The organism is Cellulomonas composti, from assembly GCF_007990245.1.
Taxonomy (GTDB): Bacteria; Actinomycetota; Actinomycetes; order Actinomycetales; family Cellulomonadaceae; genus Cellulomonas; species Cellulomonas composti.
In genome coordinates, this window is sequence record NZ_BJWG01000014.1 from 1 (window position 1) to 97,360 (window position 97,360).

The 97,360-nt window shown below is 70.8% G+C and carries 77 protein-coding genes and 3 tRNA genes; 29 read left to right on the top strand and 51 right to left on the bottom strand.

Going from position 1 to position 97,360, the window contains the following annotated elements; translation table 11 throughout:
• Positions 1 to 92: 92 nt before the first annotated feature.
• The 5 genes from moaC to CCO02nite_RS13590 form a co-directional block, all read right to left on the bottom strand.
• Complete coding sequence (gene moaC / locus CCO02nite_RS13570; RefSeq protein WP_146843721.1) at positions 93 to 566, bottom strand: cyclic pyranopterin monophosphate synthase MoaC; 474 nt, start codon at positions 564 to 566, stop codon at positions 93 to 95.
• The gene (locus CCO02nite_RS13575; protein WP_146843722.1) at positions 563 to 1,837 is read right to left on the bottom strand and encodes a molybdopterin molybdotransferase MoeA; all 1,275 of its coding nucleotides are present in this window, start codon (positions 1,835 to 1,837) and stop codon (positions 563 to 565) included. The genes moaC and CCO02nite_RS13575 overlap by 4 nt, the downstream gene beginning before the upstream one ends.
• A gap of 57 nt (positions 1,838 to 1,894) precedes the next feature.
• Positions 1,895 to 3,028, bottom strand: a complete 1,134-nt coding sequence (locus CCO02nite_RS13580; protein ID WP_146843723.1) for a ThiF family adenylyltransferase — start codon at positions 3,026 to 3,028, stop codon at positions 1,895 to 1,897.
• Positions 3,029 to 3,084: 56 nt separating this feature from the next.
• Positions 3,085 to 4,251: a pyridoxal phosphate-dependent aminotransferase gene (locus tag CCO02nite_RS13585; protein WP_146843724.1), complete on the bottom strand. Its 1,167-nt coding sequence runs from the start codon at positions 4,249 to 4,251 to the stop codon at positions 3,085 to 3,087.
• 449 nt (positions 4,252 to 4,700) lie between these two features.
• Entirely contained in the window at positions 4,701 to 5,195 is a 495-nt protein-coding gene (locus CCO02nite_RS13590) for a low molecular weight protein-tyrosine-phosphatase (RefSeq protein ID WP_146843783.1), read from the bottom strand.
• 339 nt (positions 5,196 to 5,534) lie between these two features.
• Between CCO02nite_RS13590 and CCO02nite_RS13595 the strand changes: the two genes are divergently transcribed.
• Positions 5,535 to 8,489 carry a glycosyl hydrolase gene (locus CCO02nite_RS13595; protein WP_146843725.1) on the top strand — a complete coding sequence of 985 codons (2,955 nt, stop codon included), beginning with the start codon at positions 5,535 to 5,537 and terminating at the stop codon, positions 8,487 to 8,489.
• Positions 8,490 to 8,538: 49 nt separating this feature from the next.
• Here CCO02nite_RS13595 and CCO02nite_RS13600 read toward each other — a convergent pair whose 3' ends face one another.
• From CCO02nite_RS13600 to CCO02nite_RS13610, 3 genes are all read right to left on the bottom strand, one after another.
• The gene (locus tag CCO02nite_RS13600; protein ID WP_146843726.1) at positions 8,539 to 9,525 is read right to left on the bottom strand and encodes a LacI family DNA-binding transcriptional regulator; all 987 of its coding nucleotides are present in this window, start codon (positions 9,523 to 9,525) and stop codon (positions 8,539 to 8,541) included.
• 158 nt (positions 9,526 to 9,683) lie between these two features.
• Positions 9,684 to 12,932: an esterase-like activity of phytase family protein gene (locus tag CCO02nite_RS13605; RefSeq protein WP_146843727.1), complete on the bottom strand. Its 3,249-nt coding sequence runs from the start codon at positions 12,930 to 12,932 to the stop codon at positions 9,684 to 9,686.
• 131 nt (positions 12,933 to 13,063) lie between these two features.
• Positions 13,064 to 14,215, bottom strand: coding sequence for a fatty acid desaturase family protein (locus CCO02nite_RS13610; RefSeq protein ID WP_146843728.1), 1,152 nt, complete (start codon positions 14,213 to 14,215; stop codon positions 13,064 to 13,066).
• 468 nt (positions 14,216 to 14,683) lie between these two features.
• Here CCO02nite_RS13610 and map point away from each other — a divergent pair, with 468 nt between their 5' ends.
• Together map and CCO02nite_RS15780 are read left to right on the top strand one after the other, a co-directional pair.
• On the top strand, positions 14,684 to 15,448 hold the full coding sequence (gene map / locus CCO02nite_RS13615) for a type I methionyl aminopeptidase (RefSeq protein ID WP_146843729.1): 765 nt from the start codon (positions 14,684 to 14,686) through the stop codon (positions 15,446 to 15,448).
• Positions 15,449 to 15,463: 15 nt separating this feature from the next.
• Positions 15,464 to 16,057 (top strand): superinfection immunity protein, encoded by a 594-nt coding sequence (locus CCO02nite_RS15780; RefSeq protein WP_246117554.1) that lies wholly within the window; start codon positions 15,464 to 15,466, stop codon positions 16,055 to 16,057.
• 4 nt (positions 16,058 to 16,061) lie between these two features.
• On the opposite strand, the gene CCO02nite_RS13625 is transcribed toward CCO02nite_RS15780, so the two are convergent.
• Complete coding sequence (locus CCO02nite_RS13625) at positions 16,062 to 16,850, bottom strand: SDR family oxidoreductase (RefSeq protein ID WP_146843730.1); 789 nt, start codon at positions 16,848 to 16,850, stop codon at positions 16,062 to 16,064.
• A gap of 71 nt (positions 16,851 to 16,921) precedes the next feature.
• On the opposite strand from CCO02nite_RS13625, the gene CCO02nite_RS13630 reads away from it, so the two are divergent.
• Positions 16,922 to 17,004 (top strand) — tRNA-Leu (locus CCO02nite_RS13630).
• Positions 17,005 to 17,227: 223 nt separating this feature from the next.
• On the opposite strand, the gene CCO02nite_RS13635 is transcribed toward CCO02nite_RS13630, so the two are convergent.
• Together CCO02nite_RS13635 and CCO02nite_RS13640 are read right to left on the bottom strand one after the other, a co-directional pair.
• Positions 17,228 to 18,436 carry a Fic family protein gene (locus CCO02nite_RS13635; protein ID WP_146843731.1) on the bottom strand — a complete coding sequence of 403 codons (1,209 nt, stop codon included), beginning with the start codon at positions 18,434 to 18,436 and terminating at the stop codon, positions 17,228 to 17,230.
• A gap of 347 nt (positions 18,437 to 18,783) precedes the next feature.
• Positions 18,784 to 19,044 carry a GlsB/YeaQ/YmgE family stress response membrane protein gene (locus CCO02nite_RS13640; RefSeq protein WP_146843732.1) on the bottom strand — a complete coding sequence of 87 codons (261 nt, stop codon included), beginning with the start codon at positions 19,042 to 19,044 and terminating at the stop codon, positions 18,784 to 18,786.
• A 64-nt stretch (positions 19,045 to 19,108) separates the two neighbouring features.
• Between CCO02nite_RS13640 and CCO02nite_RS13645 the strand changes: the two genes are divergently transcribed.
• Entirely contained in the window at positions 19,109 to 20,755 is a 1,647-nt protein-coding gene (locus CCO02nite_RS13645) for an MFS transporter (protein ID WP_146843733.1), read from the top strand.
• Between the two features lie 18 nt (positions 20,756 to 20,773).
• Here CCO02nite_RS13645 and CCO02nite_RS13650 read toward each other — a convergent pair whose 3' ends face one another.
• From CCO02nite_RS13650 to CCO02nite_RS13665, 4 genes are all read right to left on the bottom strand, one after another.
• Entirely contained in the window at positions 20,774 to 21,199 is a 426-nt protein-coding gene (locus tag CCO02nite_RS13650) for a hypothetical protein (protein WP_246117555.1), read from the bottom strand.
• Positions 21,200 to 21,218: 19 nt separating this feature from the next.
• A complete protein-coding gene (locus CCO02nite_RS13655) occupies positions 21,219 to 22,538 on the bottom strand; it encodes a glycosyltransferase (RefSeq protein ID WP_146843734.1) in 1,320 nt (439 codons plus the stop codon).
• Positions 22,535 to 24,775 (bottom strand): glycoside hydrolase domain-containing protein, encoded by a 2,241-nt coding sequence (locus CCO02nite_RS13660; protein ID WP_146843735.1) that lies wholly within the window; start codon positions 24,773 to 24,775, stop codon positions 22,535 to 22,537. Before CCO02nite_RS13660 ends, CCO02nite_RS13655 begins: the two co-directional genes overlap by 4 nt.
• Before the next feature lie 291 nt (positions 24,776 to 25,066).
• A complete protein-coding gene (locus tag CCO02nite_RS13665) occupies positions 25,067 to 25,630 on the bottom strand; it encodes a hypothetical protein (RefSeq protein WP_146843736.1) in 564 nt (187 codons plus the stop codon).
• A gap of 199 nt (positions 25,631 to 25,829) precedes the next feature.
• Here CCO02nite_RS13665 and CCO02nite_RS13670 point away from each other — a divergent pair, with 199 nt between their 5' ends.
• Genes CCO02nite_RS13670 through pknB form a run of 7 tightly spaced genes read left to right on the top strand, consistent with a single transcriptional unit; the run spans position 25,830 to position 34,649 of the window.
• Positions 25,830 to 26,537, top strand: coding sequence for an FHA domain-containing protein (locus tag CCO02nite_RS13670; RefSeq protein ID WP_146843737.1), 708 nt, complete (start codon positions 25,830 to 25,832; stop codon positions 26,535 to 26,537).
• Between the two features lie 10 nt (positions 26,538 to 26,547).
• On the top strand, positions 26,548 to 27,060 hold the full coding sequence (locus CCO02nite_RS13675; RefSeq protein WP_146843738.1) for an FHA domain-containing protein FhaB/FipA: 513 nt from the start codon (positions 26,548 to 26,550) through the stop codon (positions 27,058 to 27,060).
• Between the two features lie 3 nt (positions 27,061 to 27,063).
• Entirely contained in the window at positions 27,064 to 28,413 is a 1,350-nt protein-coding gene (locus tag CCO02nite_RS13680) for a PP2C family protein-serine/threonine phosphatase (RefSeq protein ID WP_146843739.1), read from the top strand.
• Positions 28,413 to 29,915, top strand: coding sequence for an FtsW/RodA/SpoVE family cell cycle protein (locus CCO02nite_RS13685; protein ID WP_146843740.1), 1,503 nt, complete (start codon positions 28,413 to 28,415; stop codon positions 29,913 to 29,915). The genes CCO02nite_RS13680 and CCO02nite_RS13685 overlap by 1 nt, the downstream gene beginning before the upstream one ends.
• On the top strand, positions 29,912 to 31,357 hold the full coding sequence (locus tag CCO02nite_RS13690) for a peptidoglycan D,D-transpeptidase FtsI family protein (RefSeq protein WP_146843741.1): 1,446 nt from the start codon (positions 29,912 to 29,914) through the stop codon (positions 31,355 to 31,357). Before CCO02nite_RS13685 ends, CCO02nite_RS13690 begins: the two co-directional genes overlap by 4 nt.
• Complete coding sequence (locus CCO02nite_RS13695; protein ID WP_146843742.1) at positions 31,354 to 32,643, top strand: serine/threonine-protein kinase; 1,290 nt, start codon at positions 31,354 to 31,356, stop codon at positions 32,641 to 32,643. Before CCO02nite_RS13690 ends, CCO02nite_RS13695 begins: the two co-directional genes overlap by 4 nt.
• Positions 32,643 to 34,649, top strand: coding sequence for a Stk1 family PASTA domain-containing Ser/Thr kinase (gene pknB / locus CCO02nite_RS13700; RefSeq protein ID WP_146843743.1), 2,007 nt, complete (start codon positions 32,643 to 32,645; stop codon positions 34,647 to 34,649). Before CCO02nite_RS13695 ends, pknB begins: the two co-directional genes overlap by 1 nt.
• A 20-nt stretch (positions 34,650 to 34,669) precedes the next feature.
• Here the strand turns inward: pknB and CCO02nite_RS13705 are convergent, their stop codons facing one another.
• Genes CCO02nite_RS13705 through CCO02nite_RS13715 form a run of 4 tightly spaced genes read right to left on the bottom strand, consistent with a single transcriptional unit; the run spans position 34,670 to position 37,067 of the window.
• Positions 34,670 to 35,293 (bottom strand): aminodeoxychorismate/anthranilate synthase component II, encoded by a 624-nt coding sequence (locus CCO02nite_RS13705; RefSeq protein WP_146843744.1) that lies wholly within the window; start codon positions 35,291 to 35,293, stop codon positions 34,670 to 34,672.
• 1 nt (position 35,294) lies between these two features.
• Positions 35,295 to 35,453, bottom strand: coding sequence for a hypothetical protein (locus CCO02nite_RS15785; protein ID WP_186812707.1), 159 nt, complete (start codon positions 35,451 to 35,453; stop codon positions 35,295 to 35,297).
• Positions 35,454 to 35,472: 19 nt separating this feature from the next.
• Positions 35,473 to 36,282 (bottom strand): class E sortase, encoded by an 810-nt coding sequence (locus CCO02nite_RS13710; protein WP_146843745.1) that lies wholly within the window; start codon positions 36,280 to 36,282, stop codon positions 35,473 to 35,475.
• On the bottom strand, positions 36,279 to 37,067 hold the full coding sequence (locus CCO02nite_RS13715) for a DUF881 domain-containing protein (RefSeq protein WP_146843746.1): 789 nt from the start codon (positions 37,065 to 37,067) through the stop codon (positions 36,279 to 36,281). Before CCO02nite_RS13715 ends, CCO02nite_RS13710 begins: the two co-directional genes overlap by 4 nt.
• A gap of 160 nt (positions 37,068 to 37,227) precedes the next feature.
• Here CCO02nite_RS13715 and CCO02nite_RS13720 point away from each other — a divergent pair, with 160 nt between their 5' ends.
• Complete coding sequence (locus tag CCO02nite_RS13720) at positions 37,228 to 37,485, top strand: cell division protein CrgA (protein WP_146843747.1); 258 nt, start codon at positions 37,228 to 37,230, stop codon at positions 37,483 to 37,485.
• Positions 37,486 to 37,635: 150 nt separating this feature from the next.
• On the opposite strand, the gene CCO02nite_RS13725 is transcribed toward CCO02nite_RS13720, so the two are convergent.
• Together CCO02nite_RS13725 and CCO02nite_RS13730 are read right to left on the bottom strand one after the other, a co-directional pair.
• Positions 37,636 to 38,406 (bottom strand): rhomboid family intramembrane serine protease, encoded by a 771-nt coding sequence (locus CCO02nite_RS13725; RefSeq protein ID WP_307724053.1) that lies wholly within the window; start codon positions 38,404 to 38,406, stop codon positions 37,636 to 37,638.
• Positions 38,407 to 38,564: 158 nt separating this feature from the next.
• Positions 38,565 to 39,104 carry a peptidylprolyl isomerase gene (locus CCO02nite_RS13730; RefSeq protein ID WP_146843749.1) on the bottom strand — a complete coding sequence of 180 codons (540 nt, stop codon included), beginning with the start codon at positions 39,102 to 39,104 and terminating at the stop codon, positions 38,565 to 38,567.
• A 124-nt stretch (positions 39,105 to 39,228) separates the two neighbouring features.
• Between CCO02nite_RS13730 and CCO02nite_RS13735 the strand changes: the two genes are divergently transcribed.
• Positions 39,229 to 40,116 (top strand): hypothetical protein, encoded by an 888-nt coding sequence (locus CCO02nite_RS13735; RefSeq protein WP_186812708.1) that lies wholly within the window; start codon positions 39,229 to 39,231, stop codon positions 40,114 to 40,116.
• A 94-nt stretch (positions 40,117 to 40,210) separates the two neighbouring features.
• Here CCO02nite_RS13735 and CCO02nite_RS13740 read toward each other — a convergent pair whose 3' ends face one another.
• A complete protein-coding gene (locus CCO02nite_RS13740) occupies positions 40,211 to 40,882 on the bottom strand; it encodes an arsenate reductase/protein-tyrosine-phosphatase family protein (RefSeq protein ID WP_146843750.1) in 672 nt (223 codons plus the stop codon).
• Positions 40,883 to 40,986: 104 nt separating this feature from the next.
• Here CCO02nite_RS13740 and CCO02nite_RS13745 point away from each other — a divergent pair, with 104 nt between their 5' ends.
• On the top strand, positions 40,987 to 41,409 hold the full coding sequence (locus tag CCO02nite_RS13745; RefSeq protein WP_146843751.1) for an arsenate reductase ArsC: 423 nt from the start codon (positions 40,987 to 40,989) through the stop codon (positions 41,407 to 41,409).
• Between the two features lie 96 nt (positions 41,410 to 41,505).
• Here CCO02nite_RS13745 and arsM read toward each other — a convergent pair whose 3' ends face one another.
• On the bottom strand, positions 41,506 to 42,252 hold the full coding sequence (gene arsM / locus CCO02nite_RS13750) for an arsenite methyltransferase (protein WP_146843786.1): 747 nt from the start codon (positions 42,250 to 42,252) through the stop codon (positions 41,506 to 41,508).
• 102 nt (positions 42,253 to 42,354) lie between these two features.
• On the opposite strand from arsM, the gene CCO02nite_RS13755 reads away from it, so the two are divergent.
• Entirely contained in the window at positions 42,355 to 42,732 is a 378-nt protein-coding gene (locus tag CCO02nite_RS13755; protein WP_146843752.1) for an ArsR/SmtB family transcription factor, read from the top strand.
• 36 nt (positions 42,733 to 42,768) lie between these two features.
• Here CCO02nite_RS13755 and CCO02nite_RS13760 read toward each other — a convergent pair whose 3' ends face one another.
• Genes CCO02nite_RS13760 through CCO02nite_RS13770 form a run of 3 tightly spaced genes read right to left on the bottom strand, consistent with a single transcriptional unit; the run spans position 42,769 to position 45,373 of the window.
• Positions 42,769 to 43,581 carry an ABC transporter permease gene (locus tag CCO02nite_RS13760; protein ID WP_146843753.1) on the bottom strand — a complete coding sequence of 271 codons (813 nt, stop codon included), beginning with the start codon at positions 43,579 to 43,581 and terminating at the stop codon, positions 42,769 to 42,771.
• Entirely contained in the window at positions 43,578 to 44,450 is an 873-nt protein-coding gene (locus CCO02nite_RS13765; RefSeq protein ID WP_246117556.1) for an ABC transporter permease, read from the bottom strand. Before CCO02nite_RS13765 ends, CCO02nite_RS13760 begins: the two co-directional genes overlap by 4 nt.
• On the bottom strand, positions 44,447 to 45,373 hold the full coding sequence (locus CCO02nite_RS13770; RefSeq protein WP_146843754.1) for an ABC transporter ATP-binding protein: 927 nt from the start codon (positions 45,371 to 45,373) through the stop codon (positions 44,447 to 44,449). Before CCO02nite_RS13770 ends, CCO02nite_RS13765 begins: the two co-directional genes overlap by 4 nt.
• A 168-nt stretch (positions 45,374 to 45,541) precedes the next feature.
• On the opposite strand from CCO02nite_RS13770, the gene CCO02nite_RS13775 reads away from it, so the two are divergent.
• Complete coding sequence (locus tag CCO02nite_RS13775) at positions 45,542 to 46,102, top strand: hypothetical protein (RefSeq protein WP_146843755.1); 561 nt, start codon at positions 45,542 to 45,544, stop codon at positions 46,100 to 46,102.
• Between the two features lie 26 nt (positions 46,103 to 46,128).
• Here the strand turns inward: CCO02nite_RS13775 and CCO02nite_RS13780 are convergent, their stop codons facing one another.
• Positions 46,129 to 47,721 carry a beta-1,3-glucanase family protein gene (locus CCO02nite_RS13780; RefSeq protein WP_146843756.1) on the bottom strand — a complete coding sequence of 531 codons (1,593 nt, stop codon included), beginning with the start codon at positions 47,719 to 47,721 and terminating at the stop codon, positions 46,129 to 46,131.
• Between the two features lie 107 nt (positions 47,722 to 47,828).
• Positions 47,829 to 49,130 (bottom strand): ricin-type beta-trefoil lectin domain protein, encoded by a 1,302-nt coding sequence (locus CCO02nite_RS13785; protein WP_246117563.1) that lies wholly within the window; start codon positions 49,128 to 49,130, stop codon positions 47,829 to 47,831.
• Positions 49,131 to 49,824: 694 nt separating this feature from the next.
• Here CCO02nite_RS13785 and CCO02nite_RS13790 point away from each other — a divergent pair.
• The 4 genes from CCO02nite_RS13790 to CCO02nite_RS13805 all read left to right on the top strand — a co-directional run bounded on the left by CCO02nite_RS13790 (position 49,825) and on the right by CCO02nite_RS13805 (position 60,536).
• On the top strand, positions 49,825 to 52,677 hold the full coding sequence (locus CCO02nite_RS13790; RefSeq protein WP_146843758.1) for a hypothetical protein: 2,853 nt from the start codon (positions 49,825 to 49,827) through the stop codon (positions 52,675 to 52,677).
• Between the two features lie 155 nt (positions 52,678 to 52,832).
• Positions 52,833 to 53,765, top strand: coding sequence for a hypothetical protein (locus CCO02nite_RS13795; RefSeq protein ID WP_146843759.1), 933 nt, complete (start codon positions 52,833 to 52,835; stop codon positions 53,763 to 53,765).
• On the top strand, positions 53,755 to 59,328 hold the full coding sequence (locus CCO02nite_RS13800; RefSeq protein WP_146843760.1) for a DEAD/DEAH box helicase: 5,574 nt from the start codon (positions 53,755 to 53,757) through the stop codon (positions 59,326 to 59,328). Before CCO02nite_RS13795 ends, CCO02nite_RS13800 begins: the two co-directional genes overlap by 11 nt.
• A gap of 11 nt (positions 59,329 to 59,339) precedes the next feature.
• The gene (locus tag CCO02nite_RS13805; RefSeq protein ID WP_246117564.1) at positions 59,340 to 60,536 is read left to right on the top strand and encodes a PD-(D/E)XK nuclease family protein; all 1,197 of its coding nucleotides are present in this window, start codon (positions 59,340 to 59,342) and stop codon (positions 60,534 to 60,536) included.
• A gap of 3 nt (positions 60,537 to 60,539) precedes the next feature.
• On the opposite strand, the gene CCO02nite_RS13810 is transcribed toward CCO02nite_RS13805, so the two are convergent.
• The 15 genes from CCO02nite_RS13810 to dnaA all read right to left on the bottom strand — a co-directional run bounded on the left by CCO02nite_RS13810 (position 60,540) and on the right by dnaA (position 77,349).
• A complete protein-coding gene (locus tag CCO02nite_RS13810) occupies positions 60,540 to 62,528 on the bottom strand; it encodes a Druantia anti-phage system protein DruA (protein WP_146843762.1) in 1,989 nt (662 codons plus the stop codon).
• Complete coding sequence (locus CCO02nite_RS13815) at positions 62,525 to 63,976, bottom strand: ATP-binding protein (protein ID WP_146843763.1); 1,452 nt, start codon at positions 63,974 to 63,976, stop codon at positions 62,525 to 62,527. Before CCO02nite_RS13815 ends, CCO02nite_RS13810 begins: the two co-directional genes overlap by 4 nt.
• A gap of 113 nt (positions 63,977 to 64,089) precedes the next feature.
• Positions 64,090 to 64,464, bottom strand: coding sequence for a DNA-formamidopyrimidine glycosylase family protein (locus CCO02nite_RS13820; protein ID WP_146843764.1), 375 nt, complete (start codon positions 64,462 to 64,464; stop codon positions 64,090 to 64,092).
• Between the two features lie 87 nt (positions 64,465 to 64,551).
• A complete protein-coding gene (locus CCO02nite_RS13825; protein WP_146843788.1) occupies positions 64,552 to 64,824 on the bottom strand; it encodes a helix-turn-helix domain-containing protein in 273 nt (90 codons plus the stop codon).
• 209 nt (positions 64,825 to 65,033) lie between these two features.
• Positions 65,034 to 65,106 (bottom strand) — tRNA-Ala (locus tag CCO02nite_RS13830).
• Between the two features lie 52 nt (positions 65,107 to 65,158).
• Complete coding sequence (locus CCO02nite_RS15905) at positions 65,159 to 65,278, bottom strand: DLW-39 family protein (protein WP_222593212.1); 120 nt, start codon at positions 65,276 to 65,278, stop codon at positions 65,159 to 65,161.
• A gap of 24 nt (positions 65,279 to 65,302) precedes the next feature.
• Positions 65,303 to 65,376, bottom strand: a tRNA-Ile gene (locus CCO02nite_RS13835).
• 103 nt (positions 65,377 to 65,479) lie between these two features.
• Entirely contained in the window at positions 65,480 to 66,232 is a 753-nt protein-coding gene (locus CCO02nite_RS13840; protein ID WP_246117557.1) for a DUF3566 domain-containing protein, read from the bottom strand.
• A gap of 134 nt (positions 66,233 to 66,366) precedes the next feature.
• Positions 66,367 to 68,847: a DNA gyrase subunit A gene (gyrA, locus tag CCO02nite_RS13845; RefSeq protein ID WP_246117565.1), complete on the bottom strand. Its 2,481-nt coding sequence runs from the start codon at positions 68,845 to 68,847 to the stop codon at positions 66,367 to 66,369.
• A 112-nt stretch (positions 68,848 to 68,959) separates the two neighbouring features.
• Positions 68,960 to 70,990: a DNA topoisomerase (ATP-hydrolyzing) subunit B gene (gene gyrB, locus CCO02nite_RS13850; RefSeq protein WP_146843767.1), complete on the bottom strand. Its 2,031-nt coding sequence runs from the start codon at positions 70,988 to 70,990 to the stop codon at positions 68,960 to 68,962.
• A 223-nt stretch (positions 70,991 to 71,213) separates the two neighbouring features.
• Positions 71,214 to 71,726 (bottom strand): DciA family protein, encoded by a 513-nt coding sequence (locus tag CCO02nite_RS13855; protein WP_246117558.1) that lies wholly within the window; start codon positions 71,724 to 71,726, stop codon positions 71,214 to 71,216.
• A gap of 88 nt (positions 71,727 to 71,814) precedes the next feature.
• Complete coding sequence (gene recF / locus CCO02nite_RS13860; RefSeq protein ID WP_146843768.1) at positions 71,815 to 73,050, bottom strand: DNA replication/repair protein RecF; 1,236 nt, start codon at positions 73,048 to 73,050, stop codon at positions 71,815 to 71,817.
• Positions 73,051 to 73,066: 16 nt separating this feature from the next.
• Entirely contained in the window at positions 73,067 to 73,954 is an 888-nt protein-coding gene (gnd, locus tag CCO02nite_RS13865) for a phosphogluconate dehydrogenase (NAD(+)-dependent, decarboxylating) (protein ID WP_146843769.1), read from the bottom strand.
• Positions 73,955 to 74,066: 112 nt separating this feature from the next.
• Positions 74,067 to 75,197, bottom strand: a complete 1,131-nt coding sequence (dnaN, locus tag CCO02nite_RS13870) for a DNA polymerase III subunit beta (RefSeq protein ID WP_146843770.1) — start codon at positions 75,195 to 75,197, stop codon at positions 74,067 to 74,069.
• 691 nt (positions 75,198 to 75,888) lie between these two features.
• Positions 75,889 to 77,349, bottom strand: a complete 1,461-nt coding sequence (gene dnaA, locus CCO02nite_RS13875; protein ID WP_146843771.1) for a chromosomal replication initiator protein DnaA — start codon at positions 77,347 to 77,349, stop codon at positions 75,889 to 75,891.
• A 507-nt stretch (positions 77,350 to 77,856) separates the two neighbouring features.
• Here dnaA and rpmH point away from each other — a divergent pair.
• The 8 genes from rpmH to CCO02nite_RS13915 all read left to right on the top strand — a co-directional run bounded on the left by rpmH (position 77,857) and on the right by CCO02nite_RS13915 (position 86,674).
• Positions 77,857 to 77,994, top strand: a complete 138-nt coding sequence (rpmH, locus tag CCO02nite_RS13880) for a 50S ribosomal protein L34 (RefSeq protein WP_100423771.1) — start codon at positions 77,857 to 77,859, stop codon at positions 77,992 to 77,994.
• Positions 77,995 to 78,004: 10 nt separating this feature from the next.
• A complete protein-coding gene (gene rnpA / locus CCO02nite_RS13885; RefSeq protein WP_146843772.1) occupies positions 78,005 to 78,367 on the top strand; it encodes a ribonuclease P protein component in 363 nt (120 codons plus the stop codon).
• The gene (yidD, locus tag CCO02nite_RS13890; RefSeq protein WP_146843773.1) at positions 78,364 to 78,675 is read left to right on the top strand and encodes a membrane protein insertion efficiency factor YidD; all 312 of its coding nucleotides are present in this window, start codon (positions 78,364 to 78,366) and stop codon (positions 78,673 to 78,675) included. The genes rnpA and yidD overlap by 4 nt, the downstream gene beginning before the upstream one ends.
• A 25-nt stretch (positions 78,676 to 78,700) precedes the next feature.
• The gene (gene yidC, locus CCO02nite_RS13895) at positions 78,701 to 79,837 is read left to right on the top strand and encodes a membrane protein insertase YidC (protein ID WP_146843774.1); all 1,137 of its coding nucleotides are present in this window, start codon (positions 78,701 to 78,703) and stop codon (positions 79,835 to 79,837) included.
• A gap of 55 nt (positions 79,838 to 79,892) precedes the next feature.
• Complete coding sequence (locus tag CCO02nite_RS13900) at positions 79,893 to 80,393, top strand: Jag family protein (protein ID WP_146843775.1); 501 nt, start codon at positions 79,893 to 79,895, stop codon at positions 80,391 to 80,393.
• A gap of 2,180 nt (positions 80,394 to 82,573) precedes the next feature.
• Positions 82,574 to 83,248: a 16S rRNA (guanine(527)-N(7))-methyltransferase RsmG gene (gene rsmG / locus CCO02nite_RS13905; RefSeq protein ID WP_246117560.1), complete on the top strand. Its 675-nt coding sequence runs from the start codon at positions 82,574 to 82,576 to the stop codon at positions 83,246 to 83,248.
• A 1,237-nt stretch (positions 83,249 to 84,485) separates the two neighbouring features.
• Positions 84,486 to 85,517: a ParA family protein gene (locus CCO02nite_RS13910; RefSeq protein WP_246117561.1), complete on the top strand. Its 1,032-nt coding sequence runs from the start codon at positions 84,486 to 84,488 to the stop codon at positions 85,515 to 85,517.
• Positions 85,514 to 86,674, top strand: a complete 1,161-nt coding sequence (locus tag CCO02nite_RS13915; protein WP_146843776.1) for a ParB/RepB/Spo0J family partition protein — start codon at positions 85,514 to 85,516, stop codon at positions 86,672 to 86,674. The genes CCO02nite_RS13910 and CCO02nite_RS13915 overlap by 4 nt, the downstream gene beginning before the upstream one ends.
• Positions 86,675 to 86,677: 3 nt before the next feature.
• On the opposite strand, the gene CCO02nite_RS13920 is transcribed toward CCO02nite_RS13915, so the two are convergent.
• The 8 genes from CCO02nite_RS13920 to CCO02nite_RS13955 all read right to left on the bottom strand — a co-directional run bounded on the left by CCO02nite_RS13920 (position 86,678) and on the right by CCO02nite_RS13955 (position 97,081).
• Complete coding sequence (locus CCO02nite_RS13920; RefSeq protein WP_146843777.1) at positions 86,678 to 87,616, bottom strand: D-alanine--D-alanine ligase family protein; 939 nt, start codon at positions 87,614 to 87,616, stop codon at positions 86,678 to 86,680.
• A gap of 83 nt (positions 87,617 to 87,699) precedes the next feature.
• Complete coding sequence (locus CCO02nite_RS13925) at positions 87,700 to 89,043, bottom strand: aminotransferase-like domain-containing protein (RefSeq protein WP_146843778.1); 1,344 nt, start codon at positions 89,041 to 89,043, stop codon at positions 87,700 to 87,702.
• An 84-nt stretch (positions 89,044 to 89,127) separates the two neighbouring features.
• Positions 89,128 to 89,451: a thioredoxin gene (gene trxA / locus CCO02nite_RS13930; protein WP_146843779.1), complete on the bottom strand. Its 324-nt coding sequence runs from the start codon at positions 89,449 to 89,451 to the stop codon at positions 89,128 to 89,130.
• Positions 89,451 to 90,434 carry a thioredoxin-disulfide reductase gene (gene trxB, locus CCO02nite_RS13935; protein WP_146843780.1) on the bottom strand — a complete coding sequence of 328 codons (984 nt, stop codon included), beginning with the start codon at positions 90,432 to 90,434 and terminating at the stop codon, positions 89,451 to 89,453. Before trxB ends, trxA begins: the two co-directional genes overlap by 1 nt.
• 118 nt (positions 90,435 to 90,552) lie before the next feature.
• Entirely contained in the window at positions 90,553 to 92,505 is a 1,953-nt protein-coding gene (locus CCO02nite_RS15790; protein WP_186812710.1) for a protein kinase family protein, read from the bottom strand.
• A gap of 96 nt (positions 92,506 to 92,601) precedes the next feature.
• Positions 92,602 to 94,263 carry a murein biosynthesis integral membrane protein MurJ gene (gene murJ, locus CCO02nite_RS13945; RefSeq protein WP_246117562.1) on the bottom strand — a complete coding sequence of 554 codons (1,662 nt, stop codon included), beginning with the start codon at positions 94,261 to 94,263 and terminating at the stop codon, positions 92,602 to 92,604.
• The gene (locus CCO02nite_RS13950) at positions 94,260 to 96,524 is read right to left on the bottom strand and encodes a DUF6049 family protein (protein WP_146843781.1); all 2,265 of its coding nucleotides are present in this window, start codon (positions 96,522 to 96,524) and stop codon (positions 94,260 to 94,262) included. The genes murJ and CCO02nite_RS13950 overlap by 4 nt, the downstream gene beginning before the upstream one ends.
• Positions 96,521 to 97,081: an NUDIX hydrolase gene (locus CCO02nite_RS13955; protein WP_146843782.1), complete on the bottom strand. Its 561-nt coding sequence runs from the start codon at positions 97,079 to 97,081 to the stop codon at positions 96,521 to 96,523. The genes CCO02nite_RS13950 and CCO02nite_RS13955 overlap by 4 nt, the downstream gene beginning before the upstream one ends.
• Between the last annotated feature and the right edge of the window lie 279 nt (positions 97,082 to 97,360).

A 97,360-nucleotide genomic window follows, 5' to 3' on the forward strand; every position in this document is an offset into this window, starting at 1 on the left:
CTCGACCTCCGCTGACCTGCATTCATCGCTGCAGTCATCTCTGCACTCAGCGGTGGGTGCGGCGGGTGGGTGCGTGAGTCGCGGGGTCGCGGCTAGGTGGGGCGGTGCCAGTCGCCGGACTTGCCGCCGGTCTTCGACTCCAGGCGCACGTCGGCGATGTGGACCGACTTGTCGAGGCCCTTGACCATGTCGACGACGGCGAGCGCGGCGACGCTCACGGCGGTCAGCGCCTCCATCTCGACCCCCGTGCGGTCGGCGGTGCGGACGGTCGCGGTGATGCGCACGCCGTCGTCGTCGAGCACGAGGTCCACGACCACGCCGTGCACGCCGATGACGTGCGCCAGCGGGAGCAGGTCGGGCGTGCGCTTGGCGGCGGCGATCCCGGCGATGCGGGCCACGGCGAGGACGTCGCCCTTGGGTGCGGTGCCGTCGCGCAGCACCGTCATCACCGCGGGGCCGCACGCGACGCGGCCGGTGGCCGTCGCCGAGCGGACGGTGGGCTGCTTGGCCGTGACGTCGACCATGCGCGCGTGCCCGCGCTCGTCGAGATGCGTCAGGTCGCTCATGTCAGGAAGACCTCCAGGGTGTCGCCGGGTCGGACCTCGGGAACGTCGGCGGGCACGACCGCAAGGCCCTGCGCGACGGCGAGCCGGGCGACGAGGTGCGAACCGGAGCCGCCGGACGTCGCGCGCCACACCCGCACGCGCCCGTCGTCGCCGCGACGGACCGCGCCGGGCTCGTCGGGCTCCGTGAGGCGGACGGGCATGAGCTGGGCGCGGCCCGGCGGCGTCCGCCAGCCGTCGGCGGCGACCGCCGCGAACCGCGGTCGTTCGACGTCGACCAGGCCGAGCATGCGCCGGATCGCCGGCCGGACGAACGCCTCGAACGACGCGAACGAGCTGACGGGGTTGCCCGGCAGCGTCCAGATCGGCGTGCCGCCCGGGAGTCGGCCGAGCCCCTGCGGCTTGCCCGGCTGCACCGCGACGCTCACGAACTCGACGCCGGTCAGCGCGGCCTTCACGACGTCGAACGCCCCGACGCTGACCCCGCCGCTCGTGACGATGCCGTCGACGGTCCCGTGCCGGCCGTCGTCCAGGGCCGCGACGAGCGCGCGCAGCTCGTCGGGGTCGTCGGAGGTCGGGCCCAGCCGAAGGGCGGTCGCGCCCGCCTCCTGCACGGCCGCCGCGAGCAACCACGAGTTCGAGTCCGGGATCCGGCCGCGCGGCAACGGCTCGCCGGGCGCGACGAGCTCGTCGCCCGTCGAGATGACAGCGATCCGCGGACGGCGGTGCACGACGAGCGTCGCGCGGCCCACCGACGCCGCCGCGGCCACGTGCGCCGGCCCGACGAGCGCGCCCGCCGTCAGCACGAGGTCGCCCGGCGCGGCGTCCTCGCCGGCTCGTCGGACGTTGGCCCCCGGCTCGACCCGCTGCACGGCCTCGACGACCCCGCCGACCTCCGCCCACGCACCCACGCGCGGGTCCGCCGGCCTGGTCAGCTCGACGGGCAGCACCGCGTCGGCACCCGGGGGCACGGGGGCGCCGGTCATGATCCGCACCGCGGTCCCGGCGACGACCGTCGGCTCGTCGGCCGACCCCGCGGCAAGGTCGCCGACGACACGCAGCGCGACGGGCGCGTCCGGGGCCGCCCGGGCGACGTCCGCGGCGAGCGCGGCGTAACCGTCCATCGCGGAGTTGTCCCAGCGGGGCAGCACCTCGTCGGTCACCACGTCGGCCGCGAGCACCAGCCCGAGGGCGTCCAGCAGCCCGACCTCCACGGCCGGCAACGGCGCGGCCAGCGCCAACGTCGCCGCGCGATGCTCGTCGAGACCTCGCACAACCACCCCTTTCGTCGCTGGATCGTCGCACGTCCGGCGTCCGCGCGGGGGCCCGGCTCAGCGCGTCGCGAGCTCGCTCGACCGCCACGCCACGATGCCGCCCGCCAGGTTCGTCGCGTCGATGCCCGCGCTCCGCAGCACCTGGGCGGCGAGCCGCGAGCGCGCGCCGACGTGGCACAGCACGACGACCGGGCCCGGGTAGGGCCAGTCCCGCAGCGCGGACCCGTCGAGCACCGACGCGAGCGGCACGGGCACCGCGCCGGGCATCGCCGCCACCGCGATCTCCGCGGGCTCCCGCACGTCGATCACGACGACCGGGTCGGCCGGGTCCGCGAGTCGCGCCGCCAGCTCGTCGGGCCGGATCTCCGGCACCTCGTCGGCGTCGACCGTCGTGGGGGCCGGGTCCGCGGGTCGTTCGTCGGACCGCTTCGGGACGACGAGCGGGACCTGCGACCAGCGCGCGCGCAACGCGTCCAGCACCAGCACGCGCCCGAGCAGCGGCTCGCCGATCCCGCAGACCAGCTTGACCACCTCGGTCGCCATCACCGAGCCGACCTGCCCACACAGCGCGCCGAGCACGCCGGCCTCGGCGCACGACGGCACCTCGTCGGGCGCAGACGGTGTCGGGAACAGGTCGCGCAGCGTCGGGCCGCCGCCGGGCGCGGTCGCCCAGAACACCGCGACCTGCGCGTCGAACCGCAGCACGGAGCCCCATACGACCGGCAGGCCCGCGGCCGCGGCCGCGTCGGAGACGACGTACCTCGTCGGGAAGTTGTCGCTGCCGTCGACCACCAGGTCATAGTCCGCGAGCACGTCGGGTGCGTTCGTCGCGGTGAGTCGCAGGTCGTGGGTGCGCACGACGATCGTCGGGTCGAGCGCCAGCACCGCGTCACGCGCGGAGTCGACCTTGGGCCTGCCCACGTCCGACGAGCCGTGCACGACCTGTCGCTGCAGGTTGGACACGTCCACCACGTCGTCGTCGACGATCCCGATCGTCCCGACCCCGGCCGCCGCGAGGTACTGCAGCACCGGCGCCCCCAGGCCCCCGGCCCCCACGACGCACACGCGCGCGGCCCGCAGCCGGCGCTGCCCGGTCAGGCCGACGCCCGGCAGCAGCAGGTGACGCGACGCGCGCTCGGCCTGCTCGGGCCCCAGCGGCGGTCCCGGCTCGACGAGCGGTGCGATCCTCACCCGCCCAACGTACGACCCGGGCGGGTGTCGCAGCGACGGGGTCCGCCGGGCGGGCGCTACAGCGTCCGCTGCCAGGCCACGATGCGGTCGACCGCCTCGCCCACCACCGCGACCGACGACGCGAACGACAACCGCACGTACCGCGACCCGTCGACCGGGTCGAAGTCCGTGCCCGGAGTCAGCGCGACCCCGGCCTCGTCGAGGAGCCGCGCGCACCAGGTGACGGAGTCCAGGCCGGACGCGGAGACGTCGCCGTAGAGGTAGAACGCGCCGTCGGCGGGTGCGACGTGGGTCCAGCCCAGCTCGGGCAGGCGCTCGAGCAGCAGCGCGCGGGCGGCGGCGTAGCGCTCGACGTTCTCGCGCGCCGCGGCCATCCCCTCCGACGAGAACGCGGCGACACCCGCATGCTGCGCGAGCGCCGGCGGGCACAGCGCCACGTTGCCGGCGAGCGCGTCGACCGTCGCGACGAGGTCGTCCGGCAGCACCAGCCAGCCCAGCCGCCAGCCGGTCATCGCCCAGTACTTCGAGAACGAGTTCACGACGACCGCGCCCGTGTCGAGGAAGCGCGCGGCCGTGGCCACCTCCGCGTCGGTGTACGTGATGCCGTGGTAGATCTCGTCGCTCACGAGCCGCACGTCGTGCTCGCCGCACCAGCGCGCGAGCGCCTCGAGCTCGGCAGCGTCGATCATCGTGCCCGTCGGGTTGGCCGGGGACGCGACGACCAGCCCGGACAGCGGCGCCTGCGCGTGCGCGGCCTCGAGCATCGCGACCGTCGGCTGGAACCGGGTCTGCGGCCCGGCCGCGAGCTCGACGACCTCACACCCCAGCGCCGCGAGGATGTTCGTGTACGCCGGATACCCGGGCCGCGCGAGCGCCACCCGGTCGCCGACGTCGAACCCCGCCAGGAACGTCAGCATGAACCCGCCCGACGATCCGGTCGTCACCGCGATCCGCCCGGGGTCGAGGTCCACGCCGTACCAGTCGCGGTAGTGCGCGGCGATCGCCGCACGCAGCCCCGGCGCCCCGAGCGCCTCGGTGTAGCCGAGGTCGCCGCCGGTGAGCAGCTCGATGGCCCGCTGTCGCACGACCTCCGACGCGCCGGTCGCCGGCTCGCCCGCGCACAGGTTGAGCACGTGCTCCCCGGCGGCCCGGCGCGCGTTGGCGGCGGCGATGATCTCCATCACGGCGAACGGCGGCACATGCGCCCGCGCAGCAACCTTCATCCCCCCATCCTCCCCCGAACCCCGCAGACAGATCTCCTGTCCACACCTCCGACGACGAGGCACGAACAGCACGCGGCGGACCGCCCGGCCCCGGCGCCGGCCGGCCAGCGGCCAGCCGGGTGGAGTTCCCGCCACCAGACGACGGCAACCCCACCCACACCGGTTCCCGACCCCGCGGCGAAGGGGCAGCCGGGACGGCAGCGACCAAGCCGGGTGGACTTCACGCCACCAGACGACGGCAACCCCACCCACACCGGTGCCCGACCCGCGGCGAAGGGGCAGCCGGGCTGGTGGCGGCCAGCCGGGTGGACTTCACGCCGCCAGGCGACGGCAACCCCACCCACGCGGGGGGTGTGATGCCGGAGCGGGGGGTGTGATGCCCGGGCAGGAGGGTGGTGCGTCGGCGGCGGGTGGTGCGTCGGCGGTGGGTGGGTCGGGGGGTGGGTGGGTCAGGGGTGGGGGAGGTGGGGGCGGGTGTGGGTGACGATGGCGTCGGCGGCTGCCTCGAGCTGCGAGAGGCAGAGCTCGAAGTCGTCGGGGCCTCCGTACCAGGGGTCGGCGATGTCGAGGACGTCCTCGCGGGCACCAGGCGCGAGGGCCGGCGCGGCGGGGTCGAAGCTGCGGTAGAGCAGGACCTGCGGCGCAGCGCCACCTGCCAGCCGGCGCAGCACCCGGGCGTGCTGGGCCGTCATGGCGAGGACGAGGGCGCGCGTGGCGAGCTCGTCGGGCGTGATGCGGTGCGCGCGGTGGCCGTCGCCGGTCGGGTAGCCGTGGGCGGCCAGGACGGCACGGGCGCGGCGGTCCACCGGGTTGCCGCGTTCCTCGTCGGAGACCCCGGACGAGTCGACGACGACGAGGTCGCCGAGCCCCGCGGCCGAGAACCGGTCCCGCAGGACGATCTCGGCCATCGGGGAGCGGCAGATGTTCCCGGTGCACACGGTCATGAGGCGGAACGGCGTCGCGGAGATCACCGGCCCATCCTCGCGGACGCGTTCCTCTTGACTTCACCCGCACCCGGCACCATGCTTGCCCGACGAGCCGGTGACACGTGTCAACGGACAAAGCACCTCAGCGTCGAGGCTGCCGCCGGCCGCAGCGCACCACCGTTCAGCACCCGTCGGTCCGTCGAGCACCCGCTCCGCCGGACCACCGCGACCCACCCGGTACGGACCCCGTGCCCGGGCACCACAGCCCGCCCGCCGCCGCCCGCGTCGGACGGCGCACCCAGAACGGAGACACCACCGATGTCTGCCCACGCAGAACCCGGGACGACGAGGTCCCGCATGCGCGCCGCCAGCGCGCTCGGCCGGCCGGCACCAGCCGGAGCGGCGAGTGAACGTCGCACCATCGACCGCCGCGCGCTCGTCGCGATCGTCGCGATCGGCGCTCTGCTCGCCTACCTGGTGCAGGCGGTGTTCCTGCCGGCGCCGGACGCGGCCGCGGTGGACGTCGGCTCGGGCAGCTACGCGGAGGGCACGCCGGCGGGCGGCGCGATCCCGACGGAGTGCAACGGCACACCGGTGACCAACCCCCGCGCACACGTGACCGGCAACTTCCCGGCGGGCGCGATCCCGACGAACGACTGGTGGACGTCGCTGCTGTGGCGCAAGTTCGACTGCGCGTCGATCTCCGAGAACCTCGTCGCGCACCCGCTGACGTTCCACGCGTTCACCGACGGCCTGGGCGTGAGCTTCGCGACGACGAGCACGATCTCCGGCACGGCGACGGGCGTGAGCGAGTACCACTACCCGTACGCCGAGGACTTCCGGCTCGGGATCGCGGGCCTGTCGTCGGACGGCAAGGTCGACGGCTACTCCGACTGGACGGTCAGCGAGCTGTGGAGCAACGGCTCGAGCAGCCTGCGCACGACGTTCGGGCACGGCCTGCCCTTCGTGTACGCGACGAAGACGGGCGGCAACGCGACGCTGCGCGGCACGGCGGCGCCGACGGTCTGGCGCAACGCGAACGGCGCGATCGGCTTCACGCTCAACGGCCACGACTACGCCGCGTTCGGCCCGACGGGCTCGACGTGGACGGTCTCGGGCACGACGATCTCGTCGTCGCTGAACGGCGGCGCCTACTTCTCGGTGGCCGTGCTCCCGACGAGCACGACGGACGCCGCCCGGGGCGCAGCGCTGGATGCCTACGCGCCGTACGCGCACAACCACGTCACGGGCACCAAGATCTCGTGGGCGTACGACGAGGCGACGGCCAGGCTCACGGCGACCTACGCGTACACGACGACGGCGAAGCAGGCCGGTGCCTCCGGCACGGTGTTCGCCCTGTACCCGCACCAGCGGGACCACCTGAGCGGCACGACGCTCTCGTCGTACTCCTACGTCTCGCCGCGCGGCCCGATGAAGGTCGCGATCGGGGCGACGCAGTTCCAGACGGTCACGCCGTTCAACGGGGTGCTCCCGCAGCTCGCCAACACCGGCTTCCCCGCCGGCTCGTCGGACGCGAACCAGCTCGCCGGGTACGTCAACGAGGTCGCCGCGACCGACCCGTTCGCGGGCTTCGGCGAGGACACCTACTGGACCGGCAAGGCGATCGGCCGCGCGACGCAGGTGATCCAGATCGCCAACGCGACGGGCAACACGTCGGCGCGCGACTCGCTGCTCTCGAAGGTCCGCACCCGGCTGACCGACTGGATGACCGCGAGCCCGGGTGAGACCCAGCGCGCGTTCTTCTACAACCCGTCGTGGGGCACGCTGATCGGCTACCCCGCCTCCTACGGCTCGGACACAGACCTCAACGACCACCACTTCCACTACGGGTACTACGTGGTGGGCGCGGCGACGGTCGCCGAGTTCGACCCGTCGTGGGCGGCGACGTCCGCGTACGGCGGCATGGTGAACACCGTCATCAAGGACGCGGCGAACTGGGACCGCACCGACACCCGCTTCCCGTTCCTGCGCGACTTCGACATCTTCGCGGGCCACGACTGGGCCTCGGGCCACGGCGCTTTCGGTGCCGGCAACAACCAGGAGTCGTCGTCGGAGGGCATGAACTTCGCCTCCGGGCTCATCCAGTGGGGCCAGGCGACGAACAACAAGACCGTCCGTGACCTGGGCATCTACCTCTACACGACGCAGGCCTCGGCGATCGAGAACTACTGGTTCGACACCGACGACGAGGCGTTCCCGGCGGCGTTCGGCCACTCCACGGTCGGCATGGTCTGGGGCGACGGCGGCGCCTACGCCACGTGGTTCAGCGCCGAGCCGGAGATGATCCAGGGCATCAACCTCCTGCCGAGCACGGGCGGCCACCTGTACCTGGGCTACGACCCGGCGTACATCACCCGCAACCTCGCCGAGCTGGAACGCAACAACGGCGGGCCCGCGACGGTGTGGAAGGACATCATCTGGGAGTTCCAGGCGCTGGCGGACGCCCCCACGGCGCTCGCGCAGTTCCGGGCGCAGGCCAGCTCCTACACGGTCGAGGAGGGCGAGTCCCGCGCGCACACGTTCTCGTGGCTGAAGAACCTGTCCGGCCTGGGCACGGTCGACCGGTCCGTCACCGCGAACACGCCGTTGCACGCGGTGTTCGTCAAGAACGGCGTGCGGACGTACCAGGCGGCGAACATGGGCTCGTCGGCGATCACGGTGCGGTTCTCGAACGGCGTGAGCCTCGCGGTCCCGGCCAGGTCGGTCGTCGCGAGCACGGGTTCGACGACCGACCCGGGCCCTGACCCCACGCCAACCCCCACGCCAACCCCCACACCGAGCCCGACGACGAGCCCGTCGCCGACTCCGACGCCCAGCCCGACTCCGACGACGAGCCCGACCCCGACCCCGTCACCGACTCCGACGACCCCGCCGACCTCGGGCACGGACGCGACCTCGCGCATCCAGGCCGAGGCGTACTCGGCGATGTCCGGCGTGCAGACGCAGGGCACCGACGACGTGGACGGCGGCAGCAACGTCGGCTGGATCGGCCACGGCGACTACCTGCGGTTCGACAACGTGAACTTCGGCAGCACACCGCGCACGCAGTTCGTCGCCCGGGTGGCCTCGGGTGCGGCCGACGGGGTGAGCGGGCTCGTCCAGGTCCGGCTCGACAGCCTGAGCTCGGCACCGATCGGCACGTTCGCGATCGGGAGCACGGGCGGCTGGCAGACCTGGCGGACCGTCCCGGCGAACATCACGGGCACGACGGGGGCGCACACCGTCTACGTGACGTTCGAGTCCGGGCAGCCGGCGGACTTCGTCAACGTGAACTGGTTCACGTTCCAGTAGGCCGTCGAGCATGAGTGCACCCCGCCGCATCGCTCGCGGCGGGGTGCACTCACGTGGAGGCGCGCGCGACGACGTGGAAGACGTCGGCGGTGCGCGCCGGTGGCTCCGAGGAGCCGTCCAGGGCGGCGAGCACGGTCGCCGCGAGGTAGTCGGCCTGCGCGTCGATGGCCTGCCACACGGTGGTCAGCGCGGGCGCGGCGACGCGCGCGGCGGGGATGTCGTCGACGCCGATCACGGCGACGTCCGCGGGGATCGCGAGCCCGTGCGCGCGCACGCCGGCGAGCACCGCGAGCGCGACCTCGTCGTTGTACGCCGCGACGGCGGTCACCGGGTCGTCGCCCGAACGCCAGGCCGCGACCGCGGCCGAGGCCGACTCGACGTCCAGGCTCACCCGCTCGACGAGCGGCGCGGGCAGCCCGAGCTCCGCGCACTGCGCCCGGACCCCGGCCAGGCGGCGGTCGGCGAACGCCGCGAGCCGGTCGTCGCTCGGTGCCGCGTACGCGAGCACGCGGTGCCCGCGCTCGACGAGGTGCGCGACCTGCAGCGCACCGATGCTGGCCTGCGGCACCGCGAAGATCTCGGGATGGGGGTCCTCGTCGAGCGCGGTGCCCGCGACGGGGATGCCCGCCTGCTTCATGGCGCGCGCGTCGGCCTCCGCGAACGGGCCGAGGCCGAGCACGACGCACGGCGTGACGGCCCGCCACAGCGCGGCGAGCGGCCGGCCGCTGCGGTTGACGTGCACGAGCACCGACAACCCGTGCTCGGCGAGCGCCGCGGTCAGGTGGTCGATGAGCGCGTCGATCACGGGCCCGACGGTCCAGTCCGGCAGCACGAGCAGCACCAGGTCGCTGCGCCCGGAGCGCAGCGTGCGGGCGGCGGCCGACGGCGTGTACCCCAGCCGCTCGGCGGTCTCGAGCACGCGCTGGCGCGTCGTCTCGGTGATGACGACACCGGGCGTCGCGTTCAGCACGTAGCTGACGGTGGTGCGCGAGAAACCGCTCTCTCGGGCGACGTCAGCGCTGGTGACCCGCGGCACGGCTGCCCTCCTTGCGACCCGTCTCGGCTGGGCCCACTCTAACCGCGGGCACCGCGGGACGAGCCCGCGCAGCGGCCTACCGCGCGGGTGAACCCGGTGCCGGTCGCCCGGCACGACGACACGCCGGCCCCCTCGAGCCGGCGCGTCGTGCGGTGCGGTCAGCGAACGGTGAGCGTGTGGCTCGCCGTCGCCGGGAGGTAGCCGGCCGAGCCGGCGTAGGTGACCTTGACGGTGCTCGAGGTGGTCACCTTCGGCAGGGTCACGGTCGTACGGCCGCCGACGAGCGTCGTCGTCGTGACCTTCGCCGTGCCGAGCCACACGGTGACCGCACCCGTCGGCGTCGGCGCCTCCGTGGCACCGGTCACGGTGACGGTCACCTTGGGCCTGGCGCCCTTGGCCACGGTCCACGACGAGGTCGTCAACGTCACCTCGGGCGTCGCCCTGCTCACGACGAGACGGGCCGACGACGAGGTCGAGGCGGCCACGCCGCTGGTGCCGGCGTACCGCGCGGTCAGCGTGTGCGTGCCGACCGTCAGGGTGCGGGGAAGGGCCACGGTGACGGTGCCCTTCCTGCCGGACACGACGAGCGTGCCCGTGCCGACGACCTTCGAGCCGTCCCGCACCTGCACCGTGCCGCCCGGCGCGGCGGTCGCGCCGACGACGCTGACCTTGGCCGTCACGGCGGCGCCGTAGGTCGCGGTGCCCCGGCTGAGCGTCAGCGTCGTCGTCGTACCCGACGCGACGATCGTGACCGTCGCCGTGCCGTCCGAACCCGCGAGCTCCTCACCCGCGGGAGCGAACGACGCCGTCAGCGCGTGCGTGCCGTGACCCAGCACGACCTTGGTGGTGGCGACACCCGCGGTCACGGGGACGGTCGCGAGCGGCGTCGTGCCGTCGAGGGACGTGACCGTCCCTGTGACGTCGGCAGTGCCGCTGACCGGCGCGACGACCGCGCGCAACGTCTGCTGCGAGCCGTAGGTCGTCTGGCCGGACACCGTCAGGCTCGTCGTCGTCGCGGCAGGTCCGAACACGTGCGCCGTCGACCCGAGCCGCAGCAGCACGGTCTCGCCGGTCGCGTCCGCGAGGCCGTCGTTGTCGGTGACGGCGTAGACCTGGCCGTTGCGCCCGATCGTCAGCCCCTCGAGCTTCTCCTGGGTCCAGCCCGCGGTGGCGCGCAGGTCCGGCAGGACGTCGTGCGCGAGGGACTTGGTCAGCGGCGCGACCGTGCCCGGCGCGGGGTCGACGCTCGGCAGGTCCACCGTGTAGATGCGCTTGACCTGCGCGTTCACACCGTTGAGCTTGTCGCGCTCGATCACCGCGAGCGTGTCGTCGTCGACCGCGACGACCTCGGACAGGCCCAGCCAGTCTCCCGCGACGGTCGTCTGCTCGAGCGGGTAGGCGAACCACGTCCACGCCTGGGTGGTGACGTCGTAGCGGCCGATCCGCGCCGCGCCGGCCAGTCCGCCCGGGTCGCTGGTCAGCCCGCGCTGCAGCGCGACGAACACGTGCTCGCCGGCGTCGTCGTTGGTCGTCGTGACGCCCTCGATGCCCCACTTGGTCAGGCCCGCGGACACGTCCGCGGGGAGCGCCACGCGCTCGAGCACGCCGCCGTAGGCGCTCACCCGGACCAGCTCGTTCCCCGGCCCGGTGGCGCCCTCGACGCCCAGCCAGAAGCCGCCCTGCGGGCGCGCGGCCAGGCCCTCGACGTCGAACGACACGCCGGCGCCGGCCTGGGTGATGCGCACCTCGCGGTCGATCACCGCGGGGGTGGTGCTCACGTCGAGCGAGAGCAGGCGCGTGTTCGTGTACGCGGCGTCGGTGACGGACCAGAGGCGGTCCTCGTCGCGCACGTCGGGCGCCAGCGCGCCCAGCGCACCCCAACCGACCGGGCGACCAGCGACGTCGTCGGCCGAGACCACGCTCGGGAACTGCGGCGTGCCGGCGGCCTCGTCGAACGCGTCGCCGAGGCCGTAGATCGAGACCGCGGAGCGCACGTTCGCCGCGGGCGTGTCCGTCTCGCTCGAGACGAGCAGCAGGTCGCGCGACGGGACGGGCAGGATGCCCTCGGGCCCGTTCGTCGTGGCCAGGACCTGCTGGAACGCGGGGTGCGCGGGGTCGGACACGTCGTAGACCGCGACGAGGTTCGAGCGCTCGGAGCCGACGAACGCGTACGGCGTGCCGTCCATCGTGGCGATCGCGAGGCCCTCGATCTCGACGCCCTTCTTGGCGGCGCGGTCCTCGTTGTGCAGGCCCGTGCGCACCGCGAGCCGCTCGAGCTCGTTGCCCGAGTCCCACACGACGGTGCCCGTGGTCGTGTCGAAGATCGACCAGCCGCGTGTGCCGCCCTTCCAGTCGCCCTCGTTCGCGGTGGCGACGTGCGTCCCGTCGAGCCACCCGATCGCGTCGGGCTCGCGCGGCGTCGCGGGGATCGAGCCGGTCTGGTCGATCTTGCCGTCCTTGAGGACGTCGATGTCGGTGACGGCCTGCGTCCCGGCGCTGAACACGCTCGTCACGGCTGCCGTGGCGATGTCGACGAGCGCGACGCCGTTGTTCTCCTGCAGCGTCACCGCGACCGTCGAGCCGGTCGGGTCGATCGCCACGTACTCCGGCTCGGGGTCCTGCGGGGTGTCGAGGCCCGCGGCGACGAACGACGGCAGGGCCGCGCCGCCCTCCTGCGTGAACGCCACCGGGCGCAGCCCCCAGCTCGTCGGGTCGTCGCCGGCCAGGTCGACGAGCTGCAGGAAGCCGCCCGGCGCCTGGGGCAGGTCGCCCTTCTTGCCGCCCACGGGCGTCGCGTTCTCGTCGCGCTGGTTCTCGATCGCGATCGCGGCGTGCGTCGTGTCGGGCGTCAGCGCGATCGAGTCCGGCTGCCCACCGAGCTCCAGCGTCCGCACGACCTCGTGCGTCGCGAGGTCGACGACCACGAGCGCGCCCGAGGGGGCCGTGAACGTCTCGGAGGTGTCGACGACGACGAGCACGTACCCGCCGACGATCGCGACCGAGGTCGGCTCGGCGTGGGCGCCCACGCCCAGGTCGGCAGCCAGGTCGAGCGTGCCCAGGCCGACGGGCTGCGCGGGGTCGGTGATGTCGACGAAGCCGATCCGGCGCGCCAGCGCGTCGGTGTGCACGAAGGTGCGCACGTCCTCGCTGACGGCCGAGATCTCGGCGACGGTGACGTCCGACTCGGCGGCGGTCGCGGGCCGGTTCAGGTACACCGGGTAGGTCGCCAGCCGGTGGAACGCGTCGGCCGGGCTCGGGTCGGTCCAGCCGGCCGACGACCAGCCCGGGGCGGGCGTCGCGGCGGTGGCGGGGACGATGGTCAGGCCGGTGGCGGCCAGGGCTCCGGCGACGACGAGCGCGCAGGCGGCGGTCGTTCGGGGGCGCGGACGGGGGCGTACGGGCAGCATCGGTTCTCCTCGATCACGGGGACGAGTCGAAGAGTGCTGGTGATGCGTGTCGGTCGGTCGACCCGCAGGTGAACGCGCCGCGACGCGCGTCCGACGAGTTGTGCGCGGGTCGAACCCGGCTCAGCCCGGGGTCAGACCCGGCGGAACCGTGAGACCACGTGGCACTCGAACGGGTCGCGCGCGGCGAGCCCGACCTCGTTGAGGTAGCGCACCACGATCCCGTAGGACCGGAACAGGTTCGTCTCGGTGTAGGGCACGTCGAGCGTGCGGCAGTGCTCGCGCACGAGCAGCCGCGCCTGCGCCAGGTGCGTGCGCGGCATGCTCGGGAACAGGTGGTGCTCGACCTGGTAGTTCAGGCCGCCCAGGAGCGAGGTCGCCCACCAGCCGCCCGCGACGTTGCGGGACGTGCGCACCTGCTTGGAGAAGAAGTCGAGCTTCGCGTCGTGCGCGATCATCGGCATGCCCTTGTGGTTGGGCGCAAAGGACGCTCCCATGTACACACCGAACACCGCGAGCTGTACACCGAGGAACGCGAACGCCATCCCGACCGGGAGCACCAGGAACACCGGCACCCAGAAGACGACGAACCTGCCCGCGAGCAGACCGATCTCGGACCAGCGGGACTTCACCGGCCCGCGCCCGAGCACGTGCATCAGGCCGGCGCGGTGCAGGTTGAGGCCCTCGAGCGTCAGGACCGGGAAGAACAGCCAGCCCTGCCGGCGCGTGAACATCGCATGCAGTCCGCGGGCCTTGGCGGCGTCCTCCGACAGGAACGAGATCGTGTCGAACGCGACGTCCGGGTCCTTGCCGATCTGGTTGGGGTTGGCGTGGTGCCGGTTGTGCTTGTTGTTCCACCACGACAGGCTCACGCCGACGACGCCGCACGCGAGGATCCTCGCGAGCCGGTCGTTCGCCGGACCACCCGCGAGCACCTGCTTGTGCGCGGCCTCGTGCGTGACGAACGCGGTCTGCGTGAGCAGGATGCCCAGCACCGCGGCGAGCAGGAGCTGCCACCAGCTCTCACCGATCAGCACGAAGGCGACCAGCGTCGCGGCGAACCCGACGGCGATCGCCGCGCCCACGCCGCTGTAGAACCCGTACGCCCGGCGCAGCAGCCCACGTTCACGTACAACGGCCGCGACCTGCGTGTACGCGTGCGTCAGATTGGGGAACGAGTCGTCGCGCGCCACGGTGCGCCGGAACCCGGCCGGCAGCTCGAGCGTGTCCTCGGGCTCGGCAGGCGCGATGGTCCCGGCCGACGAGGATGCGGAGGTCGAGGCCATGGGTGGCACCTGCCCGGTCGAAGGCCCACGCACCGGCGCGGGGCTGAAGTCTGCTAAAGGCGGGTGCCGATCGCACTGCCACAGTAACCCAGCGGCCTGTGCAGCAGCAGAGGGGTCTCACCCCATCTTCGGCGCGCAGGGAGCAGCCCGTGGGCCGGCTCCGGTCGGAGCCTGCCGCGAGGGACGAGGTCCGCGGCGCCCACGGGCTGCCAGGGGTGACTAGAGAGCAGTCACCTCTCGCGTCCAGAAGAACGTCATGTCGTGGACCACCTCCTCTCGGGTTGTCCCCGGAACGTACGTCCGCCCCCTCACCGCCCGCCAGGCAATATCCCGGACGCATCCAGACTGCTCCGTCCAGGTGAGACCGCTTCTCCGTGCGGGCCGCCGACGACTGGCGCGACCCGGTCGCACAGTCCGCGGCCCGACCCGCGCCACCCCTTCCACGTCTGAAGTGGCAAGGTTGGGGACGTGGCGCTCAAGACACCGGCCGAGATCACCGCGATGCGGCCCGCGGGCAGGTTCGTCGCCGGCGTGCTGTCGTCGCTGCGCGACCTCGCCCGGCCCGGCCTGACGCTCCAGCAGCTCGACGACCACGCGCACCGCATGATCGACGACGCCGGGGCGCACTCGGTCTACCTCGGCTACCACCCCTCGTTCGGCGCGATGCCCTACCCCGGCGTGCTGTGCACGTCGGTCAACGACGCCGCGCTGCACGGGCTGCCCTCGTCGTACGCGCTGCAGGACGGTGACGTGCTCTCGGTGGACTTCGCCGCACAGGTGCAGGGCTGGGTCGCGGACTCGGCGCTGACCGTGCAGGTGGGCTCGACGACGCCGGAGGCGCAGCGGCTCATCGCGGCGACCGAGCAGGCCCTGATCGCCGGGATCGCGGCGGCGCGCGTCGGCGGCCGGATGGGCGACGTCTCCGCCGCGATCGGCGAGGTGGCCCACCGCGGCGGCTACGGCCTCAACACCGACTTCGGCGGCCACGGCGTCGGCCGCACGATGCACGAGGACCCGCACGTCCCCAACGACGGTCGCCGCCGCGGCGGCATGAAGCTGCCCGCAGGCCTGGTCATCGCGATCGAGCCGTGGTTCATGGCGGGCGGCAACGGCTACGTGATCGACCCCGACGGCTGGACGATCCGCAGCGCCGACGGCTCGATCGCCGCGCACTTCGAGCACACCGTCGCGCTCACGAAGGACGGCCCCGTCGTCCTGACCGCGCGCGACTGACCTGCGGGAGCCCTGATGAGCAACGACCACCCCGTCGAGCACAAGACGGTCCCGGTCCCGCTCTACGACGCCCCGCTGCCCGCCGCGACCCCCGCGTACGGCACCCCCGCGTACGGCACACCATCGGCGCCCGTATCCGGCGCACCCTCGTCGGCCCCGGTGCAGGACATGGTCACGGGTGCGTACACACCGCGCGCACCCCAGGTGTACGTCCAGTCGTCGTACCCGACGAGCCCGCAGTACACCCAGGCCGGCTGGGTGCCGGTCTGCACGGACCGCGTCCCGCCGAACGCTGCCGTCGTCGTCATCGCGTGGGTGGTCGCGTTCTTCACGTTCGGCTACATGCTGCCGTGGGCGATCGCGGCGACGCGCGGCCGCTCGAACCGGTGGGCGATCTTCGTGCTCAACCTGCTGCTCGGATGGTCGTTCATCGGCTGGGTCGCGTCGCTGGTCATGGCGTGCATGTCGCACTCCGTCGTCGCCGGCGGTCCGGTCAACATCGTCGTCGCGCAGGTCAACGCACCCCCGCCCGGGTGGTACCCGTCGCCGTCCGGCGCCGGCAGCGAGTACTGGGACGGTGCGCGCTGGACGGGCCACCGCGCACCCTGACCCGTCAGTCGGCCGCGAGCGCCTCCGCGAGCGTCACGACCCCCGTCGCCTGTGCGGGACAGAGCAGGTGACCCGCCCGGCACGCCGCGAAGGCCTTCCCCGGCATACGGACGTGGACGACCCGCGCACGGCGACCCTGCGCCGCGGCGACGACCCGCGCGGCCTCGTCGGACGAGACCACCCGTGGTCCGCCGACGTCCGGCACGCGACCGCTCGGTCCCGCCTCGACGAGGTCGACGAGCCGCGCGGCGACCTCACGCACGTCGACGGGCTGCACGCTCGTGCGACTGGGCAGCACCGTCACGCCGCCGACCGTGAACCGACGCAGCAACCACGGCACGAACTGGTGGAACTGCGTGGTGCGCAGGATCGTCCACGGCACGTCGCCGGCCTCGACAAGGTGCTCGACCTCGAGCTTGGCGCGGTAGTAGGAGTAGGGGATCGCATCGACCCCGACGATCGAGATGTAGACCAGGTGCTCGATCCCCGCGCGCCTCGCGGCGATCAGCAACCGTCCCGCCGCCTCGACGTCCCGCTCGCCGTGCCGAGGCTCGCTCGCGCAGTGCACCACGGCCGCCGCACCGTCGAGCGCCTCGTCGAGCCCGGCGCCCGTCGACAGGTCCCCGACGACGCGGCGCACGCCCGGCGACTGCTCGTCGGCGGTCCGCCGGCTCAGCACTCTCACCGTCCGTCCGCGCCGCACCAGCTCCGCCACGACCTCCCGGCCCAGCATCCCCGTCCCACCGGTGACCAGCACGGGCACCGTCTGCGACGAGGTCGTCTGCTCGCTCATCCCGGCATCCTCGCGAGTGCACCGGGTGCCTGTCGAGGACCCCTCGCTCCCGTGCTAATCTTCTGCGGCGCGCGCGAGTGGCGGAACGGCAGACGCGCTGGCTTCAGGTGCCAGTGTCCGAAAGGGCGTGCGGGTTCAAATCCCGCCTCGCGCACACGAAGGGCTCAGGCCCGGCAGTCCGGACAGCTCCCGGCAGGACGAGATCCTGCCGGGAGTTTCTGGTTTCAGGTCCGCGTGTCCGGGGCGTTCGCTGTCACTCTCATCGAGAACTTGCCGATGATGAGCACTGTCTGGTCGAACCTCTCGTCAACGAGTCGTTCACTGTCACTCTCATCAGGAGAGCGCTCGTACCGGAGCGGTCCGCGCCCAGGCGGTCGTCAGTTCGTGTCAGCTCCCACGAGCACTCGCCAGACCGACGGAGAGAAGAACCTACGCCGGTAGTCACTGCCGCCGACGGGTGCGAGGACGTCGAGTGCGATGAGTTGGTTGATCAGGCCGTTCGCCCGTGCGTAGGAGAGGTGGAGGTCGCGCTCTACCATCCGCGCCGTGAATGAAGGACGGGCGATGGCGTAGTCCACCAGGGATTGAGCGCTCTCGGCGCGCAACCGAGAGTCGCGGACGCGGTCCTTGAGCTGCCGCTGCACGTCGACCAGTTCCAGCATCCTCCGGTGAGTCTGAGTCGCGGACGCGTGCAGGCCCGTCGCGAAGAACCTCACGAACCCATCCCAGTCGCCATCAGTGCTGACGGCGAGAAGTCGGTCGTAGTACTCCGATCGACGCGCTTCGAACCACGGAGACACCGTGAGCGTCGGCTCGGACAGGACACCGGACTTCAGCAAGTGAAGGACGGTCAGGAGTCGACCCAGGCGACCGTTGCCGTCGTTGAACGGGTGCAGCGTCTCGAACTGATAGTGCGCGAGCGCTACGGACACGACCGGATCGAACTCGTCCTGGCCTTCAGCGTCCATCCAGGCGAGCAGGTCTCCTAGCCTCGACTCAAGATCCAAGCCCGGGGGCGCAGGAACGAAGCGGGCCGCCTTGACGGGAAGCATGTCCGGCGCCGCGTCCTCCCGGCGCCCAATCACGACCTGGATGTCCCGGAGGTGCCCGGACGACCTGCCTTCCGAGCGGGTTCTGGCAACCAAGATGGACTGGAGTTCGCACAGCATGCCGGGAGTAAGGCGCCGTCCTTGATCCACCCAGCTGAAAGCGGCATCGGCCATCGTGACGTAGTTCAGGACCTCGCGAAGGTCACTGCTCGAGGGCTGCTCTTCGTCTGCCGTCAGCACCTCGGCGAGCGGCGCGTACGTGCCCTCGAGGGCCGAGGTGCTCTGGGCCTCCGTCTGAAGCGTCGAGCGGCGCAGGAGGCTCGGGTTGGGTAGTCGCCGCGCGGTGCTGTCGAGTGCTGCGAGGGCCGCGCGAGCGTCGCCAACGACTCTGTAGGTACGAGGAAGGAGGGCCGGAGTCTCGTCGGGAAGCCTGTGGGACACGAAGGCGGAGTGGGTCCACGGCCCGCGAATCGGATCGCTGCCGCTGATCGGCACGAGGTCGCCGGGAGAGGCCGGCCCGAATCGTCGAAGGTCCATCGTCTCACAGTAGACGACTGATGCTCATTGCGCCGTTCTGTCACATATTGAGTGTGATGATGATTGGACATGGCGCGCCGAAGGTGTCACGACAGTTGACCGTCAGGTGTCAGCGATCGAGGCGACTTGGATGGATGCCCTGCCCCCCGCCAGGCCGCCAGCGCCTTGGGGCGGGATGCCGTGCGACGCGTCGCTCGGACGAGTCGTCATGCCGTCGCGCGGCGTCCGGACCCCGGTCGAGCATCGGTGTCCGCGCGGAAGGCGCAACCCGCGGAATCCGGTCGGGCACGACGTGGGATCTGCCGGCACTCGCGTCGGTTGTGCCGACGTCGTAGGTGGGTGGCGGTCTAGCGGGAGGAGCGGCCGCCCACCGCGCGCCAGATCGCGGTGACGATGACCGCGCCGACGATCGAGCCGATGATGCCGCTCGCACGCAGCTGCAGGCCGTCGCCCGCGATGAGGCTGGCGAGCAGGCCGCCGACGAACGAGCCGACGAGGCCGGCGACGATCGCCATCGTCCAGTCGATCCGGCCCGAGCGTCGGCCGAGGATGAGCTGGGCGGCCGCGCCGATGAGCATGCCGAAGAGGATCAGTCCGAGAATGAGCACGGGGAGAGCGTAGGACACCGCGGGCCACTACGGTCCTCTCGACGGCGTCGCGAGGAGAGTGGGCATGTCGGAGCAGGTCACGCAGCCGCCGGAGACGGCCGCCCCGCGGAAGGCCGGCTGGGGCGTCATCGGCATCCTGGCGGCGGCGCAGTTCATCATGGTGCTCGACACGACCGTGATGAACGTGTCGATCTCGCAGGTGGTCGAGGACCTGGACACCACGGTCGTCGGGCTGCAGACGGCGATCACGATGTACACGCTCGTGATGGCCGCGTTCATGCTGATCGGCGGCAAGATCGGCGACCGCTGGGGCGCCAAGCGCACGTTCTGGATCGGCATGCTGATCTACGGCACCGGGTCGCTCATCACGTCGATGTCGCCGAACCTCGGGGTGCTGCTGTTCGGATGGTCGCTGATCGAGGGCCTGGGCGCGGTGTTCGTGATCCCCGCGATCGCGGCACTGACGGCCGCGACGTACGAGGGCAGGCAGCGCGCGCTGTGCTACGGCATCCTCGGCGGCGTCGCCGGCGCGTCGATGGCAGCGGGGCCGCTCATCGGCGGCTGGGTCACCGCGAACTACACGTGGCGTCTGGTGTTCGCGGCCGAGACGGTGATCGTCGTCGTGCTGATGCTCTTCCTCAAGCTCATCCCGCGGACCGCGGGCCGTCCGAGCAAGCTCGACGGTCTGGGCGCGGTGCTCTCCGCCGCCGGCCTCGGCGCGGTGGTGCTGGGCGTGCTGCAGTCGAGCCAGTGGGGCTGGGTGCTCCCGAAGCCGAACGCGCCGTTCGTGTTGCTGGGCCTGTCCCCGACGATCTGGCTGCTGGTGCTCGGCGCGTACGTGCTGACGCTGTTCGCCCGGCGCGAGACGGCGGTCGCCGACAGGGGCGACGAGCCGCTGCTCGACCTCAAGCTGCTGGGCATCCCGCGGATGCGGGCGGGCCTCGTCGTGCAGGCCTGCCAGGCGTTCATCATCCAGGCGTCGTTCTTCGTCCTGCCGCTCTACCTGCAAACGGTCCTCGGCTTCGACGCGCTGGAGACCGGCAAGCGGATCCTGCCGCTGTCGGTCGCGCTGTTCGTGTGTGCGCTCGGCGGTGCGGTGCTGGCCGGGCGGATGTCGCCGCAGCGCATCATCCAGGCGGGCCTGGGGCTGCTGCTCGTGGGCGAGGTCGTCATCCTCGGCTTCATCGCGCCGGACCTACGCTCGTTCGGCTTCGCCGCGGGCATGGCGCTGCTGGGTGCGGGGCTCGGCCTCATGGCCTCGCAGGTCGGCAACATCATCATGTCCTCGGTGAGTCCGACCCGCGGCGGCGAGGCCGGCGGCCTGCAGGGCACGTCGCTCAACCTCGGTGCGTCGATGGGCGTCGCGCTCGTCGGATCGATCGTCATCGCACTGCTCGCCTCGGGCTTCACCGACGCGGTGATGCGCAGCGACACGCTTCCCGACGACGTGAAGGCGCAGGTCGCGGCGACCGCGGAGAGCAGCGCGAACTTCGTCTCGACGACGCAGGTCGAGCAGGCCGCGACCGACGCCGGGCTACCCGACGAGCAGGTCAGAGAGCTCGTCGCGACCTACTCCGACGCGCAGCTCGACGCGCTGCGCGCAGGCTTCGCGTTCCTCGCGCTGTTCGCGCTGCTCGCGCTCGCGTGGGTCAGGCGGCTGCCGCGCCGCGCCACGGACGTGGTCCAGCAGCCGACGACGAGCGGCGCGTAGTCGCGGCGCCCGCGCGTCTCAGTGCCGCAGCCGGTTGATCGGCATGCCGAAGATCGACGGCTCCTGCACGGGCAGCTCGTCGAGCCGGTCGGGCACCGGCGGCAGCTCGAGCGGGACCACCCCGATCCACACGCGCCAGAGCATGCCGACGCGGAACAGGGTCCCGGGCACCTGGACGACGGCGTCGGGGTGGGCGTCGAGCAGCGCGGTGAGGGCGGCCTCGCGGTCGTGGGGCGCGAAGCCGACGAACGCCTCGTGCCAGACGAGCGCGACCCGCCCGTTCTTGCCCCGGACCAGCTCGACCTCGTCGTGCACCCGGTCGAGATGCGTCGCGCTGAGCCCGAGCGCGCCGACGATCGCGCGCTGCAGCGCCGGCGCCTCGGCGGCGTGGAACCCGTCGAGCACCTCGGCGTGCACGCGCGGCTTTCGTCGGAACAGGCTCACGGCACCCAGCGTGCCACTGTCAGGGCCCGATCAGCACAGCGCGGGGCGGGCGGGGTGCGGGGTGCAGTGCCGCTACGCGCTCCAGGATGCGGTCGAGGACCACGGCGCGGTCGAACTGCATGGCGTGCTCACGGGCGCGATGCGACCAGGCGGCCCGCTCGTCGAGCCCCATCGCGAGCACCCGGTCGATCGCGGCCGCGATCGCGCGGGGGTCGGAGACCGGCACGACGATCGCGGTGTCGCCCACCGCCTCGCCGATGCCGCCCGTCTCGGTGGTGACCACCGGCCCGCCGCCCGCGAGCATGTTCTCCACGAGGGCGATGCCGAAGGTCTCGACGAACTCGGGGCGGGGCTTGCTGGGCAGCACGAAGGCCGCGCAGCCGGCCATGAGGTGCACCTTCTCGTCGTCGCCCACGTCGTGCAGGAACGTGATCGCCTCGGCGTGGCCGCTGGCCGCGGCGCGCGCGTGCAGGTCGTCGGCCTGCGGTCCGTTGCCGGCCACGACCAGCCGCATGCCCGCGGCGGGCGCACCCGAGGCCACGAAGCCGTCGATCAGGTCGTCGACGCCCTTGGCGTGCGCGAGCCGCGACAGGTAGAGGACGTAGCCGCCGCGGTCCAGGCCGCGGGCGCCGAGCGCGGCGGCGGTCTCGTCGTCGTCACGGGTGAGGTAGGCGGCCACGTCCACGGCCGGGTAGGAGATCGCGACGCGCTGCGCGCACTGCTCGGCGAACGCGGTGCCGTGCCGCGCGTCGAGCGCAGCGGCCTCCGCGACGACCAGGTCGCGCGTGTACCGAGACACGGCGAGGCACACGTCGTGCGCGAGGTACTGCGTGAGCACCTGCGCGGCGGCGCCGAACCGGTCCTCCTCGACGCACGCCCGCACGACGTTCGTGATGTCCGAGCCCACGGCCTCCGCGACCGTCACCACGTCCACGGGCAGACCTGTGCGCCGGGCGGTGCGCACCGCGTCGTCGACGGCCGCGGCGTGCGGGGACAGGTACAGCGACATCGCGACGGTCGGCACGCCGTCCGTGAACAGCTCGACGAGGCGGCCCGTGAGCCCGGCGAGGTAGCGGCCGTCCGGCACCTTGTAGTCGCCGACGGGGCCGGGCCGCTCCACGACGATCCCGTCGCTGTAGGGCAGGACGCCGTCGAGCGGCTTGAGCGGCAGGCCGGCGGCCTGGAGGCGGTCCACCGGCCAGGTCACGATGCGGACCTCGTCGAACCCACGGTGCAGCGCGGCCTCGGCGAGGTTGCGGGCCTCGCCGGAGTGCCCGCAGATGACCGGATCGGCGCGCACGACGACGACGAGACGACGGGTGGGTCGGGTGGAGGTCACGGCGAGGTCCTCTCGGTCGGACGGCGGTCGCTCGGTGGACGCGGGGCGCTGGGCGGACGGTTCGTCGTGCCCCACCCGGAGGGTTCGGGACCGAGCCCGACGAGCAGGCGGCCGCCACCGTGCACCTCGGTACCCGTCAGGTACGGGCGGTCCAGCGGGGCGCCGTCGAGGTGCACGGACTGCACGTACTGAGCCGGTCCGCCGGGTTCGGGTTCGACGAAACCCGTGGTCTCGACCGTCAGCGGCCGACCGCCGACGTCGATGCGGGACTCACGCCACGCGGGCGCGTTGAGCAGGAACAGGTTCTGGCCGGCGACCGGGAACAGCCCGAGGCTCGCCCACACGTACCAGGACGACAGCCCGCCCGAGTCGTCGTTGCCGGGCAGCCCGCCGCGGCCGGTGCCGAACTGCTGGTGGACCACGTCGTGCACCACCTGCGCGGTGCGGTCCGGCCGGCTGGCGTACATGTACGACCAGGGGGCCTCCATGTCCGGCTCGTTGTTCAGGCCTTCGAAGCGGTTCAGGGCGTAGCCCGCCGCCATCTCGTCGGGACCGGGCGTGAGGCCCGGCTGCCGCACGGGGTCCGATCCGAACCCGAAGAACCGGTCGAGCATCCCGACGAACGCGTCGTCGCCACCCGCGAGCGCGATCCGCGCCGCCATGTCGTGCAGCAGCCGGAACGAGTAGTTCCACTTGCCGCCCTCGTACCAGGTGGAGTCGACGAGCAGGCCGTCCGTCGGGTCGAACGCCCGGGTCCAGCCCCCGGCGCGCGCGCCGAGCTGCTCGACGAGCGTGCGGTCCCCGACGCGCGCCGCGACCACGGCGGTGCACCAGTAGCCGAACGCGAGGTCGAGCGTGTGGCTGACCGGGTGCGTGATGCCCTTCTGCAGGTACTCCTCGCCGTAGGTGCGCCGCAGGTCGTCGTTCATGTGCACGAGCGCCCAGTCCCAGTCGACGCCCGGCAGCCCGAGCGCGCACAGGTCCGCGAGGAACGTGTGCGCGAGCGCCGACCCCTGCCGCGAGAACCGGTCCGCACCGCGCGCCATCCGGTAGCCGATGGGCAGGTTGCCCTCCTCCTCGGCGATCTGCAGGAGCGCGTTGGCGAGCTCGACCGCCCGCTGCGGCACGAGGGCCGTCATGAGCGGAAGGTGCGTGCGGTAGATGTCCCACATCGTCGCGATGTCGAACGCGAACGGTCCCGGCGAGGGCCAGAACGGCGACTCGTCGGGCGCGAGGCACGGCTTGACGAGCGAGTGGTACAGCGCGGTCGCGAACACCTGGTGCTTGTCCGACGAGGGCGTGTCGATCGCGATCGTGCCGAGGTGCTCGCGCCACACCGCCGTCGTCGCCGCCCGACGCCGGTCGAACGTCGGGATGCCCGGCGCGATCGGACCGCACTCGCGGTGCAGCGTCTCGCGCGCCTGGTCCACGCCGCGCAGCGAGAACCCGAACCGCAGCTCGACGACCTGCCCCGGCTCGGTCGGTCCGGCCCACATGAGCCCGAAGGGCCGCAGCGTCGTCGGACGGATGCGATCGAAGTCCAGGCGCGTCCCGCCGGGCATGAGCCGCCGGTCGTACCAGAGCATCTGCCGCCAGCCGGGCGCGTCGCACTCCACGCGCACGGCCAGCGGCGCTCCCTCGACGACGACCTCACCCTCGGCGCACCCGGCGCCGATCGAGCCCAGGTGCGCGCGCAGCGGCACCGTGCGGCCGAACGGGATGTCGAGCCCGCCCAGCGAGAAGTCGATGACGACGCGGGCGTCGTGGTGCGCCGGGAACGTGTAGCGGTGCACCGCCGACTTCGGGCCGACCGTGATCTCGGCCCGCACGCCCGAGCTCAGCGTCGCGGCGTAGTAACCCGGCTCGGCGTGCTCCTCGACGATGTCCCAGACCCGGCCCAGGTCGTCGAGCGGCCGCAGCATCGGGGTCACGCGGAAGTAGTTGTAGTACTTGCGGATCGCACCCGTGCCGGACTGCTGGAAGTGCGTGAACCCGCTGGCCACGAGCCCGTCGTGCAGCACGGGCGGCAGGCCCTCGGTCGACAGGTCGTAGCGGCCGTAGCCCGTCGGGTAGGCGCCCGAGTACGCGCACGCCGAGACCATGCCGAACGGGTACGCCGCGCCGGGGTGCGTGTTGCCGACCTGCGGTTTGGGCCACCACCAGCTCGCGGCCAGGCCGGTGGGCGCGGGCAGGGCGGTCGCGTCCGTGCCGATGAACGGGTCGACGTGCTCGAACATCCCGGTGCCCCTCCCTCGCCCGTCAGGGACGGGAACCGACCGTCGGGTACGACAGCGCTGTCCTCGCCCTGTCCCGTGACGGTACGAGCGAGTTGTGTCCGGCGTGTTGCGCCGAGGTCACGGTCCACCGGGCGCGGCGGGCGGGCGCCCCGCATCCACGGACGGCCCGCGCGTCCACGGACATCTCGAACGTCCACGGACCCCGCACCGCAGCGGTCCAGCGACGCCGGAGCCGTCCGTCGATGCTGGAGCTGTCCGGGTGGGCGGCAGGTCGGGGGGCGGGCGGGCGGGTCAGGCGACGTGGGGGGTGCGGGCGCGGGTGACGCCCGCGATCGCGGCGGCCAGGCCGAGGCGGGGGGCCAGGCCGTCGACCTGCACCACCGCGGCCGGGCCGTGGTCCTGGTAGAGCGCGACGAGCAGGCCGAGCGTGCGGCGGTCGTCGAGCTGCTCGGTGATCTCGAGCAGCGTCCGCGGGCCGTCGTACACCAGGTAGGTCACCGCGCCCGTGAACTCCTCGGCCGGCGTCACCCGGAACCGCACCGGCCCGACCTCGACCGGCGCCGGCAGCAGCCGTCCGCTCACGTGGGACAGCCCGAGCAGCGTGGACAACGAACGACGCTCGTCGGCCCGCAGGCCGACGCACGCATCCACCAGGTCGACGTCGGCAAGCACGACGCACGCGACGTCCGGCTCGCCGCCGGGGTGCCACGAGCCGTCCAGCTCGAGCGTGGCGATCCCGTCGTCGACCGCGAACGCCGTGCGCACCAGCTCGACCCGGTCCTCGAGGCTCAGGCCGCGCAGCGGGTTGCCCCGCGTGGTCGTCGTCGCGCCGCACGAGCAGGAGATCGTCGCCATGCCCCCAGCCTGCGCCCGCCCACCCACACGCAGGCACCCGGCACGCCGACCGAGCACAGAACCCGGCGCGCCGAACCGCCCACCCCGGGGTGCAGCGCACCGCCACGGCTGCGCGCGGATACCATCGAGGCGGATCGTCGGGCCTGCGTCTTCGCGCGGGCGCTCCGGCACTGCTCGGGTCCGGCGGAAGGAGGTGGGCATGGGATTCCTCGACAAGTTCGAGAACGGCGTCGAACGCGCCGTGAACAACGTGTTCGCCAAGACCTTCCGTGGCGACCTCAAGCCCGTCGAGATGGCCAGCCGGCTGCGCCGCGAGGTCGACGAGAAGGCGGCGGTCGTCGGGCGGGACCGCACGGTCGTCCCCAACGAGTTCACGATCGAGCTCGCCACCGCGGACTACGACCAGGTCGAGTCCTGGGGCGCCGAGGCGCTGGCCGACGAGTTCGCCGCGAACGTCACGGACCACGCCGCGAGCCAGCGCTACGCGTTCGTCGGGCCGGTGACCGTGAGCTTCTCGGAGAACGTCGAGCTCGAGGCGGGACGGTTCGAGGTGCACTCCGCGACGGTGCGCGGTGCGGTCGCCCCCGCGACGAGCACGGCGCCCAGCCCACGCCACCCGCTGCTCGACATCGACGGTCAGCGCTACCTGCTGACCGGGCCCGTCACGGTGATCGGACGGGGCTCGGAGGCGGACATCATCGTCGACGACCCCGGCGTCTCGCGCCGGCACCTGGAGATCCGGGTGACCCCGGACGGCGTGGTCGCGACCGACATGGGCTCCACCAACGGCCTGTTCGTCGAGGGGCACTCCGTGCCCGCCGCGACGCTGCTCGACGGCAACACGCTGACGATCGGGCGCACGCGCATCCTGTTCTGGACGGGTGGCGACCAGGGCTCCGACGAGTGACGCGGGCCCGATGAGCGAACTGACGATCACCCTGCTGCGGCTGGGGTACCTGGCTCTGCTGTGGATCCTGGTCCTCTCCGCGATCGGTGTGCTGCGCCGCGACCTGTACGGCACGCGCATCACGCGCCGCGAGCGCCGCGCCGCAGCGTCGGGCCAGCCGATGACGGCCGCCGCCCCCACGGTGGGCACCGCCCCCGCCGAGCCCCGCAGCCCTCGCTCGACCCGCGCCGCCGCCCCTACGCGGCTCGTGGTCACGGACGGCCCGCTCACCGGGACGACCGTGCCGCTCGGCCAGTCCGCCGTGCTCATCGGCCGCGCACCCGGCTGCTCGCTCGTGGTCGACGACGACTACACCAGCTCGCGGCACGCGCGGATCTTCCCGCGCGGCGACCAGTGGTACGTCGAGGACCTCGGGTCCACCAACGGCACGTTCGTCGGCGAGCAACGCCTGACGGCGCCCGTCCTGCTCACCGTGGGCACGGCCGTCCGGGTCGGCCGCAGCATCATCGAGCTGCAGAGGTAGTCCGTGGCCGTCGCACTGCGTTATGCGGCCAGGTCCGACGTCGGGCTGGTCCGCTCCAACAACCAGGACTCCGCGTTCGCGGGTCCGCACCTGCTGATGGTCGCCGACGGCATGGGCGGGCACGCGGGCGGCGACATCGCCTCCTCGATCGCGGTCGCGGCCTTCGCACCGCTCGACGACGAGGCGCACGGGTCCGACGACGCGCTCGCGGAGCTCGAGAGCGCGCTCGACGAGGCCCGCGAGGAGATCAAGGCCCGCACCCTGGTCGAGCCCGAGCTCGCCGGCATGGGCACCACCGTCACGGCGATCCTGCGGGCCGGGAACAAGCTCGCGATGGTGCACCTCGGCGACTCGCGCGGCTACCTCCTGCACGACGGCGAGCTGACGCAGGTCACGATCGACCACACCTTCGTGCAGCACCTGGTCGACCTGGGCCGCATCACGCCGGAGGAGGCCGAGCACCACCCGCAGCGCTCGGTCGTCATGCGCGTGCTGGGCGACTTCGACATGGACCTGACACCCGACATGTCGGTGCGTGAGGCGCGCGTCGGCGACCGCTGGCTGCTGTGCTCGGACGGCCTGTCGGGCTTCGTCAGCCACGAGACGATCGCGACGACGCTGCGCGACCTCACCGACCTGGACACGTGCGCCGACCGGCTGGTCCAGCTCGCGCTGCGCGCGGGCGGCGGCGACAACGTCACGGTCGTCCTGGCGGACGTCGTCGACCTCGACGAGCTGGCCGACGGCGACGCGCCGACGACCCAGTCGACCGTCGTGGGCGCCGCCGCGATCACCCGCGACGACCCGACCGTCGCCGCCGACGGCCCCGCCGCGCGCGCGGCCGGTCTCACCCGATCCGCGTCGGCCCGCTCCGGCTCCCGCTCCGGTCCGGAGGACGACGAGGACGACGAGAGCGACGAGTCCGACGACGAACCCCGCGAACCCGACGACGACCCGGATGGCCCCGCCGGGGGCCCCGCCGGGGACACCGATGAGGACGACGACGACCCGACCGGGGCTTCGCGCCGGCGCCGGGTGCGTCCGATGGTCGTCGTCGTCGCGCTCGTCGTGCTCGTCGTCGGGCTCGTGGCGATCGCGTTCGCGTGGACCCGCACGCAGTACTTCGTCGGGGTCGACGACGGCCAGGTCGCGATCTTCCAGGGCGTCCCGGGCTCGCTCGGCCCGATCGAGCTGGCGCACGTCGTCGAGCAGACCGGCATCGCGGTCGAGGACATCTCCTCGACCTACGTCCGCGAGCGCGTCGAGGAGACCATCCACGCCGACGACCTGGACGCGGCACGCCGGCTCGTCGAGCAGATCGAGGTCGACGACGCGGACGGCATCTCGACGTGATGGCGACCGTCGAGGCGTACCGCGTGCGGGCGGGCCGAGGCGTCGAGCTCGGGCTGCTGGTGCTCGCGATCGCTATCGGTGTCGGTGCGTACGCGCTCGTCGGGCTCGGGGTCGAGGGTGTGGTCCCGCCCGATGCCGCCGGGTACGGCGCGGGGCTGGCCGGGCTCGCACTCGCCGTTCACCTGGTGCTGCGCTGGCGCGCGCCGTACGCGGACCCCGTGATCCTGCCGATCACCGTCGCGCTCAACGGGCTCGGCCTCGCGATGATCTACCGGATCGACCTGGCGTACGAGTCGCGCGAGATGGCGCACGGCTTCGCGTCCCGCCAGCTCGTCACGACCGCGATCGCCGTGGCGCTCGCCGCCGCCGTGCTGATCTTCCTGCGCGACCACCGCACGCTGCGGCGCTTCACCTACACCGCGATGGTCGTCGCGCTCGCGCTGGTCATGCTGCCGCTCGTGCCCGGCCTGGGGCAGACGATCAACGGTGCGCGGATCTGGGTGTCGGTCGGCGGCCAGAGCTTCCAGCCCGCGGAGTTCGCCAAGATCGCGCTCGCGATCTTCTTCGCGGGTTACCTGGTCTCCAACCGTGACACGCTCGCGCTCGCCGGGCCGAAGGTCGCGGGCCTGCAGCTGCCACGCGCGCGTGACCTGGGCCCGATCCTCGTCGTGTGGGCCGTCTCGCTGGCCGTGCTCGTGGTGCAGCGCGACCTCGGTACGTCGCTGCTGCTCTTCGGCGTGTTCGTCGCGATGCTCTACCTGGCCACCGAGCGGATCAGCTGGGTCGTGATCGGCCTGGTCATGTTCGTCGGCGGCGCGATGGCCGCGGCGTCCGCGTTCGCGCACGTCGCGGCGCGGTTCGAGGCGTGGCTGCACGCGATGGACCCGGTGGTCTTCGAGCGCTTCCCCGGCGGTTCGGGCCAGCTCGTGCGCGGGCTGTTCGGGATGGCGTCGGGCGGGCTGTTCGGCACCGGGCTGGGCAACGGCCGGCCGGACCTCGTGTACGCGGCCGAGTCGGACTTCATCATGGCCTCGCTCGGCGAGGAGCTCGGCCTGACCGGCATCCTCGCGATCCTCATGCTGTACGCGATCCTGACCGAGCGCGGCATGCGCACGGCGATCGGCGTGCGGGACGGGTTCGGCAAGCTGCTCGCGGGCGGCCTCGCGTTCGTCATCGCGCTCCAGACGTTCGTCGTCGTCGGCGGCATCACCAGGCTCATCCCGCTCACGGGACTGACCACACCGTTCCTCGCGTACGGCGGCTCGAGCCTGCTGGCCAACTGGGTCGCGGTCGCGCTCCTGCTGCGCATCTCCGACGACGCGCGCCGCCCGGCACCAGCCCTCGTGCGCGGCGTCGATCCCGACCTGCTCCCCCCCGAGGCCGACGACGACTACGACAGCCCGCCGCACCGGACGCCCATCTCGGTCGGTGGCGGCGGCGGCGCGCACGAACGCGACTTCGAGGACGAGCAGCCCACCGAGCGGATCGGGAGGCGCCCGTGAACACCCCGCTGCGGCGCCTCGCGACGGTGATGCTGGTGATGTTCGTCGCGCTCATGGGCGCGTCCACGTGGGTGCAGTACGTCAAGGCGCCCGAGCTGAACAGCGACTCGCGCAACGTGCGCACGCTGTACCGCGAGTACGGCAACGCGCGCGGCCCGATCGTCGTCGCGGGCGACGCGGTCGCGCAGTCGGTCAAGGTCGACGACTCCTACGGCTACCAGCGCACCTACTCCGACGGCGACACGTACTCGGCCGTGACCGGCTTCTACTCGATCGTGCACGGCAGCACGCAGCTCGAGCACGCCGCCAACGACGCGCTCACCGGCCGCGGGGACCAGCTCTTCTTCACACGCCTGCGTGACCTCATCACAGGCCGCAAGCCCGAGGGCGCGGCGGTCGAGACGACGATCCTCCCCGCCGCCCAGCGGGCCGCACGCGAAGGCCTCGGCGACCAGCAGGGCGCCGTCGTCGCGATCGAACCGTCGACGGGCCGCATCCTCGCGCTCGTCTCGACGCCGGGCTTCGACCCGAACGCGCTCGCGACGCACGACGTCGCCGCCGCCAGCTCCGCCTACACCCAGCTCGCCGGCGCGGACGGCAACCCGCTGCGCAGCAACGCCACGCTCGAGACGTACCCGCCGGGCTCCACGTTCAAGCTGGTCACCGCTGCGACCGCGCTCGAGAACGGCTACACCGCGGACACCGAGATCCCCGCGCCGACCGTGCTCGACCTGCCGCAGTCCTCCGCGACGATCGGCAACTTCGGCGGCGGCGGCTGCGGCAGCGACCCGATCACGATCGCGGAGGCACTGCGGGTCTCGTGCAACACCGCGTTCGGGCAGCTCGGGATGGACCTGGGCGACGACGCGATCCGCGAGCAGGCCGAGAAGTTCGGCTTCGACTCGGGCCTGACGATCCCGATGGACGTGGTCAAGAGCGTCTTCCCGGCCGACCTGAACGCGCCGCAGACCGCACAGTCCGCGATCGGTCAGTTCGACGTGCGGGCCACGCCGATGCAGATGGCGATGGTGGCCGCCGCGATCGCCAACGACGGCGTGCTCATGAAGCCGTACACCGTCGACCGCGTGCGCGCCGCCGACCTGTCGGTGGTCTCGACCACGGAGCCCTCGGTGCTCTCGCGGGCCGTCTCCGCGAGCACCGCGCAACAGCTCACCGACATGATGCTCGGCGTCGTCAACAGCGGCACCGGCACGGCCGCGCAGATCAGCGGCGTGCAGGTCGCGGGCAAGACGGGCACGGCGCAGACGACCGAGGGCGCCGCGCCGCACGCCTGGTTCACCGCGTTCGCGCCAGCCGACAACCCGCAGGTCGCGGTCGCGGTCATCGTCGAGCACGGCGGCAACGCGGGCAACGAGGCGACCGGTGGCCGGATCGCCGCGCCGATCGCGCGCGCCGTCATCGAGGCGGTGCTGAACTCATGAGGACCGCGGAGGGCGTCGCGCTCGGCGACCGGTACCGGCTGGTCCGGCGGATCGCGGTCGGCGGCATGGGCGAGGTCTGGGACGCCTACGACGAGTCGCTCACGCGTTCGGTCGCGGTCAAGGTGCTCAAGGCGGAGTTCGCCGGGGACGCCGGATTCCTCGAGCGGTTCCGCACCGAGGCGCGCAACTCCGCGGCGCTCTCGCACCCCAACATCGCGCAGCTCTACGACTACGGCGAGCAGGAGGGCTCCGGCTACCTCGTCATGGAGCTCGTCGTCGGCGAACCGCTGTCCGACCTGCTCGAACGCGAGCCCGTGCTGCCGGCCCGCCGGCTGCTGCCGATCCTCGCCCAGACCGCGCGCGGTCTGCACGCGGCGCACGAGGCCGGCGTGGTGCACCGCGACGTCAAGCCGGGCAACATCCTGCTCGGCCGCGGCGGCCGGGTGAAGATCACCGACTTCGGCGTCTCGCTCGCGCGCAACCAGATGACGATGACCGCGACCGGCATGGTCATGGGCACCGCGCAGTACCTCTCGCCCGAGCAGGCGGTGGGCCGGCCCGCCACGCCCGCCTCCGACCTGTACTCGCTCGGGATCATCGCCTACGAGGCGCTCGTCGGACGGCGGCCGTTCACCGGACCGACCGCGGTCGACATCGCGGTCGCGCACGTCAACGACCCCGTGCCGCCGCTGCCCGCGAGCGTCGACCGTGAGCTCGCCGCGGTCGTCGTCCGCCTGCTCGCCAAGGACCCGGCGGCGCGGCCCGCCTCCGGTGCCGAGCTCGCGGCCGAGCTCGACCGGCTCGTGCCGCGCACCCCACCCGCGGGCGTGCCCGTCGTCGTGACACGTCCCGACCGAGCACCCGACCCCGTGCCGCGACTGCCCGCCGCACCCGCACCCGCGCCCGACGGCCCCACCACGGCCGCCGTGGGAGCGCCGCCGTCCTACCCGCCGCGCCGCCCGCCGCGGCCGGGCGGGGAGCCCGCTCACCGCACCGTCTCGTCGCGACCGCCCCTGCAGGGCTCGGGGCCGCGACTCGGGCGGTTCGGACACATGACCTGGCCGCTCCTGGCGCTCGTGCTGCTGCTCGTCGCGCTGCTCGGTGCGGCCCTCGCGGGCAAGGTCATCGGCGCGGAGGGCCCCCTGACCCCGCCGAACCTTGCCCAGGATGTGACCTCGGCCTCCGCACCAAACATGCCGAGTGATGGGAAGATCAGCCAGGATGTGCCCGAACCCGCGGTGCGGTCAGCCGTGAACGGGCCCGATCGAGATGAAGAGGACGCCTAGTGGTGGACGACGGACCCCGCATCCTGGCCGGCCGGTACGAGGTCGGTGAGCTCATCGGCCGCGGCGGCATGGCCGAGGTGCACATCGGCCACGACGCGCGCCTGGGCCGCACGGTGGCGATCAAGATCCTGCGATCGGACCTGGCGCGCGACCCGTCGTTCCAGAACCGGTTCCGGCGCGAGGCCCAGGCGGCCGCCGCGCTGAACCACCCCGCGATCGTCGCGGTCTACGACACCGGCGAGGACGTCTTCACCGAGCCGACCGGCGTCGTCGCGCACGTGCCGTTCATCGTCATGGAGTACGTCGAGGGGCACACGGTCCGCGACATCCTGCACGACGGCGCTGCCGTGCCGATCGAGGAGGCCATCGAGATCACGGTCGGCGTGCTGTCGGCCCTGGAGTACTCGCACCACGCCGGGATCGTGCACCGCGACATCAAGCCCGCGAACGTGATGATCACGCCCACGGGTGCGGTCAAGGTGATGGACTTCGGCATCGCCCGCGCGATGGCGGACTCCGCCGCCTCGATGACGCAGACGCAGGCCGTGATCGGCACCGCGCAGTACCTCTCACCCGAGCAGGCTCGCGGCGAGACGGTCGACGCGCGCTCCGACCTGTACTCCACGGGCTGCCTGCTGTTCGAGATGCTCACGGGCCGTCCGCCGTTCACCGGCGACTCGCCGGTCTCTGTCGCCTACCAGCACGTCCGCGAGCAGCCGCCCGTGCCGAGCACGCTGGCCTCCGACGTGCCGGACGCGCTCGACCGGATCACGCTCAAGGCGCTGACCAAGGAACGCGACTCGCGCTACTCGACGGCCGCGGAGTTCCGCGCCGACCTCGAGACGATGATGCGCGGCGGGGTCGTCGCCGCGCCGGCCATCGGCGCCGCGGTCGTCGCCGCCGGACCGCTGACCGACGCGACCCAGGTGCTCGCCCCGGCGGTCGCCGCGACGCAGACGTTCACCCCTGCGCCGGTCCCCCCGGCGTGGGGTTCCACCGGAGCGGGTGAGCTCACCTCGACCGAACCCGAGGACGACGATCGCAAGCCGTGGCTCATCTGGCTGCTCGTCGCGATCGCGGTGCTCGCGGTCGGCGGCATCGTCTGGCTTCTCGCGAACTCGGGCGACGACGCGGCCGAGAAGGTCGCGGTACCGCCCGTCGTCGGGCTGACCAGGGAGGTCGCCGAAAAGGCGCTCGCGGACGCGGACCTCATCTCGAAGACCAAGCTCGAGCAGTCCGCCGACATCGAGGCCGGCCTGGTCATCTCGTCCGATCCGGTCGAGGGAACCGAGGTCGAGGCCGAGTCGGTCGTCAACCTCGTCGTGTCCAGCGGACCGGACGCGGTCGAGGTCCCGAACGTCGCCGGACGCACCGAGTCGCAGGCGCAGGCCGACCTCATGGCCGTCAAGCTCCTGGTGAACCCGGATCGCGAGGAGGACAACAACCCGAACTTCCCGGCCGGCCAGGTCACCAAGACCGACCCTGCCGCCGGCGAGATCGCCAAGCCGGGTGACCAGGTCACGCTGTGGGTCTCGACCGGCAACGTCGAGCTGCCCGACCTCGTGGGCAAGACGCAGGACGAGGCGGAGCAGATCCTGTCCGACCTCAAGCTGAGCTCGACGGTGCGTGAGGTCGAGACGGCCGACCAGGCCCCCGGCACGGTCGTCAGCCAGGATCGTCAGGCCGGGCTCGTCCCGCAGGGCACGCGGGTCACGCTCGAGATCGCGATCGCGCCGACCACCGCGACGATCCCCACCAACATCGCGGGCATGTCCTACGACGACGCGGTGGCCGCGCTCGCCGCGCTGGGGCTCACGAACGTGACCCGCCAGGACGACGCGTCCGACGAGGCCGTCGGCACCGTGCTCTACACCGACCCCGCCGCGGGTCAGACGGTCCCGTTGACGCAGCGCATCGTCATCCACGTCTCGAAGGGCCCCGACGAGCCGACGCAGGAGCCCACCGAAGACGGCGACGGCGACGGTGACGGCGGGAACGGCGGCTGACCCGGTGAGCCCCGGAGGGGCTACAGCCGCACCAGCGGGTGCAGCCCCTCCGACCGCTCGACGGCGTGCTCGTCGCCGCACACCGCGAGCCAGTTCGCCAGCAGCCGGTGGCCGCCCTCGGTGAGCACCGACTCGGGGTGGAACTGCACGCCGTACAGCGGAAGCGTCCGGTGCTGCAGGCCCATGATCACGCCGTGCGTCCGGGCGGTCACCTCGAGCTCGTCGGAGACCGTGCCGTCGACGACCGCGAGCGAGTGGTAGCGCGTCGCGGTGAACGGCGTGGGCAGGCCCACGAGGACGCCCTCGCCGTCGTGCTCCACCTCGCTCGTCTTGCCGTGCATGAGCTCGGGCGCGTGCGTGACGGTGCCGCCGAACACCTCGCCCAGCGCCTGGTGGCCGAGGCACACGCCGAGCATCGGCGTGCCGGTCCGGGCGCAGTCGCGGATCACCTCGATGCTCGCGCCGGCCTCGGTGGGCGTGCCGGGACCGGGGGAGACGAGGACGCCGTCGAACCCCGTGCGCTCCTCGAGCGGCGGTACGGCGTCGTTGCGCACGACGACCGTCTCGGCGCCGAGCTGGTTGAGGTACCCGACGATCGTGTAGACGAACGAGTCGTAGTTGTCGACGACGAGGATGCGCGTCATCTCACTCCCCCACGGTGGTGTCGTTGAACGGCATGTACGGCGCGATCGCGGGGAACACCCACGCGAAGCAGACGACCACGACGGCCGCCGCGAGCGCCACGAGCAGGACCACCCGCACGGCCGTCGGCCCGGGCAGGTGCCGCCACAACCAGCCGTACATCAGCGTCCCCCTCCGGTCCTCATGATGCGCCCTCCAGCAGCTCGGCGGGGGTGCCGTCCGCGACGGGCGCCCAGTAGTCGAGCACGCCGTGCACGATGTAACGCTGCCGCGCGGAGAACATCGGGTGGCAGGTGGTCATCGTGATCATCCGCTCGGTCGGCACCGCACCGGGTTCACCCGGGACCGGCGCGATGACCTCGGTCTGCTTCGGATAGACCACCCGGGAGGACGTCACGCGGTACACGTACCAGGTGTCCGTGCCCGGCCCGCCGTCGCCGGTCGCGGTGCGGATCACCACCGCGTCCCCGACCTTGAGCTCCTCGATGCGGTTGAACGGCTTCGCGTAGGTCGTGCGGTGCGCGGCGATCGCGAAGTTGCCGACGTCCCCGGGCATCGCGGTGCCCACGTAGTGCCCGACGCCCAGCTTGTCGAGCACGCCCGCCTTGTCGGTCCCCTCGCTGATCGGCCGCTCGGGCTCGCCGTCCCACCGCGGCACCTGGATCGTCGCGAATGTCTCGGCGTGCGCTGGTTCGGCCATCACGGGAGGGGCGTCGCGACGCGGGGTCGCGACGATCGGACCCGTCTCGGTGGCCTCCGGCTCCGGTGTGGGCACCGAGTGCCGGGGCAGCTCGCGCACGATCGCTTCCTGCTCGCGGTTGCCCTGCACGTCGGTCCACCACAGCTGCCAGACGAGGAACCCGAACAGCAGCACGCCGAGCGTGATGAGGATCTCGCCGAGCACGCCGATCGTGCCGAAGAAGGCCCGCGCGCCCCGGGACTGCCGGGGCGGCGGCGCGACCTCGGAGGTCTGCTCCTCCTGCGTGCTCATGACGACGTCCCCTGCTCGGGCTCGACGGGCAGCCCCGGGAGGACGGTCGTGCCCGGCGGCACGGCCGCGTACTGCAGCTCGGTCGAACCGGCGAACGCCGGCAGCAGGAGCTCGTCGTGACTGTCGACCGACCAGCCCAGACCGACCTGGTCCGCGTCCTCGATGTAGGCCTGCACGGTCTCCGACGCCGCGAGCGCGGCCTTGAGCCGCTTCGGGTCGCCGATCGCCTGCACGACGTAGGGGGGCGAGTAGACCTGCCCCTGCAGCCGCAGCACGTTGCCGACGCACCGGAACGCGCTGGTCGAGATGACGCGCTGGTCCATGAGGGTCATCGCCTCGGCGCCGCCCGCCCACAGCGCGTTCATCACGGCCTGGATGTCCTGCTGGTGCACGACGAGCACGTCGGGGCTGATGCCCTCGAGACCGGGCTGGTCCGTGGGCGCATCGTCGAGCCGGACCTCGAGACCTCCCCCGGCGACGGGCAGTAGCCCGCCCTCGACGAGGTACGCCTCGGACGGTGTGCCGACCTGCACCCCGTCGCCGCCGGTCTCGGTCAGGTGGTCGACGTCGGCGCGCAAGTCGTCGACCTGGGTGGTCAGGTCACCGACCCGGTCGATCTCGCCCTGCGTGAGCTCGGCGAGGTCCTGGGGGTGACGTCGACCTTCGTCGGCCCGGGAGAACTGCGCGTTCGCCGCGAACAGCGCGCCGGACAGCGCCAGGACCACCGCGACCGAGACCGTGCCGCGCGCGCGCGGGCGACGCCGCCGGTGCGGGTGGTCGGTCACGTGGGCTCCTGGTGCCAGTGGAGACGGCTCGGGCGGGTATTGTCGCGCACTACGCTAGGTGACGGCGCATCCTCGACGGCGAGCTCGCGTCGAGCTCACGCCGAGGCGTCTGCGAGAGCAGCCGCCGTGGACACCCCGAACGCTGGACAGGAGCAAACCGGTGCCCGAGTCGAAGTCGCGCAAGAAGGCGACCTACACGCCGCCGCCGCAGAAGCAGGCGGCCAAGCCCAACCCGCGCTGGTGGGTCCCGGTCATGCTCGGGCTGATGGTCGTCGGCCTGCTCTGGATCGTCGTGTTCTACATCGGTCGTTCGACCGACGGCTCTTCCCTGCCGCTGCCGTTCCTCGGCACCTGGAACCTCGCCGTCGGCGCCAGCCTCATCCTCGTCGGCTTCGGCATGACGACGCGCTGGCGCTGACCTTCGTCGCTCGTCGTCCGTCGTCCTCAGCAGTGGACGGCCCTGTGGATAGTTACACCGGTGTCATTCGTCCCCAGCGGTGGACAACGGTGTGGATAACCACACCGTTGTCATTCGGTCCTGGGCGGGAGTGAGACCGGGGACGACGAGTCAGAGACCGTACTGGCGCAGGTACGCGTCCTGCAGGTCGCGCGGCACGCTCCAGATCTGCTGGATCTCGAGGGGTGCGAGGCCGTAGGCCCACACGATGGTCACCACGAGGCCCACGGCGAGCAGGATCGGCGCGACGATCGCCACGAGCCGACGCTGGTCGACCGGTGCGAACGCGTATCCCGCCGCGAGCAGCGCCCCGGTGAGCAGCCCGCCCAGGTGCCCCTGCCAGGAGATCCCGGGCATAAGGAAGCTGAACGCCATGTTCACGACGATGATGCCGAGCACTCCCTGCGCCGGATGACCCGAGCGCCACATCACGACGAACGTCGCGCCGAACAGGCCGAAGATCGCGCCGGACGCGCCGACGACGCCCTGGTACCACGAGGACCAGCCGATCGCGGCCGTGACCAGCACGACCGTGCTCCCGCCGATCGCGCTCAGCAGGTAGAGCGTGACGAACCGCACCCGCCCGAGCTGCAGCTCCAGGTACGGCCCGACCGCCCACAGCGCCACCATGTTGAGCACGATGTGGAAGAACGAGCCCTGCGAGTGCAGGAACGCCGAGGTCACGAAGCGCCACGGCTCGTCGTGCCCGCGCACCGGGGAGTACAGCCAGCTCGTCGTGAACCCGTTGATCGCCAGCTGTGCGATGTACGCCGCGACGCACGCCGCGATGATCACGTAGGTGACGATCGGGCGTGAGTCCTGGTGCACGATGCCGCCGAAGCGGGTGCGCACGTCGCGCGCGCCCTTCGCCGCCTCGTTCACGCAGTCGACGCACTGCACACCGACCGGAGCCTGCCGTTGGCAGTCCGGGCACACCGGACGCCCGCACCGCTGGCAGCGGACGTACGAGACGCGGTCCGGGTGACGCGGGCAGACGGGTGGGGCGTCCGTCGCGCCCGCGGGCAGCGGCTCGTCGATCGTCAGTCCTCGATCTCGATCGACTCGATGACGATGTCCTGCACCGGGCGGTCACCCGGTCGGACCTGGGTGGTGGCGATCGTGTCGACCACCGCGCGGCTCGCGTCGTCGGCGACCTTGCCGAAGATCGTGTGCTTGCCGGTGAGCCACTGCGTGGCCGCGACCGAGATGAAGAACTGCGAGCCGTTGGTGCCGCCGACCTTGCCGGTCACGGGGTCCAGACGCTGGCCGGCGTTCGCCATGGCGAGCAGGTACGGCTGGTCGAACGAGAGCTCCGGGTGGATCTCGTCGTCGAAGTTGTAGCCCGGGCCGCCGCGGCCGTTACCGAGCGGGTCACCGCCCTGGATCATGAACCCGTCGATGACGCGGTGGAAGACGACGCCCGCGTACAGCGGGTCCGTGCGCTGCTGGCCCGTCGACGGGTCGGTCCACTCCCGGGTCCCGGTGGCCAGCCCGACGAAGTTCGCCACGGTGCGCGGCGCGTGGTTCGGGTACAGCTCGATCCGGATGTCCCCGGCGGTCGTGTGCAAGGTCGCGAACATGGCGCCCAGTCTGGCACGTCCGGCCCGTGCGGACCCATGCACGCGGCGCGCCAGAGTGGCAGAGTGAGACGTCACAGGCCCGCCGACGTCCGTTCCGTCGGGACCTGAACCGTGAGGAGGGGACATGTCCGCACGCCGTCCGTCGCTCGAGGTCGACACCGAGCAGCTCAAGGCCCAGGTGGCCGACGCGACCGACCAGGCCCGGGTGATCGCCGGCCACGCCGCGTCGAACGCCAAGGTCGCCGCCGCGAAGGCGGGGGATGCCGCGGTGGCCGCCAAGGAGTGGAGCGCGCCGCGCGTCGAGGCCTTCGTCGACTGGCTGCTGCCCCGCGTCGAGCACCTCTACAAGGAGAGCGTGAAGGCCGCTGCCCCCAAGGTCGAGCTCGCCGCCGAGCGCGTGTCTCCGGCGATCGACACGGCCCACGACAAGCTGGTCGACGAGCTGTTGCCACGCCTCGTGCACGCCGTCAACGAGGCGGCCGAGAAGGCCGGTGCGGCTGCGGAGCACGCCGCCGACGCCGCCGCCCAGCGCTCGAGCGCCGCTGCTGCCGCTGCCGCAGCCGCCGCGGCGGCCGTCACCGCCGAGGCCGAACGGTCACGTCACCGCGGCGCCAAGGTCTTCTGGAGCATCCTCGTCGCGCTGGGCGTCGCGGCCGCGATCGTCGCGTGGCGTCGTTCGAGCACGGCCGTCGACCCGTGGGCCGAGCCGTGGGAGCCCGTCGGGGACGACGACTTCGCCGACCGTGCCGGCGACGTGGGCTCCGACCTCGCCGACGCCGCCGGTGACGCCGCCGACGCGCTCGGTGAGGCCGCCGGGGTCGCCGTCGCCAAGGGCCGGGAGGCCGCGGCCAAGGCCGCCGACCTCGTCGCGGACGCCAAGGACAAGGTCGCGGATGCAGCGGACAGCGCCGCCGAGACCGCGAAGAAGGTCACCCGCCGCCCGCGCAAGGCCGCTGCCGACGCCGCCGAGAAGGTCGAGGACAAGGTCGAGGACGTCGTCGACGAGAACTGACGCCGCTGACGCACCGCGGCGGTGCGAAGTGCGTGGCGCTGGTCGATGCTGAGCTCGGCGGGGTGCGTTCTGGACAGCATCGATCCTTCGGTGGTCAGGACACGACGAGACGGGGCGCGAGGTCGGCGACCCTCCGGCCGAGCTCGGTGACGGCGCGGTCGAAGGCGTCGTCGTGACCGACGCGGACCGGGTCGGGGATCGACCAGTGCACATCGGCAACGAGCCCGACCTCCTCGTGCGCCCGGTCGCACACGGTGATCACGAGGTCGCCGTCGCGGCGCACCGCCTCCAGCCGTCGCGGCTCGTGGCCTCGCAGGTCCAAGCCATGGCGAACAGCCGCAGCGATCGCTCCCGGATCGATGCCTGGTGCCGGGTGGGTGCCGGCCGAGACCGCCGGGATCGTGCTGGCGGCCCGCCACAACGCCACGGCGAGGTGCGACCGGGCGGAGTTGGCGGTGCAGACGAACAGCACCCGCAGCGGTCGAGGGAGTGCCGTCGTGAACGGCCCCAGCTCGGTCGGGAGCAGGCGCAGGTACGTCCTTCGGCGGTCCCCCTCGGAGGGGGTTCGCTCCACGAGCCCGTGCTCGACGAGCACGTTCACGTGATGCGCCAACAGGTTCGAGGGCATGCCGAGCTCGGCCGCCAGCTCTGACGGCGACGCGTCCCCGCGCGAGAGCAGATCCACGACGGCCAGCCGTCCGGGATCGGACAAGGCGCCGTGCAACGCCGCGCGGCGTTCGACCTGTGCCATCCACTCAGTGTTCATTGAGTCAATGTTGACTGACCGGTATGCGGATGGTCAAGATGTGGGAACGCGTCGCCGCTCGTCGCCGATCACGGCCACGCCACCGCGAGCAACCGAGGAGCTTCATGACCGCCGCCGACAAGCCCAGCGTGCTGTTCGTCTGCGTCCACAACGCCGGCCGCTCCCAGATGGCCGCCGGGTTCCTGACGGCGCTGTCCGGGGGTGCCGTGGAGGTCCGGTCCGCCGGCTCCATGCCCGCCGACCAGGTCAACCCCGTCGCCGTGCACGCGATGGCCGAGGTCGGGATCGACATCGGCGCCGAGCGGCCCAAGATCCTGACCGCTGACGCCGTGCGGACCTCCGACGTCGTGGTCACGATGGGCTGCGGGGACGCCTGCCCGTACTTTCCCGGCAAGCGATACGAGGACTGGGTGCTCGAGGACCCGGCAGGGCAGGGCATCGACTCCGTGCGCCCCATCCGCGACGAGATCCGCGCGCGGATCCTCGGCCTCCTCGACGAGCTCGGCGTCCAGCCCGTCGGCGCATGAGCACCGGTGACGGCACCACCATCGGTGCTACCCCGACGGCGTCCAGGGGCCCGAGCGGGGCCGCGTGCCCTCGACGCGGCCCCGCTCGGTGTGCGCTCATCCGGGCTTGCGCGCCTGGACGATCGCGCCGTGCATCCCGTCGGCCACCGCGTGCGTGAAGGTGACCTGGGCGTCGACGAACCCCGCGCCTGCCAGGTGGTCCAGGTACTCGCTGCGTGACAGCGCGCCGGCGATGCATCCGACATAGGAGCCCCGCTCGGCCCGTTGCTCGGGGGTGAGGTCGTCCTCGGCGACCACGTCGGAGATCCCGACGCGTCCACCGGGCACCAGCACCCGGAACGCCTCGGCGAGCACCCGGGGCTTGTCGGGCGAGAGGTTGACCACGCAGTTGGAGATCACCACGTCGACGACGCCGTCGGCGAGCGGCAGGTCCTCGATCGTGCCCTTGTGGAACGAGACGTTCGTCGCGTTCGCCCGTTCGGCATTCGCACGGGCCAGGTCGAGCATCTCGTCGGTCATGTCGACGCCGTGCGCGAAGCCGCTGGGGCCGACGCGCTTGGCGGAGAGCAGGACGTCGATGCCGCCGCCCGACCCCAGGTCGAGCACGCGCTCGCCTTCGCGCAGCTCGGCGACTGCCAACGGGTTGCCGCAGCCGAGAGAGACCAGCTGTGCCTCCAGGGGTACGTCGACCAGGTCCGACGCGTCGTAGAGCCCGGCGCCGAACTTCTCCGCCTCGTCGCTTGGCCCGCAGCTCCCACCACCACCGCAGCAGCCGGCGCCACCGGATCCCTGGACCGCTGCCAGCGCGTACTTCTCACGCACCTGCTCACGGATGTCTGCCATGCCGTCGACCTCCTTGTATCGATGATTGTCGATGCCATGATGGACTGTGGATCGACTCCTGTCAATATCGACGTAGGTCAATCTCCGGCTTACACTTCCCGCATGGCACTCGACCTGCTCCCCGTCGTGGACAGCGCTCCAGCAACCTGCTGCACCCCGCGGGCCGAGGCTGCGATCACAGCGGAGGACGCCGTTGCACTGGCGAGGACCCTGAAGGCGCTGGCCGACCCCGCTCGCCTGCGCCTCCTGTCGCTGATCGCCGCGCACGAAGGCGGCGAAGCGTGCGTGTGCGACCTCGTCGGACCGATCGGGCTGAGCCAGCCGACCGTCTCGCACCACATGAAGCAACTGGCCGAGGCCGGGCTCGTGACGCGAGAGAAGCGCGGCGTCTGGGCCTACTTCACGATCGTCCCCGGCGCCGTCAGTGCGGTGAGCGACCACCTCGCGCTGCATCTCGGAGTCGCGACCGCCGGTACGTGAGGCATCCCGGCGACGCTCAGACGCCTCTGCTCGAGATCAGGACAGGAACAGCGCGCGTAGTCGCGTGGTCGTGAAGGCGACCCCGCCGACGATCATCACGACGAAGTAGCCGACGTGCACGGCCATCGAGGTACCGAGCTCACCCAGCGTCAGGCCGCGCACCAGCTCGACCGCGTGCCACAGCGGCATCGCCTTGATCAGCCACTGGATCGGCTCGGAGTACACCGACAGCGGGAAGAACGTGGCCGAGAACAGGAACATCGGCAGCATGACGAACGTGATCCAGTCCATCTGCTGGAAGGTCTTCATGTAGCTGGTGATCGCCATGCCGACCGCCGCGAACCCGAACGCGACGAGCACGACCGCGGGCAGCGCGAGCAGGGCCGTCCACGCCAGGTTCAGGCCGAGCACCTGCATGACCGTGAGGAAGCCCACCGCGTAGAGCGCGCCGCGCATGAGCGCGTAGACGATCTCGCCGAGCGCGACGTCGAGCGGGCCGATCGACGTGGCCAGCATCGCGTCGTACAGCTTCCCGAAGTGCATCTTGAAGAAGACGTTCCACGTCGAGTCGTAGATCGCGCCGTTCATCGCCGAGACGGCCAGCAGACCGGGCGCGATGAACGCCGCGTACGACACCTGCTGACCCGATGGCAGCGTCACGTCGCCGATGAACGAGCCGAGGCCCCAGCCCATCGCGAGCAGGTAGAACACCGGCTCGAAGAACCCCGAGATCACCACGATCCCGGTCGCGCTGCGCGTCGCGAGCAGCGCCCGCCCGACGACGGCGCGTGCGTTGCCCGCGTACAGCGCGCGGACCCCGCCGCGCGCCGGTGCCACCACGCCGGTCATCCGCGCAGCCTCCCCACGAACACGCGCCGGGCGACGACGCCGCCGGCCACGGCCATCACGACGAGCACGGCGACGTGCACCCACGGCGACCAGGCGCCCGGGCCCAGGCCGTAGGACAGCGCACGGCCGGCCTCGCTCGCGTGCCACAGCGGCGAGATCCAGCCGATCCACTGCAGCCAGACCGGGAGCGTCGCGAGCGGGTAGAACGTGCCCGAGAACAGGAACAGCGGCGTGAAGACGAACCGCTGCACCATCGCGAACTGACCCTTGTCGTCGGAGATGCCCGCCGAGAACGCGAGCAGCGGCAGGCCGAACGCGAGGCCCGCCAGCACGCCGACCACCGGGATCAGAAGACCCGTGACCGCGTTCCCGACCGCGCCGAACAGCACCATCAGCGCGTAGTAGGACACGCAGACGAACACCATCCGCGCGGTGACGGCGATGACGAGGCCGGCGCACACCTGCGGCGGGCTCACCGGCGAGGCGTTCATCCCCCAGAAGATGCGCCGCCACTTGAAGCCGGCCATCACGGTGTACGTGAACTCCTCGGTGGTCACGCCGACCGCGGCGCTCGCGAGCAGCGCCGGCGCGACGAACCACAGGTAGTCCACCGGGCCGTCGGGGCCGCTCGCGACCGGGACGTCGATGAACGCCGCCAGGCCCAGCCCGATGCCGAGCAGGTAGAGCAGCGGGCTGCCGATGCCGGACATCACCACGGTCCAGCCGTAGCTGCGCATCTGCCGGAGCTGGTGCTCGGCGATGTACCACGCGCCGAACCGCCGCGGCCGCACGGCGCCGGCGGTCGCCGCCGCGACCATCTCGCGCACGTCCGCCGGCAGCGTCTCCTCGGAGGGCGTCGTCTGGCTCACTCGACCAGGCTCCGCCCCGTCAGACGCAGGAACACGTCCTCCAGGCTCGAGCGACGCACCAGGCTCGTCGTCGGGTGCAGCCCGAGCCGAGCGACCCGTTCCAGCAGCCCTTCGCCGTCGTCGGTGTACAGCAGCACGCGGTCCGGCAGCGTCTCGACGCGGTCCGCGAGCCCCTCGAGCCGGGCCGCCGCGTCCGCGTTGCGCTCCGAGCCGAACCGCAGCTCGCACACCTCGCGCGTGGAGTACTGCCGGATCAGCGCCGAAGGGCTGCCCTCCGCCATGATCCGGCCGTGGTCGACCACCACCAGGCGGTCGCACAGCTGCTCGGCCTCGTCCATGTAGTGCGTCGTGAGCACGAGTGTCGTGCCGCGCTCCTTGAGCCGGAACAGCCTGTCCCACAGCACGTGGCGCGCCTGGGGGTCCAGGCCTGTCGTCGGCTCGTCGAGCATGAGGATGCGCGGCTCGTTGATGAGCGCGCGCGCGATCGTCAGGCGCCGCTTCATGCCGCCGGACAGGTCGTCGACGCGTGCCTTGGCCTTCTCCTCGAGCTGCGCGAAGCCGAGCAGCTCGTCGGCCCGCTGGGCGCACAGCGCGCGCGAGATGCCGAAGTACCGGCCGTAGACGATGAGGTTGTCGCGCACCTTCAGCTCGGTGTCCAGGTTGTCGTCCTGCGGGACGACGCCGAGCTGCGAGCGGATCTCCGGTCCGTGCGTGTCCGGGTCCAGCCCCAGGACGCGCAGCTCGCCGGCCGTGCGCTGCGAGACCGCGCCGACCATGCGCATCGTCGTCGACTTGCCCGCGCCGTTGGGTCCGAGCAGCCCGAAGGACTCCCCGGGCGGAACCTCGAAGTCGATGCCGTCCACGGCGACGAACTCGCCGAACGTCTTGCGCAGCCCGCGGGCGGAGATGACCGGTGCAACCACGCCCGACAACCTACGTCGTCCCACCGACAGGAGCCGCCTCAATTGCCGGCGCCGTGGGCGGCCGCGGGCGGCCGTGCGCGCGCTCGTCGGGCGTGCTCGTCGGACCCGTGACACGGGGGTGACCGTTGGGCCCAGCGGATGACACACGGACCCGGGTACGGTCCGCACATGATCCTTGCCGATCTCCAGTCCCGCCTGCGCATCGCGCTGACCAACACGCTGGTCGAGGAGTGGACCCTGTTCACGCCCACCACCGGAACGAGCCGGCCCAGCGAGCGCACCATCGGCTTCCACCTCGGGTGGTACCTGCGCCAGACGATCGAGCGCACGTGGAGCGTGGACGCGGAGTACGACCGGTCCGGCATGGTGCTCGAACCGTCGGTCCGCCTCACCGGCGCCGAGCAGCACATCCCGAACCTGATCGTGCACCACCGCGGCCAGCTCGGCCCCGAGAACAACCTGCTGCTCGCGCACGTCTCCGTCGACGAGGCGACGAGCGAGGACCACACCGACGTCGTCGCCGCGCAGACCCTCCAGCACCGGTTCGGCTACCGCTACGCGATGCTGCTCGACCTGCGCCTGCAGCTCGAGGGCCGGCGTGCGAGCGTCACGCCGTACTGGCAGTGGGCCACGCTCGAGGGCGGCCCGGAGACCTCCGAGCCGGTCCCCGTCTACACCGCCCGCGTCCTCGGCGAGATCACCGAGCGCGCCCGCGCCGCCGGGGACTGAGCCCCGGGGCGCGGGCGCCTCGAGCCTCAGCCGAGCGTCCACCTCTGGGCGGACGTGCCGTTGCAGTCCCAGATCTGCGACTGCGTGCCGTTCGTCGTCGACGCGGCCGGGTCGTCCAGGCAGCGGCCGGACTGCGGGTTGTAGTACCCGCCGTTCTGCCGGATGAACACCTGCGCGCCGGTGCCGTTGCAGTCCCACAGCTGCACCTTGGTGCCGTTGGCCGTACCTCCGCCGGCGACGTCGAGACACTTCCCCTGCACGCGCAGCGTGGAGCCGGCCTCGACGTAGGTCCACTGCTGGGCCACGGTGCCGTTGCAGTCCCAGATCTGGATCCTGTTCCCGTTGCCGGTCCCCTGGGCGTTGTTGTCGAGGCACTTGCCGTTGGCGTTCCTGAGCGCCTTGCCCGTGGCCGGCGTGCTTCCGCCACCCCCGTTGAACGGTTCGATCACCAGCGCGGCGGACGTGGGCGACGCGTCGTTGACGAGCGACTCGAAGTTGCCCACGTCGTCGAAGGCGAAGGCGTACGCCTTCCCGTCGGCCATGTTCGCGTGGATGATTCGCGCGTACTGGTTCGTCGGGCTGTTCCGGTAGAACTGCGACGCGTCGGTGCTCGGCTGGGTGTCCACCGTTCCGAGCGTTCCGCGGTTGAGCGCCGCGCACAGCGTGCGGGCGATCGGTCCCACGACGAGGTCGTTCGGTGCCGCGAGGTTGCCGTCGCAGCCCCACACGTTCGCGCTGCTCGGCCGGTTGAACGACGCGACCTGCCGACCCGCCCCGTCGGTGAAGCTCATGACGGTCCCGGAGGTCCGGCCGTAGTACTTCGTGCTCGGCTGGTCCGCGAACGGCACGACCGTCAGGGTCTTCGACGAGTACGCGCCCCACGCGGAGGCGATGTACGAGTCGAGATAGGTCGCCGAGAGCTTGCCGGCGTCCGCGGCCTTGCCAGGAGCGAGCACCCGCAGCACGGTGCCGTCGGCGCGTGTCACGACCGTGCTCGCCCAGCCGGACTGCGCCTTGAGCTGGTTGACGACGTTGTTGCGGCCGTCGGCGACGAGCGTGCCCGCAGAGTGCGTCCCACCGCTGCCCGTCACCTTCACGGTGTGCGGCACGGCGAACATGTCGACCTGCGAGCTGTTCAGCCAGATCCCGGCGTCGTTGTACGTGAACTCGCTCCAGTCGAACAGGATGTTCGCGTTCGCGTCCCCGGCGGCCCACGGGGCAGGCTGGACGAGCCCGTCCGGGGTCAGGAAGAACTTCAGCTTCTCGCCGAGCGAGAAGTAGATGCGTCCCGACATCCCCCGCGGCAGCTGGATCGTCGTGCTGCCGCCGTTGCCCGGGCCGCCGATCGACACGTCCGGAGCCGCCGCGGGCGGCAGTGCGCCGCCCGACCAGTTCGTGAACGTGCCCGACGAGTTCGCGTACCCGAGCCGGCCGGTCGCGAGGTTCACGCCGATCACGTACAGGTACACCGCGTCGCCGCGGCCGCTCGAGTTGGTGACCGTGACCGGAAGCCGGTCCGGTCCGGCGGCCTGCGCCGCCGGTGTCGCGACGACCACCGCGGCCGCCGCCAGGGCGAGCGCGCCGAGCGCACCCACCAGTCGCTTCCTGCTCGACCTCATCGGCGAGCTCCTTCCTGTCGAGGGCGCCGGGCGGTGCCGGCGCCCGACCCCGCGGCGCAGGTCACGCCGCGGGGTTCGGGTCTGGCTGTTCGGTCGGACCGTCCGGGTCAGCTCGGCAGCGTCCACTGCTGCGCGCGTGTCCCGTTGCAGTCCCAGATCTGCACCTGCGTGCCGGCCGCCGTCGAGCCGCTCGGGACGTCGAGGCACTTGTTGGACTGCGGGTTGTAGTACCCGCCGTTCTGCCGGATGAACACCTGTGCGCCGGTGCTGTTGCAGTCCCAGAGCTGCAGCTTCAGGCCGTTCGCCGTGCCACCGCCCGGGATGTCGAGGCACTTGCCCTGCACGCGGAGGGTCGAGCCCGCCTCGACGTACGTCCACTGCTGCGCGACCGTGCCGTTGCAGCCCCAGATCTGGATGCGGTTGCCGTTGCCGGTCGCGGCCGCGTTGTTGTCGAGGCACGGCCCGTTGGCGTTCGTCACGGCCTTGCCCCCGGTGGGAGTGCCACCGCCGCCGTTGTTGCCCGACCCGGCGGTGTACGCGGCGACGTAGTCGACGAGCATCGGGACGCCGGACTGCGTCGCCGCCGTCGGACCACCGCCGAACGCCGCCGGGAAGCCGCCGCCGATCGCCACGTTGAGGATGACGAAGAACCCGTGGTGCAACGCGTTGTTCCAGGTGGTCGCGTCGACCTGGTTGGCGGTGATCGTGAAGAAGTTCGAGCCGTCCAGGTAGAACCGCAGCTGCTCGGGCGAGACGCTGCGGTCGTACTCCGTGGCGTACGTGTGGAACTGGCCGAGGCAGTTGGCGCACAACCGCTCGCCGCTGCCGATCCCGGTCGTCTCGTTGCACGGTCCGCCGGGGTTGGTGCCGCAGTGCAGCGCGGAGAACACCGACGGGCGCCCGTTGATGTTCTCGAGGATGTCGATCTCCCCGATGCCCGGCCACCCGGTCGCGCCCGTGCCCCGGGCCGCCTGCCCGAGCATCCAGAACGCCGGCCAGTACCCGGCCGCGGCGGCCCCGCTGACGTTCGGCTGCGCGATACGCGCCTCGACGCGCAGCTTGCCGCCCGCGGGAGCAGCGAGATCGGTGCGCTGGGTCTCCACGCGCCCGCTCGTCCAGTTGCCCGCGCCGTCGCGGATCGGCTTGATGACGAGGTTGCCGGCGCCGTCCTGGTAGACGTTCGCGGTGCTGTCGGTCATGTACTCGATCTCGCCCGTGCCCCAGTTCGCGGCGCCGCCCGGGTAGCCGTGGCCGATGTCGTACAGCCAGTTCGCTCCGTTGAGCCGACTGCCGGCCGCGCCGGTGAAGTCGTCCGCGAACACCTGCGTCCATCCGGACGGCGGCCCGGGGAGCGAGGCCTGCGCGGGGCCCGCCGTCGGCCCGACGAGGGCGACGACGACGGTGGCCACGGCCAAGGCCGCAGCCGGCGTCAGCCGGCGACGTCGGTGGCGCCGGCTGGGCGGCGACCCGGTGCGCGAGGGTGGTGCCGAAGGCACGTGGGACATGGCGTTCTCCGTTTCACGAGGGCGATCTCTGTCACGGTCGGCACACCCGTCTGACGGCCCGCGGGCTGGCGGCGGTGTCACGTACCGACGCCGGACCGGTGCCGAGCACGACTGCTCGTCGGGTGCCACGGGTGTGCGTGCGGGGCGTCCGGGCCCCGCGGCGATGCTTGGCGGGACCACGTCGTCCCGCCGGTCGAGGACCCGGAAGGTCCCCAACCGGTGAGCGTAGCCATTCGCTGACACGTGTCAACAGGAGAAGTCGGGCAGCGCCGGTGTCGATCGGCGGTACGAGGGGCGACACCTGATCGGCATGGGCGCACTCGAGCACGGGCGCCGGCCTCGGTCTTCCATCGGCTGGGCCAACCGGCAACCAGCTTCAGAAGCAGGCCACTAGCAGGTCAGGCGGGGCCCCCGGAACCCCCACCTCCTGCATGACACATGTCTATCCTTACGGACAGGGTTGTGTACACCCACCTTCGTCACCGCTTCATAGAGGTTGCGCCGAAGGGCGTGAATCGCTGCGACCTACCCGCTCGTGTCAGTGCGGTCGGGCAGTCTGTCCCGAGGACGTACCCGCCGGGATCGGCATGAAGGAGAGATGGCGCTGCTCGTGGTCGATGTCGCATCAAGCAGTACGTACGAGTTGCTGCATCACTTCCACGACGCGCTCGCATCCCACTACTCGGACCTGCGCGCCGCTCGGGCCAAGCTCGAACCCGCGTCGCCGGTCTTCGCGCTTGAGCACGACCTGCCACCTGACGACCTCGACCTACTCAAGGGCGCGGTTCGCAACGCGATCAAGCTCGGCCACCTCTCGCGGTATCAGCGGGCCTGGCTGCCATTCGTGGTCTATGCAGCCGAAGTGGGCTACGGATACGTGGGCGACGAATACTGGACCACCTTCACTTCGTTGACACCCCGCTGGACGAGCCAGGAGCGCTCGACCGTTCGCGACTGGTTCGTCCAATTTCATAGAGATTTCGGCGGCGCCCACCCTTCCGGCGCGTGGGCCGATCACTTCACGATCATTGCGTGGCCCATCACGCACGCCGTCCTGCCGACGTACCTCCAGCGAAACCTCGCCAAGCTGCTGTTCGAGTTCAGCGGTGCGCTGACCTCGGACCTTCTCGACGATCCTGAGGCACTCGGCGTCCGGCTGGCTCGCCGTGCGTCCAATTACACAGAGCGCTTCCGCATCTTCTGCCAGAACACGGCCCTGGTCGGCCAGGTTGCCGTGGCCCTGCTTTCGGGCGAGAGCGAGCCGACGCCCTTCCTGTCCGCCTCGACACTGGCGCGCATCGTGGACGGACTCTCCACGGAGTCGCAGGCCCGAAACTGGCTCAAGTCCGCGAGGGCCTCGGCTCGTCGCGTTCGCGGCTTCCGCTCTGGTGAGCGAGGACCGGCAGGTGGGGCGACACCGAAGAGACTGCCACGCGCGACCGACCCCCGCCTGTTCCTCAGGAAGGACGGTGTGTGGACCGCCTACGCAGAGCTGCCGGATCTCACAGTGGTTGGGCTGGAAGGGCAGGAGATCTACGGCCAGCTGCGGACGTCGCGCGCCACGGTGAGCGGTGCGGCGCGACCGATTCCCCCGAGCGGCTTGCTCTACCCGGGACAGGAGGTCAGCTTCGCTAGCTGGCCTCGTCCCGACCAGCCGTTCCTTCGGCTGGATCGTGGCGACCCACGGACCAATAGCTTCCTGGCCACCCAGTGCGTCATCACAAAGGGGCCATGGTGGCTGTTCCGACGACAGGGCACGGGACTGGCGATCGAGGTCAAGGGGAAGTTCGTCCGGCCTGGGCACCAATACCTGTTGGTCGGCGTAGAGACCCTTACCGCCCCACCAGTGCCGTGGTGTGCCGAAGTGGCAATCACGGCACGCGGCGTCAGGGCCTTCGACCTCTGGGTGCCACCGCACCTCAAGGAGACCGACGAGGAAGCACTCCTGGCTACGGGGCTCTCGGTTGTGTCGCATGTCGCGATCCGACCAGTCGGCACGGTGGCGAGCGCTTGGGACGGTGAGGGTGAGGTCGAATGGGTCGCTGGCGAGCCAGCCATTCTCGGCATCCGCTCCGACCTCGTTCCAAAGCGCGCTCGAGTCGTCGTCGCGGATACGGCCTACTTCCTCGACTGGACGGCAGATGAGCCCGAGTTGCTGTTCACGCTCGAAGGCTTGCCTGTAGGCACGCACGAACTCAGCGTCGCGCTGTTTGGTAACGGTGAGCGTCAGCTCGCTTCTGGTGCGTTGGTCGTCACCATCCGTGATCCCCAAGTGCGTGCCGAGGGTGCCACCATCGGCGAGGGAATCCGTATGCTTGCCAACCCAGCGCGCCCAACACTGGCCGAGCTATGGGACGAGCGTGCCGCCATCGCCATCGACGGACCGCCAGGCACTGGTGCCGACTTGAGCGTCGCGCTCTTGGACGACAAGGCTGCTCCACTTGTGAATCTGCGCCGTTCGGTGCACTTGCCGCTCGGAGAGGCCGACTGGCGCACCATCGCAAGATCGGTCCGGACCGACCAGCGATTCGTCGAGGCCTACGACAACTCCGAGTCGTGCATCATCTCGGTATCTCGAGATGGCATTGGTTTCGCCACGCTCACCTCCGAGCGAGGGTTCCAGCCACTGCGGTGGCGGCTCACCCGTTCCCACGACGGAGACGTGATCGCAAAGCTCGTCGACCGGACGGACGGTGGCACAACAAGCCTCGACTTCTACAACGTCGACACCCCGCTGACAGCGGTCCGGAAGAACCCTGCCGAGGTGCTTTCTGTACCGCCACGTGGCGGGCTCGTGATCGCCAGAGCTGGCGATTCGGTCGCTGCGGCCATGCTGCCGACCAACCCCACCGCCTTGCTGCACATGCCCTCAGCCAGCCCGGTTGTCCCCGCTTCGTCACGCACGCCCAAGGAAGTGCTGCGGCTCGCCGAGGGTCATCGACGTTGGATCCATGCCGAACTTCCCGCCGACGCGTTCGCCGCCTACCAGCAGCGGCTTGTAGGCGACGCCATCGCTCGTGCGATCGGAACGCTCATTGGCGGCAGTCACTGGGCAGCCATCGAGCTAGCGGTGGCGGGGGCACGGGACGCCGCCGACCATCTCGAAGCGATGCAAGCGGCCGTCGGCGTCTCTACGGAGCAGAAGGCTGTCGCTTCGACAATCGCCTACAGCCTCTACAGGTGGCTCAAGCCAGAGGAGTTGCTGCCTGGATTCCACGGAGTCATCTCACCCCACCTGACAAGACACGGCCTCGATGGGCGGCGCTCCGTGCCGCGGTTCCTCCTCATGCTCGCGGGACGACCTGGCTACATCACCGAGTGGGATCCCAGCGAGGCAGCGACCATCCTTGATCGCGTGCTCCTGTCTCCGGTGCTCTACCGAGCGGCTCGCTTCGCTGTCCTCGGCACTCGCGCACTCAATGACGCCGAAGGCGTGGAGCGGAGCTTCTAGTGAGAATCGCAAAGCTAACGGCCGAATCGGCATCGCGACTTGCCGTCGAGACACTCGGCCTTGACGCGGATTCCGTCGGACTGACGTCTGTCGAGGGGATTGCAGTCTCCTTGCGCCGAGCCGCTTCCTTCATGTGTCCGACGAGCCCATCGAGGATGGTCGACGCGGTGCTTGGCGCCGTCCGACCACTCGGCGGCGACGAGCTTCAGCGCGACGACGTTGCCGAGATACTTGAACAACTAGTCGCGTCGGGCGACCTGCTGGAACTCCGGCACGAGGGAGGGCGATCGACCCGATTGCTCTACCTAGCGCCGCCGTCGTTTATCGAGCGTTTTCCGGGCACCTACATGGTCATGGGCGTGCGGCCATTCGGCGCACACCTGATCGGAGACGAGCTTGCTCGTGCGATCGAGTATGAGGGTCACACCCGCGTTCTGAAGACTGATCCCGTTGAGGCCGACTCTGAGTTGCGTGCCCGAGGGCTGCAACGGGTGGCCAAGGACCGCTGGGTAGCACGCCCGAGCAGCGAGACTCCGGCAGATCTCATCGGGCGCCACCAAGCACGCCTCGATGTCGCGACAACAGCAGGTGAGCTCGACGGACTGCAACTGCTCGATCCGGCGTCGAAGGTGCGCTACTACCGGGGGCGCTGGCGGACACCGGCACAGACCGACACCGGCGACTATGTCGCCCGGCGGCCGCAAGCCTATGGTGCTGATCTCTGGTGTCTCGTGCGGCTTGAGGCGGGTGCGCCCACGCGGCTCATGGAGTTTCCCGTCGCAGATCCGGTGGTCCCTGGGCGCGACGAGGCCTGGCGCTATCAGGCGGCGGTCGATGCACTTAGAGGAACCGCCCAGCAGTTCCGCATCCGCCGCGGCAACCAACCGAGCGACGACCCGACGCTCGACTTCTTCTCGCCACTTCCAGGCTTCGCCGAGCGATATGTGCAGTTCACCGGACTGGCGCTCGGCAAGACCCCCGGCGCCCTGTTCTCGTTCCGGTTGCCCGCGGCGGCACTTGCCGACACGACGAACTTCCTCACTGACATGCTCTGGATGACCGACCAGGAGGACAGCAGTGGCGACTGAAGCGCCCACGATCGCGGAGACGATCGACGAGATCCAGGCCGCCCTGCGCGACTACATCGAGGCGACGTACCACGTCGGCCACCCCACGATCATCGAGCAGCGCCGGCAACTCCTGACGTCGGAGGGCGTGCTCTTCAGAGCGCCATACATTGAGAGCACCCCGCGGTATCAGACAAATCGGCGCTTCGGCGACTTGGATATCGACCCACAGATCCACGCGTTGTTCGGAACGCTCACCCAGAAGATTGGCAACCTCGACCGGCTGATTTATGACCCGCCGTACACCCACCAGGCGGAAGCTCTCGAGTCGACCTCGCGCGATGAGATGAGCCTCGCCATCACAACCGGCACCGGATCCGGCAAGACGGAGTCATTCTTGCTCCCGATGCTTGCCAAACTCGCTACGGAGGCGGCGCATCGGCCAGCCTCGTTCGCCGCTCCCGCCGTTCGGGCTCTGATCCTCTATCCGATGAACGCGTTGGTAAATGATCAGCTCGGTCGCCTGCGCCTGCTCCTTGGTGACCCACGTGTCACTGCGCAGTTCGAGGCCTGGGCCGGGCGTCCCGCACGCTTCGCCCGCTACACCAGCCGCACGCTCTACCCGGGCGTCCGGACCGTCAAGAAGGACATCCAGCGGCTGGGCTCCATCGAAGACTTTTACTTGCTCTTGATCGACCAGGCGGCCGATCCTTCAGCGCCGGGCCACGCACAGGCGAAGGCACTGAAGGAGAAGCTCGAACAACGCGGCAAGTGGCCGGCCAAGCCTGACCTCAAGAAGTGGTTCGGGCCGAAGGGCTCCCGTTGGAAGGACACCAAGACCGACGAGTTCATCCGGGCCGTCATGCAACCGAACGACCCGGAGCTTCTCACGAGGCATGAGGTCCTGGCTGCTCCGCCAGACGTGCTCATCACTAACTACTCGATGCTGGAGTACATGCTGATGCGGCCGCTCGAACGGCCGGTCTTCGATCACACCCGCGAGTGGCTGGCCAGCAACCCCGAAGAGAAGTTTCTGCTCGTCGTTGACGAGGCGCACCTCTATCGAGGCGCGGCCGGAGCCGAAGTGGCGCTTCTACTACGCCGGCTTCGATCGCGGCTCGGTATCGCTCCTGAACGGTTGCAGGTGATCACGACCAGCGCGTCGTTCACTACCCCGGAGTACGCGCGTGGATTTGCGGCCCAGTTGACGGGCAAGGATCCGGACGACTTCCGCACAGTCACCAGTCAATGGGCACTTCGGTCCGGCGCGTCGACCGGTTCGACCGCCGATGCGTCGTTGCTAGCAAACGTGCCATTGGCTGAGTTCTACGCCGGAGACTCGGACGCAGACCGGGCTGCAGCCGTTGCTGACCTCCTCAACGAACGCGGCGTAGCTGATCACCGCCGAGGGATCGGCGTGCTCCTACACGATGCGTTGGCTGAGTACGGACCGATGAACCTGCTCGTCAACGAGACGATGCAAAGGGCCCAGCCCGTCAGTGAGCTGGGACAGATCATCTTCCCGGGTGTCGAGGCGTCAACGGCCGACAGGGCCGTCACCACGCTGGTGGCGCTCGGCAGTGGAGCGCGCCGCACACCAGACGAGGCTGGATTGCTGCCGTGCCGCGTCCACGCCTTCTTCCGAGGTCTTCCGGGTTTGTGGGCGTGTCTCGATCCAGATTGTGGCGCGGTGGACCGCAGCACATTGGCGCCAGGTCTCGGACCGATCGGCAAGCTGTACGCCCAACCTCAGGCCACATGCGAGTGTGGATCTCGCGTGTTCGAGTTCTATACGTGCCGTCACTGCGGGTCGGCCTACGCCCGCACCTACACCGACAACCTGCTGGATCCGGACTTCCTGTGGCATGAGCCGGGCGGCGCGTTCCAGGCGACCACAGGCTCAGTCCCGGAGCTGTTTCCACTCGATCTGCTTCTCGAGGAGCCGTCGGCGGGGCAGGTGGAGGTAGCTGAGATCGACCTAGTCACGGGTCGACTCCGGACTGACCACCCGCCCATTCGCAGCCGCGTCGTGTTCCTCCCGAAGCTCCGAGCCGGCGAGACCGTGACCAGCGATGACGATGATGAAGGCTCCGACGATCAGGCAGAGGCCAACGGCGAGTTCAAGCCTTGTGGCGTTTGCGGCCAGCTGGCTGGGTTCGGGCGCTCCTCTGTCCAGGACCACCAGACGAAGGGTGACCAACCGTTCCAGGCGTTAGTGACCCGGCAGATCGAAGTCCAGCCGCCGAGCGCGCCGTACTCGGACTTTGCTCCGCTTCGGGGACGCAAGGTGCTGGCGTTCTCCGACTCGCGGCAGGTCGCCGCTCGTCTTGCGCCGAACCTGCAGGACTACTCGATGCGTGACGTGATTCGCCCCCTCATCCTCAAGGGGTGGACTGATCTAGCTGCCCAGCCCGGCATAGCCACGCAGCTCAGCCTTGAGCGCCTCTACCTGGCTGTCATGGTCGGCGCCAAGCAACTCAAGGTGCGCCTGCGCCCCGAACTGCGCCAAGCGGAGTCGCTCCACGTGGTGCGCGACGTCGGCAGGGCCGTCGACAAGGGAGCGTTGAGCGGCGACGTCGACGCCATGGTGGAGCTGCTCATGCTCACCGCGCAGCCGCCGCAAGCCTTGATGCGTGCCATGTACGCCACGCTGACGGGCAAGTACTACGGCCTCATGTCACTCGGATTGGCATCACTACGCGAGAAGGCCAGCCTGACGGACGAGTTACTAGCTGCGTTGCCGACGATTCCCGGCGTCGCGACCACCGATGAGGAACGACTTGCGCTCCTCCGACTGTGGCTGGCGCAGTGGTCAACTCCGGCGCGCGGGATCTGGTTCCCCGGGATGACACAGGAGTGGTGGCGGCAGAAGGACGGCGTCAAGCCGCACTCGGGCAAGTTCCAGACGATCGAGCGCTTGCTCGGCACGTCGGCAGCCAGGAAGGTCTTCAAGGACTCATGGTTACCGGCGATCTTGCCGAGGTTCTGCGAGATGCAGGACCCCAAGTATCGACTACTGGCCGGCAATGTCGCGCTCGAGATCGGTGGCCTGTGGGGCTACTGCGAACGCTGCCGCTTCACGCAGCGCCCGTTCCCCGGATCGAGCAAATGCATTAGCTGCGGGGGCACCGACGTCCGCACTCTCGACCCAGAAGCAGACGAAGTCTTCCGGGCACGAAAGGGCTACTACCGAGAAAGTTCCAAGCGGGCGCTAGAGACGCCCGAGAAGCCGATCATGAGCATCATCGCCGCGGAGCACACTGCCCAGCTCAACGCGGCCCAGTCCGACGCAGTCTTTTCGCGCGCCGAGGAGTACGAACTCTTGTTCCAGGACGTCAATGTTGGTCTCCCGCGTCCGGGCGAGCAGGAGCGCGCTGCCATCGACGTGTTGTCCTGCACGACCACCATGGAGGTCGGCATCGACATCGGCAGCCTGTCTGGGGTCGCGCTGCGCAATATGCCCCCTTCGCGGGCGAACTACCAGCAGCGGGCCGGTCGCGCCGGACGTCGTGGAAACGCCATCGCCACCGTTGTCGCCTTCGGTAGCGCCGACACCCATGACGATCACTATTTTCGCAACCCTGACCTCATGATCCGCGGCGAGGTCGACGACCCGATCCTGACGCTCGACAACGACGAGATCGCCCGTCGCCACGTCACCGCTTACCTGCTGCAGCGCTACAACCAGGACCGGTTGCCACGGATCGACCCTGAGGACCAGCCACAGCTGTTCGAGGTGCTCGGCACGGTACGCGGTTTCGTCGGTACGACGTCGCCGCTCAACCGCGCCGACCTCGAAGATTGGCTCGTCCAGAACCTGCCCGACCTCAGGCAGGACGTCGACTCTTGGCTGCCCTCGGAGCTGAAGCCTGAGGCCCGTCGGACGATCCTCGACGAGTTGGCCATCCAGACACTTCGTGCTATCGACGAGGCCCTGGGCCTGGAACCCGACGGCAACCTGCCCAAGCCAGAGGGCAGCGACGCCACTCCGGCCAACGAAGAAGTCGAGGAGGGCGACGCAGGCGAGGACGGCGCAGAGTTACCAAGCGAGCCGCGCAGTCAGACCAACCTTCTCGACCGTCTGCTGTACAAGGGCGTCCTGCCGCGCTACGCCTTTCCTACGGACGTCGTCGCGTTCCACGTCTTCGACCGCGATAAGTCGGAGCCGTTCCACACCGAGTTCCGCTACGCGCCAAGCCAAGGACTACCGATCGCACTCAGCCAGTACGCACCAGGGAAGGTCGTCTGGATCGACAACAAGGAGTGGACATCCGGGGCTATCTACGCTCCGGTGCACAAGGAACGATTCCAGGCCTGGCGCGATAGGTGGCTCTACTTCGAATGCCAGGTCTGCCACTACGCCAAGCACTTTCCCTACGACCAGGCGGAGCGCGGCGAGGAGCGCAACTGTCCGGCGTGCGGCGCGGTCGACAAGTTCGGCAAGGCGATGAACTGGATGCGACCGCCTGGCTTTGCTCACCGTGCCAACGACGAGCCGGGTACGAGCCCTGATGATGCTCCGGCGAACAGCTATGCGACACGCGCCAAGCTGGTGGCTGAAGGTCCCGAGGAGGAAGAAGCGTGGGACCACGTCACCGACCGTCTCGAACAGACCTACCGTCGCGACACGCTTCTCGTCACCAATACGGGACCTCGCAGCGAGGGGTATACGTACTGCACCCTGTGCGGCCTCATTGAGCCGACCAAGGGCGCGACCGGTGTGGTGTCTGGCACCCACCCCAAGCCGTACCCAGACGAGCGCGAACCAGACTGCCAAGGGTCGGCCTCGACGCGCGGGCTGGTGCTCGGCACCGACTTCATTTCGGACGTTCTATTGGTCCGGCTCAAGGTCGAGTCACCACTCACCCTCCGACCGGAGCTTCTCTCAACGCAGGTGGCGCTCCGGACGATCGCGGAGGCCCTGACGATCGCCGCGACAGGCGAACTCGACGTGGACGCCAGCGAGTTGCAGGCCGAGTATCGGCCTGCGTTGACGCCAGCCGGGAACCACGGCCTCGAGGCCGAGATCTACCTGTACGACACCCTCGCGGGCGGTGCTGGATTCACCCGCCGTGTACACGGCTACGGCCTCTCAATCTTCAGGAGGGCGCTGGAGCGACTCGAATCCTGTCCCGCCAACTGCGACGCCTCCTGCTATCGCTGCCTTCGGAGCTTCCGCAACCGATTCGAGCACGGACTGCTCGATCGCAAGGTTGGCGCCGCACTGCTGAGATACGTGCTCGACGGCACCATGCCAACCCTTGATGACGTGCGGACGAGCCAGTCGATCGACAAGCTCCTTGCCGACCTCGACAGCCGCGGCATTGACGGCATCGAGTTTCTCAAGGACGAGCCGATCCAGATCGATGGCCTCGGCACGATCACGGCGCCGCTGCTGGCACGGGGCAAGGGACGTGACCGGATCTTCTACATCCAGAGCCCGCTCACGCGGGACCTACCGGCGACGCAGGAGCTCTGGGATGCCAAGGAGCTTGGTGGGATCCCGGTCTATCCGGTGGACGACATGGTCGTGCAGCGGAACCTTCCTGTAGCGAGCCAGCAGGTGCTCCAGTGGCTCAACTGACCGGGCCGCGGGTGCACGACACTGGTGTCGTCTCCAGGCAAGCCGTCCTTCCGGATCCTCCCGACCTGTGGAGTTACTCGTCTCTCAAGGACGTCGAGACATGCCCACGCCGGTATGCGCTCTCGCGGGCCGCATATCCCCAACTCTGGGAGCAACCCGGCTACCCGCGCTTGCCCATCACCGCGGCGATCCGCGGTGACGTAGTGCACGGCGCGCTCGAGCTCATCGTCAAGGCACTGGTGAACGCAGGCTGCACATCGACCCGCTCTGCGGAAGCGGTTGCAGTCCTGCGGGAACTTGGCGGCTACACAAAGGTCGCGGAGACCAGTCTCGCGAGGCAGCTCGCACGACTGGACGGGAACCCACGTCTCGGCACCGCCCGGCGCGAGCAACTCGCCCGCCAACTCACCGATGGGCTTCCGCAGGTGCGCGTGCAGATTCAGACATATCTGAACCGAATGGAACTCCGCCCGTCGGCGGGTCGCCAGTCGGGCTCACCGCCGAGTCGCCCAGCAGTGCGCTATCCCGCGCGGGTGGGCGATCACCCAGAGAAGGTTCTGGTAGCCGACTCGCTTCGCCTCATGGGGCGCATCGATCTACTCAGCGTCGATGCCACCGGTGTCCAGATCACAGACTTCAAGACGGGTGCGGAGGATCCGACGCATCACGATCAGCTTCAGATATACGTGCTGCTTTGGCGCGAAGACAGCCTGTCCAACCCGAAGGGACTGGCGGTATTGAAGCTTGTCGCGGCCTATCCCAGTCGCGACATTGCAGCGGCGGTGCCGTCGGCTGAGGAACTGACGGCTCTTTGTACCCAGCTGACGACCAAGATCGACGCGGCCGACGCTGCCGTCGCTGCGGAAGTTCCGGCAGCGATCGTCGGCGATCACTGCAGCATGTGCAACGTTCGCGGTGTGTGCGACGCGTACTGGACGACAGGCCTCAAGGCGACGGCCGACGTAGCTGAGGGGACTTGGTACGACCTGGCCGGCACGGTCCTTCGGAATCACGGAGTCAGAAGCATTGTGCTGCTCGAGTCCCTCACCAATGCCGAAGTGTTGGTCAGAACACCGACGCCTTCCTACGCCGTCCCCGTCGAGAGAAACGTCCGAGTCCTGGGTGCTCGACGGGTCGTGGACCCGGACGACCCGGACTCGCTCGTCGCTGCACTCACAAGCGTGTCCGAGGTACTGGAACTGGCGTAGCCCTCACGCTTCACGCGCACCGGTCCATGGCTCACTCACCAGGAGTTCTTCGTCGTCCGTCGGCAGCGGCACTCTGGCGCCGTGACGGATCGGGCGCACCAAACTGTTGCCCCGCATGGCCTCTTGGACGTGCTCCAGCGTCGCACGCCGGCGTGCCCAACGTTCGTACCACCACTGGGCAACGGCCTCGCCGCTGTCTCTTGCTGTCGGGTCAAGGAGGTACTTCGGATCCTGGACCACGCCCAGCGAGTAGTCACGTACGTTCTCGACAAGGGGTACGCCGTACAAGATGCGCTCCCGGCCGTGCCTCTGCAGCTCGTTCGTCGGCCAGCCAAGTGCCGCCAGACCGAGACGCACCTTGCGGAGGCGAGGGCTCACGCCCTCGCCGAACAGGCTGTTGACCCGAACAAAGCCGCCGCTGTGCTCGCAGAGCCGAACAAGCGCATCAACGGTGGCGTCAGAGAAGTGCGACGAGCCAAACGACCGTGAACGTCCCAACTCGTAGAACCCCATCCTCGCGCCACCTTGACCTCCCATCGTCGAAGCAGGCCAGAACAGCCGGTTGTACTGGCTGGAGCCGGTGCCGTATAGAGATGTGGTGCCGACGAACGCCAGCCTGGCTTCGCGGGTTATCGGGCGTCCGGCCATCGCCGAGGCGATCTCGCTCGGGCGTGAGTACTTGGCCCGGTAGGAGGCCAACACCGTTGGTGATACGGCTAGCGCGCCGACCAACTTGCCAGCTGCGAGTGCGTTGTAAGGCGCCACGGCTCCACACACGGTCAGATCCGCAATGACCGTACCGACGCGCTCACCCCGGGCGCGCCGAGCCAGTCGTCCGATCTGGGTCTTGGCCTTGGTGTCGGCGAGTGCGCTTCGTAGTCCGTCGACAGACGGCGATGTGCCAAGGTAACCGCCAACCAACGCCTGTATCTCGAGCGTCTCGGCGAGCAGCGCCGAGCGCTTCGACCGGAAGAGGTACGTCTCCGCTCGCGCTACCCAGGCGTCGGTCTCGATGCTGCGGACCTCGCGAACCACACCTGCACGGTGGTGCTTCGCCCGGTGGCGCTCGGCATCGGCCTTGAGACGAGCCACCACGTTCGGCGTCGGCCGCTTGAGATCACCCGGCTGCAGCACACCGTCGCGCAGCAGGTCTTCGACATAGATCTCTGCGCGCTGAGTCTCGATGCGACGACCGAGCCACTTCGCCATCTCGTCCGTCGGCTCCGCTTCGATCGAGGCCACGAACTGCTTGGTGTCCCACCCCATCCAGTCATCTCGCTCCGCGATCTGGACGACTGGACTAGAGATCGCTGCGATCCCGATCACCGCGTGGAACTCGGTGGCTGCGTCTCTGATCAGGATGGGCATTGAGCGGCCGGGCACCGTTGAGTACGCGTTGGACCAGGTGTGGCGAAAGTAGCGCCAGATGTCATGGAGCTTGAAGCCAGTCAGCCCGCAGGTGCTAGCACTGTCGACGACCTGTACGTACGGCTGAATGGTGTCTGGCGCCTCAGGGTGTTGCCTGAGAGTGTCGGCCAGTTCACGGCCGTCGCGCATGAGGTTGAAGACCGAGACGAGCTTGCCTGCGTGCTGGTGGCTTCGCTCCATGCTCCGAACGAATCGCTGGACACTCGGCTGGCGGAGTTGGGCGTCTCTTCGCAGGTGCTCCTGTCGCCGGATTCGAGCCTTCTCCGTGTCGCGATCGGCGTGGGTGTCAGGCGGACTCAGGAGCGGGCCGTACTTGTCGACGTGTACCAGCCAGCCTTGATCAACAAGGTCAATGACGGTGTGGGCCGCGGCGGCGAGGGTCGGCTTGTTGTAGACGTCCGTGAGCCCTGCGGCGGTGAACAAAGACGTGTGGTCGAGCGGGACTTCCGGGTCGAACTGAGCGTGTGCCAACAGATGGCACAGACTGGCGAAGCCCTTTCGCTCCGTCGTCGTGGCGCCGGCCGGGAGCGTGAGCGGAACGTACTTGACATCGTCTTCGGTCATGACTTCTGCAGCATCCGTCCGTAGGTACCGCTCCACGCCTCGACGAGATCGTCCACCGGGCGTCCGGCCCGCTCCATCTGAACGACGCTCCGTGCGAAGGACAACAGGAGCAACTCAAGAGACGTGCGCAGTTCTGCAGCCACCTCACCCTCAATGGCTAGCAGCGGTTGATACAGCGCCGCGAAAGCAGGGTGGTCAGCGTTGAGCGTCAGATCGAGAGTCCGTTGGGCAAGCGTCGACTGGAACATCGCGTCCATCGGAAGAACCTTCGTTCGCAGCCGGTACTCGATCGCTCCCCGCCTCCCGGGCGATGGGATGACCGGAAGGTCCGGGTCTGCTGCCGTCGCAATGCGGCAGGCGGCCGCCGTGGCATCCTGAAACTTGACGTCCTCGAAGGCCTGGCGAACGCGGGCATTGAGCATCCGGGCGAGTGACTCCAACTCTGGTTCGATGGCCTCCCGCAGTGTCGCCGAGGGCCGGATACCTTGCTTGTTGATCGTGATGCCGAAGTGTTCGTCCAAGCGGGGTTCAAACTCGATCTCGCAGCGCCACCAGTCGTCGTAGTTCTCCTTGCGCTTGCTGCCCATGAGGTGCCAGCCGCTGGCGATCTCACGTCCCGCGCGCAGGATCGACACACCGCCGCCGCCGACGATGCCGACGCGACGTTTGGTGACGTTGTCGAGGCGATGCCACGCCTGCACGGGGAGTTCCGTGAAGCGGACTGTCACGACCGACGTACCGCCGTCGGCTGTCTCCAATTCGTAGTGGAGTTCGTCGAAGGCGAGTCGTGCAGTCACACCCTCCAACTTGATCGTGAGCAGCATCGGATCGACAGGCTTCACGTGCGATCCGTTGATCGTCATAGTCAGCCCGGCACTCAGGGTGCGCCGATAGATCCGTCCCATGTCACGTTGAAGCGACCGTTCAAGCCAGACCAGTCGTCGATACTCGATCCGGTCGCACTGCAACCATCGAACGCGGCAACCCGACCCGCTCCCACGCTTGCTTCGCCGCTCAGAACTGAGGGTCGGAGCGGCACCGGCGACGACAGCGTCTAGGTCGAGCGTGACGGTGCGTTCGTAGCCACCGTCTCGCCATGCTGTCACCTCGACACGACGTGCTTGGCTGAGGCTGGCGGCGGGTAGGCCCATGCCGAATCGACCGAACGACTCGCGTGTATCGAACCGTGAGGAGCCACCGAAGCGCAGGCAGACGTCCAGTTCAGCCTTGGACATGCCCACGCCGTTGTCTTCCACAGTGATCACGGGGAGCGAGTCGGGCGTCTCCCGGTGAATCGTGACGGCCACCTGGGTAGCGGAGGCTTGCAGCGAGTTGTCAACCAGTTCCGCCAGGGCGGCCGAAACGGTGAGATACCCGAACTCACGGGCCGCCTGGATGAAGTTGGATGCGACCAGCAGGTCGTCTTGCCGCGGGCGGGGGGCGTGCATGGTCGGTCTCCTCTCGTGGGTTGACTCACGAGAAGAGTAGCTCGCCGCGCCGGTGCTGTTCGAGCCGAATCGCTGACCTCGGGTTGAACTGACGTGCAATGTAGCGCTGGACGTCACGAGACTCCGAGCACCACTGAGATCCGCTTGGTCTTCGCTGGCTCGGCGAAGTCCACGGCAGATCCGGATCCAAGGAGTACGCGCACTGTCGGGAGGCTCGAGTGGCCGATCTGGGCCGGCTCGGCGGTCTCGCGCCAGATGAGTCGCCCGGTCCGCTGGAGGTCAATCGTCGCGAAGAACCGGTCTAGGTCGATCCGTACAACTCGCGCGGAGGCGGTGACGTTCGTGATCGTCGATCCCGCCAGGTCTTGAGGAGACGGCGAGACAGACTTGAGGCTGTTGATCCCGAGTATCTGCACCTGTTGAATCGACTCGCCGACAGTCCGTTCGAGGATGGACAGGATCTCCCGCGTGGACTGAAGCTCGGCCATGGTTCCATCATCCCGCACCGCGACGAGGCGCTCAGCGTGACGAGGTCTGTTCTGGCATCCGCGTACCGGCGTGTAGATCTCCGCGCGTCACCCTCCAGCGCCGCTACCACCCAGCAGAGAGCCAGCCTCAGTACCGAGAACCTTCGCGATCTTGTGCAACGCCACAACACCAACGTCCTGCACACCGCGTTCGATCTTGCTGATCGTCGGACGGGACACCCCGGACCGGTCGGCGAGTTCGTCTTGAGTCAGACCCATTCGCCTCCGCTCTGCCGCGACGCGACTCCCGAGCGCTGCTAGCTCCGGCGGCCAGTCGCCGGCCGCAGCGGCGGCGGCGGTCCGGCGTCGGGCCTCGGTCATCGGCACACCACCGATCCTGCATCAGACGACCGACACGACCGGGTCAGCCGGAGGAAGGCGGCGAAGACCACGCCGTTGGGGGCTCGAACCCTGAGTTCACCCACCTGCAGAGTTCAGGTTCGAGAGCGGTGAGATCAGACGTCCCCGCAGGTGGGAGGTGCTCTGGAGTCTGTGAACCACCGCGGTCCGCGTACGCGAACCGCTCTCGGTGGAGCCAACGGGACTCGAACCCGTAACCCCCTGCTTGCAAAGCAGGTGCGCTACCAATTGCGCCATGGCCCCGAGGACGCGGCTGTGCCGCGCGTGCGTCGGGGACGGAACCCCGGCGCACCCGTCACTCGAAGGTGTCGGTGACCTCTGCCCACAGGTCCCGCTCGTCGCGGTCCTGGGAGAGCTTGGTGTAGACGACGTAGCCGACGGCGGCGAGTGCCACCAGGAGCAGGAGCTTCTTCACTTCGTCCCCCTTGCTGGTCGGGAGTGGGCCTAACAGGACTTGAACCTGTGACCTCTTCCTTATCAGGGAAGCGCTCTAACCGTCTGAGCTATAGGCCCGTGCTGCGAGACGTGCGTCCCGCGCGCCGGACGAGACTACCCCAGCGGTGCGGCCGTCCCCAAACCGGGTCCGGCGCCCCGGGCAGACCGCCCGATCAGGCCGTCACTCGTCGGTCATGGTCACGTGCAGGCCACCGACCAGGGCGGCGACGATGTTGTAGAGGAACGCGCCGATGGTCGCCAGGGCCGTCAGCAGGAACACGTCGACGACGGCCACGAGCGTCGCGGCCGAGATCACGCGCTTGAACTCGACGTACTGCAGGATGTCGGTCTTGCTCTCGGCCCCGGTGATCTGCGTGACCAGGTCGTTGATGTTGACGAACACGTGCAGGCCGTTGAGCGTGTACCAGACCACCGCGACGGCGACGACGATGAGCACGCCGAAGGCGACCGACAGCAGGAACGACAGCTTCATCACCGACCACGGGTCGATGCGGGAGATCGCGAGCCGCACCCGACGAGGACCGCCGGAGTGCGGGGCGACGCTCGGGATCCGGCCCGTGCTCGGCCGCGCGCTCGTCGGGCTGAACGACGGACCCGCGGGTGCCGACGAACCTGCCGCGCCGGCGCCGGACGAGGGCGAACCGGCGGCAGGGCTCGACGTGCCGACGCTCGGGGGCGCGGTCGGGGTGGTCGTCATCGGGGTGTCCTCGGTCCGGGGCCGCGTGGCCGTGGAGATCTTCGCGGTGGTGGCACCCGCGACCTTCTTGATCCAGCCGGTCGTGGTGTCGACCGCGACCATGAGCGGCGACGGCGGGTCGTGGAGCTGACCGTCGTCGCCGGGCGGCGCGGCGCTCTCGGGCCGCGAACCCGGATCCAGGGTCTCACGGCTGTCCAGCTCCTCGGCGCGCTTCACCGGGGGAACTTCGGCGTCCGACACCGTGCGCACACCCGTCTCCCGGCCGGCCGACGACGTCACCGACCGCCCCGGTGGGGGAGGTGGGGTGGAGGCTCGCTGGCGCGGCGGGATCGAGGGCGGTGCCGGGTCTGTCATGCATCCTCCGCGGGAGGTTCGACGTCGTTTCCGTCAACCACGGTACCTGCATCGTCCGATTCCGGGCGTTCCGTGTTGCGCGCGACGGCGATGATCCGGTCGCCGGCGTCCGGCTTCGCGAAGATCACGCCCTGCGTCGTGCGACCCGTCGCGTTCACCTCGGACACCGCGGAACGCACCACCTTGCCGCGCTCCATGATGACGAGAACCTCGTCCTCGGCGTCCACCACCAGGGCTCCGACGAGGTGGCCGTTCTGCTCGGGCAGGTTGGCGACCCGGATGCCCAGGCCGCTGCGACCCTGCTGGCGGTAGTTCTCGACGGTGAGCGCGGTGCGCTTGGCGATGCCACCCTCCGTGACGGTGAACAGGAATGCGTCCTCGCGCACGACCTCCGCCGCAAGCAGCTCGTCGTCACCGCGGAACTTCATGCCCGTCACGCCCGAGGTCGCGCGGCCCATCGGACGCAGCTGCTCGTCGCTGGCGGTGAACCGCACCGACTGGCCCTGCCGCGAGACGAGGATCAGGTCCTGGTGCGAGTCGACGATCCGCGCCGAGACCAGCTCGTCAGGTCGACCCTCGTCGTCCTCGCGCAGGTTGATCGCGATGACGCCACCGGAGCGGTTGGAGTCGTAGTCGGTCAGCCGCGTCTTCTTGACGAGACCGCGCTTCGTCGCGAGCACCAGGTAGTCCGCCTGGCCGTAGTCCCGCAGGTCGAGGACCTGCGCGATCTTCTCGTCGGGCTGGAACGCGAGCAGGTTGGCGACGTGCTGACCCTTCGCGTCACGGCCGGCCTCGGGCAGCTCGTACGCCTTCGCGCGGTAGACGCGGCCGAGGTTCGTGAAGAACAGCAGCCAGTGGTGCGTCGTCGTGACGAAGAAGTGGTCGACGAGGTCGTCCTCGCGCAGCTGCGCGCCCTTGACGCCCTTGCCGCCGCGCCGCTGCGCGCGGTAGTTGTCGCTGCGTGTGCGCTTGGCGTAGCCGCCGCGCGTGATCGTGACGACGACCTCCTCCTCGGCGATGAGGTCCTCCATGCTGACGTCGCCGTCGAACGGCAGGATCCGCGTGCGACGCTCGTCGCCGTACCGGTCGACGACCTCCGCGAGCTCCTCGGAGACGATCGTGCGCTGCCGCTGCTCGGACGCGAGGATCGAGAGGTACTCGGTGATCTGCGCCTCGAGCTCGGCGTAGCGGTCGAGGATCTCCTGGCGCTGCAGCGCGGCGAGCCGGCGCAGCTGCAGGTTGAGGATCGCGTTCGCCTGCACCTCGTCGACGTCGAGCAGCGCCATCACGCCGCTTCGGGCCTCCTCGGCGTCGGGCGAGCGCCGGATCAGCGCGATGACCTCGTCGAGCGCGTCGAGCGCCTTGAGGTAGCCGCGGTAGATGTGGATCTGCTCCTCGGCCTTGCGCAGCCGGTAGCGGGTGCGGCGCTGGATCACGTCGAGCTGGTGGGCGGTCCAGTGCCGCACGAACGCGTCGATGCTCAGCGTGCGCGGCACGCCGTCGACGAGCGCGAGCATGTTGGCGCCGAACGTGTCCTGCAGCTGGGTGTGCTTGTAGAGGTTGTTCAGCACGACCTTGGCCACCGCGTCCCGCTTGAGGACGATGACCAGGCGCTGGCCCGTGCGCCCCGACGTCTCGTCGCGGATGTCCGCGATGCCCGCGACCCGGTTCTCGCGGACCAGGTCCGCGATCTTCTTCGCGAGCGCGTCCGGGTTCACCTGGTAGGGCAGCTCGGTCACGACGAGGCAGATGCGACCCTGGATCTCCTCGACCTCGACCACCGCGCGCATGGTGATCGAGCCACGGCCCGTGCGGTACGCGTCCTCGATGCCCTTGCGGCCCAGGATCGTCGCGTGCGTCGGGAAGTCCGGACCCTGGACGCGCGCCATGAGCGCCTCGAGCAGCTCCTCGCGCGTCGCCTCCGGGTGGTCCAGATGCCACTGCACGCCCGCGGCTACCTCGCGCAGGTTGTGCGGCGGGATGTTCGTCGCCATGCCGACCGCGATGCCGGCCGAGCCGTTGACCAGCAGGTTCGGGAACCGCGCGGGCAGCACCTGCGGCTCCTGCGTGCGGCCGTCGTAGTTGTCACCGAAGTCGACGGTGTCCTCGTCGATGTCCCGCACCATCTCCATGGCGAGCGGCGCCATGCGGCACTCGGTGTACCGCGGCGCGGCCGCCGGGTCGTCGCCGGGCGAACCGAAGTTGCCCTGGCCGGCGACCAGCGGGTACCGCATCGACCAGTCCTGCACGAGTCGGACGAGCGCGTCGTAGATCGCGGTGTCACCGTGCGGGTGGTACTTGCCCATGACGTCGCCGACGACGCGGCTGCACTTGGAGAACTGGCGGTCGGGGCGGTAGCCGCCGTCGTACATCGCGTACAGCACGCGGCGGTGCACGGGCTTGAGGCCGTCCCGCACGTCGGGCAGCGCACGTCCGACGATCACGGACATCGCGTAGTCCAGGTAGGACCGCTGCATCTCGAGCTGCAGGTCGATCTGCTCGATCCGCCCGTGCTCGATCTCGTTGCTCTCAGTCACTTCGGGTTCCTTGGTCTCGCGTGGGTTCGTGGGGTCCGGCTCGGCTCACTCCTCAGATGTCGAGGAACCTCACGTCCTTGGCGTTGCGCTGGATGAACGACCGGCGGGACTCCACGTCCTCACCCATGAGCACGGAGAAGATCTCGTCGGCCGCGGCGGCCTCGTCCAGCGTGACCTGCAGCAACGTGCGGTGCTCGGGGGACATCGTGGTCTCCCACAGCTCCGAGTAGTCCATCTCGCCGAGACCCTTGTAGCGCTGGATCGCGTTGTCCTTGGGCAGCCGCTTGCCGGCGGCCTGACCGTCGACGACGAACGCGTCGCGCTCCCGGTCCGAGTACACGTAGTCGTGCTCGGCGTTGGACCACTTGATCCGGTAGAGCGGCGGCTGCGCGAGGAACACGTGGCCGTGCGTGATGAGGTCCGGCATGTAGCGGAACAGCAGCGTCAGCAGCAGCGTGCGGATGTGTTGCCCGTCGACGTCGGCATCGGCCATCAGCACGATCTTGTGGTACCGCAGCTTCGCGAGGTCGAAGTCCTCACCGATGCCGGTGCCGAACGCCGTGATGAGCGCCTGCACCTCCTGGTTGCCCAGCGCGCGGTCCAGCCGGGCGCGCTCGACGTTGAGGATCTTGCCGCGGATGGGGAGGATCGCCTGCGTGCGCGGGTTGCGACCACGCACCGCCGAGCCGCCGGCCGAGTCGCCCTCGACGATGAAGACCTCGCACTCCTCCGGCCGGTTGCTCTGGCAGTCCTTGAGCTTGCCGGGCATGCCGCCGGACTCGAGCAGCCCCTTGCGGCGGGTCGCCTCGCGCGCCTTGCGCGCCGCCATGCGCGCGGCCGCGGCCTGGATCGACTTACGGATCACGTCACGCGCCTCGTTCGGGTGCGAGTCGAGCCAGTCGCCGAGCTGGTCGTTGACCACGGTCTGCACGAAGGACTTGGCCTCGGTGTTGCCGAGCTTGGTCTTGGTCTGACCCTCGAACTGCGGCTCGCCGAGCTTGACCGAGATCACCGCGGTGAGTCCCTCACGGATGTCGTCGCCCGTGAGGTTGTCCTCCTTCTCCTTGAGGATCCCCTTGGTGCGCGCGTACCGGTTGATCAGGGCCGTCATCGCCGCACGGAAGCCCTCCTCGTGCGTGCCGCCCTCGGTCGTCGAGATCGTGTTCGCGTACGTGTGCACCGACTCCGAGTACGCCGTGGTCCACTGCATCGCGATCTCGACGGAGATCCGGCGCTCGGTGTCCTCCGCCTCGAAGTCGATGACGTCGGGGTGGATCAGGTCGACCTTCTTCGCCGAGTTGAGGTGCTTGACGTAGTCGAGCAGGCCGTCGTCGTACCGGTAGGTCACCACGCGGGCCGCGGGCGACTCGGCGTCCTCGTCCTGCTCGTCGTCCCCGGCGACCTCGTCGCCCGTCCCCAGGTGCTGCGGACGCTCGTCCGTGAGCGTGATCTGCAGACCCTTGTTGAGGAAGGCCATCTGCTGGAACCGCGAGCGCAGCGTCTCGAAGTCGTAGTCCACGGTCTCGAAGATCGTGTCGTCGGCCCAGAACGTCTGCTGCGTGCCCGTCTCGTCGGTGGGCTCGCCCTGGCGGATGCCGCCGACCGGGTGCCCGCCGTTCTCGAAGTCCATCTCCCACGTGTAGCCGTCGCGCTTGACCACGGACTCCACGCGCGACGAGAGCGCGTTCACCACCGAGACGCCCACGCCGTGCAGGCCGCCGGAGACGGCGTAGCCGCTGCCGCCGAACTTGCCGCCGGCGTGCAGGATCGTCATGACGACCTCGAGCGTCGGCTTGCCCTCGGTCGGGTGGATCGCCACGGGGATCCCGCGGCCGTTGTCCTCGACACGGACACCGCCGTCGGCCTGCAGCGTCACCTCGATGTGGTCGCAGTAGCCGGCCAGCGCCTCGTCGACCGAGTTGTCGACGACCTCGTAGACGAGGTGGTGCAGCCCGCGCTCGCCCGTCGACCCGATGTACATGCCGGGGCGCTTGCGCACCGCCTCGAGACCCTCGAGGACGGTGATCGCGTCGGCGTCGTAGGTGCCGTCGGACTGGGGCTTCTTGTTCGACTGCTCAGCCACGGGCGGTGGTGCTCCTCAAGGTCGCATACGCGCCGGAGGACGCCGCCGAACCGCGGAGAGGGCGGATCACTCCATGACGCTGGACTTCCAGGCACCAAGGCGCCAGGAATGACCCTAGAAGTCTACCTGCCGAATCGCTCCGGACCCCCGTCTACGGGGGTCTGTGGGCGACGAGCTTGCGACGTTCCCGTCCACCGGGCCCCGTCCGGCGTGGGCGAACTGCTCAGCCGTAGGTGTCCCGCGGGCCGCGACCCTTCACGCTGCGCGGTCCGCGGCCGAACCCGGGCCCGCCCGGGCCCTGGATCTCGATCTGTGCGACGACACCTTCGCCGAGCTTCTCGCCCAGCACGCGCAGCATCGTCGGGAGCAGGAAGCCGCGCAGGTTGGCGGCCCAGGACGTCGAGTCCGCCTTCATCGTCAGCACGCCCGACTCGAACGACACGTACTGCGTGTGCCCGGCGACGTCCTCGCCGAGCAGCTCGGCCCAGCGGCCCTTGATGCTGCCTCCGGTGATCCCCGGCGACCAGCCGAACTGGCCGACGAACGTGCTCAGCGCATCGCCCACGGTCTGCGGATCGCGCGCGCCCTGGTGCGACCCTCCGAGCTGGACCTCCGTGGGCCGGCGGCGTGCCGGATCGCCCGGACGCAGGCCTCGTCGTCGGGCGCTCTCGCGGGCGCGACCCAGGGCGGCCGCGACCACCTGGCGTTCGGGCGTGAGCTCGACGATCTCGCGCAACGGCGACGTGGCCGGATCCGGCGCCGGCGGGGGGAGCAGGGCGTCGGTCCGCGGCCGTTCGCCGCTGCCGCTTCTGGGTCTGCCCTGGTCAGAGGACACGGGAGACCTCGCCGCCCATCACGTCCACCCGCGCGCCGGCGAGCGGTTCGGGCACGTCCTGCGCGACCGCCGCGGTGATCAGCACCTGACGCGCGGGGGCGACGAGCGCCGCGAGCCGCTCCCGGCGCCGGGCGTCGAGCTCGGCGAACACGTCGTCCAGGATCAGCACCGGTTCGCCGTCGGGCCCCCAGTCGCCCACGCCGCCCAGCTCGTCGCTCAGCCCGCCACCGTCGGTGAGCACGCGCCACGACGCGAGCCGCAGCGCGAGCGCGAACGACCACGACTCGCCGTGGCTCGCGTACCCCTTCGCCGGCAGGTCCCCGAGCGTGAGCACCAGCTCGTCGCGGTGCGGACCGACGAGGCACACCCCGCGCTCGAGCTCCTTGCTGCGCAGCCGCCCCATCGCCTCGAGCAGCTGGGCCTCGACCAGGTCGTGGCCGGCCTCGGGCGCATCCCCTCGCTCCTCGCGACTCCCGGTGTCCGGGAGTCCGGCGCCCTCGAGCGCCGTGTCGAGCGACGCGCGGTAGGTCGCGCGGGCCTCACCCTGACCTGCGCTGACCTGCTCGTACGCGGCTGCGACGTGCGGGGCCAGCGCCGTCACGAGCCGGCGACGTTCGACGACCAGCCGTGCACCCAGGTCCGCGAGCTTGCCGTCCCACACGTCGAGCGTGCGCAGGTCGACCTGGCCGCGGGCCCCGCGCGGTCCGGCCGACTTCAGGAGCGCGGACCGCTGTCGCAGCACCCGCTCGTAGTCGCTCACGACCGCCGCCATGCGGGGTGTGACCTGCACCAGCAGGTCGTCGAGGAAGCGGCGGCGGCCGTCCGGATCACCCTTGACCAGCGCAAGGTCCTCGGGGGCGAACAGCACGGTGCGCAGGATCCCGAGCACGTCGCGTGCGCGGACCGGGCTGCCGCCGTTGACCCGCGCGCGGTTCGCCTTGCCGGGCGTCACCTCGACCTCGACGAGCGTGGTGCGCGGCCGTCCGGGCTCGAGCTCGCGCACGACCCGCACCCCGACCACGGCGCGCGACGAGCCAGAACGAACAAGAGCCGCGTCCGTCGGGACGCGGTGACTGGCGAGCGTCGCCACGTAACCGATCGCCTCGACGAGGTTCGTCTTGCCCTGGCCGTTCGGCCCGACCAGCGCCGTGATCCCCGGGTCGAGCGGTAGCTCGACCTGCGCGTACGACCGGAAGTCCGTCAGGTGCAGGTGAGCGACGTACATCTGTGGGGTTCCGAGGTCACGGGGCCGGCTTCACGGCGTGCCCACCGAACTGCTGGCGCAGCGCGGCGACCGCCTTCATCGCCGGCGACTCGCCCTGCCGGCTCGCGAACCGTGCGAACAGCGCCGCCGAGATGACGGGCGCCGGCACCGCGAGGTCGATCGCCTCGTCGACGGTCCAGCGGCCCTCGCCCGAGTCCTCGACCCAGTCGTCGATCGCCGCAAGCCCTGGATCCTGACCCAGCGCCTGCACGAGCAGGTCGAGCAGCCACGACCGGACGACGGTGCCGTTGGTCCACGCCCGCATGGTGCCCTCGACGTCGGTGACCAGGTCCTTCGCGGCGAGCAGCTCGTAACCCTCGGCGTACGCCTGCATCAGGCCGTACTCGATGCCGTTGTGGACCATCTTCGAGTAGTGGCCGGCGCCGACCGGGCCGGCGTGCACGAATCCGTTCGCGCGGTCGCCGGGCGGCCGCAGCGCGTCGAACACCGGCATCACACGCTCGACGAGCCCTGCGTCGCCACCGACCATGAGGCCGTAGCCGTTCTTCAGGCCCCAGACACCGCCCGAGACCCCCGCGTCGATGAAACCGATGCCCCGCTTGGCGAGCAGCTCCGCGTGCGGCAGGTCGTCCTGGTAGTACGAGTTCCCGCCGTCGATGAGGATGTCGCCCTCACCCAGCAGCCCCGCGAGCTCGTTGACCACCGAGTCCGTGATCGCGCCCGACGGCACCATCACCCACACGACACGCTCGCCCGCGGGCATCGCCGCGACGAGGTCGGCCAGGCTCGCAACGTCGGTGACGTCCGGGTTGCGGTCGTACCCCGTGACCTCGTGACCCGCGAGCCGGATCCGCTCGCGCATGTTCGCGCCCATCTTGCCCAGGCCGACGAGACCGACGTGCATGCCGCACCACCTCTCTGTGCCCGGAGGCTCGTGTGCCGTTCCGGGACCGCTCCACTGTCCCCCGTCGCCGTGCCCGGCGCGCGTCGGACGTCGCGCGACCGGCGCGGCGGGGTCAGCTCGCGAAGCGGATCGGGACCAGCAGGTACCGGTAGGCCTTGTCGTCCTCGCCGTCGAGCGAGCCCTGGCCCGTGAACTCGACGGGCTTGTTCGGGTGCGTGAACGACATCCGGACGAACGGCGTGTCCAGCGCGCCCAGCCCGTCGAGCAGGAACTGCGGGTTGAACGCGACCGAGATGTCCTCACCCTCGAGCGTGGCCTCGAGCGCCTCGGACGCCTGGGCGTCGTCACCCTGACCGGCGTCGAGCACGACCTGGCCCTCGGAGAAGGACAGTCGGATCGGGGTGTTGCGCTCCGCGACGAGCGCGACACGCTTGGCCGCCTCGGCGAGCTGGTGGGTGTGCACGATCGCGTGGATCGGCGTCTCGTCGGGGAAGAGCCGGCGCACCGCCGGGTAGTCGCCGTCGACGAGCAGGCTCGTGGTCTGGCGGCCGGCCGCGCCGAATCCGATGCGGTCGACCCCCACCCCCGTGGACAGGCACACCGTCACCGAGCCCGCGCTGCCGAGCGACTTGGCCGCATCCGTGAGCGTGCGAGCACGCACGAGTGCGACCTGCGACACGTCCGGCATCACCGGGGTCCAGGTCAGCTCACGCAGCGCGAGACGGTAACGGTCCGTCGCGAGCAGCGTGATCCGCTCGCCCTCGATCTCGACGCGCACACCCGTGAGCAGCGGAAGCGTGTCGTCCCGGCTCGCCGCGACCGAGACCTGTGCGACGGCGTGCGTGAGCGCGTCACCGTCGACCGTGCCGGTGACCGGCGGCAGCTCCGGAAGCTTGGGGTAGTCCTCGACCGGCATGGTCAGCAGCGTGAAGCGGCTCGAACCACAGGTCACGACGACCTTGGTGCCGTCGAGCACGACGTCGACCGGCTTGTCGGGAAGCGCGCGGGAGATCTCGGCCAGCAGCTTGCCCGAGACCAGGACCGTGCCCGCCTCGGTGACATCAGCGGGGATCTCGGACCTTGCCGAGACCTCGTAGTCGAAGCTCGAGAGGTGGATCACGCCGGCGCTGTCCGCCTCGATGCGCACGCCCGCGAGCACGGGGACCGGGGGGCGCGTCGGCAGGGAGCGGGCGGTCCAGGTGACGGCGTCAGCCAGAACGTCTCGCTCGACCCGGAACCTCATGGACCCACTACCTCTCGTCGTGCGGGGGCGTTCGCCCCGCGCAGTCCAGCCGTGAACAGTGCCGCGGTGTGCCTCCGTGTGTCGCTGTGAGCAGCGGTGAACGGAACGGCGACGGTGTCACGCGAACACTACGCGAGACGGGTGACACGGTGGAGCAGGCGATCGGGTGGTCGTTCGCGCGAGCCGGATCGAGCCCTTCGTCGGTGTGTGGATCATCCGGCTAGAGAAGTGTCGTCATCGTCATCGCAGCTGTGCATCGTGTGGATGACGGATGTCCACGCAGGTCGTGCGCGATTCTGGCTGTGGGCGAGTGCTGTGCGTCGCGGAGGCGTCGCGGTGGACGTCGGTGGACGATCGCTCGGCGTCCATCTGCCGTCCACCGTCAGGTCGGTCCGTGTCCACATCGAGGGGCGGGTCTTCCACTGTCATCCACAGCCATGTGCACAGGTGTGAACATTCGTCCCATGGCTCCTTGAGGTTGGGGATGAACGTTGGTCCGACAGGCGGGTGATCTGGGTAGGTCTGTCCCGATTTGCTCCCCGATGGGAGCGTGTCGACGGCGTCGTTCCAGGTCAGACGGTGTGCCCGCGATGTCGCGTTCGTGAGCGGGCGGTCTCGTCGGGAGTGGGGAGTTGTCCCCAGATGACACGACGAGGCTGTGCAAAACCACGTTGGTGCGTGGTGATTCCGGCTAGCTGCGACTCTGCTGCTTGATCCGGTTGGTGAGCTCGGTGACCTGGTTGTAGATCGAGCGCCGCTCCGCCATGAGCTCGCGGATCTTGCGGTTTGCGTGCATCACCGTCGTGTGGTCCCGACCGCCGAACGCCTGCCCGATCTTCGGCAGCGAGAGGTCGGTGAGCTCACGGCACAGGTACATCGCGATCTGGCGCGCGGTGACCAGGACGCGGCTGCGGCTCGAGCCGCACAGGTCCTCGATGGTGAGGCCGAAGTACGCCGCCGTCTGGCCGATCACCTGCGTGGCGGTGATGTCGGTCGTCTGGTCGTCGGTGATCAGGTCCTTGAGGACGATCTCCGCGAGCGACAGGTCGACCTGCTGGCGGTTCAGGCTCGCGAAAGCGGTGACCCGGATGAGTGCACCCTCGAGCTCGCGGATGTTCGTCGAGATCTTCGAGGCGATGTACTCGAGGACCTCGGGCGGCGCCTGCATGTTGTCGCCGCCGGCCTTCTTGCGCAGGATCGCGATGCGGGTCTCGAGGTCCGGAGGCTGGACGTCGGTGATGAGGCCCCACTCGAACCGGGACCGCATGCGGTCCTCGAAGCCGTTGAGCTGCTTGGGCGGCAGGTCGGACGTGATCACGACCTGCTTGTTGGCGTTGTGCAACGTGTTGAACGTGTGGAAGAACTCCTCCATCGTCTGTTCCTTGCCCTGCAGGAACTGGATGTCGTCGATGAGGAGAACGTCGACCTCGCGGTAGCGGCGCTGGAACGCGCCGGCCTTGCCCTCGGAGATCGAGTTGATGAAGTCGTTGGTGAACTCCTCGGAGTTCACATAGCGCACCCGGACGCTGGGATACAGGCTCTGCGCGTAGTGACCGATCGCGTGCAGCAGGTGCGTCTTGCCGAGGCCGGAGTCGCCGTAGATGAACAGCGGGTTGTAGGCCTTGGCCGGAGCTTCGGCAACCGCGACCGCTGCGGCGTGCGCAAATCGGTTGGACGATCCGATGACGAACGTCTCGAACAGGTAGTTCTTGTTGAGACGGGAGGGTTCGGCCGCTGCCTTGCGCGTCGACGCATGGTTGTTGTTGTGAGCTCCGACGGGGCGCTCCGGGACCACGGGCTCGTCGGGTACCTCTGCCGGGCCTTCGACGACGGATGCCGACTCCGGCGCGCTGGTCATCGCGCGCACGGCCGGCGGGGCGTCGTCGACCAGGTCCGGGTCGACCGTGATCGCGAACCGGCCCTCGCGCTCGAGCGCGTCGGTCAGGGCCGTCGTGACCTCGGAGCGCACCTTCGTCTCGAGGTACTCCTTGGTGTACTCGTTCCCGACGGCGAGGATCATCGTCCCGTCGAGGAGGCCGAGGGGCTTGGCGAGCCGGACGAACGCCAGCTGACGCTGCGTGATGTCGGGGCTCTCCTCGAGCGTGGACACGACGTGGCCCCAGACTCGTGCGAGCTCTTGGTCCTGTGCCACGTCCTACCTCGGTCTCGTCGTGCGCGTGAGTCGTCGAGTCTCGCACGGGGTCGACTTTTCCACACACTTGTCCACACCTGTGCGTGGGCCTTAAGGCCCCACACGCCGTCACGCGGGAACCCGTCCGCACGCTCGCGTGCCGCATGGAGATCTCGGGTTCATGGCGGGCCGCGCGGTGTGCCCGCTGCCAAAGGGCGCTGCGCGACGAGGGACGATGCTAGTGCGCTCCGGCCCCCGTGGGCAGACCTCCGAGCGGGTGATCACTGCCCCGAATGGCGGTGGTCCCCGGCCCAGCGGCGTTCGACCGGGGTGTGGATGCCGTGAGACATTTGACCGGTCGGCGCGCGACGGCGTACCGTGGCCCAGCCTTCTGATGGCTCCTGTCGGCGCGCCCAGACGCCGCGTACACCGATTCGGTGCATGTCCTGGAGGAGCAGTCGAGCTCGGCAGACAGACCTGGACGCGCGTGAGGCGCGCCCGTACCGATGGACCAGTGGGAGAACTCTCGTGAGCAAGCGCACGTTCCAGCCGAACAACCGGCGCCGAGCCAAGACGCACGGCTTCCGTCTGCGCATGCGTACGCGTGCCGGCCGCTCGATCCTCGCCGCTCGCCGGCGCAAGGGTCGCGCGGAGCTCTCGGCCTGACGCCAGCTCGGTGCTGCCCGCCGCGTACCGAATGCGCCGCGCTGCGGACTTCGAGCACGCGGTGCGCCGCGGTACCCGCGGCGGACGGGAGACCTTGGTCGTGCACATGACCACACGGACCGACCCCGGGCCTGAGGGCCCGGTGGTCGGTTTCGTCGTGTCCAAGGCCGTCGGTAACGCCGTTGTCCGCAACAGGACCAAGCGGCGGCTGCGAGGGCTCATGGCGTCGCGCATCTCCGGACTACCCGGTGACTGTGCGGTCGTCGTGCGGGCCCTGGGGCCGGCCGTGAGCGTCGACTCGGCCGGGCTCGCGGCTGACCTGGACGGGGCACTCGCCACCGCCCAGCGTCGTCTGGTCGCGAGGACCCGATGAACCGCGCGGTGAACGCCCTGGTCACAGCGCTGCGATCAGTCGCGCGGGTTCCGGTCTGGATCCTGCTCGGCGCCCTGTGGGTCTATCAGCGGCTCATCTCGCCGGTGACGCCCCCTACTTGCCGGTACTACCCCTCGTGCTCGCAGTACGCGGTCGTCGCGCTGCGCCGGCACGGATTCGTGCGCGGTGGATGGCTCGCCGCGCGCCGCCTCGCGCGGTGCCACCCCTGGTCTCCTGGCGGGGTCGACGACGTGCCTCCGGTGCGGTCCGACCATCGCCACCTCGACGCCGCGCACCCCGCGCACTGATTCCCCGGACAGGAGCTCTGCCCCCATGTCGTGGTTCGACGGTCTGCTGCAGCCGATCATGGTCGTCGTGGCCTGGATCATGGTCCAGTTCCACTCGCTCTTCTTCGCGATCGGCATGGACCCGGACGGCGGGGCGGCGTGGTCGCTGTCCATCGTCGGCCTGGTGATCGTGATCCGGATCGCCCTGATCCCGCTGTTCTTCAAGCAGATCAAGGCATCGCGCGGCATGCAGATGCTCGCGCCGGAGATGCAGGCGATCCAGAAGAAGTACAAGGGCAAGAGCGACCCGGCCTCCCGTGAGGCGATGAGCCGGGAGACGATGGAGCTCTACCGCAAGCACGGGACCAACCCGTTCGCGTCCTGTCTGCCGATCCTGCTGCAGTCACCGATCTTCTTCGCGCTGTTCCGGGTGCTCAACTCGCTCAAGCCGCTGTCCGAGGGCACCTATCCCCGCGGTGACCACATCGGCCCCATGACGGCCGAGCTCGCGGGATCCGCCGAGAAGGCGACGATCTTCGGGGCTCCCCTGTCGGGCACCTTCATGCAGGCCGACGGCAACATCCACATCCAGATCGTGACGATCGTGCTGATCGTGGCCATGTCAGCGACGACGTTCCTCACGCAGCGTCAGCTCACGATGAAGAACATGCCGCCGTCGGCCCTGCAGGGTCCGATGGCCCAGCAGCAGAAGGTGCTGCTCTACGTCCTGCCGTTGATCTTCGCGTTCTCGGGCGTCAACTTCCCGATCGGTGTCCTCATCTACTGGACCACCACCAACCTGTGGTCGATGGGGCAGCAGTTCTACACGATCCGACGGATGCCGGCTCCCGGTTCACAGGCCGAGAAGGCCATGCTCGAGCGCAAGGCGCGCAAGGGCGGCGCGAAGGGCGGCGTCCAGGACGCTCCCGTCGTCGTCATCGAGGAGCGCCCGCGCGGGCAGCGTGAGCAGCCCAAGCGCAAGGACCGCGCCAAGCCCTCGACCCGTCCGGTCGTCGTCGAGCCCGAGACCCCGAGCGATGCGCCGTCGAGCTCTGCCGTCGACGGGCCGGTCGACACCGTCGACGCTCCCGTTGACGATGCCGTGACCCCGACGCCGACCCCGACATCAGCCCCGCGGCCGGCGTCGTCGTCCAAGCCGAAGAAGCCCAAGCCCAAGAAGTGACGCGCGCGCAGCGACGCCCCGCCGACCTGAGCACGACAGACCTGATCGGAGAACCATGAGCCAGACCGACGAGACCAAGGACGCAACCTCCCGACTCGAGGAGGAGGGCGAGATCGCCGCCGACTACCTGGAGGAGCTGCTCGACATCGCGGACCTCGACGGTGACATCGACATCGACGTCGATCACGGTCGTGCCGCGCTCGAGATCGTTGCCGACGACCCCGCCGACCGCTCCCTGCACCGGCTCGCCGGCCGAGACGGTGAGGTCCTCGACGCGCTGCAGGAGCTGACGCGCCTGGCGGTTCAGACGAAGACCGGTGAGCGCAGCCGTCTCATGCTCGACGTCGCCGGCTACCGTGCACAGCGACGGGCGCAGCTCACCGAGGTTGCCCGCGAGGCGATCGCGCGCGTGCAGGCTTCCGGCGAACCGGTCGCCCTTGACCCGATGAACCCGTTCGAGCGCAAGGTCGTCCACGACACCGTTGCTGAGGCGGGCCTCGTCAGTGACTCCGAGGGCGTCGAGCCGCAGCGCCACGTGGTGATTCGCAACGCCTGATCGACGAGTGTCCGAGGGCCGCTGTTTCACGTGAAACAGCGGCCCTCGTCGTCTCGGGGTGTGGTGGCTGGCCTGAAGCCCGCGCCGGCGTCCGGCGCGCGGCGCTCCCCCGCCCCGTGTGATGTTTCACGTGAAACACGTCTTCGTGGCCCATGACGGCGGTGTCAGCGTGGGCGGTCTTGCGTGCAGCTCGTGGCCGACGTGTCCGTCGGCAGACTCGCGGATCATGGGACGCACCGTCATTCAGATACCCGTGCCGACGATTGACTCGTCGGTGCATGGCCGGTTCGCGAGGTCGTGCGCCTTGCCGCCGCGATGGCGTCCATTCCACGCGCGCGGCCCAGCGACCGTTGGGCGCGACGTTTCACGTGAAACGGGGGCGACCCTCGGGCGCGGGATGCTGCGGACCTGGTAGACGCTAGACGGATCTCTCCAAAACTGGGTGTGGTCCTGTTGCCGGTACCAAGCGCGGAGGAGTCCGGACTGCGCGCAACGGCGCGGCACTGTGCCTGTCTTCGGCAGTGGCGCAGCGACGATCCGCCGGAGCTCGATCCGGTGCGAGAGTGCTGGCGGCGGTGGCGGCGGGGGGGTGACACCTCGGGCTCTGGGCGGCTCCAGTTGGTCACCTGCGCTCGCGTCGGCCGCAACCGGACTGCTAGTTGACCACCGCGGACAGCAGGTGCCACGTCAGAGCGGCCGAGGCGTCGGACACTCAGGACATGGAGTGGGAGCAGGGCCGCCCGGCTCATCGGAGGCAGCACGGGGACGTGTCCCGAGTGCAGGACCCTTGCGGTAGACGACGTCGACTGCTGGGAGTCTGCCCAGATCGGATGTCCCGCGGCGACCCGGACGAACCGTGTCGTGCGGCGGTCATGAGGAGCTGGAGTGTCCCCCGCAGTGGCTGCGGGACGACGGCAGCGACCCCGTGGTGCTCCGCCTGGCGCACGCTCGTGCTCACTCAACGGAGATGAGGTGTCCAGATGTGCGGCTGGTGCGCCCAGACACGCAACGCCGACGGGTTCGTGCGCGACATTCTGGTCGAGGAGGTCGTCGTCAAGCGAGTCGGACCCGCGCGGACCATCGCGCCGATCGAGCACGTACCTCCTGCACACAAGCGGGTGAAGACGGCGAACCTTGAGCGCGAGCGGTGGCGACGCGGACGACCTGGCGCCCGCGCACGACGTTGTTTCACGTGAAACGTGTGCTCGATCGGTATCGCGGACGTGGGCCCCCCGCTGCTGTACGACATGGCCCGTGCGGCTGTATCGGCGCACTCGGCTGAGTGGGAGGTGAGTCCGCGTCGTACGGGCGTGGACGACCTGGTGCCGGCGGGCGGCGGCGTTTCACGTGAAACGGGAGGACCGCGAGTGCTGGGTGTACGCGCCGGCCGCTGTGCGGCATCGAGCACGAGCGGTGCCGACGCGGAGGACGGTGCCCGCGCACGTTGATGTTTCACGTGAAACGGGAGGACCGCGAGTGCGGGGGTGTACGCGCCGGCTGCTGTGCGGCATCGAGCGCGAGCGGTGCGACCCCGGATGACGTGGTGCCCACGCACGGTGATGTTCCACGTGAAGCCAGGGCGGGACGAGAGCGACGGTGTGCGTGCGCCGGCTGCTGTGCGGCGTCGAGCGCCTGGTCGTAGCAGCGCACTCAGCCGAGCGGAGCGTGAGTTCGCGTCGCGCGGACGTGGATGACGTGGTGCCCACGCACGGTGATGTTTCACGTGAAACGAGAGCGGGACGAGAGCAAGGACGTGCGCGCGCCGGCTGCTCTACAGCGTCGAGCGTGTGGTCGTAGCGGTGCACTCAGCCGAGCGGAACGTGAGTCCGCGTCGCGCGGGCTTGGATGACCTAGTGCCGGCGGACGGCAGCATCTCATGTGAACCGAGCGGCGCCCGGAGAGCGGGGATCCCCGCAGACCGACGATCGGCGTCGCCACACCGAGCCCGCGCGGCGCTGTCATCGAGTCCACGGGGAGCAAGGCCGTACCGCGTACGTGTCACCTCATCGTTCGACGCGCCGTGGGCCGGCGTGTCGCGGCGAGGCGCCATCGCGATCGTGAACAGGGGGGCCTCACGGTGTGCACGGAGCGCCTCTCGGTGGGTCGTGACGGGATACGGTGTGGCGTTCGTGATGCTTGGTGACGAACCCCTGAACTGGTCGGGACCTGGGAGGTTGGGCGTGGTCGACGAAGTCGTGGAGATCGACCCGTTCGTCGACGATCCCCGACTGCCGGAGTTCTTCGGTCCGGCGTGGACCGCGGTCCTCGGGTTTCATGAGCTTCTGGTCGACCAGGGCGTGCTGCGAGGGTTGGTCGGGCCGCGTGAGGTCGGTCGGCTCTGGGAGCGACACCTGCTGAACTCGGCGGCGGTGGTGTCGTTCCTGCCGAGCACGGGCCAGATCGTCGATCTGGGGAGTGGCGCCGGTCTACCGGGTGTCGTGGTCGCCGCGATGCTGCCCGAGGCCGAGGTGGTCCTCCTGGAACCCATGGAGCGCCGGACGATCTGGCTTACCGAGGTGATCGAGAGACTCGGACTTGGCAACGCCGTCGTGCGGCGCGCACGCGCGCAGGAGGCGCTCGACCTGCAGGCTGACGCGGTGACCACCCGGGCCGTCGCCTCGCTGGACAAGCTCTACGGCTGGGCGATGCCGCTCGTGCGTCCGGGCGGAGAGCTGGTCGCACTCAAGGGTGATCGGGCGCAGGACGAGGTCGACTCTGCGCTCAAGCAGGCGCGACGCAACGGTGTCGTGACCGCCGAGGTGCACGGTGTCACGACGCTGGACGGCGTGGCCCCGACGCGGGTGGTCGTCGCGCGCAAGGCAGGCGGAGCCGGCGAGGGTGATCGTGTTCGGTAGAGGCAAGCGCGAGCGCGCCCAGGCCCAGGTCGACGACGCGGTGCTCCGGGAGAACGAGGCGCACCCCTCGACGCCGATGGAGCCACAGGTGCGTCCGGCCCCGACGGGTTCTGCGTCGATCACGCCCGAACCGGTGCAACCTGCACTGACGGCGCCGGCGCCGGTGCCACCGATGGCGGAGCGAACGCCGGTGGGACCGATGGAGCGTGAGCCCGCGCTCGCCACTCAGCGGGAGCCAGATCGAGCCTCAGAAGGATCGCTGGAGCCAGAGCCCGCGCGAGTGCCGCCGCGTGAGCCGGAGCGTTCGCCGGACGGAGCGGTCGAGCGAGCGTCGGCGGGTGTGGTGCCGTGGGAGTCGGTGCGTCCGCCGGCGGCAGCGCTCGAGCGAGCGTCGGCGGGAGTGGCGTCGTGGGAGTCGGTGCGTCCGCCAGCGGCAGCGCTGGAGCGCGCGTCGGCGGGAGCGGCGCCGCAGGCGTCGGAGTCAGCGCCCGCGGGAGCTGCGGAGCGAGAGGTCGTAACCGCGGCACAGCGGGAGCTGGGGCCTACGGCGTCGGTGCCATGGGAGTCCGTACGTCCGGCGGCGGCAGCGCTGGCGCGCGAGCGACTGGGAGCTGTGGAGCGGGAGTCGGCGGGCGTGGTGCCGCGAGCGGCGGAGTCCGTGTCGGCGAGAGCTGTGGAGCGGGAGTCCGCGGCCACGGTGCACCGGGAGATGGGGCCCGCGGGCGAGGGGCAGTGGGAGTCGAGCCGCTCGTCGGCCGGGACGGTCGAGCGCCGACCAGCTCTGACGGAGCCGGCGGCAGTGCAGGCGTCCGGACTCGGCGGCGCACGGGCGGGGGAGGTGAGCACTGGGGAGCACGACGGCCCCAACGTCGAACGGACTCGTCTCGCGACTCCCGGCGGTGTCGCGCCGCCAGTGCCGACCTTGCCCGAGTCGGATGGTCACGTGGCGGCGAGCGCTGGTGCGCCGGGGGTTGCGCCAGGAACCGTTCCGGTGGCCGCGCCGGCGGGTGGGAGGTCCGAGCCGGCGCGGGTCGATGAGTCCGGGGTGCAGGCGTTGCGGACGCTCCGAGCCGAGGCGGCAGACGCCTCCGTCGTGGACCCGGTCCAGCCGAGCACGTCGACAGACGCTGTTTCACGTGAAACAACGTCGCTGGCGCGAACCGGGCCTACGACAGCGGAGAATGGTGGACGGCCCGCGCCGAGCGGGTCGCCGACGAACGACAGACGTGACGGAGAGATGACGACGGTCGACGACCCGGACGAGCGCCGCCGTGCGGCACTGGTCGAGAGCCTGCCCACAGCGACCGACGACACGCCCCTGATGGTGGAGCTGCAGCTCGACGCGCGCCGACGCATCGAGCTACGCGGCCGCCGCTTCCCGAGCCCGGCGTTGACCCGGATCATCACGGTCGCGAACCAGAAGGGCGGGGTCGGCAAGACGACGACCACGGTCAATCTCGCCGCGGCGCTCGCCCAGTCGGGGCTCAACGTCCTGGTGCTGGACAACGACCCGCAGGGGAACGCGTCGACGGCACTGGGCATCGACCACCGGGCCGGAACGCCGTCGATCTACGAGGTGCTCGTCGACGGACAGCCCATGCACGAGGCCGTGAAGCAGAGCCCGGACGTCCCGTCGTTGTGGTGCCTGCCGGCGACGATCGACCTGTCGGGCGCCGAGATCGAGCTGGTGTCCATGGTCGCGCGCGAGACCCGCCTGCGGACGGCACTCGACGAGTACCTGCAGTGGCGCATCGATGCAGGTCAGGAGCGCATCGACTACGTCCTCGTCGACTGCCCGCCGAGCCTCGGACTGCTCACCGTCAACGCGTTCGTGGTCGCGCGCGAGGTGCTGATCCCGATCCAGTGCGAGTACTACGCGCTCGAGGGACTGAGCCAGCTGCTGAAGACGATCCAGCTGATCCAGGCCCACCTGAACAAGGATCTGCACGTCTCGACGATTCTGCTGACGATGTACGACGCGCGGACCAACCTCGCGCAGCAGGTGGCGGCCGAGGTGCGCGAGCACTTCCCTGAGCTCACCCTGCGCACGACCGTGCCGCGCTCGGTGAGGATCTCGGAGGCGCCGAGCTACGGGCAGACCGTCATGACCTACGACGCCGGCTCGTCCGGCGCGCTCGCGTACCTCGAGGCGGCTCGCGAGGTCGCCGAGCGGGGCGCCGCCGCGAGCCCGTCGACGAGCTCCGTGAGCGGATCGGACGCCGGATCGGCGGCACCCGCCGCGATCGACCAGCAGCAGGAGGAACGATGAGCGAGAAGCGCCGGGGACTGGGCCGTGGCCTGGGAGCGCTGATTCCCGCCGGTCTCGACGGGCAGCGGTCGAACGGGGATCGGCCGGTGGACGTGTTCTTCCCGAGCGCCGAGGCGGCAGCGGCGACCGCCGTCGCGCTCGAGGAGCGAGAGGCCGCCGCGGCGGTGAGCGCCGACACGGTGGCGCCTGCCGAGGCGGCGAGCCAGGTCGGGACGGCCGAGGCCGACGAGTCGGTGGCGGCGTCGCTCGACACGCCGACGGCGGGCGCGGGCGAGACGGCGGCAGCACCTTCCAGCACTCCGGGGGGTGTGGACGACGGAGGTCTGCTGCCGGTCCCGGGAGCGCGGTTCGCGGAGCTGCCGGTCGGGCAGATCCGGCCGAACCCGCGCCAGCCGCGCACGGTCTTCGACGAGGACGCGCTCGAGGAGCTCGTCGGCTCCATCAAGGAGATCGGCGTCCTGCAGCCCGTCGTCGTGCGCGAGGTCGGTGACGGCTACGAGCTCATCATGGGCGAGCGGCGGTGGCGGGCGACGCAGGTCGCGGGGCTCACGACCATCCCGGCGATCATCCGCGAGACCGAGGACGGCGACCTTCTGCGCGATGCGCTGCTGGAGAACCTCCACCGCGCCCAGCTCAACCCGCTCGAGGAGGCGGCCGCCTACCAGCAGCTCCTCGACGACTTCGGGTGCACGCACGAGGAGCTCGCGACGCGGATCAGCAGGTCGCGCCCGCAGATCTCCAACACGCTGCGACTGCTCAAGCTGCCCCCGTTGGTGCAGCGGCGCGTCGCAGCCGGCGTGATCTCGGCCGGGCACGCCCGCGCGCTGCTGGGCCTGGCCGACGGCGCCGCGATGGAGCGGCTCGCGCAGCGGATCGTCGCCGAGGGTCTCTCGGTGCGCACGGTCGAGGAGATCGTGACGCTGGGCGACGGGGACGAGCCGGCCAAGCGTCGGGTGGCGCCCCGGGCGGGTGCTCGCAACGCGGCGCTCGACGACCTCTCGGCCCGGCTCTCTGACCGGTTCGACACGCGCGTGAAGGTCGTGCTGGGCAAGTCCCGGGGCCGGCTCACGGTGGAGTTCGCATCGGTCCAGGACCTCAACCGCATCCTCGGCACGCTGGCTCCGGACGACCCGGGCCTGCTGAAGAACGAGCGCTGAGAACTAGAGCGACGCCTCGACGAGTGCCCGGTACAAGGCTGGGAGCTCGTAACCCGCGGCCTCGGCGGCCTGGGGGAGCAGCGACGTCTCCGTCATGCCCGGTGCGACGTTGACCTCGATGAACTCCACGACGCCGTCGGGCCGCAGGATCAGGTCGCTGCGGGACAGTCGCGACAGGCCGAGCTCGTGGTGCACCCGGAGCGCGACCCCGGCGACCGCCGCGGCCTCGTCGGGCGTGAGCCGGGCGGGGGCGAAGTACTCGGTGCGGCCGGCGTTGTACCGCGCGTCGTAGTCGTACGGCCCGTCGGTGACGATCTCGACCGCCGGCAGCGCGAGGGGTCCGTCGCCGAGGTCGACCACGGACACGGCGACCTCGGTCCCCGTCACGGCCCGCTCGACGAGCGCGATGTCGCCGTACGCGAAGCACTCGACCATCGCGCGCGGCAGCTCGTCGGCTGTGGTCACCCACGAGACGCCCAGGGCAGAGCCGCCGCGCGACGGCTTGACCACGAGCGGCAGTCCGAGGCGGGCGACGATCGCGTCGAGCACGCTCGTCGCACCCAGCTCACGGAAGAGCGTGTGCGGCAGCGTGGCGTAGGCGGGGGTGTGGACGCCGGCACGTTCGAGGACGGCCTTGGCGACGGGCTTGTTCCATGCGACCCGGGCCTCGTGCGGTCCGGAGCCGACGAGCCGCAGGCCGAGCAGCTCGACGACGTGCGAGACCGCGCCGTCCTCGCCGGTCGGACCGTGCACGATCGGCCACACGACGTCGGGCCGCAGCGCGACGAGCGCGGGGATCAGGTCAGCGTCGATGTCGTGCACGCTGACTTCGAGACCGGACGTCCGCAACGCCTCGGCGACGCGTCGGCCCGAGCGTAGCGAGACGTCGCGCTCGTGCGTGAGCCCTCCGGCGAGCACGGCGACGCGGGGCGAGGTGGTCACGGGCAGCTCCGGTGACGGGCGACGAGGCGGACGGACGAGGCAGGACGGGTGAGGCAGGACGGGCGAAGCGGTCGGGCGGGGTGTCAGACGAGATCCGGACCGGGCGACTCGACGCGGTCCGCGTGCGGGCCGGACCCGGCGCCGAACAGCTCGACGAGCTCACGCTCGGCCGCGACGACGGCGCCGAGGCGCCGCACCCCCTCACGGATCCGCTCGGGCGTCGGGTAGCAGAACGACAGTCGCAGATGGTCGGCGCCCGACCCGTCGAAGTAGAACGCGGTCCCGGGTACGTACGCGACGCGCGCGGTGACGGCGCGCGGCAGCATGTCCTTCGCGTCGAGCCCGTCCGGTAGACGCACCCACGTGTAGAAGCCGCCGTCCGGCACGGTCCAGGTGCTGTCCGGCAGGTGCTCGGCGAGCGCGTCGAGCGTCGCGTCGCGCCGCTCGCGGTACATCTCGCGGTACGACTTCACCTGTCCGCGCCAGTCGCAGGTCGCCAGGTACGTCGAGATCGCGATCTGCGAGGCGCTCGACGGGCACAGGATGGCCGACTCGGACGCGAGCACCAGCTTCTCCCGCACCGCGTGCGGGGCGACGACCCAGCCCACGCGGTAGCCCGGGGCAAACGTCTTGGAGAACGAGCCGAGGTAGAGCACGCCCTCGTCATCGAGCGAGCGCATCGCGGGCCGCGGCTCACCCTCGAAGCCGAGCAGGCCGTACGGGTCGTCCTCGACGACGAGCACGCCGTGCCGAGCGGCGATCTCCAGCACGCGAGGGCGCCGCTCGAGGGACAGCGAGACGCCGGCCGGGTTGTGGAAGTTCGGGATCGTGTAGATGAGCTTGACCCGGCGACCCGCGGCGGCCAGCGCCGTCAGTGTCTCGTCGAGGGCCTCGGGGACCAGGCCGTGCTCGTCGAGCGGGACGTGCACGACCTCGGCCTCGTACGCCCGGAACACGCCGAGCGCGCCCACGTACGACGGCGCCTCGGCCACGACCACGTCGCCCGGGTCGACGAACACGCGCGTGACCAGGTCGAGCGCCTGCTGCGAACCCGTCGTGACGACGACGTCGTCGGGGTGCGCGTCGATCGCCTGCAGTCGCATGACCTCGAGGATCTGCTCGCGCAGGCGCTCGTCGCCCTGACCCGAGCCGTACTGCAGGGCCTGCAGCCCGCGCTCCGTGACGACGCGCGCCGCGAGCTCGGAGAGCGTGTCGAGCGGCAGCCCGTCGAGGAACGGCATGCCGCCGGCCAGCGAGACGACCTCGGGCCGGTTCGCGACGGCGAACAGCGCGCGGATCTCCGAGGCGCGCATGCCGTGGGTGCGTTGGGCGTAGGAGCCCAGCCACCGGTCGAGACGCGTGCCCGCTGCGGCACCGGACGAGGGGGTGCCCGCGGCCGGTCCGTGGGGCACGATCTGCTCGCTCATCCGGCCAGTGTCGCACGCACGTCCGTGCACTCCCGCGGCCATTCCCGACGAAGTGGCCTGCAGCGAGACGGCGGCCCGAGGTGCTCAGACCTCGGCGAGCGCACCCTCGATCTGCTCGGCGATCATCGACTTGGGCCGCGCGCCGATCAGGGAACGGACGAGCTCGCCACCGGCGTGCACGTTGAGGGTGGGGATCGAGACCACGCCGTAGTCGGCCGTGATGCCGGGGTTCTCGTCGGCGTTCACCTTCACGAACCGCACGCGACCGTCGTACTGCTGCGCGAGCTCGTCGAGCACGGGACCGACCATGCGGCACGGGCCGCACCAGGGCGCCCAGAAGTACACGACGACGGGCAGCTCCGCCTGCAGGACCTCGGTGCCGAAGGTGGCGTCGACGACCTCCTGCATCAGCCCTCCAGGGCGGGAGTCGCGCCGACGAGCGCGTCAGCACCGTCGCCGAGCGAGGCGAGGAAGTGCTGGGCGTCGAGGGCCGCCGCGCAGCCCGAGCCCGCGGCGGTGATGGCCTGGCGGTAGACGTGGTCGACGACGTCGCCGCACGCGAACACGCCTTCGAGGTTCGTCTGCGTCGTGCGCCCGACGACCTGGACGTAGCCGTTCTCGTCGAGCTCGACCTGCCCGGCGAGCAGCTCGGAACGCGGGGTGTGGCCGATCGCGACGAACAACGCCCCGGCGGCGAGCTCGCGCGTCTCGCCCGTCGTCGTGTCGCGCAGCGTGACGCCGCTGACCTTCTGGTCGCCCTGGATCCCGACGACCTCGGCGTTCCACTCGAACTTGATCTTGGGGTCGGTCGCGGCGCGGTCGGCCATGATCTTGGACGCCCGCAGCTGGTCGCGGCGGTGCACCATCGTGACGGTCCGGCCGAACCGCGTGAGGAAAGTGGCCTCCTCGACGGCCGAGTCGCCGCCGCCGACCACCACGATGTCCTGGTCCTTGAAGAAGAACCCGTCGCACGTCGCGCACCAGGAGACGCCGCGCCCGGACAGTCGGCGTTCGTCGTCGAGCCCGAGCTCGCGGTACGCCGAACCCGTCGCAAGGATGACCGCCTTGGCGAGGTACGTCTCACCGCCGGAGACCGTCACGGTCTTCACGGGGCCGGTGAGCTCGAGCGACGTCGCGTCGTCCCACAGCACCTCGGCGCCGAACCGCTCGGCCTGCTTCTGGAGCTGCTCCATGAGCTCAGGGCCCTGGATGCCGTCCGGCCAGCCGGGGAAGTTCTCGACCTCGGTCGTGTTCATCAGCGCACCACCGGCGGTCACCGAACCGGCGACGACGAGCGGCGCGAGACCCGCGCGCGCGGCGTAGATCGCGGCGGTGTAGCCCGCGGGGCCGGAGCCGACGATGACGAGCTCACGAACGGTGGTGTCGGTCACGGAAGGTCCTCGTGTGCCAGGGGAACGGTGGGTGCCGGGTGGGACCCGGCGGGACTGTCGCTGTCAACCGATCGTAGGGCCGTTCTGTTCCGCCCCGTCCGACCGTCCGGGAAGCGGTTCAGCTCAGCTCGATCTCCTGCAGCTCGAGCCGGAACGCGCCGTCCGCGGCGGTCGGCAGCTCGGTGATCCACAGCGTCAGCGTCGAGGTCTGCGTGGGCGGGTCGAGGTCGACCGCGACGTCGGTCCCGAACGCGCCGGTCGCGAGGAGCGTGCCGCCGCTCGGGTCGCTCGCATCCGACGCCCGGATCTCGAACTGGCCGCCCGTCCCACCGGTCAGCAGCCTGACCTTGCTGACCGTGGTGGGCTGCGCGAGCGTCATGACGTAGCCGACACCCGGCTTGAAGCCGGCGAAGTCCGGGCGCTGGTAGGTCTGCGTGTACCAGTAGGTCGACGTGTCGCCGTCGAACGCGCGGTCGACGGCCTCCTGGTGCTCGCCGTCGTCGTCGGACGGGTCGACCGTGGTCGCGGACTGGATCTGCGGCGGCGGACCCGTGGGGGCGGCCGAGGTCGGCGCGTCGGACGCGGACGGCGTCGGTGCGGCGCTGGTCTGCGTCACCGGCGCCTGGGGCTCCTGCTCCTGCGACGACGAGCCCGTGTCGAGCGACGAGAACAGCGCCTTGAACGCGAGCACCACGCCGACGATCACCGCGATGCCGACGATCGTCAGCACCATCGCCGTCGGGTTGAACTGGCGTCGCTCGGGGCCGTCGTCGTTCGTCGCGCCGAGCACGTCGTCGAAGCCGCCGCCGTAGTACGCGGCAGCGGGCGCGGGCTCCCGGGCCGGTGCGGGCGTCGGGGCGGGCGCGGGGACGGGCGAAGGGACCGGCGAGGGTGGGCGCGGGGGCGGGGCGGCGGACGCGGCGCCGGCCGAGACGCGGGTCGGGGTGCTCCCGGACGGTGCGGGCGGTCGCGCGGCACCCGGCGCGACCGAGGGCGGCCCCGCCACCCCGGCCCCGCCACCGGCGCCCGTGGCGGCCGCTGCCGCGGCGCCGGCCGGGAAGACCGGCGTACGCGGCGGGACGGCCGGCGGCGGCGTCCCCGGCCGGGCGGCGGGCTGCTCGCCGGCGAAGGCGCTGCGCACGGACTGCCGCTGCACCTGGATCGGGCCGGTGTCCTGCAGGTCGTCCTCGGGCATCGCGGCGCGAATGCCGCTCGCGGGAGTCACGGCGTTGGTGACCGAACCCGCGGCAGCGGCCACGGCACCGCCCGCGGTCCCGACGACCGGCGAGCCGAGCAGCGCACGGATCTCGCCCCACGGCTCGAGGTCGCGGACCAGGTCACCGGGGGTGTGCGGGCCGTCGTCGGGCGTGCTGAGCGTGACGTGGCACAGCGTGTCGAGATCGCCGGGCACGCCGGGGACGAGTTCGGACGGCAGGGCGGGACGCCCGTCGACGACGGGGGCGAGCGGCAGCCCGGCGGGCAGGGGGTCACCCGCGGGGTCGGCGGGCCAGCGACCGGTCAGGGCGGCGTACAGGAGCCGGACGAGCGCGACCGAGTCGCGCCTGCTCGTCGTGCGCGCGTCCCCGCCCGGCACGCCCGCGAGCGGCGCGTCCGTACCGAGCCCGGTCAGCACGACCCGCCCCCCGTCCGCCACGTGCACCGCGGACGGGCGCAGCGCGAGGTGGTGCACACCGCGACGGCGCGCAGCCTCGAGCGCGCTCGCAGTCTCGCCGACGACGGCGCGCGCCTGGTCGGCGGTGAGCGGCTCGTGGTCCGCGATGCGGGCCAGCGACGGCCCGGAGACCTGCTCGCAGACGACGTAGCCGAGATCCTCGTGCGTGCCGACGTCGAGCACGCGCACGAGCCGCGGGTCCGCGACGAGGGCCGCGCGCCGGGCGCCGTCGAGCGCGGACGCGATGGGTCCGGCGTGCATGACGAGTGCGCGAACCGGCCGGTCGAGGATCTGGTCGACGGCCTGCCACGCGGACGCGCCCGGGACGTCGCCCTCGACCTGCTGGAGCACCCGGTACCGACCGGCCAGCAGGGTTCCTCGACCGACGACCTCGCTCATGACGGTCAGGCTATCCCGCGAACCAGCGGCGGACCCGGGCGTGCTCGCCCTGGGGACGAGCGCTTCACCTGCCCGGACGTCGCGGACGGGTGGTTCTCAGCGGCGCCGGTAGCGGCCCACGCGCGCGAGCAGCGGCCGCACGAGGTCGTCGAGCTCGGTCACGTGCAGCACGCGCAGCGCGACCGCGTACGCGACCGTCATCAGGGCGCTCACGACAACGCACTCGGTGAGCGCGGCGAGCAGCCCCGTCGACAGGACGTGCTCGAGCCCGACGAGCACGCCCAGCCCGACGACGAGCGCGGGGAGCGCAGCGACGGCCGCGCGCACGTGCAGCCGCAGGATGCGGGCGCCGTCCGCGCCGTGCAACCGCCGGCTCAGGTACCGCATCCCCATCAGCGCCCCGACGAGGTACGACAGGCTCATGGCGAGCCCCGCGCCGGCGACCCACTCGCCCGGCGGCAGCACGGCCCGTCCGAGCAGCGTGCCGAGCACGACGACGGCCGCCATGACGATCTGCGTCGGCACCATGCCCCGCGCGTCCTCGTACGCGTAGTACCCACGCTGGCTCATCGACCATGCGCCGAACGCGGGCAGCCCGACGATCATCGCGACGACCACGACGGCGACGGCCCGTACCGCCTCGTCGGTCTCCGCAGGCATGACGAGCCGGACGATCGGCTCCGCGAGCAGCCCGACGACCGCCGTGGCGAGCACCGTGAACACGCCGACCGTGCGCATGCCCGACGAGAGCGAGGCCCGCACCCCGTCGACGTCCTGCTCGTGGGCCTGGGCGGACATCCGCGTGAACATCGCGGTCGCGATCGAGACGGTGACCAGCGAGTGCGGCAGCATGAAGATGACGAACGCCCAGTCGTAGGCGGCGTTGCCCGCGACGGCGACGGGTCCGGCGGCCTCCGAGAGCCCCGCGGCCTCGGGCGCCTGCGACGCGATGCGCGACACGACGATGTAGCCCAGCTGGCCGATCGCGAGTCCCACCAGCGTCCACGTCGCCACCGTGCCCGCGCGCCCGAGCCCGGACCCGCGCAGCCCCCACCGCGGTCGGTAGTGCACCCCGGCGGCGCGCAGCGCGGGCAGCAGGACCAGCGCCTGGGCCGCGACCGCGACGGTGGCCGACCCGGCCAGCAGGACCGTCGGCGCGACACCCCACGCGGTCGCGTCGGTCATCCCGTTCTCCGGCGCGACGCCCAGCACGAGCGCGAAGACCCCGAACCCGACGATCGAGACGACGTTGTTCACGACCGGCGCCCACATGTAGGGACCGAACGACCCGCGCGCGTTGAGCACCTGGCCGAGCAGCGCGTACACGCCGTAGAAGAACATCTGCGGGATGCACCAGTAGGCGAACGTCGTCGCGAGCTCGAGCTGGGCCGCGTTGCCGGGCTTGGAGTAGAGCCGCACGAGCAGCGGCGCGCACACCGTCAGCACGATCGTGGCGGCGGCCAGCGTCGCGAACCCGAAGGTCAGGAGCCGGTCGACGTACTCCTGACCGACGTTCCGCTTGTACGCGCGCACCACCTGCGGCACGAGCACCGCGTTGAGCACGCCGCCGATCAGCAGCATGTAGAGCACGTTCGGCAGCTTGTTGGCGACCGCGAACGCGTCGGCGGCCTGCCCCGTCGCGCCGATCGCCGCGGTGAGCACCATCCCGCGCAGCAGTCCGAGCACCCGCGAGACCGCGGTGCCGGACGCCATCACCGCCGCGCCGCGCCGCAGACTCTCGTCGCTCGCCTCGCTCACGGGCGGACCTCGTCGCCGGGGCCGTCCGTGCCGCCGTTCTCGTCGGGCTCGTTCTGCGGTTCGGCTTCACGACGAGGTTCGGCAGGCATGCCGCCCAGCACGGGGAGCGAGAGCGGGGCGTCGGCCTCCGCGACCGTGCGGGCGCCGCGCCGCGCGCTCTGCCCGCGCCGCACGGTGCGACCGATACCCAGCAGCATGCCGATCGCCAGCAGCACGCCCACGACGATCGTGCCGACGCTCTCGATACGCGGCGAGACGCGTGCGGAGAACTCGATCGGTTGCGCGACGTCGCCCTGGGGTCCGACGAGGTGCACCTCGATGACGACGTCGCAGTTGGCGTGCGCGGACAGCGCCACGTCGACGACCGCGTCGGAGCCGGCGTCGATCGTCACCGCGTCGACGTCGTCCGCCGTCACGCACGCCTTGCGGGGCTCGACGACCACGCGCGCCGTGGCGGCGACGTCGAGCGCGTTGCTCACGGTGATCCGCACGTCGCCCTGTGCGGCGATCACGGTGACGTCGCTCATCGGGACGATGGACAGGCCGCGCGTCCGTTCCTCGAGGTCGTCGACCGTCGCCGTGACCAGCGCCGTGCGCGTGCGCGGGTCGTCGCGCCACGCGACCGCGAGCGGGGCGATCGTCTGCTCGTCGACCCCGGTGAGGAACGCGTCGGCGTCGGCGACGACGGTCGAGAAGTCCAGCACGTCCGAGCGGGCGCCGATCAGCGCGGCGACCTGGGCGGGCGCAAGCTCGCCCGACGCGACGACCCGGTCGGGCGAGTCGACGCGCGCGGTCGGCGTGGTACCGAGCAGCGCGGGCATCGAGGCGATCCGCGCCCAGGGTGCGTCCCGCAGCGCCTGCACGACAGCGCGCAGCACAGCGGTGCTCGGCGCCTCGTCGCGTCCCGGCGCGATCAGCAGGCCCGCGGGAAGCGTGTCCTCGCGCGCGACGAGCGCGACCTCGGCCAGCGCGCGCTGCGCGACGGTCGCGGGGGTCGCGCCGGGATCGTCCACCTGGGGGTCGACGACGAGCGACGTCAGCACCGGGTCCGGCGTGATCGTCGTCGTCGTTCCGCCGCCGGTGGTCGTCGCGGACGCCAGTCCGTCCGACGAGTCCTGAGGGGTCGTTGCCGGCGCGGCCGCGATCATCGCGACCGCACCCATCTGCTCGGCCGCGGCGAGCGTCGCGCCGTCCGCCACGGACCCCGTCCCCCAGGCGAGCAGCGGTTGGCCACCGACGGGTCCGTCCGCCTCGGCGCTGAGGTCGGCGGCCAGGCCGAGCAGGCCCGCACCGTCGCCGTGCGCCGCGGCGGCGACGTCCGGGTCGGACCAGGCCAGCGCATACGTCTGGTGCCGGCCGGTCGCCGCGCGCAGCCGGTCGGCCCATTGGGCGGCCTGGCCGCCCGCCGCGTCCGCCGCCGCCAGCACGGCCGGGTCGACGGCGATGCCGACCGAGCCGTCGGCCCCCGCCGCGGAGAGCATCCGGCTGAGCCGGCCGTCCGGAGCGACCAGCTCGTCGAGCTCGGTCGCAGCCTGGTCGGACGCGTCCGCCAGGGCCTCGGCGTCCGCAGCGGCGGTCGCGGCGTCCGCGATCGTCGGGTCGCCGGTCTCGTCCGACGTCGGCGTCGGGCTCGTCGTGGGTTCCGGCTCGGGTTCGGACCCGGGCTCGGACGGCGACGGCACGGCACCGGGTCCGACGAACGGCAGCAGCACCGACACCGGGACGCGCGGGAGGTCGTCGTCGGGGTTCCAGAGCAGATAGCTGCGCTGCAGGCCGACGCGTTCGCCCGCGACCTCGGCCTCGACCGCGAGCCCACGCGGACCCCACAACCCCGGCAGGTCGTACAGCCACACCCGGTCGGCCGGGAGGGTGAACGTGACCGTGTGCGAGGCATCCGGGGCCAGCGGCTCGTCGACCGGCACCTGGACCGCTTGCGCGCCCGCCGACTCGTCGTCGGACCGTGCGGCCCACTCCGCGACCTCGTCGCGCGAACCCATCCGGTACCGGTTGACCAGCAGGTTCGCGTCGACGGACTCGAGCGGCGCCGCACCCTCGTTCGTCAGGCGCGCGGTCACCGTCAGGTCCTCGCCCGGGACGAGCACCTGCGGTGTGATCGACACGATCTCGACGCGCACGCCCTGCCCGTCGGACGCGGTCGGTTCGTCGTCGGCACCCGCAGGGGTCCCGACGAACGTGCCGGCGACCGTGCCCAGCAGCACCAGGGTCGCGCTCAGCCACCGGCGCGCGGGGCGCGCGGTCATGCCTCGCCGACGAGAACGACGAGCGCGGCCTCGGCGAGCCGGCGCTCGTTCGGGTACGCCAGCCGATCCGGGAGCGCGGACACGGCCACCCACTCCGCGTCCTCCGCCTCGCCGTCCGGGTCACCCTCGACCGAGAGCGTGCCGCCCACCGCGCCGAGCAGGAAGTGGTGCACCACCTTGTGCACGCGGCGGTCGTCGCCGCTGAACCAGTAGTCGATGACGCCCAGGCGCCGCAGCACCTGGCCCTCGATGCCCGTCTCCTCCGCGATCTCGCGGACCGCGGCCTCCTCGGGCGTCTCGTCGCCCTCGAGGTGGCCCTTCGGCAGGCACCACTCCAGCCGGCCCGCGCGGTTGCGTCGCGCGATCACCGCCGCCTGGTAGTGCCCCCCGCGCAGCTGCACGACGAGACCGCCCGCCGACGTCTCGTCGACCACCGGCAGCGGTGGCGTCGAGAGGCGGGGCGGGACGACCGCCGGCTGCGCAGGCATCCGCAGCGCGTGCCCGCCGGGGGGCGCCGGCACACCCCTGTGGCGGGAGGGCTGTGCGGCGCCGGACATGCGGCCACTGTAACGACTCCCCCTCACCCACCCCGAACCACCCGCCGCCCACCCCGAACCACCCGCCGCCCCGACCACGACGTCCGCCACCGACCGCCGCCCACCCGCGGACCCCCCGCCCGCGGACCGCCCGCCTGCGGACCGCCCGGATGCCTGCGGACCGCCCGGATGCCTGCGGACGGCCACAGCATCGACGGACCCCGCGCCGGCGCTGTCCGTCGATGCTGTGGCTGTCCGTCGGTGGGGAAGCCGTCCGTCGGTGGGGAAGCCGTCCGTCGG

Coding starts and splice junctions, on each gene's coding strand:
- moaC (WP_146843721.1), bottom strand. CDS start 566: ATGAGCGACCTGACGCATCTCGACGAGCGCGGGCACGCGCGCATGGTC.
- CCO02nite_RS13585 (WP_146843724.1), bottom strand. CDS start 4,251: ATGAAGGTTGCTGCGCGGGCGCATGTGCCGCCGTTCGCCGTGATGGAG.
- CCO02nite_RS13590 (WP_146843783.1), bottom strand. CDS start 5,195: ATGACCGTGTGCACCGGGAACATCTGCCGCTCCCCGATGGCCGAGATC.
- CCO02nite_RS13595 (WP_146843725.1), top strand. CDS start 5,535: ATGCGCGCCGCCAGCGCGCTCGGCCGGCCGGCACCAGCCGGAGCGGCG.
- CCO02nite_RS13605 (WP_146843727.1), bottom strand. CDS start 12,932: ATGCTGCCCGTACGCCCCCGTCCGCGCCCCCGAACGACCGCCGCCTGC.
- CCO02nite_RS13610 (WP_146843728.1), bottom strand. CDS start 14,215: ATGGCCTCGACCTCCGCATCCTCGTCGGCCGGGACCATCGCGCCTGCC.
- CCO02nite_RS15780 (WP_246117554.1), top strand. CDS start 15,464: ATGAGCAACGACCACCCCGTCGAGCACAAGACGGTCCCGGTCCCGCTC.
- CCO02nite_RS13625 (WP_146843730.1), bottom strand. CDS start 16,850: ATGAGCGAGCAGACGACCTCGTCGCAGACGGTGCCCGTGCTGGTCACC.
- CCO02nite_RS13635 (WP_146843731.1), bottom strand. CDS start 18,436: ATGGACCTTCGACGATTCGGGCCGGCCTCTCCCGGCGACCTCGTGCCG.
- CCO02nite_RS13645 (WP_146843733.1), top strand. CDS start 19,109: ATGTCGGAGCAGGTCACGCAGCCGCCGGAGACGGCCGCCCCGCGGAAG.
- CCO02nite_RS13660 (WP_146843735.1), bottom strand. CDS start 24,775: ATGTTCGAGCACGTCGACCCGTTCATCGGCACGGACGCGACCGCCCTG.
- CCO02nite_RS13665 (WP_146843736.1), bottom strand. CDS start 25,630: ATGGCGACGATCTCCTGCTCGTGCGGCGCGACGACGACCACGCGGGGC.
- CCO02nite_RS13670 (WP_146843737.1), top strand. CDS start 25,830: ATGGGATTCCTCGACAAGTTCGAGAACGGCGTCGAACGCGCCGTGAAC.
- CCO02nite_RS13675 (WP_146843738.1), top strand. CDS start 26,548: ATGAGCGAACTGACGATCACCCTGCTGCGGCTGGGGTACCTGGCTCTG.
- CCO02nite_RS13685 (WP_146843740.1), top strand. CDS start 28,413: ATGGCGACCGTCGAGGCGTACCGCGTGCGGGCGGGCCGAGGCGTCGAG.
- CCO02nite_RS13695 (WP_146843742.1), top strand. CDS start 31,354: ATGAGGACCGCGGAGGGCGTCGCGCTCGGCGACCGGTACCGGCTGGTC.
- CCO02nite_RS13705 (WP_146843744.1), bottom strand. CDS start 35,293: ATGACGCGCATCCTCGTCGTCGACAACTACGACTCGTTCGTCTACACG.
- CCO02nite_RS15785 (WP_186812707.1), bottom strand. CDS start 35,453: ATGTACGGCTGGTTGTGGCGGCACCTGCCCGGGCCGACGGCCGTGCGG.
- CCO02nite_RS13710 (WP_146843745.1), bottom strand. CDS start 36,282: ATGAGCACGCAGGAGGAGCAGACCTCCGAGGTCGCGCCGCCGCCCCGG.
- CCO02nite_RS13730 (WP_146843749.1), bottom strand. CDS start 39,104: ATGTTCGCGACCTTGCACACGACCGCCGGGGACATCCGGATCGAGCTG.
- CCO02nite_RS13735 (WP_186812708.1), top strand. CDS start 39,229: ATGTCCGCACGCCGTCCGTCGCTCGAGGTCGACACCGAGCAGCTCAAG.
- CCO02nite_RS13740 (WP_146843750.1), bottom strand. CDS start 40,882: ATGAACACTGAGTGGATGGCACAGGTCGAACGCCGCGCGGCGTTGCAC.
- CCO02nite_RS13745 (WP_146843751.1), top strand. CDS start 40,987: ATGACCGCCGCCGACAAGCCCAGCGTGCTGTTCGTCTGCGTCCACAAC.
- arsM (WP_146843786.1), bottom strand. CDS start 42,252: ATGGCAGACATCCGTGAGCAGGTGCGTGAGAAGTACGCGCTGGCAGCG.
- CCO02nite_RS13755 (WP_146843752.1), top strand. CDS start 42,355: ATGGCACTCGACCTGCTCCCCGTCGTGGACAGCGCTCCAGCAACCTGC.
- CCO02nite_RS13760 (WP_146843753.1), bottom strand. CDS start 43,581: ATGACCGGCGTGGTGGCACCGGCGCGCGGCGGGGTCCGCGCGCTGTAC.
- CCO02nite_RS13775 (WP_146843755.1), top strand. CDS start 45,542: ATGATCCTTGCCGATCTCCAGTCCCGCCTGCGCATCGCGCTGACCAAC.
- CCO02nite_RS13780 (WP_146843756.1), bottom strand. CDS start 47,721: ATGAGGTCGAGCAGGAAGCGACTGGTGGGTGCGCTCGGCGCGCTCGCC.
- CCO02nite_RS13790 (WP_146843758.1), top strand. CDS start 49,825: ATGGCGCTGCTCGTGGTCGATGTCGCATCAAGCAGTACGTACGAGTTG.
- CCO02nite_RS13795 (WP_146843759.1), top strand. CDS start 52,833: ATGGTCGACGCGGTGCTTGGCGCCGTCCGACCACTCGGCGGCGACGAG.
- CCO02nite_RS13810 (WP_146843762.1), bottom strand. CDS start 62,528: ATGACCGAAGACGATGTCAAGTACGTTCCGCTCACGCTCCCGGCCGGC.
- CCO02nite_RS13815 (WP_146843763.1), bottom strand. CDS start 63,976: ATGCACGCCCCCCGCCCGCGGCAAGACGACCTGCTGGTCGCATCCAAC.
- CCO02nite_RS13820 (WP_146843764.1), bottom strand. CDS start 64,464: ATGGCCGAGCTTCAGTCCACGCGGGAGATCCTGTCCATCCTCGAACGG.
- CCO02nite_RS13825 (WP_146843788.1), bottom strand. CDS start 64,824: ATGACCGAGGCCCGACGCCGGACCGCCGCCGCCGCTGCGGCCGGCGAC.
- gyrA (WP_246117565.1), bottom strand. CDS start 68,847: ATGCAGCGGTCCTACCTGGACTACGCGATGTCCGTGATCGTCGGACGT.
- recF (WP_146843768.1), bottom strand. CDS start 73,050: ATGTACGTCGCTCACCTGCACCTGACGGACTTCCGGTCGTACGCGCAG.
- gnd (WP_146843769.1), bottom strand. CDS start 73,954: ATGCACGTCGGTCTCGTCGGCCTGGGCAAGATGGGCGCGAACATGCGC.
- dnaN (WP_146843770.1), bottom strand. CDS start 75,197: ATGAGGTTCCGGGTCGAGCGAGACGTTCTGGCTGACGCCGTCACCTGG.
- yidD (WP_146843773.1), top strand. CDS start 78,364: ATGAACCGCGCGGTGAACGCCCTGGTCACAGCGCTGCGATCAGTCGCG.
- yidC (WP_146843774.1), top strand. CDS start 78,701: ATGTCGTGGTTCGACGGTCTGCTGCAGCCGATCATGGTCGTCGTGGCC.
- CCO02nite_RS13900 (WP_146843775.1), top strand. CDS start 79,893: ATGAGCCAGACCGACGAGACCAAGGACGCAACCTCCCGACTCGAGGAG.
- CCO02nite_RS13910 (WP_246117561.1), top strand. CDS start 84,486: ATGACGACGGTCGACGACCCGGACGAGCGCCGCCGTGCGGCACTGGTC.
- CCO02nite_RS13915 (WP_146843776.1), top strand. CDS start 85,514: ATGAGCGAGAAGCGCCGGGGACTGGGCCGTGGCCTGGGAGCGCTGATT.
- CCO02nite_RS13925 (WP_146843778.1), bottom strand. CDS start 89,043: ATGAGCGAGCAGATCGTGCCCCACGGACCGGCCGCGGGCACCCCCTCG.
- trxA (WP_146843779.1), bottom strand. CDS start 89,451: ATGCAGGAGGTCGTCGACGCCACCTTCGGCACCGAGGTCCTGCAGGCG.
- CCO02nite_RS15790 (WP_186812710.1), bottom strand. CDS start 92,505: ATGAGCGAGGTCGTCGGTCGAGGAACCCTGCTGGCCGGTCGGTACCGG.
- CCO02nite_RS13950 (WP_146843781.1), bottom strand. CDS start 96,524: ATGACCGCGCGCCCCGCGCGCCGGTGGCTGAGCGCGACCCTGGTGCTG.
- CCO02nite_RS13955 (WP_146843782.1), bottom strand. CDS start 97,081: ATGTCCGGCGCCGCACAGCCCTCCCGCCACAGGGGTGTGCCGGCGCCC.